This window comes from Sneathiella sedimenti (genome assembly GCF_017313765.1).
GTDB classification, from domain to species: domain Bacteria; phylum Pseudomonadota; class Alphaproteobacteria; order Sneathiellales; family Sneathiellaceae; genus Sneathiella; species Sneathiella sedimenti.
The window spans coordinates 913,389-1,026,332 of record NZ_JAFLNC010000001.1 but is presented as its reverse complement, the minus strand read 5'-3'; the positions used below and the strand labels follow the sequence as shown (position 1 = coordinate 1,026,332).

The 112,944-nt window shown below is 54.5% G+C and carries 119 protein-coding genes, 1 tRNA gene and 1 pseudogene (2 of these 121 running past the window's edge); 48 read left to right on the top strand and 73 right to left on the bottom strand.

From position 1 onward, the window contains the following. Positions 1 to 357, top strand: the 3' end of a protein-coding gene (locus tag J0X12_RS04905; protein WP_207042843.1) for an acetyl-CoA C-acyltransferase. It extends 828 nt beyond the left edge of the window; the window shows 357 of its 1,185 coding nt (coding positions 829-1,185); its start codon lies beyond the left edge, outside the window; the stop codon is at positions 355 to 357. Between the two features lie 86 nt (positions 358 to 443). Here the strand turns inward: J0X12_RS04905 and J0X12_RS04900 are convergent, their stop codons facing one another. From J0X12_RS04900 to J0X12_RS04880, 5 genes are all read right to left on the bottom strand, one after another. Next, positions 444 to 1,316: a 3-hydroxybutyryl-CoA dehydrogenase gene (locus tag J0X12_RS04900; protein ID WP_207042841.1), complete on the bottom strand. Its 873-nt coding sequence runs from the start codon at positions 1,314 to 1,316 to the stop codon at positions 444 to 446. A 64-nt stretch (positions 1,317 to 1,380) separates the two neighbouring features. Next, positions 1,381 to 2,310, bottom strand: a complete 930-nt coding sequence (locus J0X12_RS04895; RefSeq protein WP_207042840.1) for an electron transfer flavoprotein subunit alpha/FixB family protein — start codon at positions 2,308 to 2,310, stop codon at positions 1,381 to 1,383. Continuing rightward, the gene (locus tag J0X12_RS04890) at positions 2,310 to 3,059 is read right to left on the bottom strand and encodes an electron transfer flavoprotein subunit beta/FixA family protein (RefSeq protein WP_207042839.1); all 750 of its coding nucleotides are present in this window, start codon (positions 3,057 to 3,059) and stop codon (positions 2,310 to 2,312) included. Before J0X12_RS04890 ends, J0X12_RS04895 begins: the two co-directional genes overlap by 1 nt. Before the next feature lie 200 nt (positions 3,060 to 3,259). After that, complete coding sequence (locus tag J0X12_RS04885; protein ID WP_207042838.1) at positions 3,260 to 3,823, bottom strand: cob(I)yrinic acid a,c-diamide adenosyltransferase; 564 nt, start codon at positions 3,821 to 3,823, stop codon at positions 3,260 to 3,262. A 21-nt stretch (positions 3,824 to 3,844) separates the two neighbouring features. Next, positions 3,845 to 4,039 (bottom strand): twin transmembrane helix small protein, encoded by a 195-nt coding sequence (locus J0X12_RS04880; RefSeq protein ID WP_207042837.1) that lies wholly within the window; start codon positions 4,037 to 4,039, stop codon positions 3,845 to 3,847. A 75-nt stretch (positions 4,040 to 4,114) separates the two neighbouring features. Between J0X12_RS04880 and J0X12_RS04875 the strand changes: the two genes are divergently transcribed. The 3 genes from J0X12_RS04875 to J0X12_RS04865 are packed head-to-tail and all read left to right on the top strand — an operon-like array spanning position 4,115 to position 6,361. Then, the gene (locus J0X12_RS04875; RefSeq protein ID WP_207042836.1) at positions 4,115 to 5,293 is read left to right on the top strand and encodes an NAD(P)/FAD-dependent oxidoreductase; all 1,179 of its coding nucleotides are present in this window, start codon (positions 4,115 to 4,117) and stop codon (positions 5,291 to 5,293) included. A gap of 20 nt (positions 5,294 to 5,313) precedes the next feature. Then, positions 5,314 to 5,508 (top strand): tautomerase family protein, encoded by a 195-nt coding sequence (locus J0X12_RS04870; protein WP_207042835.1) that lies wholly within the window; start codon positions 5,314 to 5,316, stop codon positions 5,506 to 5,508. A gap of 10 nt (positions 5,509 to 5,518) precedes the next feature. Continuing rightward, positions 5,519 to 6,361 (top strand): YihY family inner membrane protein, encoded by an 843-nt coding sequence (locus J0X12_RS04865; protein ID WP_207042830.1) that lies wholly within the window; start codon positions 5,519 to 5,521, stop codon positions 6,359 to 6,361. 18 nt (positions 6,362 to 6,379) lie between these two features. On the opposite strand, the gene J0X12_RS04860 is transcribed toward J0X12_RS04865, so the two are convergent. Genes J0X12_RS04860 through ccrA form a run of 3 tightly spaced genes read right to left on the bottom strand, consistent with a single transcriptional unit; the run spans position 6,380 to position 9,808 of the window. Further along, the gene (locus tag J0X12_RS04860; RefSeq protein WP_207042824.1) at positions 6,380 to 6,805 is read right to left on the bottom strand and encodes a VOC family protein; all 426 of its coding nucleotides are present in this window, start codon (positions 6,803 to 6,805) and stop codon (positions 6,380 to 6,382) included. A 14-nt stretch (positions 6,806 to 6,819) separates the two neighbouring features. Beyond that, the gene (locus J0X12_RS04855; RefSeq protein WP_420497046.1) at positions 6,820 to 8,508 is read right to left on the bottom strand and encodes an acyl-CoA dehydrogenase family protein; all 1,689 of its coding nucleotides are present in this window, start codon (positions 8,506 to 8,508) and stop codon (positions 6,820 to 6,822) included. A 40-nt stretch (positions 8,509 to 8,548) separates the two neighbouring features. Continuing rightward, complete coding sequence (ccrA, locus tag J0X12_RS04850) at positions 8,549 to 9,808, bottom strand: crotonyl-CoA carboxylase/reductase (RefSeq protein ID WP_420497045.1); 1,260 nt, start codon at positions 9,806 to 9,808, stop codon at positions 8,549 to 8,551. A 314-nt stretch (positions 9,809 to 10,122) separates the two neighbouring features. Here ccrA and J0X12_RS04845 point away from each other — a divergent pair, with 314 nt between their 5' ends. Then, entirely contained in the window at positions 10,123 to 12,135 is a 2,013-nt protein-coding gene (locus tag J0X12_RS04845) for a protein meaA (RefSeq protein ID WP_207042817.1), read from the top strand. 40 nt (positions 12,136 to 12,175) lie between these two features. On the opposite strand, the gene gluQRS is transcribed toward J0X12_RS04845, so the two are convergent. Continuing rightward, entirely contained in the window at positions 12,176 to 13,021 is an 846-nt protein-coding gene (gene gluQRS / locus J0X12_RS04840; protein WP_207042806.1) for a tRNA glutamyl-Q(34) synthetase GluQRS, read from the bottom strand. Positions 13,022 to 13,161: 140 nt separating this feature from the next. Between gluQRS and J0X12_RS04835 the strand changes: the two genes are divergently transcribed. From J0X12_RS04835 to J0X12_RS04820, 4 genes are all read left to right on the top strand, one after another. Next, positions 13,162 to 14,448, top strand: a complete 1,287-nt coding sequence (locus J0X12_RS04835; RefSeq protein WP_207042804.1) for a S41 family peptidase — start codon at positions 13,162 to 13,164, stop codon at positions 14,446 to 14,448. Further along, positions 14,445 to 15,086: a DNA-3-methyladenine glycosylase family protein gene (locus J0X12_RS04830; protein ID WP_207042802.1), complete on the top strand. Its 642-nt coding sequence runs from the start codon at positions 14,445 to 14,447 to the stop codon at positions 15,084 to 15,086. The genes J0X12_RS04835 and J0X12_RS04830 overlap by 4 nt, the downstream gene beginning before the upstream one ends. 202 nt (positions 15,087 to 15,288) lie before the next feature. Further along, positions 15,289 to 15,840 (top strand): HNH endonuclease, encoded by a 552-nt coding sequence (locus J0X12_RS04825; protein ID WP_207042801.1) that lies wholly within the window; start codon positions 15,289 to 15,291, stop codon positions 15,838 to 15,840. 96 nt (positions 15,841 to 15,936) lie between these two features. Then, complete coding sequence (locus tag J0X12_RS04820) at positions 15,937 to 16,665, top strand: hypothetical protein (protein ID WP_207042800.1); 729 nt, start codon at positions 15,937 to 15,939, stop codon at positions 16,663 to 16,665. Between the two features lie 10 nt (positions 16,666 to 16,675). Here the strand turns inward: J0X12_RS04820 and J0X12_RS04815 are convergent, their stop codons facing one another. From J0X12_RS04815 to J0X12_RS04805, 3 genes are read right to left on the bottom strand one after another with little or no spacing between them, the layout of a single operon-like run. Next, positions 16,676 to 17,248, bottom strand: a complete 573-nt coding sequence (locus tag J0X12_RS04815) for a demethoxyubiquinone hydroxylase family protein (protein ID WP_207042799.1) — start codon at positions 17,246 to 17,248, stop codon at positions 16,676 to 16,678. A gap of 9 nt (positions 17,249 to 17,257) precedes the next feature. Next, positions 17,258 to 17,737, bottom strand: a complete 480-nt coding sequence (locus J0X12_RS04810) for a disulfide bond formation protein B (RefSeq protein WP_207042798.1) — start codon at positions 17,735 to 17,737, stop codon at positions 17,258 to 17,260. Between the two features lie 32 nt (positions 17,738 to 17,769). Then, complete coding sequence (locus J0X12_RS04805) at positions 17,770 to 18,351, bottom strand: YqaA family protein (RefSeq protein ID WP_207042797.1); 582 nt, start codon at positions 18,349 to 18,351, stop codon at positions 17,770 to 17,772. A 163-nt stretch (positions 18,352 to 18,514) separates the two neighbouring features. Between J0X12_RS04805 and J0X12_RS04800 the strand changes: the two genes are divergently transcribed. After that, a tRNA-Leu gene (locus tag J0X12_RS04800) sits at positions 18,515 to 18,600 on the top strand. A gap of 115 nt (positions 18,601 to 18,715) precedes the next feature. After that, positions 18,716 to 19,237, top strand: a complete 522-nt coding sequence (locus tag J0X12_RS04795) for an A24 family peptidase (protein ID WP_207042796.1) — start codon at positions 18,716 to 18,718, stop codon at positions 19,235 to 19,237. 3 nt (positions 19,238 to 19,240) lie between these two features. Here J0X12_RS04795 and J0X12_RS04790 read toward each other — a convergent pair whose 3' ends face one another. From J0X12_RS04790 to J0X12_RS17665, 8 genes and pseudogenes are all read right to left on the bottom strand, one after another. Continuing rightward, positions 19,241 to 19,594: an EamA family transporter gene (locus J0X12_RS04790; protein ID WP_207042795.1), complete on the bottom strand. Its 354-nt coding sequence runs from the start codon at positions 19,592 to 19,594 to the stop codon at positions 19,241 to 19,243. Next, a complete protein-coding gene (locus J0X12_RS04785; RefSeq protein ID WP_207042794.1) occupies positions 19,581 to 20,177 on the bottom strand; it encodes a class I SAM-dependent methyltransferase in 597 nt (198 codons plus the stop codon). The genes J0X12_RS04790 and J0X12_RS04785 overlap by 14 nt, the downstream gene beginning before the upstream one ends. Before the next feature lie 176 nt (positions 20,178 to 20,353). After that, positions 20,354 to 21,370, bottom strand: coding sequence for a glycosyltransferase family 2 protein (locus J0X12_RS04780; protein WP_207042792.1), 1,017 nt, complete (start codon positions 21,368 to 21,370; stop codon positions 20,354 to 20,356). After that, complete coding sequence (locus tag J0X12_RS04775) at positions 21,367 to 23,175, bottom strand: hypothetical protein (RefSeq protein ID WP_207042790.1); 1,809 nt, start codon at positions 23,173 to 23,175, stop codon at positions 21,367 to 21,369. The genes J0X12_RS04780 and J0X12_RS04775 overlap by 4 nt, the downstream gene beginning before the upstream one ends. Positions 23,176 to 23,308: 133 nt before the next feature. After that, the gene (locus tag J0X12_RS04770; RefSeq protein WP_207042789.1) at positions 23,309 to 23,728 is read right to left on the bottom strand and encodes a response regulator; all 420 of its coding nucleotides are present in this window, start codon (positions 23,726 to 23,728) and stop codon (positions 23,309 to 23,311) included. Positions 23,729 to 23,741: 13 nt separating this feature from the next. After that, positions 23,742 to 24,281 (bottom strand): hypoxanthine phosphoribosyltransferase, encoded by a 540-nt coding sequence (hpt, locus tag J0X12_RS04765; protein ID WP_420497044.1) that lies wholly within the window; start codon positions 24,279 to 24,281, stop codon positions 23,742 to 23,744. A gap of 68 nt (positions 24,282 to 24,349) precedes the next feature. After that, entirely contained in the window at positions 24,350 to 24,931 is a 582-nt protein-coding gene (locus tag J0X12_RS04760; protein ID WP_237687947.1) for a DUF3426 domain-containing protein, read from the bottom strand. A gap of 30 nt (positions 24,932 to 24,961) precedes the next feature. Continuing rightward, a pseudogene (locus J0X12_RS17665) lies at positions 24,962 to 25,057 on the bottom strand (zinc-ribbon domain-containing protein); the annotation flags it as partial. A 124-nt stretch (positions 25,058 to 25,181) separates the two neighbouring features. Between J0X12_RS17665 and ftsE the strand changes: the two are divergent. From ftsE to J0X12_RS04725, 7 genes are all read left to right on the top strand, one after another. Then, on the top strand, positions 25,182 to 25,880 hold the full coding sequence (gene ftsE, locus J0X12_RS04755) for a cell division ATP-binding protein FtsE (RefSeq protein WP_207042783.1): 699 nt from the start codon (positions 25,182 to 25,184) through the stop codon (positions 25,878 to 25,880). Continuing rightward, positions 25,877 to 26,764: a cell division protein FtsX gene (locus tag J0X12_RS04750; protein ID WP_207042781.1), complete on the top strand. Its 888-nt coding sequence runs from the start codon at positions 25,877 to 25,879 to the stop codon at positions 26,762 to 26,764. The genes ftsE and J0X12_RS04750 overlap by 4 nt, the downstream gene beginning before the upstream one ends. Position 26,765: 1 nt before the next feature. Beyond that, the gene (locus J0X12_RS04745) at positions 26,766 to 27,311 is read left to right on the top strand and encodes a D-glycero-alpha-D-manno-heptose-1,7-bisphosphate 7-phosphatase (protein WP_207042779.1); all 546 of its coding nucleotides are present in this window, start codon (positions 26,766 to 26,768) and stop codon (positions 27,309 to 27,311) included. A gap of 27 nt (positions 27,312 to 27,338) precedes the next feature. Next, a complete protein-coding gene (locus tag J0X12_RS04740; RefSeq protein WP_207042777.1) occupies positions 27,339 to 27,899 on the top strand; it encodes an ElyC/SanA/YdcF family protein in 561 nt (186 codons plus the stop codon). Between the two features lie 18 nt (positions 27,900 to 27,917). Further along, positions 27,918 to 28,646, top strand: a complete 729-nt coding sequence (locus tag J0X12_RS04735; protein ID WP_207042775.1) for a 1-acyl-sn-glycerol-3-phosphate acyltransferase — start codon at positions 27,918 to 27,920, stop codon at positions 28,644 to 28,646. Positions 28,647 to 28,732: 86 nt separating this feature from the next. Then, entirely contained in the window at positions 28,733 to 31,063 is a 2,331-nt protein-coding gene (locus J0X12_RS04730) for an adenosylcobalamin-dependent ribonucleoside-diphosphate reductase (RefSeq protein ID WP_207042772.1), read from the top strand. Positions 31,064 to 31,174: 111 nt separating this feature from the next. Beyond that, entirely contained in the window at positions 31,175 to 31,603 is a 429-nt protein-coding gene (locus J0X12_RS04725) for a VOC family protein (protein WP_207042767.1), read from the top strand. On the opposite strand, the gene J0X12_RS04720 is transcribed toward J0X12_RS04725, so the two are convergent. Continuing rightward, positions 31,600 to 32,202 (bottom strand): gamma-glutamylcyclotransferase, encoded by a 603-nt coding sequence (locus J0X12_RS04720; RefSeq protein WP_207042766.1) that lies wholly within the window; start codon positions 32,200 to 32,202, stop codon positions 31,600 to 31,602. The two genes, J0X12_RS04725 and J0X12_RS04720, sit on opposite strands and share 4 nt — an antisense overlap. After that, positions 32,199 to 33,107 carry a DMT family transporter gene (locus J0X12_RS04715; protein ID WP_207042763.1) on the bottom strand — a complete coding sequence of 303 codons (909 nt, stop codon included), beginning with the start codon at positions 33,105 to 33,107 and terminating at the stop codon, positions 32,199 to 32,201. Before J0X12_RS04715 ends, J0X12_RS04720 begins: the two co-directional genes overlap by 4 nt. A gap of 97 nt (positions 33,108 to 33,204) precedes the next feature. Here J0X12_RS04715 and J0X12_RS04710 point away from each other — a divergent pair, with 97 nt between their 5' ends. Continuing rightward, on the top strand, positions 33,205 to 34,251 hold the full coding sequence (locus J0X12_RS04710; protein ID WP_207042762.1) for a DUF2125 domain-containing protein: 1,047 nt from the start codon (positions 33,205 to 33,207) through the stop codon (positions 34,249 to 34,251). A gap of 6 nt (positions 34,252 to 34,257) precedes the next feature. On the opposite strand, the gene J0X12_RS04705 is transcribed toward J0X12_RS04710, so the two are convergent. The 3 genes from J0X12_RS04705 to J0X12_RS04695 are packed head-to-tail and all read right to left on the bottom strand — an operon-like array spanning position 34,258 to position 37,178. Next, positions 34,258 to 35,199: a prephenate/arogenate dehydrogenase family protein gene (locus tag J0X12_RS04705; protein ID WP_207042761.1), complete on the bottom strand. Its 942-nt coding sequence runs from the start codon at positions 35,197 to 35,199 to the stop codon at positions 34,258 to 34,260. A 3-nt stretch (positions 35,200 to 35,202) separates the two neighbouring features. Continuing rightward, positions 35,203 to 36,291 carry a histidinol-phosphate transaminase gene (hisC, locus tag J0X12_RS04700; protein WP_207042760.1) on the bottom strand — a complete coding sequence of 363 codons (1,089 nt, stop codon included), beginning with the start codon at positions 36,289 to 36,291 and terminating at the stop codon, positions 35,203 to 35,205. A 32-nt stretch (positions 36,292 to 36,323) separates the two neighbouring features. Further along, entirely contained in the window at positions 36,324 to 37,178 is an 855-nt protein-coding gene (locus J0X12_RS04695; RefSeq protein ID WP_207042759.1) for a chorismate mutase, read from the bottom strand. A gap of 139 nt (positions 37,179 to 37,317) precedes the next feature. On the opposite strand from J0X12_RS04695, the gene metX reads away from it, so the two are divergent. Next, positions 37,318 to 38,487, top strand: a complete 1,170-nt coding sequence (gene metX / locus J0X12_RS04690) for a homoserine O-acetyltransferase MetX (protein WP_420497043.1) — start codon at positions 37,318 to 37,320, stop codon at positions 38,485 to 38,487. After that, on the top strand, positions 38,484 to 39,122 hold the full coding sequence (gene metW / locus J0X12_RS04685) for a methionine biosynthesis protein MetW (protein ID WP_207042748.1): 639 nt from the start codon (positions 38,484 to 38,486) through the stop codon (positions 39,120 to 39,122). Before metX ends, metW begins: the two co-directional genes overlap by 4 nt. Here metW and J0X12_RS04680 read toward each other — a convergent pair. After that, positions 39,119 to 39,883 (bottom strand): class I SAM-dependent methyltransferase, encoded by a 765-nt coding sequence (locus J0X12_RS04680; RefSeq protein ID WP_207042745.1) that lies wholly within the window; start codon positions 39,881 to 39,883, stop codon positions 39,119 to 39,121. The two genes, metW and J0X12_RS04680, sit on opposite strands and share 4 nt — an antisense overlap. A 68-nt stretch (positions 39,884 to 39,951) precedes the next feature. On the opposite strand from J0X12_RS04680, the gene gloB reads away from it, so the two are divergent. Both gloB and J0X12_RS04670 read left to right on the top strand, forming a co-directional pair. Then, positions 39,952 to 40,722: a hydroxyacylglutathione hydrolase gene (gloB, locus tag J0X12_RS04675; RefSeq protein WP_207042743.1), complete on the top strand. Its 771-nt coding sequence runs from the start codon at positions 39,952 to 39,954 to the stop codon at positions 40,720 to 40,722. Between the two features lie 3 nt (positions 40,723 to 40,725). Beyond that, the gene (locus J0X12_RS04670; RefSeq protein WP_207042741.1) at positions 40,726 to 41,160 is read left to right on the top strand and encodes a cupin domain-containing protein; all 435 of its coding nucleotides are present in this window, start codon (positions 40,726 to 40,728) and stop codon (positions 41,158 to 41,160) included. On the opposite strand, the gene yddG is transcribed toward J0X12_RS04670, so the two are convergent. The 4 genes from yddG to J0X12_RS04650 all read right to left on the bottom strand — a co-directional run bounded on the left by yddG (position 41,157) and on the right by J0X12_RS04650 (position 45,463). Next, the gene (gene yddG / locus J0X12_RS04665; protein WP_207042739.1) at positions 41,157 to 42,068 is read right to left on the bottom strand and encodes an aromatic amino acid exporter YddG; all 912 of its coding nucleotides are present in this window, start codon (positions 42,066 to 42,068) and stop codon (positions 41,157 to 41,159) included. The two genes, J0X12_RS04670 and yddG, sit on opposite strands and share 4 nt — an antisense overlap. Before the next feature lie 85 nt (positions 42,069 to 42,153). Beyond that, complete coding sequence (gene phbB, locus J0X12_RS04660; RefSeq protein ID WP_207042737.1) at positions 42,154 to 42,876, bottom strand: acetoacetyl-CoA reductase; 723 nt, start codon at positions 42,874 to 42,876, stop codon at positions 42,154 to 42,156. Between the two features lie 28 nt (positions 42,877 to 42,904). Then, a complete protein-coding gene (locus J0X12_RS04655; RefSeq protein ID WP_161314482.1) occupies positions 42,905 to 44,074 on the bottom strand; it encodes an acetyl-CoA C-acetyltransferase in 1,170 nt (389 codons plus the stop codon). Positions 44,075 to 44,218: 144 nt separating this feature from the next. After that, positions 44,219 to 45,463, bottom strand: coding sequence for an alpha/beta fold hydrolase (locus J0X12_RS04650; RefSeq protein WP_207042735.1), 1,245 nt, complete (start codon positions 45,461 to 45,463; stop codon positions 44,219 to 44,221). Between the two features lie 239 nt (positions 45,464 to 45,702). Here J0X12_RS04650 and phaR point away from each other — a divergent pair, with 239 nt between their 5' ends. Together phaR and J0X12_RS04640 are read left to right on the top strand one after the other, a co-directional pair. Then, entirely contained in the window at positions 45,703 to 46,317 is a 615-nt protein-coding gene (gene phaR / locus J0X12_RS04645; protein ID WP_207042732.1) for a polyhydroxyalkanoate synthesis repressor PhaR, read from the top strand. Positions 46,318 to 46,519: 202 nt separating this feature from the next. Beyond that, entirely contained in the window at positions 46,520 to 46,954 is a 435-nt protein-coding gene (locus J0X12_RS04640; RefSeq protein WP_207042722.1) for a hypothetical protein, read from the top strand. A gap of 13 nt (positions 46,955 to 46,967) precedes the next feature. Here the strand turns inward: J0X12_RS04640 and msrA are convergent, their stop codons facing one another. Further along, complete coding sequence (msrA, locus tag J0X12_RS04635) at positions 46,968 to 47,450, bottom strand: peptide-methionine (S)-S-oxide reductase MsrA (protein WP_207042720.1); 483 nt, start codon at positions 47,448 to 47,450, stop codon at positions 46,968 to 46,970. Positions 47,451 to 47,626: 176 nt separating this feature from the next. Between msrA and pdxR the strand changes: the two genes are divergently transcribed. Continuing rightward, the gene (pdxR, locus tag J0X12_RS04630; RefSeq protein WP_207042718.1) at positions 47,627 to 49,111 is read left to right on the top strand and encodes a MocR-like pyridoxine biosynthesis transcription factor PdxR; all 1,485 of its coding nucleotides are present in this window, start codon (positions 47,627 to 47,629) and stop codon (positions 49,109 to 49,111) included. 7 nt (positions 49,112 to 49,118) lie between these two features. Next, positions 49,119 to 50,909: an extracellular solute-binding protein gene (locus J0X12_RS04625; protein ID WP_207042716.1), complete on the top strand. Its 1,791-nt coding sequence runs from the start codon at positions 49,119 to 49,121 to the stop codon at positions 50,907 to 50,909. A gap of 2 nt (positions 50,910 to 50,911) precedes the next feature. On the opposite strand, the gene J0X12_RS04620 is transcribed toward J0X12_RS04625, so the two are convergent. Genes J0X12_RS04620 through argH form a run of 5 tightly spaced genes read right to left on the bottom strand, consistent with a single transcriptional unit; the run spans position 50,912 to position 57,269 of the window. After that, positions 50,912 to 51,910, bottom strand: coding sequence for a glycosyl transferase family protein (locus tag J0X12_RS04620; RefSeq protein WP_207042715.1), 999 nt, complete (start codon positions 51,908 to 51,910; stop codon positions 50,912 to 50,914). A 33-nt stretch (positions 51,911 to 51,943) separates the two neighbouring features. After that, a complete protein-coding gene (locus tag J0X12_RS04615; protein WP_207042714.1) occupies positions 51,944 to 54,448 on the bottom strand; it encodes a TIGR02302 family protein in 2,505 nt (834 codons plus the stop codon). Between the two features lie 10 nt (positions 54,449 to 54,458). Beyond that, positions 54,459 to 55,724 (bottom strand): diaminopimelate decarboxylase, encoded by a 1,266-nt coding sequence (lysA, locus tag J0X12_RS04610; RefSeq protein ID WP_207042713.1) that lies wholly within the window; start codon positions 55,722 to 55,724, stop codon positions 54,459 to 54,461. 22 nt (positions 55,725 to 55,746) lie between these two features. Continuing rightward, entirely contained in the window at positions 55,747 to 55,872 is a 126-nt protein-coding gene (locus J0X12_RS17320; protein ID WP_237687945.1) for a lipoprotein, read from the bottom strand. After that, complete coding sequence (gene argH / locus J0X12_RS04605; RefSeq protein WP_207042712.1) at positions 55,869 to 57,269, bottom strand: argininosuccinate lyase; 1,401 nt, start codon at positions 57,267 to 57,269, stop codon at positions 55,869 to 55,871. The genes J0X12_RS17320 and argH overlap by 4 nt, the downstream gene beginning before the upstream one ends. Before the next feature lie 39 nt (positions 57,270 to 57,308). On the opposite strand from argH, the gene J0X12_RS04600 reads away from it, so the two are divergent. After that, a complete protein-coding gene (locus J0X12_RS04600) occupies positions 57,309 to 57,881 on the top strand; it encodes a TlpA family protein disulfide reductase (RefSeq protein ID WP_207042711.1) in 573 nt (190 codons plus the stop codon). On the opposite strand, the gene J0X12_RS04595 is transcribed toward J0X12_RS04600, so the two are convergent. The 4 genes from J0X12_RS04595 to J0X12_RS04580 are packed head-to-tail and all read right to left on the bottom strand — an operon-like array spanning position 57,876 to position 60,411. Further along, entirely contained in the window at positions 57,876 to 58,190 is a 315-nt protein-coding gene (locus tag J0X12_RS04595) for a hypothetical protein (RefSeq protein ID WP_207042709.1), read from the bottom strand. The two genes, J0X12_RS04600 and J0X12_RS04595, sit on opposite strands and share 6 nt — an antisense overlap. Then, complete coding sequence (locus J0X12_RS04590) at positions 58,187 to 58,771, bottom strand: TetR/AcrR family transcriptional regulator (protein WP_207042707.1); 585 nt, start codon at positions 58,769 to 58,771, stop codon at positions 58,187 to 58,189. The genes J0X12_RS04595 and J0X12_RS04590 overlap by 4 nt, the downstream gene beginning before the upstream one ends. A 43-nt stretch (positions 58,772 to 58,814) precedes the next feature. Next, a complete protein-coding gene (locus J0X12_RS04585; protein WP_207042705.1) occupies positions 58,815 to 59,681 on the bottom strand; it encodes an SDR family oxidoreductase in 867 nt (288 codons plus the stop codon). A gap of 1 nt (position 59,682) precedes the next feature. Next, complete coding sequence (locus J0X12_RS04580; RefSeq protein WP_207042703.1) at positions 59,683 to 60,411, bottom strand: SIMPL domain-containing protein; 729 nt, start codon at positions 60,409 to 60,411, stop codon at positions 59,683 to 59,685. A gap of 78 nt (positions 60,412 to 60,489) precedes the next feature. Here J0X12_RS04580 and J0X12_RS04575 point away from each other — a divergent pair, with 78 nt between their 5' ends. Continuing rightward, positions 60,490 to 61,266, top strand: coding sequence for a tetratricopeptide repeat protein (locus J0X12_RS04575; protein ID WP_207042702.1), 777 nt, complete (start codon positions 60,490 to 60,492; stop codon positions 61,264 to 61,266). 5 nt (positions 61,267 to 61,271) lie between these two features. Here J0X12_RS04575 and J0X12_RS04570 read toward each other — a convergent pair whose 3' ends face one another. The 4 genes from J0X12_RS04570 to J0X12_RS04555 form a co-directional block, all read right to left on the bottom strand. Further along, positions 61,272 to 62,795: a YifB family Mg chelatase-like AAA ATPase gene (locus J0X12_RS04570; protein ID WP_207042700.1), complete on the bottom strand. Its 1,524-nt coding sequence runs from the start codon at positions 62,793 to 62,795 to the stop codon at positions 61,272 to 61,274. An 87-nt stretch (positions 62,796 to 62,882) separates the two neighbouring features. After that, positions 62,883 to 63,839, bottom strand: coding sequence for a glutathione synthase (gshB, locus tag J0X12_RS04565; protein WP_207042698.1), 957 nt, complete (start codon positions 63,837 to 63,839; stop codon positions 62,883 to 62,885). A gap of 76 nt (positions 63,840 to 63,915) precedes the next feature. After that, a complete protein-coding gene (locus tag J0X12_RS04560) occupies positions 63,916 to 64,509 on the bottom strand; it encodes a BON domain-containing protein (RefSeq protein ID WP_207042696.1) in 594 nt (197 codons plus the stop codon). A gap of 76 nt (positions 64,510 to 64,585) precedes the next feature. Then, complete coding sequence (locus J0X12_RS04555; protein ID WP_207042694.1) at positions 64,586 to 64,969, bottom strand: YraN family protein; 384 nt, start codon at positions 64,967 to 64,969, stop codon at positions 64,586 to 64,588. Positions 64,970 to 65,108: 139 nt separating this feature from the next. Here J0X12_RS04555 and J0X12_RS04550 point away from each other — a divergent pair, with 139 nt between their 5' ends. Then, the gene (locus tag J0X12_RS04550; RefSeq protein WP_207042692.1) at positions 65,109 to 66,554 is read left to right on the top strand and encodes a penicillin-binding protein activator; all 1,446 of its coding nucleotides are present in this window, start codon (positions 65,109 to 65,111) and stop codon (positions 66,552 to 66,554) included. Here the strand turns inward: J0X12_RS04550 and hemW are convergent. From hemW to rph, 3 genes are read right to left on the bottom strand one after another with little or no spacing between them, the layout of a single operon-like run. Then, the gene (gene hemW, locus J0X12_RS04545; protein ID WP_207042691.1) at positions 66,546 to 67,727 is read right to left on the bottom strand and encodes a radical SAM family heme chaperone HemW; all 1,182 of its coding nucleotides are present in this window, start codon (positions 67,725 to 67,727) and stop codon (positions 66,546 to 66,548) included. The two genes, J0X12_RS04550 and hemW, sit on opposite strands and share 9 nt — an antisense overlap. Then, entirely contained in the window at positions 67,705 to 68,328 is a 624-nt protein-coding gene (gene rdgB / locus J0X12_RS04540) for an RdgB/HAM1 family non-canonical purine NTP pyrophosphatase (protein WP_207042689.1), read from the bottom strand. The genes hemW and rdgB overlap by 23 nt, the downstream gene beginning before the upstream one ends. Then, positions 68,325 to 69,041 carry a ribonuclease PH gene (rph, locus tag J0X12_RS04535; RefSeq protein WP_207042681.1) on the bottom strand — a complete coding sequence of 239 codons (717 nt, stop codon included), beginning with the start codon at positions 69,039 to 69,041 and terminating at the stop codon, positions 68,325 to 68,327. Before rph ends, rdgB begins: the two co-directional genes overlap by 4 nt. Before the next feature lie 127 nt (positions 69,042 to 69,168). Between rph and hrcA the strand changes: the two genes are divergently transcribed. Beyond that, positions 69,169 to 70,197: a heat-inducible transcriptional repressor HrcA gene (gene hrcA, locus J0X12_RS04530; protein ID WP_207042679.1), complete on the top strand. Its 1,029-nt coding sequence runs from the start codon at positions 69,169 to 69,171 to the stop codon at positions 70,195 to 70,197. A gap of 12 nt (positions 70,198 to 70,209) precedes the next feature. Next, a complete protein-coding gene (gene grpE, locus J0X12_RS04525; protein WP_207042677.1) occupies positions 70,210 to 70,857 on the top strand; it encodes a nucleotide exchange factor GrpE in 648 nt (215 codons plus the stop codon). 15 nt (positions 70,858 to 70,872) lie between these two features. On the opposite strand, the gene rarD is transcribed toward grpE, so the two are convergent. Further along, positions 70,873 to 71,832, bottom strand: coding sequence for an EamA family transporter RarD (gene rarD, locus J0X12_RS04520; RefSeq protein ID WP_207042676.1), 960 nt, complete (start codon positions 71,830 to 71,832; stop codon positions 70,873 to 70,875). A gap of 281 nt (positions 71,833 to 72,113) precedes the next feature. Here rarD and dnaK point away from each other — a divergent pair, with 281 nt between their 5' ends. The 3 genes from dnaK (at position 72,114) to dapB (ending at position 76,165) form a co-directional block, all read left to right on the top strand. Next, positions 72,114 to 74,033 carry a molecular chaperone DnaK gene (gene dnaK, locus J0X12_RS04515; protein WP_207042674.1) on the top strand — a complete coding sequence of 640 codons (1,920 nt, stop codon included), beginning with the start codon at positions 72,114 to 72,116 and terminating at the stop codon, positions 74,031 to 74,033. Positions 74,034 to 74,134: 101 nt separating this feature from the next. Further along, positions 74,135 to 75,271, top strand: coding sequence for a molecular chaperone DnaJ (dnaJ, locus tag J0X12_RS04510; protein WP_207042667.1), 1,137 nt, complete (start codon positions 74,135 to 74,137; stop codon positions 75,269 to 75,271). Positions 75,272 to 75,352: 81 nt separating this feature from the next. Then, the gene (gene dapB / locus J0X12_RS04505; RefSeq protein WP_207042665.1) at positions 75,353 to 76,165 is read left to right on the top strand and encodes a 4-hydroxy-tetrahydrodipicolinate reductase; all 813 of its coding nucleotides are present in this window, start codon (positions 75,353 to 75,355) and stop codon (positions 76,163 to 76,165) included. Here the strand turns inward: dapB and J0X12_RS04500 are convergent. Beyond that, positions 76,129 to 76,665 (bottom strand): DUF2244 domain-containing protein, encoded by a 537-nt coding sequence (locus J0X12_RS04500; RefSeq protein ID WP_207042663.1) that lies wholly within the window; start codon positions 76,663 to 76,665, stop codon positions 76,129 to 76,131. The genes dapB and J0X12_RS04500 overlap by 37 nt on opposite strands. A 109-nt stretch (positions 76,666 to 76,774) precedes the next feature. On the opposite strand from J0X12_RS04500, the gene nth reads away from it, so the two are divergent. Next, positions 76,775 to 77,410, top strand: coding sequence for an endonuclease III (gene nth, locus J0X12_RS04495; RefSeq protein WP_207042661.1), 636 nt, complete (start codon positions 76,775 to 76,777; stop codon positions 77,408 to 77,410). Between the two features lie 25 nt (positions 77,411 to 77,435). Here nth and J0X12_RS04490 read toward each other — a convergent pair whose 3' ends face one another. From J0X12_RS04490 to J0X12_RS04480, 3 genes are all read right to left on the bottom strand, one after another. Next, positions 77,436 to 77,936 carry a hypothetical protein gene (locus tag J0X12_RS04490; RefSeq protein ID WP_207042659.1) on the bottom strand — a complete coding sequence of 167 codons (501 nt, stop codon included), beginning with the start codon at positions 77,934 to 77,936 and terminating at the stop codon, positions 77,436 to 77,438. Further along, positions 77,936 to 78,622, bottom strand: a complete 687-nt coding sequence (locus tag J0X12_RS04485) for an EI24 domain-containing protein (protein WP_207042658.1) — start codon at positions 78,620 to 78,622, stop codon at positions 77,936 to 77,938. Before J0X12_RS04485 ends, J0X12_RS04490 begins: the two co-directional genes overlap by 1 nt. Before the next feature lie 81 nt (positions 78,623 to 78,703). Next, positions 78,704 to 80,125, bottom strand: coding sequence for an amidase (locus J0X12_RS04480; RefSeq protein ID WP_207042657.1), 1,422 nt, complete (start codon positions 80,123 to 80,125; stop codon positions 78,704 to 78,706). Positions 80,126 to 80,223: 98 nt separating this feature from the next. Here J0X12_RS04480 and J0X12_RS04475 point away from each other — a divergent pair, with 98 nt between their 5' ends. After that, positions 80,224 to 81,222 carry an adenosine kinase gene (locus J0X12_RS04475; protein ID WP_207042656.1) on the top strand — a complete coding sequence of 333 codons (999 nt, stop codon included), beginning with the start codon at positions 80,224 to 80,226 and terminating at the stop codon, positions 81,220 to 81,222. A gap of 16 nt (positions 81,223 to 81,238) precedes the next feature. Then, entirely contained in the window at positions 81,239 to 82,957 is a 1,719-nt protein-coding gene (locus J0X12_RS04470; RefSeq protein WP_207042655.1) for an adenylate/guanylate cyclase domain-containing protein, read from the top strand. On the opposite strand, the gene J0X12_RS04465 is transcribed toward J0X12_RS04470, so the two are convergent. The 8 genes from J0X12_RS04465 to J0X12_RS04430 all read right to left on the bottom strand — a co-directional run bounded on the left by J0X12_RS04465 (position 82,958) and on the right by J0X12_RS04430 (position 87,387). After that, complete coding sequence (locus tag J0X12_RS04465) at positions 82,958 to 83,335, bottom strand: histidine triad nucleotide-binding protein (protein ID WP_207042654.1); 378 nt, start codon at positions 83,333 to 83,335, stop codon at positions 82,958 to 82,960. Further along, the gene (locus J0X12_RS04460) at positions 83,325 to 83,678 is read right to left on the bottom strand and encodes a phosphoribosyl-ATP diphosphatase (RefSeq protein ID WP_207042653.1); all 354 of its coding nucleotides are present in this window, start codon (positions 83,676 to 83,678) and stop codon (positions 83,325 to 83,327) included. Before J0X12_RS04460 ends, J0X12_RS04465 begins: the two co-directional genes overlap by 11 nt. Next, the gene (gene hisF, locus J0X12_RS04455) at positions 83,675 to 84,448 is read right to left on the bottom strand and encodes an imidazole glycerol phosphate synthase subunit HisF (protein ID WP_207042651.1); all 774 of its coding nucleotides are present in this window, start codon (positions 84,446 to 84,448) and stop codon (positions 83,675 to 83,677) included. Before hisF ends, J0X12_RS04460 begins: the two co-directional genes overlap by 4 nt. Then, positions 84,441 to 85,175: a 1-(5-phosphoribosyl)-5-[(5-phosphoribosylamino)methylideneamino]imidazole-4-carboxamide isomerase gene (hisA, locus tag J0X12_RS04450; protein ID WP_207042649.1), complete on the bottom strand. Its 735-nt coding sequence runs from the start codon at positions 85,173 to 85,175 to the stop codon at positions 84,441 to 84,443. The genes hisF and hisA overlap by 8 nt, the downstream gene beginning before the upstream one ends. Further along, positions 85,153 to 85,725: a GNAT family N-acetyltransferase gene (locus J0X12_RS04445; RefSeq protein WP_207042647.1), complete on the bottom strand. Its 573-nt coding sequence runs from the start codon at positions 85,723 to 85,725 to the stop codon at positions 85,153 to 85,155. The genes hisA and J0X12_RS04445 overlap by 23 nt, the downstream gene beginning before the upstream one ends. A 1-nt stretch (position 85,726) precedes the next feature. Beyond that, positions 85,727 to 86,368, bottom strand: coding sequence for an imidazole glycerol phosphate synthase subunit HisH (gene hisH, locus J0X12_RS04440; RefSeq protein WP_207042645.1), 642 nt, complete (start codon positions 86,366 to 86,368; stop codon positions 85,727 to 85,729). 43 nt (positions 86,369 to 86,411) lie between these two features. Continuing rightward, a complete protein-coding gene (hisB, locus tag J0X12_RS04435; protein ID WP_207042643.1) occupies positions 86,412 to 87,011 on the bottom strand; it encodes an imidazoleglycerol-phosphate dehydratase HisB in 600 nt (199 codons plus the stop codon). A gap of 109 nt (positions 87,012 to 87,120) precedes the next feature. Next, a complete protein-coding gene (locus J0X12_RS04430; RefSeq protein WP_207042641.1) occupies positions 87,121 to 87,387 on the bottom strand; it encodes a hypothetical protein in 267 nt (88 codons plus the stop codon). Between the two features lie 174 nt (positions 87,388 to 87,561). On the opposite strand from J0X12_RS04430, the gene hslV reads away from it, so the two are divergent. Together hslV and hslU are read left to right on the top strand one after the other, a co-directional pair. Beyond that, a complete protein-coding gene (gene hslV, locus J0X12_RS04425) occupies positions 87,562 to 88,122 on the top strand; it encodes an ATP-dependent protease subunit HslV (protein WP_237687944.1) in 561 nt (186 codons plus the stop codon). Then, positions 88,115 to 89,425: an ATP-dependent protease ATPase subunit HslU gene (gene hslU / locus J0X12_RS04420; RefSeq protein ID WP_207042639.1), complete on the top strand. Its 1,311-nt coding sequence runs from the start codon at positions 88,115 to 88,117 to the stop codon at positions 89,423 to 89,425. The genes hslV and hslU overlap by 8 nt, the downstream gene beginning before the upstream one ends. Before the next feature lie 10 nt (positions 89,426 to 89,435). Here the strand turns inward: hslU and J0X12_RS04415 are convergent, their stop codons facing one another. Further along, complete coding sequence (locus J0X12_RS04415) at positions 89,436 to 90,191, bottom strand: enoyl-CoA hydratase/isomerase family protein (protein WP_207042637.1); 756 nt, start codon at positions 90,189 to 90,191, stop codon at positions 89,436 to 89,438. Positions 90,192 to 90,296: 105 nt separating this feature from the next. Between J0X12_RS04415 and J0X12_RS04410 the strand changes: the two genes are divergently transcribed. Further along, on the top strand, positions 90,297 to 91,148 hold the full coding sequence (locus J0X12_RS04410; protein WP_207042636.1) for a class I SAM-dependent methyltransferase: 852 nt from the start codon (positions 90,297 to 90,299) through the stop codon (positions 91,146 to 91,148). A 46-nt stretch (positions 91,149 to 91,194) separates the two neighbouring features. Then, positions 91,195 to 92,544 (top strand): adenylate/guanylate cyclase domain-containing protein, encoded by a 1,350-nt coding sequence (locus J0X12_RS04405; RefSeq protein ID WP_207042635.1) that lies wholly within the window; start codon positions 91,195 to 91,197, stop codon positions 92,542 to 92,544. 3 nt (positions 92,545 to 92,547) lie between these two features. On the opposite strand, the gene J0X12_RS04400 is transcribed toward J0X12_RS04405, so the two are convergent. The 10 genes from J0X12_RS04400 to J0X12_RS04355 form a co-directional block, all read right to left on the bottom strand. Beyond that, on the bottom strand, positions 92,548 to 93,732 hold the full coding sequence (locus tag J0X12_RS04400; RefSeq protein ID WP_207042634.1) for an ABC transporter permease: 1,185 nt from the start codon (positions 93,730 to 93,732) through the stop codon (positions 92,548 to 92,550). Continuing rightward, positions 93,729 to 94,757: an ABC transporter permease gene (locus J0X12_RS04395; RefSeq protein WP_207042633.1), complete on the bottom strand. Its 1,029-nt coding sequence runs from the start codon at positions 94,755 to 94,757 to the stop codon at positions 93,729 to 93,731. The genes J0X12_RS04400 and J0X12_RS04395 overlap by 4 nt, the downstream gene beginning before the upstream one ends. Positions 94,758 to 94,915: 158 nt before the next feature. After that, positions 94,916 to 96,811 (bottom strand): ABC transporter substrate-binding protein, encoded by a 1,896-nt coding sequence (locus tag J0X12_RS04390; protein WP_207042632.1) that lies wholly within the window; start codon positions 96,809 to 96,811, stop codon positions 94,916 to 94,918. Continuing rightward, complete coding sequence (locus J0X12_RS04385) at positions 96,808 to 98,700, bottom strand: ABC transporter ATP-binding protein (RefSeq protein WP_207042631.1); 1,893 nt, start codon at positions 98,698 to 98,700, stop codon at positions 96,808 to 96,810. The genes J0X12_RS04390 and J0X12_RS04385 overlap by 4 nt, the downstream gene beginning before the upstream one ends. Continuing rightward, positions 98,697 to 99,209, bottom strand: coding sequence for a hypothetical protein (locus tag J0X12_RS04380; RefSeq protein ID WP_207042630.1), 513 nt, complete (start codon positions 99,207 to 99,209; stop codon positions 98,697 to 98,699). The genes J0X12_RS04385 and J0X12_RS04380 overlap by 4 nt, the downstream gene beginning before the upstream one ends. A gap of 5 nt (positions 99,210 to 99,214) precedes the next feature. Further along, complete coding sequence (locus J0X12_RS04375) at positions 99,215 to 100,021, bottom strand: polysaccharide deacetylase family protein (protein ID WP_207042629.1); 807 nt, start codon at positions 100,019 to 100,021, stop codon at positions 99,215 to 99,217. After that, complete coding sequence (locus J0X12_RS04370; protein ID WP_207042628.1) at positions 100,018 to 101,181, bottom strand: glycosyltransferase family protein; 1,164 nt, start codon at positions 101,179 to 101,181, stop codon at positions 100,018 to 100,020. The genes J0X12_RS04375 and J0X12_RS04370 overlap by 4 nt, the downstream gene beginning before the upstream one ends. Continuing rightward, positions 101,178 to 101,759 carry a histidine phosphatase family protein gene (locus tag J0X12_RS04365; RefSeq protein WP_207042627.1) on the bottom strand — a complete coding sequence of 194 codons (582 nt, stop codon included), beginning with the start codon at positions 101,757 to 101,759 and terminating at the stop codon, positions 101,178 to 101,180. The genes J0X12_RS04370 and J0X12_RS04365 overlap by 4 nt, the downstream gene beginning before the upstream one ends. Then, a complete protein-coding gene (locus J0X12_RS04360; protein ID WP_207042625.1) occupies positions 101,759 to 102,820 on the bottom strand; it encodes a glycosyltransferase family 4 protein in 1,062 nt (353 codons plus the stop codon). The genes J0X12_RS04365 and J0X12_RS04360 overlap by 1 nt, the downstream gene beginning before the upstream one ends. A 62-nt stretch (positions 102,821 to 102,882) precedes the next feature. Continuing rightward, positions 102,883 to 104,157, bottom strand: a complete 1,275-nt coding sequence (locus J0X12_RS04355; protein WP_207042624.1) for a glycosyltransferase — start codon at positions 104,155 to 104,157, stop codon at positions 102,883 to 102,885. A 203-nt stretch (positions 104,158 to 104,360) separates the two neighbouring features. On the opposite strand from J0X12_RS04355, the gene J0X12_RS04350 reads away from it, so the two are divergent. From J0X12_RS04350 to J0X12_RS04335, 4 genes are all read left to right on the top strand, one after another. Beyond that, positions 104,361 to 107,015 carry an ABC transporter transmembrane domain-containing protein gene (locus J0X12_RS04350; RefSeq protein ID WP_207042622.1) on the top strand — a complete coding sequence of 885 codons (2,655 nt, stop codon included), beginning with the start codon at positions 104,361 to 104,363 and terminating at the stop codon, positions 107,013 to 107,015. A gap of 27 nt (positions 107,016 to 107,042) precedes the next feature. Further along, the gene (locus tag J0X12_RS04345; protein ID WP_207042614.1) at positions 107,043 to 107,504 is read left to right on the top strand and encodes a cyclic nucleotide-binding domain-containing protein; all 462 of its coding nucleotides are present in this window, start codon (positions 107,043 to 107,045) and stop codon (positions 107,502 to 107,504) included. Between the two features lie 66 nt (positions 107,505 to 107,570). Then, entirely contained in the window at positions 107,571 to 108,866 is a 1,296-nt protein-coding gene (locus J0X12_RS04340; protein ID WP_207042612.1) for an AmpG family muropeptide MFS transporter, read from the top strand. A 23-nt stretch (positions 108,867 to 108,889) separates the two neighbouring features. Further along, entirely contained in the window at positions 108,890 to 110,419 is a 1,530-nt protein-coding gene (locus tag J0X12_RS04335) for an acyl-CoA synthetase (RefSeq protein ID WP_207042610.1), read from the top strand. Positions 110,420 to 110,430: 11 nt separating this feature from the next. On the opposite strand, the gene J0X12_RS04330 is transcribed toward J0X12_RS04335, so the two are convergent. After that, positions 110,431 to 111,036: a PH domain-containing protein gene (locus tag J0X12_RS04330; protein ID WP_207042608.1), complete on the bottom strand. Its 606-nt coding sequence runs from the start codon at positions 111,034 to 111,036 to the stop codon at positions 110,431 to 110,433. Positions 111,037 to 111,105: 69 nt separating this feature from the next. On the opposite strand from J0X12_RS04330, the gene J0X12_RS04325 reads away from it, so the two are divergent. Beyond that, positions 111,106 to 111,918: a phytanoyl-CoA dioxygenase family protein gene (locus tag J0X12_RS04325; protein ID WP_207042603.1), complete on the top strand. Its 813-nt coding sequence runs from the start codon at positions 111,106 to 111,108 to the stop codon at positions 111,916 to 111,918. Here the strand turns inward: J0X12_RS04325 and J0X12_RS04320 are convergent. Beyond that, positions 111,915 to 112,379: a MarR family transcriptional regulator gene (locus J0X12_RS04320; RefSeq protein ID WP_207042602.1), complete on the bottom strand. Its 465-nt coding sequence runs from the start codon at positions 112,377 to 112,379 to the stop codon at positions 111,915 to 111,917. The genes J0X12_RS04325 and J0X12_RS04320 overlap by 4 nt on opposite strands. Before the next feature lie 84 nt (positions 112,380 to 112,463). Here J0X12_RS04320 and hmgA point away from each other — a divergent pair, with 84 nt between their 5' ends. Then, positions 112,464 to 112,944, top strand: the beginning of a protein-coding gene (gene hmgA, locus J0X12_RS04315) for a homogentisate 1,2-dioxygenase (RefSeq protein ID WP_237687943.1). It continues 827 nt past the right edge of the window; only the first 481 of its 1,308 coding nucleotides appear in the window; its start codon is at positions 112,464 to 112,466; the stop codon falls past the right edge of the window.

Genomic DNA, 112,944 nt, shown 5'->3' with positions numbered 1-112,944 from the left:
TATCGCGGCCTTGTTGTCGCTGGCTGTGAGCCGGACGAAATGGGTATCGGTCCAGTGTTCGCGGTTCCGAAACTACTGAAGCGCAATGGCCTGAAGATGGATGATATTGGCCTTTGGGAACTGAATGAAGCTTTCGCCGTTCAAGTTCTCTACTGCCGCGACAAGCTCGGCATCCCGAATGAATTGCTTAATGTTGATGGCGGCGCCATCTCCATCGGCCATCCTTACGGCATGTCCGGTGCTCGCCTGACCGGCCACGCCCTGATTGAAGGCAAGCGCCGCGGCGCAAAATATGTCGTTGTCACGATGTGCATCGGCGGCGGCATGGGCGCAGCAGGACTTTTCGAAGTCAACTGATCAGCCAACCCTCAAAAAGAAAACCCCGGAAAGTTTCCGGGGTTTTTTTATGACTCAAAGGATTTTAACCGACCTTTGGAATAGTCTCACCGTGTGGGGATGGGCTCATCCCCCGTGTAATCGTAAAAGCCACGGCCGGATTTCCGCCCAAGCCAGCCCGCCTCGACATATTTAACGAGAAGCGGGCAAGGACGATACTTCGTATCCGCCAGCCCCTCATACAACACCTGCATGATCGCAAGACAGACATCCAGGCCGATGAAATCAGCAAGCTGTAGCGGGCCCATTGGATGGTTGGCGCCAAGGCGCATGGCCGTATCAATCGCCCGCACCGAACCGACACCTTCATAAAGCGTGTATACGGCCTCATTGATCATCGGCAGCAGGATCCGGTTAACGATAAACGCCGGAAAATCCTCTGCCGGAGTCGGCGTCTTATCCAAGCGGACTGCCAAGTCCTTGATCGTTTCGAAGGTTTCCTCATTCGTCGCGATACCACGGATCAGCTCGACAAGCTGCATCACCGGTACCGGATTCATGAAGTGCATGCCGATAAACTTCTCCGGCCGGTCCGTGATCGCCGCAAGGCGGGTCACGGAAATGGAGGAGGTATTTGTCGCAATGATCGCTTCCGGCTTCAGCTGCGGACCGAGGGCAGAGAGAATCTTCTTCTTGATTTCCTCATTCTCGGTCGCGGCTTCGATCACCAGATCCACATCGGACAAGTGATCATCATTGGTTACCGGCTGGATATGGGTCAGGGCCTTCGTAATATCGGTCTCTGAAAGAGCGCCCCGGCCAACCTGGCGCCTGAGATTATGCTCAATCGTTTGTAGGGCCTTATCAAGCTGTTCCTTAGAGATATCTTTGAGGAACACATCAATACCTGCGACAGCCAGAACATGGGCAATACCATTGCCCATCTGGCCGGCGCCAATCACACTTACTTTATTTATCATTGCCTAATTCCAAGCATATAGGTGAGCGCGATCATAACGCCGATATTCTGACCCTTCCGCGCCATTACAGAGCTTCGTCCAGCTCTGGCAATGCCTTGAACAGATCCGCGACAAGACCGTAGTCGGCAACCTGGAATATCGGTGCTTCCTCATCCTTGTTAATCGCCACGATCACCTTGCTGTCCTTCATGCCGGCAAGATGCTGAATAGCGCCGGAAATACCGACAGCTATATACAGTTGCGGCGCGACAACCTTACCGGTCTGTCCGACCTGATAATCATTGGGTACGAAGCCCGCGTCTACAGCAGCACGGCTGGCGCCAACCGCGGCACCAAGCTTGTCGGCAACCTTTTCCAGAAGATGGAAATTGTCGCCCGACTGCATGCCACGACCACCGGAGATAACAATCTTCGCGGATGTCAATTCCGGACGCTCCGATTCAGAGAGTTCCTCGCCAACAAAAGTCGACAGGCCGCTATCTGCTGCGGCACCGGCTGCTTCAACAGAAGCGGAGCCGCCCGTTGCGTCGGCCGCTGGGAAATTGGTCGAGCGAATCGTAATTACCTTCTTGGCATCGCCGGACTGTACCGTCGCCATAGCGTTACCGGCATAGATCGGACGGACAAATGTATCAGGAGAGACGACCTCAACGATTTCAGAAATCTGTGCCACATCCAAAAGTGCCGCCACACGTGGCAGGATGTTTTTGCCTGAAGTCGTCGCAGCAGAAATAATGGCGTCATATCCATCTGCTAGCGAAACGATCAAAGCCGCCATATTCTCTGCCAACGCGTTGGCATAAAGAGCGTCTTCTACCAGCAGGACCTTGGCGACACCGGCGACTTTCGCCGCTTCGTCCGCAACAGCGGCACAACCGTTTCCGGCGACCAGTATATGGACATCACCACCCAGTTTAGTTGCGGCGGTAACTGCGTTTAATGTTGCAGCGCCCAATGCTTCATTGTCATGATCGGCAAGAACAAGAACAGTCATTAGATTACCCCCGCTTCATTTTTCAACTTGTCGACCAGTTCAGCGACAGATTCTACCATTACGCCGGCTTCACGTTTTGCCGGTTCTTCTACTTTCAACGTCGTCAGACGCGGTGCAATGTCAACACCGAGGTCTTCCGGTGTCTTTTCATCGATCGGCTTCTTCTTTGCCTTCATGATGTTGGGGAGAGACGCGTAGCGCGGCTCGTTCAGGCGAAGGTCGGTTGTGACCACAGCCGGCATTTTGAGATCAATCGTCTGCAAACCGCCGTCCACTTCACGCGTGACCTTTGCGGTACCCTCTTCAAGGCTGACCTTGGAGGCAAATGTGCCCTGAGACCATCCCAGAAGAGCGGCCAGCATCTGACCAGTCTGATTGGAGTCATCGTCAATGGCCTGTTTCCCGACGATAATGAGATCCGGTTTTTCTTCTTCGGCGACAGCCTTCATCAGCTTTGCGACGCCAAGCGGCTCTACCGTCTCATCCGTTTTGACAAGGATGCCACGATCAGCACCCATCGCAAGTGCTGTCCGCAGGGTTTCCTGCGCAGCCTGCGGACCGACAGACATGGCAACAACTTCTGTTGCCACACCAGCTTCGCGTAGACGAAGCCCTTCCTCGACGGCGATTTCATCAAAGGGGTTCATGGACATTTTGACATTTGCGAGGTCTACACCTGTCTTGTCCGCTTTAACACGGATCTTAACGTTGTAGTCCACGACACGTTTAACAGCGACGAGAACTTTCATGGATCGGTCTACTCCTGGGGTTATAGTACTTTCACATCCGACGAAAACCCATTCTCCGGCGGTGTGAACTTCAGGTTATAAATCATTTGAATTCGGCAGTGCACAATAAATAGCTAATGACTATCTGTCAATTCGCCGAAGCAGGACATTTTAACGCAGTTCATAGAAGCTGATTTTCGGCTCAAATCGGCCTCAATTGGTCATCTGTTGGCACCTGGCACCCACAGAACGTCCTCTGCCCCCTTGTTATTGAGGTAGCGGCCCAGAACAAACAGAAAATCGGAGAGCCGATTGATGTAGGCAATCGCGATCGGGTTGACGGCTTCCGAATCGCCAAGGGCGATCATCCGCCGCTCCGCCCGTCGGCAAACTGTCCGGGCAAGATGCAAATTTGCGGACGCAATTGACCCGCCCGGCAGAATAAAGGAATTGAGCGGCGACAGTTCCGCGTTGAGACGATCAATCTCTTTCTCCAGCCGCTCAACCTGTTCGGCAGCAATTCGGAGAGGTGGATATTTCGGATTTTCCTGCTCGGGCGTGCAAAGATCGGCGCCAAGATCGAAAAGATCATTCTGGATGCGCGCCAGCATCTCATCAGCTTCACCCGACACATGCAGGCGCACAAGACCGATCACGGCGTTGGTTTCATCCACATCGCCATAGGCTTCGACCCGCGCGTCCGTCTTGCTCACCCGTGCGCCGTCACCGAGCGAGGTTTTTCCCTTATCTCCACCACGTGTGTAGATTTTAGTCAGCTTTACCATGAACCGCCTTCGTCGTTACGTCTAGTTACCGGAACTCGCAACCCAGATCCCGAGCATTATGAGAACAACCGCAATTGCCTGCATCAGGATACGCAGTCGCATCAGTTTGTTCCCGTATCGGCGATTGAAATCGCCGCCCCGGGCAAAAGTTAGCACGCCAAATAACAGAACAAGGGCTGTTGCGACGACGGCGGCGATAATGAAATAATTGATCATGAACGGTCCGATCTGTCATATAAGAATGCAGCGTCCAAAGCTACATCGTTACACCCTATATGGACAGGAATTTTCATGGAAGCAACCCGGGATGTTGTAATTGTCGGCGGCGGCGTCATCGGTTCCGCCATCGCCTATTTCCTGAAGGCCACTTCAGCATTTGCCGGATCAATCACTGTTATTGAGAAGGATCCGAGTTATGAATTCGGGTCGACAGCGCGATCCTGGGGTGGGGTCCGGCAGCAGTTTTCAACGCCGGAAAATATCCAGATGTCCCAATACACCCAAGAATTTCTTGGTCAGATTTCGAGGTTGCTCGGAGTGGATGATACACCCGTTGACGTCAGCTATCATGAGCAGGGCTATCTCTTTCTGGCAGAGGATCGCCATATACCCCGCCTTTTCAGCAACAACGCCATTCAACGAAGTCTAGGCGTCAATGTCGGCCTGCTGGATGTGGACGATCTTGCAAGGGGGTTCCCCTGGATGAATGTCGCCGATCTCGCCGGGGGCTCCTTGGGCCTTTCCGGGGAAGGCTGGCTGGACGCATATAGTCTCAATCAGGCCTTTCGCAAAAAATCGATTTCTATCGGAGTCTCCTATCTGGGGAGAGAAGCCGTCGGATTTGAAAGCGACGGCAACAGGGTGTCTGCCGTCCTGCTCGACGACGGCACGCGGCTAGGCGCGGGTCATGTGGTGAATGCAGCAGGTCCAGCCGCCGCTATGGTTGCAAGATGGGCCGGTATCGACTTACCCGTACGGCCACGGAAAAGATTTGCCTATAGCTTCAGCTGTCGAACGGAAATTACCGGTTGCCCGCTGGTCATTGATCCGAGTGGTGTGCATTTCCGCCCCGAAGGGCGACAATTTCTGGCGGGCTGCTCCCCCGACCCTAACAACGACCCCGACTGCAAAGATTTCGAGGTTGATTACGGCTGGTTTGAGGACCATATCTGGCCAATCCTGGCCCACCGCGTTCCCGCCTTCGAGGCGATTAAACTCGAAAATGCCTGGGCGGGGCATTATGCCTATAATACCCTGGACCAGAACGCCATTCTCGGGCCCCACCCGGTCGTCACCAATTTCTATTTCGCCAACGGATTCTCCGGTCATGGGCTGCAGCAATCTCCGGCCGTTGGGCGGGCCATTGCCGAGCTGATTACGTTTGGCGAATTCCGCAGTTTTGATCTCAAACGCTTCTCGTTCGCGCGGTTGATGACAGGTGAGGCAATTTTAGAGCATAATATCGTTTAAGTACGTAAAAAGGACAGGGTATGCCGATTATCAAAATAGAAATGTTGGAAGGACGGGACCGGGCCACCAAGCAGGAACTGGTCAAATCCATGACAACCGAGATGGCCCGAATCACCGGTTGCAGCGAGGCGAGCGTTTATGTCGTGATCAATAATGTTGCCAAGGAAGACTGGGGTATTGGCGGCGAACTCGCCGCAACGAAATTCCCAGACTAGGGTATATAACGTGGGACACGAGGCGCAGAAAATATTCATTATCGCACTGTTGGGCCGGATCTGGCACCATTTCAAGGATCAGCATTGCCTGCGTATGGCGACAGCGCTCAGTTACCAAACCCTGCTCGCCATTGTACCGCTGGCGGCGGTTATCTTTGCCCTCTTCACCGCAATCCCGGCATTCACTCACTTAAAGCAGAAACTGACAACACTGTTGTTCGATAACCTGCTGCCGTCCAAAATATCGACGGTAGACGCCGCCCTCAGCGACTTTGCCGTCAATGCAAGCCAGCTCACTTATTTCGGCCTCGCGGGCATCGCGATTACCGCACTTATGCTGATGTCCAGTATCGAGGAGATTTTTAGCCAGATCTGGCAAGTCGCCGCCACGCGAAACCCTTTCAAGCGATTGATTACCTACATTGTTATCACCTTGATCGGCCCAATTGCGGTCGGCACCAGCCTCACGCTCGTAAACTGGATTGTCGATATCAGTGAAGAAGCGACAGGTTTTGAAGTGACCGGAGCGGTGGCGTTGCTAAGTTTTATTATGCCCTTTCTGCTTCCTTTCGCGATATTGTTCATCCTATTTCGCATCGTACCGGCCTGCGATGTGAAATGGCGTCACGCCTTCATCGGTGCCGCCGTCGCGACCGCACTGTTCCTTTTAGGTAAGCATATGTTCAGGCTCTATCTTGAATATTTCCCGTCTTATGAGGTGGTCTATGGCGCCATGGCGGCCATTCCCCTGTTTTTAATCTGGCTCTATGTAAGTTGGGGAATCGTTCTGTTTGGCGCAACCATTGCCGCTGTGCTCGGATTCGAATTCACCGCCGACATGGAAAAAAGATAGGGAATATAAAGGTGATCATCAGTCCGGAAGCTTGACGGCGCCCGACTCATCGATTTCAAATCCGGGGTTCCAAGCGACTTCCCAAAGATGGCTGTCAAGATCACGGAAGTAGCCAGAATATCCGCCCCAGAAGACTTCTTCCGCTGGTTTGACAATTTTCGCGCCCAAATATTGAACCTGTTTCAGGACCTCATCCACCTCGTCCTTGCTCCGGGCATTATAGGCGAGTGAAAACCCTTCAAAACCGGTACCTTCTTCAGAAATGCCCGCATCTTTGGCAAGGTCATCACGCGGAAAAAGACCTATGGCCATCGAGCCGCACTGAAAGAAGGAAACGCCGGAAGCATCCTTCACAGAACGCTTCCAGCCGAGAGATTCAAAGAAGGCCGTGCTCCGCGCCAGATCCCGGACGCCAAGCGTGATAAGCGATATTCGCTGCTCCACCTTCAAGCCTCTTATTAGTTTGCACCCTCAAGCAGGCGGCGTGCAATTACCTGTGCCTGAATTTCACCAGCGCCCTCAAAAATATTGAGAATACGCGCATCGCACAAAACCCGGCTAATTGGATATTCGAGCGCGAACCCGTTACCGCCGTGAATTTGCAGGGCATTATCTGCCGTACTCCAGGCTACGCGGGCCCCAAGCAGTTTGGCCATCCCGGCCTCCAGATCGCAACGGCGACCTTCGTCCTTCGCCCGCGCAGACGCATAGGTAAGCTGGCGCGCCATCATGATTTCAACAGCCATCCAGGCGAGCTTGCCGGCAACACGCGGGAATTTGATAATGGGGCGGGCAAACTGAACGCGATCCAATGCATAGCGAAGACCGAGCTCCATTGCGTTCTGCGCAACACCAAGGGCGCGGGCCGCGGTCTGGATACGGGCACTCTCGAATGTCTGCATCAACTGCTTGAAACCGTTACCTTCTTCTTCGCCGAGCAAATTTTCCGCCTTGATCTCGAAATTATCGAAGCCAAGCTCATATTCCTTCATTCCGCGATAGCCAAGAACCTCGATCTCGCCACCGGTCATGCCGTCGGCCGGGAAATCCTCCTCCTCGGTCATATGAGGCTTTTCCGCGAGGAACATGGAGAGGCCTTTATAGCCAGGCTCATTCGGGTTCGTGCGAACCAGCATGGTCATGACATCGGCGCGCGCTGCATGGGTGATCCATGTTTTGTTACCCGTCACCTTGTAGACATCGCCATCCTTCACTGCGCGCGTTTTCAACGACGCAAGGTCTGAACCGGTGTTCGGTTCAGTAAAGACAGCCGTCGGCAGGATCTGGCCGGTCGCAATAGGAGAAAGCCATTTTTCCTTCTGTGCCTCGGTTCCACCGGTCAGGATTAGCTCAGCCGCAATTTCGGAACGCGTGCCAAGAGACCCGACGCCGATATAGCCACGCGAGAGTTCCTCGGACACCACGCACATGGACATCTTACCAAGACCCAACCCGTCGTATTCTTCCGGAACTGTAAGACCGAAAACGCCAAGTTCTGACATTTTCTCGACAACCGGCATGGGAATCAGCTCGTCCTTCAAATGCCACTCATGGGCATAGGGCATCACCTCTTCATTGGCGAAGCGACGGAACTGGTCCCGAATCATCGAGAATGTCTCATCCAGTCCGGGATCGCCGAAATGTCCGGTATCCATTCCTTCTGCAACCAGTTCGGCAATCCGCTCCTTAACCTCGGCGCTGTAACCCGCCTCTATCAGAGCTAAGACTTCCGGAGTTTTGAACTTGGCGATTGCCGCGTCATCCATCCCAAGGTCCTGGGGACGGATAATCTCACCAAGAGACATGGGGATGCCGCCGGTGATCTGGTTGAGATACTCACTAAAACCGGCCTGCAGGATCAACTGCTCCAACTCACCGAACTTACCTTCAGCCGCAAGATGGCGAGACCAATTCAATGTTTCGCGCAAGGCCTCCACATAAGTCGCAAGCCAGGCAAGGCCGTGCGTTGCATATTGATTAGCCTCGACAAGCTCGGCACTGATCCGTCCATTACTGCCGCGAGTCAGATCCGCGACGGCCATAATCGCCTGTTGCTTGAAAGATTCGGCCGCGCCAAGCGCAGATTCACAAAGGCCGTCCAGGCCATCCAACAGAATTGTGCCGGGCGCCTCAACCATTTCAGACATTGTCATTATTATTCTTTCCTTGTTTGATTACGGCTTCTTCTTACTCGTTGCCGGCTTCAATTGCATCCTCGATTGTTCTCATACCCGGATACTTTGCAGAAACCAATACGGCCATATTGCCTGGCTTATGCTCGTTATTCATCATTTTTGTATGAGCGCGAGGGATATCATCCCAGGAGAAAACCTCTGACATGCAAGGATCAATACGCCGCTCGACAACCAGATTGTTTGCCTGCGATGCCTGTTTCAGGTTGGCGAAATGGCTGCCCTGAATACGTTTCTGGCGCATCCAGACAAACCGCGCGTCCATGGTCAGGTTGAAACCTGTTGTCCCGGCGCAGAAAACCACCATTCCGCCGCGCTTTACCACATTGCACGAGACCGGAAAGGTCTGTTCTCCGGGATGTTCGAACACGAAATCGACGTCGTTACCCTTGCCGGTAATTTCCCAGATAGCCTTGCCGAATTCGCGCGTTTTCTTCATGTAATCGCCGAACCCTTCGCCGTTAACTGTCGGCAGTTGGCCCCAGCAGTCAAAGTCCTTACGGTTGAGAACGCCTTTCGCACCGAGGGACATGACAAACTCGCGCTTGCTTTCATCGGAAATAACGCCAATGGCATTGGCACCGGCAGCGGCACAAATCTGGATCGCCATGGAACCAAGACCGCCAGATGCACCCCAGATCAGAACATTGTGGCCAGGACGCAGGATATGCGGCCGATGACCGAACAGCATGCGGTAAGCGGTTGCGAGGGTCAGCGTATAGCAGGCGCTTTCTTCCCAGGTCAGATGCCGGGGACGCGGCATCAACTGACGGTCCTGAACACGGGCAAACTGCGCAAAAGATCCGTCCGGCGTTTCATAACCCCAGATGCGCTGGCTCGGCGAGAACATGGGGTCGCCGCCATTGCATTCCTCATCATCCCCATCATCCTGGTTACAATGAACAACAACTTCATCACCGATTTTGAATCGTTTCACCTTGTTACCAACCGCATAAACGATGCCAGAGGCGTCTGATCCCGCAATATGGTACGGCGCTTTGTGATAATCGAATGGAGAGATTGGCTCGCCCAAGGCGGCCCAGACACCATTGTAGTTGACTCCGGCCGCCATAACGAGGATCAGCACATCATGACTGTCCAGCTCCGGCGTTTCGACGACTTCCACCTGCATGGCTTTTTCCGGTTCCCCGTGGCGCTCCTTCCGGATCGCCCAAGCATACATTTTGGACGGGACATGGCCGAGCGGTGGAATTTCTCCGACTTCGTACAGATCCTTAATTTCGCCAGCCGGCATTTCATTTCCTGCATCGGAAAGCGCAGAAGCTTGCGTATTTGACATCAAAAGTATCCCTCGTATTTTGCATTTTGTCTAATTTATAGGGCGCTAGTCTTTAGAAATCGCAAATTCCTTTTTTCCGACTTCACATATCGCATTGCATCAAAAAACGAAACGTAGACCTTTACATTAGCCCGGTATATGAGAAGATTACTGACCTTTGCCGAGATAACAAGTTTTTTTTGCACTGCAGCACAAAGTTATGTTATTACGTGCGATAGCAGGTACACGTAATAACTGAATCTATAATTACATCTAAACGAAAGATAATTATGGCACAAAATAAGACGGAAGCCGCAAAAACCGGCGCCCAGAAAAAAGACCGCCCCTGGCTATTCCGCACCTATTCGGGCCATTCGTCCGCAAAAGCGTCGAACGAGCTTTATAAAACAAATCTTGCGCGCGGCCAGACGGGCTTGTCCGTCGCTTTCGATCTGCCGACCCAGACAGGTTATGATTCGGATCATATTCTGGCCCGCGGCGAGGTTGGCAAGGTAGGTGTTCCCATTTGTCACCTTGGGGATATGCGCACTCTGTTTGATGATATTCCGCTCGAGAAAATGAACACGTCCATGACAATCAATGCGACGTCGGCGTGGCTTCTGGCACTCTATGTTGCCGTTGCTGAAGAACAGGGAGCCGATGTTTCCGCTCTTCAGGGCACCGTCCAGAATGATATCATCAAGGAATATTTGTCGCGAGGAACCTATATCTTTCCACCAAAGCCGAGCATGAAGCTGATCACCGACGTGGTGAGTTATACCTATCAGCAGATGCCGAAGTGGAATCCCACCAATGTCTGCTCCTATCATTTGCAGGAAGCCGGGGCCACTCCGGTGCAGGAGCTGTCGTTCGCACTGGCAACGGCCATCGCGGTATTGGATGCCGTTAAAGAAGGCGGGCAGATCAGCGCCGAGGACTTCCCTGCTGCAACAGGAAGAATCAGCTTTTTCGTCAATGCCGGCATCCGCTTTATTACCGAAATGTGCAAGATGCGCGCCTTCGTCGATCTCTGGGACGAAATCCTCCGCGATCGCTATGGCGTGGAAGACGAGAAGTTCCGCCGATTCCGTTATGGTGTGCAGGTAAACTCCCTCGGACTGACCGAGCAGCAACCGGAGAACAACGTCTATCGCATTCTTCTGGAAATGCTGGCTGTTGTACTCTCCAAGAAAGCACGTGCACGCGCCGTACAGCTTCCCGCCTGGAATGAGGCCCTCGGCCTGCCGCGACCGTGGGATCAGCAATGGTCCCTTCGCTTGCAGCAGATTGTTGCATTTGAAACCGACCTTCTCGAGTTTGGCGATATTTTCGAAGGTTCGGTTGAGATTGACCGCAAGGTTGAAGAGTTGAAGGCCGCCGCGCGCGAGGAACTTAAACTTATCGAGGAAATGGGCGGCGCCGTCGCTGCGGTAGATACGGGCTATCTGAAGGAAAGCCTGGTCAATTCAAATACAAACCGAGTCCAGTCGGTCATTGCCGGCGATTTGCCCGTTATCGGCGTGAATAAATTTACAGAGTCCGCCCCTTCCCCGCTGACGCAGGAAGCCGATGGCGGCATAATGACCGTCGATCCGGCCGCAGAAGCCGAACAGATTGAACAGTTGCGGGCGTGGCGTGAGAGCCGGGATGAAGCTGCCGTTAAAAAAGCGCTCGACGCCCTATCACAGGCCGCGAAAGAGGGTCGAAATATCATGCCGCCGTCAATTACCGCCGCGAAAGCAGGCGTGACGACTGGCGAATGGTCCGAAGCGCTCCGTCAGGTGTATGGGGAATATCGCGCCCCGACCGGTGTAAGCTCCGCCGTTTCCAATGCAGAGAACGATATACTTGAACCCGCCCGCGAGAAGGTCGCGGCGGCGGCGGCAGCCCTCGGGCGGCCGCTCAAGGTTCTGGTCGGCAAACCCGGCCTGGATGGTCATTCGAATGGCGCGGAACAGATCGCGGTTGCTGCACGCGACAGCGGGATGCAGGTGGTCTATGAGGGTATCCGCCTTACACCGGACCAGATTGTTACCGCCGCACGCAACGGCACCGTCGACCTTGTCGGCCTATCCATTCTTTCAGGCTCCCACGTTCCGCTCGCGACAGAAGTTTGTGAGAAGCTGCGGGCCGCTGGCTTAGGTGATGTGCCTGTTGTAGTTGGAGGCATTATCCCACCCGAAGATGCGGACAAACTCAAAAAGGCTGGCGTCAGTGCAATCTATACGCCCAAGGATTTTGACATGGCTGGCATCGTCATCGACATGGTCGACATGATCATGAAATATGAGGAAGTGGCCTAACCGTCAACGAGGAGGGAGATTCGCGGAAAACTGCCGAATATTAACCATAATCGACCATTTTCCGCACCTCTTCAGGCTGGTAACCATAATCTCTTAAAGATTTGATTGTTGCATCCTTGTCACGTTTTGAAAGGCGGCGCCCTTTCGCATCCGAGATCAATCCGTGGTGAAAATAGGTCGGCGTCGGGAGGTCGAGCAACGCCTGCAAAAGCCGGTGAATATGAGTGGACGCGAACAGGTCCTGACCCCGAACAACATGGTTAACACCCTGAATTGCATCATCAAATGTCACCGCTAGATGATAGCTGGTCGGGGTCTCCTTGCGCGCGAGGACAATGTCCCCAAACGGGGCCGGATCACATTGTATGTATCCCTTCCCGACTTCCTGAAACTGGAGCTTCGATAATTCGACTGCCGCAATCGCATTAACCATATTCAGGCGCAACGCGTAAGCTTCCCCCCGCGCAAACCGCGCCTGCCGCTCGCTCTCCGTCATATCGCGGCAAATGCCCGGATATACGGGGCCTTCAGGACCATGCGGCGCCGAGTTGCTGCGATTGATTTCGGCCGATATCTCCTTTCGGGTGCAGAAACAGGGATAGATCAAATCCCGATCGTTGAGCTTCTCGAGGAGTGCCGCATAGTCATCGAAATGATCGCTCTGTCGACGCAGCGGGGGATCCCAATCCAGTCCCAACCATCTCAGGTCTTCATAGATTGCCTCTTCGAATTCCGGACGGCATCTTGTCTGGTCGATATCCTCCAATCGGAGCAGAAACTTGCCGCCGCTCTCTCGTGCAGCCTGCCAGGCCAGAGAAGCGGAATAAACATGTCCAAGATGAAGAAATCCGGTTGGGCTTGGCGCAAAACGCGATATAGTTACCATATAGTTAACAAGGGGGAGCTTTCGAAAATAATACTCAAATGTGTTTAAAATTTTATCTGTTTTTCTTGTCAGGCGTCAGGGCGAGCGTTAGCCTTTGTTAATACTTTATTAATTATAAAAAATGTCAACGGGCGAGAAGAATGTTTAAAAGAATATTGATCGCGCTGAATATTTTAATGCTGGTGACGGCATGTGCAATTCCGATTACCAGAAATCATGATGTTAATGCCGCAATGAACCGGTATGAAATTGCTTATCGCGAAACGGTCAAGAACGACCCGATGATGGATGAAAATATCAGCATTATGGCGGATGTTCTCCAAACGATAGACCAGCGCTATGTGGATAATGTCAATCCCGATGACCTGATCGACAAGGCAATTGAAGGACTGAAGTCCGTTCCGATAGAAGGTAGGGGAGAAAGCGACCCCACAACCCGCGCGTTGAATGCCATGCTTGCGTCGATGGATCGATACACTGGCTATATGGCGCCCCAGCGGTTCTCGTCCTACCGCGAAAGTCTGGACGGGCACTTTGTCGGCCTCGGTATTCATATCAGAATGATCGACGACAATCTGACGGTCATGAGCCTGCTGCGCGGTTCAGGCGCGGAAGAGGCCGGCCTTCAGGAAAAAGACATTATCACCCATGTGGATGGAGAGCCGATCAAGGGTCTCACCCTTTCCGAGGCGCGCGAGAAGCTGCGCGGTCCCGAAGATTCTTATGCATCCCTTACGATACTTCGCAATAACACGCCGACCCCATTGCAGGTAGACGTTATGCGTCGCGATGTAGAGGTCGCCGCTGTAGAACATCGTATTGATGGAAATATCGGCTATATCCGTATCTTCTCTTTTACCCGGAAAACAGGCCCCGGAGTGGCTACGGCGTTGAAAGACATTCAATATACCCTGGGACCCAACCTCTGCGGCATCGTTTTGGACATGCGGAACAATCCTGGCGGTCTGGTGTCCGCGGCCGAGATTGTCGCCGACGCCTTTCTAGATAGCGGAAACATCTATTCTGTCAGAAACCGCGGGCGGGAGCTGGTGTCACGGGACGCTGTTCAGGGCGATGAAACACAGGGCAAACCCATTGTCGTCATGCTGAACAAGAAATCCGCCTCGTCTTCGGAGATAGTTGCCGGTGCATTGAAATACCAGGCGCGGGCGAAGCTTTTTGGTGAGAAGAGTTATGGCAAGGGCCTGATGCAATCGCTGATGCCGCTCCGTAATGGCGGCGGCCTCCGTCTTACGACTGGCCGTTTTACCACTGGCGGCGGCCCGACATTTCACGGGGTAGGACTGACACCGGACATTCCGCATGTCGTTCACGAGGGTGAAAGTGATGAAGCACAGATCTCCCTCGCTGCGAAAAGCCTGAACTGCTCCACGGATATCAAGACGGCACTTGTTACTTCCCAATGACGGCAAAGGAGGATATCGCGGCGGCGCTTGAATTCCTCTGCAATCAGGATCCGGATATTGGCCGTGCGCTGTCTCTGATTCAACCGCTACCGGACCGGCGGCGGCCAGCCGGATTCGAGCATCTCACCAAGATCATTGTTGAGCAGCAGGTATCGCTCTCCAGCGCCGCGGCCATATGGAGAAGGCTGGCTGACGCCGTGTCTCCCTTTCTGCCGGAGCGTATGCTGCAATATTCGGAGGAAGAATTACGCGGTCTGGGACTGAGCCGTCAAAAGGCACGGTATTGTCGTGCTCTCGCCGAGGATATAATCAGTGAACGACTCGTGCTCGACTCCCTTCACGCACATGACGATGAGGAAGTGCTTACGCAACTGACCAGCGTGAAAGGAATTGGTCGCTGGACGGCGGAAATTTACATGATGTCCTGTCTGGGCCGGACCGATATTTGGCCGGCTGGCGATGTGGCGCTGCAAACCGCCTTCGGACATCTTAAACAACTTCCGACTCGTCCCGATGTGGCGAAAATGGATGATTTGGCAGAACCGTACCGGCCGTATCGGACGGTCGCGGCTCGCATTTTATGGCGCTATTATGCGGATGTGGTTCAGGCGCCGACACGCAAGAATATCTCTGTATAGATATTTATTTTACTCCGATGTTAAAGAAAAACCGCACAGGGCACTATATTCCTTAAAGTGAATAAATCTGGCACGTCATCAGCTCTCAAGATGCGGTGGTTTCATAATTATTTCACACAAAATACTGTATTAGAGTTTGCAATTTGAAGAGGGAAAGGTCAAACTTTCCACCACAACATTTTGTTTGGAGACAGTTTAAGCTTTGCAAACATCTGTGGAAAAATACCCGGCCCTGGTTCTGAACGCCGATTACAGGCCCCTTAGCTATTTTCCCTTATCGCTTTGGTCCTGGCAGGACACGCTTAAATCGGTCTTTCTCGAACGGGTCAATATTGTCTCGGAATATGACCGTGTTGTCCGGTCTCCGAGCTTCGAAATACGGCTGCCCAGCGTGATCTGCCTGAAGCGGTATGTCAAACAGAGTAAACAGCCCGCCTTCACCCGATTTAACGTTTTTCTGCGGGACGGATTTCGGTGCCAGTATTGCAACTCTCCAGAGGAATTAACTTTCGACCACGTGTTGCCCCGCCGCCTCGGGGGGCAGACAAGCTGGGAGAATATCACGACGGCCTGCGCCCCCTGCAACATGAAGAAAGGAGGCAGGCTCCCCCGGGAAGTTAATATGTTCCCGGAAATCCGCCCCTACATACCCACCCCGCAAATGCTCAACCATCAGGGTCGCGCCTTCCCCCCCAACTATCTTCATGAAAGCTGGCGTGACTATCTTTATTGGGATACCGAGCTCGAAGAATAAACGAATTTCCCTGCCCGCACTTGCCTTTCCCGCGTTTCGACGTCTATATAGAGACAAATTTGTAATATTTCTTTATCGCTGAAGATGTGACGCACAATGAGTTATGGCCTTGGTCTTTCAGAGAAAAAGCAGGCACGGCAGCGCCGCACCCGCTTTTTCAAGTTCGTTTTGTATATTGCGCTGCTCGCCGGAGCCGGTGTCTATGGCTACTATGAAGGTCAGGCCAATGCGGATAGGCGTATCGCTGACATCGAAGGGCAGGTCATCGTCCTTACCAGTGAAAATGATCGACTGAACGATCAGGCTCGCGCTGCCCTAGATAAACAGAGCGCGGCACTCGCCGAAGCCCGTCAGTGGCGCGATAAATTCGAGAATGAAATCCCAAGTGGTCCAACGCGTGATATTCTGGATCTTGTGCAAGCCAGGCTGGCAGACGGATTAGAGCCGGATCGGCTGCTTTCCCTGATCACGCTCGCGCAGAACAGCCAGAATTGTGACGCGGCGCCCGAAACCAAGCGGTTTATCGTCAATACACCGATCTTTTCCAGCCCCGGAAACTCCATCAGCCTCGGCAATGGATCAATTACGGTCACCGGAAACGGAAAATCAGTTGTCAACTCGGAAGGCAAGGTGGAAGCGTGGTATGATCCCGAACAACCGGTCGAAATCACCTTCACACAGTTAGGCGGCCAAAAGGAACTCCTGACTGGCGTTCTCCCGCTTCACAAGAGCGTTGTCTTTGGTGCCAATGAATATCGCTTCAGCATACTGGCCGGCAAACAGAGCTTCGCTACTATTTCTGCAACACGCTGCGATTTTCCATAGAAAACTCCCGTCAAATGCGGGAAGAGAGCCAGATCGCCATCTTTGAGCCAGCTTTAACGGCGGACGTCAGAAGCTCATAACCAGGCGCCTCACTGGCGCCTTCCGTCCGTGCGGTATCGCGATGCTCGATTTCCTCATCGCGAAACTTGGAAATAGTCTGTTTCAGGTCCGCTTCTTCCTCTCCAAGTGTATCAAGCTGCTGGCGGTAATGCTCGTCGATTACCTCCTCGACGGCTTCGGTGCAAGCCATTGCCGCTTCTTTCCCGAGCATGGCGGTTCCCGCGCCAAGCGCAAACCCGGCAACATGCCAGAGCGGGCTTAACAAGGTCGGACGAACGCGGCGATCCCGGAGAAGTTCTTCAAATTTCTTTTTGTGAAGTTCCTCCTGTTCTTTCATGTGCTGTAGAGTTTCCGCCGACTCTGTTTCTTTCAGAACGGCCAGCTGTCCTTCATATATCCGCACGGCACCGAATTCGCCGGCGTGATCGACACGGATAATTCTCTCCAGCTGCTCCCGCGGGCTAAGATCGCCGGGCTGACGGCCAAATGCGGGTTTCTCATCAATGTTTTTTTTGTCTGGCATCGCCATTCCTTATCTGTTCCTGAAAGAACTTAGTGCAGCAAAAACCGAAAAAACAGCCAGAACGGCACCAAAAATGACATTATAACCCGCCATGGAAATGCCAAAGAGCGACCAGGCAACTTCATCGCAGCGCACAATGGGCGTCGACATGATCTTGGCTTTCAAGTCCTGCAGACTGCTGGCTTTGGCTGTATCACCCACACATTCAGCCGTGCCTTCCCACCAGCCTTGCTCTACCCCCACATGGTATCCGCCGATGGCGGCGGTGATAGCAAACGCAAGGGCGCAAAGCAGAAGAAGCGGGCCAATCTCGACGCGTTTTCGCAGGGCAATCCCGGCGAGGGATATCACAATAACCACGGCATAGGGCCAGCGCTGGTAAAGACACAGAACGCAAGGCCAGAGATCGAACACATATTGCGCAATAAACGCTGTACCAAGCGCGCCGATACTTCCAAGCAAGGCTACCCACAACGCGTTTTTCGTCAAGTACGTCACCCCAATCCGCCCTTCCTAGAAATCTAGAGCACGTATTTAATCGCTACAAAACTGCCAATTAGCAAAACGAAAAAGAGAATAGTCAGCAGGCCAAGATATTTCTCGATAAACAACTGTATCGGCGCCCCGAATTTCCACAAGAGGCCTGCGACCAGGAAAAACCGCAAGCTGCGCGAGAGAGTAGAGGCGACGATAAAGACCAGCACATCAAGATGGGTTACCCCGCTGGCGATGGTGATGACTTTATAGGGAAAGGGGGTCAACCCGAAAAAGGCGACAATCCACCCGCCCCACTCATTATAAGAATCCGTGAATTTGACAAATTTTTCGGTATAACCGTAGAAATCTATAATCGGGGCACCGATCAAGTCGTAAAAGAGATATCCTACTAAATAGCCGAACAGCCCGCCGACGACTGAAGTCAGGCTGCAGATAAATGCTAGCCGCCAGGCGTCCCGGCGGTTGGCGAGCACCATCGGGATCAACAGAACGTCCGGCGGAATGGGAAAAAAGGAGCTTTCAGCAAAGGAAATGCCCCCTAGAAACCATTTTGCCCGCGGTTTCGCCGCCAGTCCCATAGTGAAATCATACAAACGTCGGAGCATGCGCGGGCCAGAACCTGAATAAACTAAAATTGTAGACGGGTCTTTTTAGCCGCTTTTTTGTATCGCCTCAATCTTTATCATTATTTATCATACAGATGTGTATCTGCCAGAACACCTATTGACCCGCCGATATTCATCGCTATAGTGCGGATTTTCGACCGTAGCCCCTGTGGCGGAATTGGTAGACGCGACAGATTCAAAATCTGTTGTCCATAGGGCGTGCCTGTTCGAGTCAGGCCAGGGGCACCATTTAAATCCATCCTCACCATCTGGTCGATACGACGGAATTCCTTAACTATATGCTAATATCTGACCGGTAGGATTTAAGGCAGACTTACAGCTTTGCCTTTAGAGGGTGTATCAAATGCCTGTCCTGATGATGTCAGCCGGTGGCCTTGTCCTAGTAGCGGCGATATGGGATGTTTTTTCCCGCCGAATTCCGAATATGCTGCCCCTGATCATTGCCGCGCTGTACTTGCTTCAGGCGTCAATCGCCGGCGACTGGTCCTCCCTTCCCTGGCATCTCCTCTGCGGCATGGGCGTTCTCGTTGTCGGGATTATGATTTTTGCCCTCGGTTGGCTGGGCGGTGGCGACGTTAAGCTTCTCGCTGCACTGGCACTCTGGGCAGGGCCTGATCACCTGGTCCTTCTGCTGTTAATGACTTGCCTGGCGGGCGGCATACTTGCCCTCATCTATGTTTTGCCCGTCATTCTCTCCCGCAACCCAGCAGTCTCCGGTGTCATTGACTGGTTTTTCATGAAAGTTCTAAAAAAACCGGCACCACTTCTCCAGACCGGCAAGGCGCTCGGCCTTCAGCTTCCTTATGGCGTTGCCATAGCTGCCGCGGGTTTCGTGGTGTTCTATCAATTTTTCAAGGTGATGTAGGGCTCAGGCAGCTCGTGCCAGCCAGATCCCGAAAATGATAAAGGCAGCTCCGGCAAGATAGCGGATATTTACCGGCTCCTTGAGAAACAGGTAACTCAGCAGGGGCACGAACACAAATGTCAGCCCCATGAATAAATACGCCTTGTTGAGCGGGAAATGCCGGAGCACATAAACCCAGGCAACCGTCGCGGCCCCATAAAGCACTAGGGCAAGAATAAAGTATCCATTGACCGACAATTTCATGAGCGACGCCATGTTTGCCGCGTCGACATCGCGACTGGTGAGTTTAAACAGTACCTGCCCTATCGCGATTACGAGAGGTAGCATGATCAGGGCCGCGTCTTTAGCTATATCCATGACTTTCTCCTGACATTTCACCTGTCTCGCAATAAAAGATATCCCGCCCGATATCGAGGCAAGTATGCTCCTCCGGCACCGGCTGCATTGCCCTTAAGAAACTTTCGGGATAGGGGAAAAAATTGAAATGCGGATTAAAGGTGTAGCGATATTCCCGCTCTCGCGGCACGACGATGATAAGCTTCTTCCGGCATACCCGCCGCAGCTCCTGTATGGCCTGACGGTAATCAAGAATATGCTCGATCACATGAGTGCAGATCACGGTATCGAACTCTCCATCTGAAAAGGGGAGATTCTCGATTTTTGCAGGGACGAGTTCAAGCCCCTCTTGTACGTCCGGCACGATCAGGTCAGTTCCGGTTACCCGGTCAAAGGTGTCGCCCCGAATTTCCATAATCCGCTGAAGCAGGAATCCGGTGCCGCAACCGACATCCAGAATTGAACGTCCAACAACCCCCTGTGCAATACGCTGGATACAGGCTTCGGAATTGTCTGTCAGGTCGTGAACCCGGGGGTGATTGCGATAAAGACCTTCATATTCCTCTTCACTCAGGAAAGGCGCTTTTTTCCGAAATTCCGCCAAGGCTACGATATGATTTCCCCAGACCGCCTTGGCCAGCCACTTGAAAAGAACAGAATCCCTTAAAATGGGTGGCAGCAAATCTTCCAGGATGAATCTGATTTTATTTGTGGTCTCTCGGTTCATTCAATAGCATACGCGATACTCAGCTCAATCGACGTACCCTTTCCCATATTTTTCTAATGGCGTTTCCCGCGATCGGCATCCACTTTTATTGTGGCGGGCCCGGCAATGGAAAGATAGGAAATGCGCTTTCTTTCCCGTCGTCCACGGGTCACGGAGTCAAGAATAAATCCACAAGCCAGGAACAAAAACGACAGCAGCATGCAGGCGCTCGACAGCACCGCCGTCGGCAACCGCGGCACCAGCCCCGTCTCAAAAAAGGTCAGCACAACCGGGATCGCAAGGACAACAGACATTGCGGCGAACAGGATAAATAATCCGCCGAAGAAAGTCATCGGCCGCTCGTCCTTAATCAGCTTGACGATCAGCTTCGTGATTTTCAATCCGTCCGAAAAGGTATTGAGCTTGCTGTCCGATCCTTCCGGACGCTCCAGATAGGTGCTAGCAATTTCGGCGACCGGCATGTTCAGCTCAAGCGCGTGAATGGTGAGTTCTGTCTCAATCTCGAAACCCTCCGAGAGGATCGGGAATGACTTGACGAACCGGCGCGAGAATACACGATATCCCGTCAGGATATCTTCAAAGCGTCGGCCGAATACGCGCGCGACAATCCCCGAGAACATGCGGTTGCCGAATACATGCCCTTTGCGATAGGCCGCCTGCCGGGTCGCAACACGTTTGGCGCAGACCATATCCAGACGGTGTTTCAACAGATGATCGACCAGGACTGGCGCAAGGGAGGCTTCATAGGTCGCGTCCCCATCCACCATCAGATAAATATCCGCTTCAATATCAGAAAACAGGCGCCTGATTGCGTTACCCTTGCCAGGCATATCTTCATAGATTACATCCGCTCCCGCTTCCGCGGCCACTTCGGCTGTTCTATCTGTTGACGCATTGTCACAGACAACTATTCGCGCCTCCGGCAGGGCCGCGCGAAAATCCCGGATAACCGCGGCGATCGTCTGTTCTTCATTGAGGCAAGGGATCATGACGGCAAGAGATGCGGATCGCCAGAGTTCCCCCGGTCCGGCCACTGCATCTGGCTTTTCAATCAGGTCGCTCTGGTTCATTCTCCACCATTCCTAACCGCAAACAGTCTCCAGGGAGGCGGTACATCAATCTCCGTTAGGTCGTCCGGCAAGGTCCCGCCCAAAAGTCTATTATAGAGGACTTCCGGTGATTCTGACTCCTGAAAGTAAGATTTTGACGAAGCATTGGGGCAGATGAGGATATAGTCAATGCCGTATTTGCGGAGAATCTCATCACTTCTGGAATAATCTGTCGCGGTTAAAAGTGCGTGTGCGTCGAAAATACTTTCACCGTTGCGGTGATAGGGAACAGCAAGAAAATAATGCGGTGTCCGATAAATAAGTTCTGGTCCGAAATCAAGATTATTGGCAAATCTAAGATAACCACGGCCGCGAATGAACGCATCATCGCTCAAGGTTGCGGCAATTTCGGGGATACTACATTGCGGCTCTTTTTGCTTTGCCGCCGCAACTGCCTCCGACGACTTCAGGCCATTGCTAACAGTGCCTACCAGAAATGCCAGAAAGAACGGCCCAAGAATAATGGCTGCGCGCACCAGAAGTCCCGTCGCGCCTTTCTTCCAGCCATGATAATGGGCATTGATCCTGTTTAGCAGATATTCCAGAAGCTGCCCTGCGGCGATCACACCAACGACGGCGAGGTAAAGGGATGAACGCATATGAAATAGCGCCAAGACGCCTGTACAGATCAGAACCGGCAACAGCCGTACCCACATTTGACGGTGTTCCGTATGGCCTTTTCCAATCAGGACAAAGCCACCGTAAACAACGCCAATAAACGGCAATAGACAATAAAGGATCGTCATACGTGGGCTGTCCAGCAACGGCAGCATTTCGCTCACCTTGTCGTACCATATCGGCCCAATCCGCGGATCCGCCTCAGCGACAGGCCCGACCAACAGGTCCGGAAAATAGAAGAAAATCGGGCCAAGGCATATAATACCAAATACGATCGTACCAGTCAGGCGCCGACCGATCTTGTTTGTGCGGCCGATAAACACAGCAAAGACAGACCAGAAGAGAACCGGACACGCCACCAAGAAGAGCTGGGCTATGGAAATCCGGTCAAAGCGCGCAACCAGCCAGTTCTCCGGAGCGACATCAATAGCAATGGCGGTTATACACAGTAACAGCCCGCCCACAGCAAAATCCTGATTGGCGCGTCTCCAATTCTCCCCCCAGAAAAGCCAGCAAAGACCAAGGCCCAGGGTAACAGGAACAAACACAATCAAGTATTCAAGGCTGATCCACAACCCAAGGCCGCTTAACATGCCTCCGATCAACGCGAGCCGGAGTGGTCTGCCGTCCGAAGTGAGGCGTATCATGCAGCCAAGAACAGCAGCAGTCAGTACTGCCAGTACCATATGATGATCTACCCGGCCGACATTGAAGTAATTCTGAATTACCGGCTGAACGGCAAGAAGTAGAACGATTGAAAATAGGTTACCGGGCTGCATTAACGGCATCACGGCCCATATACAGACCATAACGAGGATCAGCGACATCAATATCGGCAAGGCGACACCGGCCGTTTCAATTGCCTTTGATATGTCCATAAAAGGCATTAGGGGCGCCGCCGTGCCAAGGATCAGCAGATCCATCGGTCGCGTCCAGTGAATATCGGCTCCGCCTTCGCCTGCTGCTCGGGCGACACGGCCTTCATACCAGTCTCCTGTCTGGACTAAAGTATTCACCCTTTCCAAGCGCATGAAGGCATCCGGCCCCTCGGGCTGAAAGGCATTCGGACCGGACGTAAACTGCGCGGGCAGGATTACAAAGCAGGTCAGCCAAAGCAAAATAAACATCAAAACACGTTCGATGGTCACAGATGTTTCCTTGATTCCAGTAAATGCGCGTTTCCGTTCAGCCAAAAGCTAGCGTAAAAACCTTAACAAAAAGGAAGGCATATCTGAAAAATCTTAAATTCCCGGCCGATCTAGGTATCCCGACAATCAGGGGCTATTCTTTGGATCGAAGCCCTTCGTCGGCCGTAGTGACAGGCTTCATGAGGCTGCGGTCACTCGTCAGTGCTTCTTCGACTTTCTCGCATATTTCATCAAGCGAGAAAGGCTTGGCGATAACGTCATGAATCAGCATTTCAAGATTGTAGGCTCGTTGTCTCTCGGCGGCATATCCTGTCATCATCAAAACCTTGAGATCAGGAAAATCCTTTGTCACTTTGAGGGCAAGGGCAATGCCATCCATAACCGGCATCACAATATCAGTAAGCAACAGGTCAAATTGCTTGTCCCGTTGCAAGACAGCCAGCGCCTCTGCGCCATCCTCAACGGCGACGGTTTCGTGCCCAATATGAGTTAAAGCGCGGCTGATGAATTCCCGAAGGGCGGCCTCATCCTCTGCAATCAATATCCGCGCCATATGTACATTCCGCTCAATTCTTGACGATATAACCTATATAAGGAAGCTCCCTGTAATAGTGAGCATAATCAAGGCCATAGCCAACCACGAAGAGATCGGGGCAATCAAAGCCGACGAAATCCGCCTCGAAATCAGAGACTCTTTTTCCCTTCTTATCCAGCATCAAGCAAGTCTTAACCGTCGCGGCTCCCCGATCAAGAAGTTCCTGCGTCGCAAACGCCATAGTCCGACCCGACTCCAGAATATCATCGATTAGCAACACCTTGCGGCCCTTGACCGTATCGACGATATCCCGCGTGATCATCACATTTCCACTGCTGATGGTTTTATCTCCGTAGGAGGAAAGCGCCATGAAATCGATCTGCGGCTTTACGCCCGCATGGTGCAGGGCGCGGATCAAGTCTGCGGCGAAGACAAAACTCCCCTTCAGCACGGCGATGACCAGAATATCTGACCCCATTGAATTGGCAATTTCCTCTGCCAGTTCTTCATTGCGTTTGGCGATATCCGCGCTTGCGAACAGGATTTCAATATCTGATTTCGCCTCGGCGATATTCATGGTGGTCCTTTCAAAATAGCTATGACGTTCCGTCGGTCTCTATACAACAGGTATCGAGGGACCTAATTCTCCGGGTCGATCAAGTCAACCTTAACATTCTTTGCCTCGTCAGGTGGCTGGTTCATGCTGCTGGAAAATTCAATCTGGCCCCAAGGTGGAACCTCGGGATCCTCAGTTGCCGTCGTCCAGCTATAAACGCTTTGCCCCCCTTCATCCATCAGCGCGATCTTAATGCGCGGAACGGGTTGCGGGCTTTCTGTAACATTTTTTATGACGCCCGACACTGTCAGGGTTGTCACGCCGTTCTGCATCACCGACTTTGTTTTCAGGTCATGTATTTCAAGCCCGAGTAAATTCTGGGTTTCAACATCGATCTGCAGATATTGATACGCTGTCGAGGATCCCGGCCAGATCTGCACAACGTAGTTGCGGCCAAAATACGCGCCGCAAACAAGAACCACCACCACCAGAAGGAGGAGAAGCCAGGCTATCCAGCGCCGCTTTCTTCCGGAATTTCCATTTACAGCAGCACCGGCCTGGGTTGCCGTCATCTGCTCAATGCTCATCCCCTGGTCCGGCGGGGTGTCGGGCGTGCTTGCAACTGGTTTATCGGGCGCAGATTCGGCAGCGACTTTCTTTGGCATGTCCTCCGGAGGGAACTCACGCCACTTGTGGCCACATTTGGCGCATTTGACCGCACGCCCTTCAGGACCGATCGTAGACGGATCAATCGAATAACGGGTTGAGCAACTCGAACAGGTTAGAATCATTGGCCAGGATTACCAACTCACAAATTAAAGTTCCTTTTTTATAAGCGTTTGCTTGGACATGCACAAGACTGGCTGATAAATCTATCTTAGTTTATCTTCTGTCGCGTAATTTTGGGAGGACAGTTTGGTCAGGTTTGAGAATGTTGGCATGCGCTATGGGCTGGGGCCTGAAGTATTGCGCGATATCAGTTTTCACCTGCGGCCCGGTTCCTTTCATTTTTTGACAGGCCCCACGGGTGCCGGTAAAAGTTCCCTGCTGAAATTACTTGCTTTGTCGCATCGGCCAAGTCGTGGACTGATAACGCTTTTCAACAAGGAAGTCTCCAGTCTTGCCCGCGATGACCTGCCCTCGATGCGCCGGAAAATTGGCGTTGTCTACCAGGATTTTCGGCTGCTAGACCATCTCTCCGCCCTGGAAAATGTTGCCCTGCCGCTCAAAATCGCTGGGGCAAAGAACGACCAAATTTATCAGCATGTCGCCGAATTGCTGGAATGGGTTGGCCTCGGCCGGCAGGTGGATGCAAAACCACCGACGCTCTCTGGCGGGGAAAAACAACGGGTCGCTATCGCCCGTGCTGTGATCAACCGGCCACAGCTTTTGATCGCCGACGAACCAACGGGAAGCATGGACGCCGAGATGGGGCTGCGACTCATGTATCTTTTTCAGGAACTCAATAAAATCGGGACGACGGTAGTTGTCGCGACCCATGATCTGGAGTTAATCAAGCGATTTGGCAATCCGGTCATGTTTCTCAAAGACGGACTACTGACCACTCGCGTCCAAGACGAGCTTCCCGCGACGTTCAGCAAGGATCCGGTATGATACAGTTTTTCGGAAAATCCGCAGAATTACAGCTGGAAAAAGATGTCTCCACCCGTTACCTGCCTGTCGTGATTGCGGCCATGATCTTTCTTGCCGCGCTTTCAATCGGCGGGCTGTTTTCCCTGAGCAATGCCATCAGCGACTGGTCGAAAACACTCACGGACAACTTGACCGTCGAGATTGCGTTTGACCCCTCGGCCGATCTCGACAAGAAAGTAACGGATGCCGTTGCTCTTCTTTCGGCGACGCCCGGTGTCGCCTCCGCCCGCGCAATCAAGCAGGACGAAACACTGCAACTGCTGGAGCCTTTCCTTGGAAAGAATGCGGCTCTTGGTGGCCTTCCCATCCCTCGCCTTGTTGAAGTCATCATTGCGCAAGACAGCGCCATCGATCTCGCCGCGTTAAACAGGAAACTGGCCGAGGCTGTCCCGGGGGCCCGCCTTGATATCCATCGACCCTGGCTCGACAAGATGGTTCTTCTTGGCAGGTCAATTCAGATTCTGGCGGCCGGAATCATGCTGCTGATCGGCTGCGTTACCGTGATTATCGTGATTTTCGCCGTCCGCACCGGCCTGATCATGCATTCGGAGGTTATACAGGTCCTGCACCTCATTGGTGCACGCGACAATTATATTGCTGAGCAGTTCCAGAACTATTTCTCCCGCCTTAGCTTCTTGGGTGCCTTGCCGGGCCTTATCGTCGCCATCATTGTGATGTTTATTTTCAATTTCCTTGTTGGATCGCTGGAAGCGTCTATGTTACCGCCGCTCTCAGTTGGTATAGAGGGAACGGTTGCGCTGATGTTGCTTCCCTTTTTGGTGGCCCTGCTGACGAAATACACCGTCCGGCGGGTCGTGTTAAAGTCGCTTCGCCGGATGATGTAGTATGCTTGTATTGCTGGACAGGGATGGGGTAATCAATGAAGACCGGGCGGATTTCGTGAAATCGCCGGCGGAGCTCATTTTCATCCCGAAAGCGCTGGAGGCGATTGCCCGGCTCAAAGCGCATGGACACAGGTTGGTGGTTGTAACCAACCAGTCCTGTATCGGGCGCGGGATTATCAATGAAGAACAGCTGGCAGCCATTCATGGCAAACTCAAGGATAGTCTGGCCAAGCTGTCCGGTGATCTGGATGATATCATTGTCGCCCCTGACGCCCCCTGGGCGGCCACGCCACGGCGCAAGCCCGGACCGGGAATGCTTTTTGAAGCAATGCAAAAATATCACACTGCGGCCCGTGAAACCGTCTTTATAGGTGACAGCGCGCGGGACATTGAGGCGGCGAGATCCGCGGAATGCCATCGCATTCTCGTCCGGACAGGGAAAGGACAGAAAACGCTGGCGGAAGGACTTCCGCGGCACCTTATGCCCGTCCATGTCGCCGAAGACCTTGACGAAGCGGCAGGTTTCATTCTTGAGGGAAGGTTCTAACATATGCCCCTTCGCTGGAAATTTACTGTGGCCGCAGTCTTTCTCTTTCTGTGCCTTTGGACGGGGGCGTTCCTCACATTCATGGCGGAGGTTGAAAGCAGGCTGCCCGCCCTGCCCCATGAAATCAACGGGATAGTCATCCTGACCGGCACGCCAGCGCGGTTGACGGCAGGATTTGACCTCTTGAAAGAAAATGACGGGGCGCGGTTGCTGGTGTCCGGCGTGAATTCAAAGGTAACGCGCGAGACCTTGCGTCAAGCCACCGGGCAAAGCGCGGAATTAATGAATTGTTGCGTTGATCTCGGCCGGCTTGCCCGCAATACGGAAGGCAATGCCTATGAAACCTCGCTCTGGGCCAAATCAAATAATTTTAACAGTCTCGCCATCGTCACCAGCGCCTATCATATGCCCCGCAGCCTTGTAGAGCTGAAACGGCAGATGCCCGACATTAAACTTATTGCCTATCCCGTCGCCAGTGATACGCTTGAACTAACCGGCTGGTGGAAAAACCCAAGGGCCTTTATGGTGGTGGCCGGAGAGTTCAATAAGTATGTTTTCAGTCTTGTCCGGGCCCGGCTTGACGATTAGACGCTGAAAGAGAGTCGCGTGACGCAACTAAGATCCCTAGCCTTCTTTATCTGCTTTTTTGCGTGGTCTACGGTGATGAACCTGGCCTTTTTGCCGTTCCTTCCCTTTGACCGGAAGTGGATTGTTCTCGGGCAGCGTATTTGGTCGAGAGGAATTGTCGTTCTTCTCCGCAGTATCTGTAATCTGCGCCTGGAGATCCGGGGAGAGGAATATCTCCCGAGCGGAGCCGCTATTGTCGCCGCCAAGCATCAGTCCGCGTTTGAGACCATGATATTTCACCTGATCACCGACGATCCGGCGATAATCCTGAAAAAGGAACTTCTCAGCATTCCCGTCTATGGCTGGTACTGCCGCAAGACAAAGATGATTGCCGTGGACCGCAAGGGCCACGCAGCCGCACTGAAATCCATGCTGGCGCAAGCACAGCACGCCATGGACGACCAACGCCCGATCATTATTTTCCCTGAGGGGACTCGCTCCCCTCTTGATGAGGATCTCCCCTTTCAGCCGGGAATCGCTGCCCTATATACGAAATTGCAGCAGCCGGTGGTACCGGTCGCGCTCAACACGGGCCTATTCTGGCCAAGAAGGAGCTTTTTCTGCCGACCGGGTGTTATGGTGATCGAGTTTCTACCGCCGATCGAGGCCGGAATGGACCGAAAAGTGTTCATGAAGGAGCTCAAATCCAGAATTGAGACCAAAACCGAGGCTTTGGTTGCTGAGGGACGGACAAAATACATCTCTTGATCACTGCTGCAGATATTAGATTTTACGCGAGCCCCCTTTGCAACTATATTTAGTAGGACGAGTTTTTCTAAAGTGAAGGTGCCCTTATGTCGCCCGTCGCCCCGATATCGCAGCAGATATGGGATATGAAATACCGCTACAAATCTGCCGATGACAATGCCAAGGAACGCACCATCGAGGATAGCTGGCGACGTGTCGCCCGCGCCATGGCTGCGGTGGAACCCGTGGAACAGCGTCAAAAATGGGAAGATCGTTTCTACGCACTCCTTGAGGATTACAAATTTCTTCCTGCGGGGCGTATTCTTTCCGGTGCAGGAACAAAACGGAAAGTCACGTTATTCAACTGCTTTGTCATGGGCGACATCGCCGATGACATGTCGTCAATCTTCGACAATTTGAAGGAGGCGGCGCTCACTATGCAGCAGGGCGGCGGGATCGGTTATAATTTCTCGACCCTCCGGCCGAAGGGTGCGCCCGTGCATGGCATGGGATCGGATGCCTCCGGTCCGCTCAGTTTCATGGATGTCTGGGACAGCATGTGCCGCACGATCATGAGCGCGGGCTCCCGCCGGGGCGCCATGATGGCGACTTTACGCTGTGACCATCCCGATATTCTCGATTTCATCAAGGCAAAGCAGGATCCCGGCCGTCTCCGGATGTTCAACCTCTCGGTCCTTGTAACGGACGCCTTTATGGAGGCTGTCAAGAAGGATGACGCCTGGGAACTTCGCTTTGACGGCACCCTCTACAAGACCGTGCAGGCCCGCGAGCTCTGGGACGAGATTATGCGTTCGACCTACGCCTTTGCGGAACCGGGCGTTATTTTTATCGACCGCATCAATTCCCGGAATAACCTCTACTATACAGAGACCATCACCGGCACCAATCCCTGCGGAGAGCAGCCCTTGCCCGCCTATGGCGCCTGCCTGCTGGGGTCGGTCAATCTTACCAAGATGGTTGTTCATCCGTTTGAGAAGAAGGCGGCTATAGACCTCAAGAAACTCGACGGCGTGGTCCGAGACGCAATCCGGCTGATGGATAATGTGGTTGATGTTTCGGGCTATCCCCTTCCCGAACAAGCGGATGAAGCGCGAGCGAAACGACGGATCGGCCTCGGTATTACCGGTCTTGCCGATGCGTTGATCATGTGTGGCGTTCGTTATGGTTCGGACAAGGCGCTCGCCCTGACCCGCCAGTGGATGGCACAGATCCAGCGATCTGCCTATCTCGCTTCCGCCGACCTTGCGGCCGAAAAAGGGGCGTTTCCGCTCTTTGACAAGGAAAAATACCTGGCTGGAGAGACGATCCGTGCCCTCGATAAAGACATCCGCAAGGCGATCGTGGAAAAAGGAATTCGCAACGCGCTTGTCACTTCCGTTGCGCCAACGGGAACAATCTCCCTGCTCGCGGATAATATCTCAAGCGGGATCGAACCGGTTTTCAGCTTTTCCTACACCCGAAATGTCCTGATGCCCGACGATACACGCAAGTCAGAGGAAGTGACCGACTATGCACTTCGGCTGTTCCGTCGCCTGAAGGGGGCGGATACGCCGCTTCCCGACTACTTCGTCGATGCGCAGGTGCTGACGCCGCCCGATCACGTGCGGATGCAGGCTGCCGTGCAGGAATATATCGACAGTTCAATCTCGAAGACCATCAACTGTCCGGAAGATATCAGCTTCGAGAATTTCAAGGATATTTATCTGCAAGCCTATGAGCAGGGCTGCAAGGGCTGCACGACCTATCGCCCTAACGATGTCACCGGCGCGGTGCTGGAGGTGAAGAAGGAAACAGGCGCGGAGGAACAACCTGCCCTGCCGCTGCAGGAACCCTATACGAAACCTTCGGATAGTTTTGAAGCGGGCGGAATTGTCTATATGACGAAACCACTTGACCGACCTGGAACCCTGCCCGGCCAGACCTACAAGCTCCGCTGGCCAGAGAGCAATCATGCCATATATATAACACTCAATGACATCATTCAGGATGGTCGCCGTCGCCCGTTCGAGATTTTCATCAACTCAAAAAATGTCGAGCATTTTGCTTGGACAGTCGCCCTGACCCGCATGATTTCCGCGGTTTTCCGCCGCGGCGGCGACGTCAGCTTCGTGGTCGGGGAGTTAAAGGCTGTATTTGATCCGCGGGGCGGCGCTTGGGTGAAGGGAAAATATGTGCCCTCCCTCCTTGCGGCGATTGGCGAGGTGATCGAGACCCACATGATCCAGATCGGCTTCCTTCCTCCACCTGCCGAGAAGAAGTCCGACACGAGCGAGGCGGTCTCGAAAGTGGTCGTGGGTGGAACAAGCAAACCAAAAGAAGGGCTGCTCCGCCAATGCCCGCAATGCGGTGAAGCCGGGCTCCTCCGTATTGAAGGCTGCGATACCTGCACAACTTGTGGCTATTCAAAATGCAGTTGACCAACAGTCCCCGGTACGAATCTGTTTCGGGTCAATTTTGTGCAGAAATATCGCTTTCAACATAAGATAAAAGACGTTAATAACGCCAGATAGTCTGCAATGGAGATGCAAATGACGGAAACAACGATCCGCCCCTTTCATCTGGCGTTTCCCGTCGATGATTTGACGGCCGCCCGGGACTTTTACAAAGGCTTGCTAGGGTGTGGAGAAGGACGGAGTTCCGAGGAATGGATCGACTTCAATTTCCATGGTCATCAAATCGTCGCTCACCTCGCGCCGGAAGAAATCGGCGCTGCCAAGACCAGCAATGTGGATGGCCATGGTGTGCCCTGTCGGCATTTCGGACTGGTGATGGCAATGGACGAATGGCAGGAAACCGCTGATCGCCTTACCGCCGCAGGCATTGACTTCATCATTGAACCCTATGTCCGCTTCAAGGGCGAACCCGGTGAGCAAGCCACGATGTTCTTCACCGATCCGGCCGGCAATGCCATTGAGCTGAAGGCTTTCAAGAATCTGGACCAGCTGTTCGCGACCTAACTACCGCTTTCGATCAGCGCCATGATGCGGTGAAGCGGTCCGTCGGCAATACCGAATTCATCGAGATGCTCCAGCGTACTCTTCAGATAATCCACATTCGGGCCGCCCCTGCCATGCGCGCGGGCGATGATCCTCGCGGCGTCCTCCAGGGATGGTTTACCGCAATATTGCTCATGGCTCGGATTTGCGACAAAGGTGAGCGCAGATGCCATGACGCCATCATTCAGGAGCCTGATCCGCACCATCTTGGGCCGATAGACACTTGTCACCATTTCCCGACGGTAAAGATAGTCGATCACCGGCTCACGGATATCCGCGGGACAAAGAATACCTTTCCCACGGCATGATCCGCCCCGATCAAGACCAAGGACCAGTCCGGGATTCTCCCGGGTACCCCGATGCACGACGGACGATACACAGAAAGCGCGATGATACCCGTAAAGCTGTGCATCCTGTATGCCGAGATGATCAAAACCCGGTCTCCACATCAAGGAGCCATACCCGAATATCCAAAGATCTTCTCCATCCGGCAATTCCGGCAGTGGATAATCAACAGGGGGAAGATCCGGTTCCAGGGCCAAATCAAATTTTCGCGTCATGTACGACCTGCCTTCTTGAACCTGTAATTTACAAGAGCCACTCCGGCCACGGCGATTCCCATTCCCAGAAGGGAAAGCGCGCCCAATGTCTCATCGAAAAGGAAATAGGCAACAACCGCGGTGCATGGTGGCGTCAGATAAAAAAGACTGGATACATTCGCCGCAGCCCCCGTCCGCAAAAGCATGTATAGAAGCGTCATGGCGCCAAGTGACAAAATGATCACGAGCCAGAGCAGCGCGAAGATCAACTCCCCGGACCAAATCACCTCTCCCGTCTCGAACAGGAGCGAGGTGAGATAGAAATAAACCCCCGCAACCGCAAACTGGATCAGGTTCCCGCTTTTGATATTCATCTGGGAGCAGAATTTCTTCTGATACAGGGTCGCCGCGGCAATGCTGACGAGGGCGATGAAGGAAAGGCTCATGCCGAAAAGCGTCCCTTCCCCGATTGAGAGTTTGTTTGATACCACCAGAAAAACACCGGCAAGCCCCAGCAACAGACCGATCCATTTTTGCAAGGAAACTGTCTCCTTCAGCAAGACCCCCGCGAGCGCGGCCACGATAAGGGGCTGAATACCGACAATGAGCGAGGAAATTCCCGCCGGTGTCCCTTTCGATATGGAGAGAAAGACAAACCCCAGATACCCACCATGCATCAAGAGCCCGCCGATAGAGATATGAATATAATCAATCCAGCGGGCAGGCCATTGGGTCTGGGTAATCAACACAAATGGCACCATAAGCAACACGCAAATGCCAAATCGTATGGCAAGAAAAGTCATCGGCTCGACAAAGGGGAGGCCCATTTTCGCGCCGATAAAGCCGGTGCTCCATAAAAAGACGAATATGATCGGCATCGCTTTTACGAACAGGCCGGTAGAGGGCTGGTTGAAATTATCTGTCATTTCACATGCGGGCCGGGATCAGGATTTTCTGTAATTGCTGCAATTCTTTCTATATAGAGTGCGTAAGCGTTTCACAAGCAATCAACCCGGACCGGCGATGCGTATTCTCTTTGGCGGCATTATGGCTCTCCTCCTCATTATAGGCGGCTATGTCTACTGGTGGCACCATGTCGCCGACCGGCTGGTGGATATGGCTGAAAACTGGCGAGAACAGCGGATTAGCGAAGGCTATGAAATTCGTCATAATCCACTGGTCACGTCCGGTTTTCCCTATCGCGTCAGGATAACAGCAGAGGCGGTCTCTATTGCTAACCCGACCCATGTGCAGGCACCCCGAGTTGACATTCCTGTCTTTTGGGCTGTTGTGCAACCATGGCGCATTAATCACGTGATTTTTGGCGTGGAAGGTGGCGGGCGGGCTGACTGGCTGGAAGGAGGCGAGAAAAAAGGCCTGGATTTCACGGCCTCTTCCGCCCTTGGCAGCGCGACATTCAACACCCGCGGAAGGATACGTACCGTCGCCGTCGACATTTCGGAACTGTCGGCGCGGCCATCTTGGCGTCCGCCAGTCACAGCGGAGCGATTACAAATACATGGCCGCCCCAAATCACCTGAGAATACGGGCGACAAGAAAGGAAATGAGGAAGGCGGGGGTCAGCAGATCGCTGTTCGCGCTGACAATATGATCATCGAGGGGATCGATGATTTCCCCCTCGGAAAACGGATCGAGGATTTCTCCCTCTCCTCTATTCTCTATGGCACGGTGCGCAAACTTCCCGCATCCGACACCCTTGCCGAATGGCGGGACACAGGCGGCTACGTTGATATCCAGGCGATCAATATCGATTGGGGCCATGGCGCCATTTCCGGCAAAGGCGCGCTGACCCTCGATGATCGCCTGAGACCAAAAGGGGAGCTCGAGACCCGCATTTCCGGATATGAGGCAATTCTGGCGGCTCTTACAGAAACGCGTCAAATCGATGCAAATGCGGCACGCACCATTGGCTTCGGTTTGAGTTTGCTCGCCAAGGAGGGCGATGATGGCAAACGCTATATCGCGCTGCCCCTTTCCGCACAGGATGGCGGGGTTTATCTTGGACCCGTCTATCTGATGCGTCTCGGCTCCGTTATCGGGAACAAATAGGCGTCGTCAGGACTTCTTCGGTGTTTCGTCCGATGTATGAACACGACCGAAATCCGGTTCCGGCGTTTCCTGCCCGGCATCGATAATCTGGCGACGAATAGCCCGTGTACGCGAGAAGATATTAAACAGGGTCTCTCCATCATCCCGCCGGATAGCCCGCTGCAACGCAGTCAAATCCTCGGTAAACCGGCCGAGCATTTCCAGCACCGCGTCCTTGTTGTGCAGGAACACGTCGCGCCACATGGTTGGATCGGATGCGGCGATACGGGTAAAGTCGCGAAAACCACCGGCTGAATATTTGATCACTTCCGACTGGGTCACATCTTCCAGATCATCTGCCGTGCCGACAATATTATAGGCAATCAGATGCGGGATATGGGACGTGATGGCGAGGACAAGGTCATGATGTTCCGCATCCATGATCTCCACCTTGCTGCCCATCGCGGTCCAGAATGCCGTGAGCCTTTCAACCGCCGGCTCGCTCGCCTGCCCGTTCGGTGTCAGGATGCACCAGCGATTGATAAACAATTCGGCAAAGCCCGCAGCGGGACCGGATTTTTCCGTACCCGCAACCGGATGCCCCGGAATAAAATCGACATAGTCTGGCATATGCGGGCCGATGGCCTTGATAACCGTGTTCTTGACGGACCCGACATCGGTAACAATGGCGCCTTTTTCAAGCGACGACCCTACCTGCTCCGCCAGCTTTTCATAGGTACCGACCGGCGTACAAAAAATGACCAGGTCCGCGCCTTTAACCGCGTCTGCCGGGCTCTCAAACGCCATATCGACGATGCCAAGTTCCTTCGCAACCCGCCGGCTGTCAGCCGTACGTGCTGCACAGACTATTTCGTCGGCGAGCTTGTGCTTGCGCGCGGCGCGGGCGATCGATGACCCGATTAGACCGATGCCGATCAATGCCAGCCGTTTGAATTTCACTTCCGTCATACACTAATTGCTGAGGAATTCCCTCAACGCCTCTATCACTGCGTGGTTCTCGTTATCCCGCCCGATCGTCATGCGCAGGCAGGTCGGTAGGCCATACCCTGCGACAGCCCGCAGCAGCAAGCCTTTTTCTGCGAGATATACCTCGGCGTCCGATGCGGATTTTCCACTCCCGTCGAAATCGAGGAGCAGAAAATTGCCGACGCTCGGTGTAACGCCAAGTCCCATTCCACGGAAACCTTGTGTCAGGATCGGGAGCCATTTCTCGTTATGCTCCCGTGCCAATTCAATATGCGCCTGATCGCGCACCGCCTCGACCCCGCCTGCCTGGGCAAGGGCGTTGACGTTAAACGGTCCCCGCACCCGGTGCAACACGTCGGCAATCGCCGGAGGGCAATAGGCCCAGCCGAGACGCAATGCGGCCAGGCCATAAATCTTTGAAAAAGTCCGGGTCATGACAACATTGTCATGCGATTCGACCAGTTCCGCGCCCGGACGATAGTCATCGCGGGTAACATATTCGGCATATGCTGCGTCAAGTACGAGAAGGATATCTTCACGCAGGCCAGCACGCAGGCGCTCTACTTCCGAAGTCGGTATATAAGTCCCGGTCGGATTGTTGGGATTGGCCAGGAAGACGATCTTCGTCCGCTCTGTCACCGCCGCCAGCAGGTTGTCGACATCTGCGGTGCGATCAACCTCCGGCGCCTTCACCGGTGTTGCTCCCGCGGCGGTCGCGGAAATCGCATACATCAAGAAGCCATGTTCCGTAAAAAGGACTTCATCACCGGGACCGACATAAGCCGTATTCAACAGAGAAATAAGCTCGTCTGACCCATTGCCGCAGACGATACGGCTGGCGTCAAGGTTATGAACCTCCGCAATAGCCTCTACCAGGAGAAGGGAGCCGCCGTCTGGATATCGATGGGCATCCGTCAGCACAGCCTCAATTGCGGCGACCGCCTTTGGGCTTGGGCCAAGCGGTGATTCATTGGACGAAAGCTTGGTGACTTCCAGGTTGTCACCTGCCTTGGATTTGCCGCCAACATAAGGGGAGATGGTCATAATACCTGGTTGCGGAACCGGTGTCGTCATGAGGTTGCTCTCAACTCGGATAGTGGAACGGATTATTTGATGGGTACGGCGTAGGCGCCAAGAATAACTGCCTTGATGAAGCTGTCGCCACTAATCTCGCCAAGCTTGACAAGGCGTGGATCGGATTTCGCGACAAACTCCGGAATTTCAATTAAATGAAGCCAGTCGCCATCCCCCGCATCGGGAGAACGGGAATCCGCGCAGTATCCGCTCAACCCTGCTTTCGCAAGATTTTCATTTAGCCGGGCCCGGCTCACCTCATCTTTGGTCGCCAACGCCATCAAAGTTATGTCGTCGCCAGATGGCTCCGGCTCCGCCTGACCGATCACGAGGGAGTTCAGGTCTTCAAACTCACCGGACGGATTATCAAGGAAGGGAAGCGCGGCAAGAATCTTGGGTACATTCTCTCCACCTTGGGCAAGCTGCGTCCACCAGGTGTCACGTTCCCGCGTTAGCCAGGGAAGCACCCCCAGGGTCGACGGATTCTCATAAACCTCCCGCAGAACAACTGACGGCAGTTGATGCAGCTTCATCGGCGTCGCCGAGCCAAAATGAAACCGCGCCAAATCCCAGTAGCCTACGGATTTATCGGGCGCGGTTATGGAAACCGAATACGGCTTTTGCATCCAGCCGACTGCGGCGATCAATTCGCGCCATATCGCCGCGATAACGGTATCGGGCAACTTGCTGGAATGGGCCTCTAGTATATTGCGGAGTATGGATGCCTCTCTGCCCGGACGAAACGCAAGAGCCTTGCCATCGACTTTTTTCGCCGCGGCAATATCCTCAACGATTGCGATCCGCTTTTCCAGAACCGACAATAGCTCCGCGTCCAGCCGGTCGATTTCAGCCCTCAGCGCTTCCAGTTTTGTATTTTTTATTGTCACTATCGTTACCCGAACATACAGACTGTTTCGTCAAAATTGGACCACAAAGCCCAGTATTTGGCAAAGAATATATTGACAGACCTTGCCCCGCCGCACTAGCTAACAGCAAAGTCATTCAAAACAAAGATTTTTCTAATCCATTTGCGCGAAAAGAGAAGCAAAAGTGTCCATTAAACCTCCACTATCGGATAATCAGACCGTTATCCTTGGAAAGGAGACGCCGCTCAAACTGGATTGCGGCGTGACGATGGAGGCCATCAATATGGCCTATTGCACCTATGGAGAACTGAATGCGGACAAGACAAATGCGATTCTGGTCTGTCATGCCCTGACTGGTGACCAGTTTGCCGCCAGCCGCCAGCCCGTCACCGGCAAGAATGGCTGGTGGGAAATGATGATCGGCCCGGGCAAGGTTCTGGATACGGACAAATATTTCATTGTCTGCAGCAATGTCCTGGGTGGATGCATGGGGACAACAGGACCATCGGATATAGATCCCAAGACAGGCAAACCCTATGGCCTGAATTTTCCGATCATCACCATCGGCGATATGGTCCGCGCGCAGGCGATGTTGCAGGACTATCTCGGTATCGAAAGCTGGTTCAGCGTGATCGGCGGCTCCATGGGCGGCATGCAAACCCTGCAGTGGGCGAGCGCTTACCCCGAGCGGGTCTTTAGCGCGATCCCCATCGCCTGTGCCGCTCGTCACAGCGCACAGAACATAGCCTTTCACGAAGTCGGGCGGCAGGCGGTTATGGCCGACCCCAACTGGTTGGGAGGGGATTATTACGCGAGTGACAAAAAGCCAACGTCGGGCCTCGCAGTTGCGCGCATGGCCGCACATGTAACCTATCTGTCGGAGGCAGCTCTGCATCGGAAATTTGGTCGCAATCTCCAGGATCGCGAAAATCTCACCTACGGGTTCGATGCCGATTTCCAGGTCGAGAGCTATCTTCGATACCAGGGAATAAACTTCGTCGACCGGTTCGACGCAAATTCCTATCTCTATATCACCCGCGCGATGGATTATTTTGATCTTGTGGAGGACCATGGCGGCTCTCTCTCCAAGGCCTATGAGAAAACGAAAACCCGCTTTTGTGTCGTTTCCTTTACCAGTGACTGGCTGTTTCCGACATCGGAAAACAAGGATATTGTCCAAGCGCTGATCGCGGCGGCGGCAAACGTAAGTTTCGTCGAGGTGGAGACCGACAAGGGCCATGACGCCTTCCTGCTGGATACGCCGGAAATGTTTAAGACTATCGACGGGTTTTTACAGTCGAGCGCAAAAAGCCGGGGCCTGATTTCATGAATGATCCCATTAAATTTGTCCCCAAGCGGGATATCCGGGTTGACTGGCAGCTTATCGCGGAAATGGTAGAACCGGGCAGCCGGGTTCTGGATGTTGGGTGCGATGACGGGCAACTTCTCGCCCATCTCACCGAGACCAAGAATGTCGATGGACGTGGACTGGAACTGAGTCAGCATGGGGTGAATATCTGTGTCGCAAACGGGCTTTCCGTGGTGCAGGGCAATGCCGACACCGATCTCGTCTATTATCCCGATGACAGTTTTGATTATGCGATTTTAAGCAAGACCTTGCAGACCACCCATCAGCCGCATGTAGTTCTGGAACAACTTCTGCGGATCGGGCGGCGCGCCATTGTCTCCTTCCCGAACTTCGCCTACTGGCGTTGCCGGGCCTATCTCGCCCTCAAAGGCCGGATGCCGATGACAAATTCGCTGGATATTCCCTGGTATGAAACACCGAATATCCATTTCTGCACGCTTAAGGATTTCACGGCGCTTTGCGAGAAGATGGATGTGAAGATTGAACAATCCGTGATCGTCAAGGCGTCAGGCAATGTCATGACCCGCTCAACCTATGGCAGCTTTGCCAACTTCTTCGGCGCCGACTGCATTTTCATGCTGTCGAGAAAAACCTAAAGCTTTTCATTGGCGCGCCGGACCTGTCGTCCTGTGATGACCGGGCGCGCGGCGGGAAGGATCACTGGCCGTTTGCGCGTTTTCCGCTCGGGCAGGGCCGTCAGCGCATAGACCTGCTTTTCCGCCTCCATAATCCGGACACCGCTGAAATGGCCCCACCATTTTTCGCCGACATTCTCCCACGCGCGGGCAAGCCTTAAATTCAACCGCCATTTACTGGGTGGCAGATAAAGTGCGCCCTGCCGGTCCCCGGGAGTAAAGCTGTTATCCCTGAGCAAACGGTTAAGCTGCTTGTCACTATAGGGATGACCATAGCCGAACGGTGTATTTTCAGTACGAGACCAGAGACCGCGACGACTTGGAACCACCACCATCAGTTTTCCGGTTGAGGTAAGTACACGCCAGAGCTCCTGCATGATCGAATCGACATCCGTCGAGTTCTCAAGTCCATGTACCCAGATTATCCTGTCAATGGAGGCATCTGGAAGCGGTAGGATGTGCTCATCCACAAGGCTGACAAGACTGCCTCCTTCTCGCGGCCATTGAATCACGCCCTGTTCGAGCGGCATGAAGGATATGACGCGTTCAGCTTCCCCACGAAACGGGTTGAGGTAAGGAGTAGCGTAGCCGAGACCGAGAACCCGGAAATTTTTTAGGTCCGGCCACATCTGCCTGATTTTACGGCCAATTATTCGCCGCACCACCTGCCCAAGAGAGCTGTGGTAAAAATTTCGCAAATCAATAACATCAGGTCTGAGCATAATGTTATACTGCCATAAATTACGAGATTGGACACTTAACAAAAAGCGGAATGCCGAAAGATCACCACATGAGCAAGCTTGAAATTCACCAGATTCCTGTCCTGAGTGACAATTACGTTTATTTGTTCCGGGAACCCGAAAGCGGGCTGGTCGGCGTCGTTGATCCGGCGGTTGCTGGCCCCGTCCTCGACAAGCTGGAGGAACTCGACTGGACCCTGACACATATCATCAATACGCATCATCACCCGGACCATACCGGCGCCAATCTGGAACTGAAAGAGAAGACGGGCTGCACGATTGTCGGTGCGAAGAACGATGCGTCGCGCATTCCCGGAATCGATATCAAGGTTGAAGAAGGCGAAATTTTCGAGTTTGGCAATGAAAACGCGCGCGTCTTTGAAGTGCCGGGCCATACGGTTGGACATATTGCTTACTGGTTTGAAAATTCAGACGCTCTGTTCTGTGGCGATACGCTGTTTGCCCTCGGCTGTGGCCGTCTGTTCGAGGGAACGCCGGCCCAGATGTGGCAGAGCATAAGCAAGTTTCGCGCCCTTCCAGACCAGACGAAAGTCTATTGCGCCCATGAGTATACCGAGGCAAACGGCCGCTTCGCGGTCTCAGTTAATCCCGGAAATGATGCCTTGAAAAAACGCTTCGCGGAAATTGTCGCGATGCGAAAAAAAAAGCTGCCGACCGTTCCCTCCACGCTTGGGGAGGAGAAGGAGACCAACCCATTTATGCGCGCCGATGATCCCGGACTTGCCGCCGAACTTGCCCTAAGCGGGGCGGATCCGGTGGAGGTTTTCGCCGAAACTCGTCGCCGCAAGGATAGCTTCTAGACAATGACCTTATCCGCCGCCGAAATTATCCAGCAGCTCAACATGCAGCCCCATCCCGAAGGCGGCTATTTCGTTGAAACCTTTCGCGATGACCTGACCCTGCCGGGTAAGGAGCGTGCTATCTCCACAGCCATATATTACCTGCTAGAAAAAGGGGATCGGTCCCACTGGCACCGGGTCGACGCCGTTGAGATCTGGCATTATTATGCAGGGGCGTCGCTTACCCTTTCCATGGCCGCAGATGGTGCTCCGGGAGAAGAATGGATCTTAGGGGCGGACTTTCAACGAGAAGAGCGCCCGCAGATCATTATCCCCCGCGGATACTGGCAGTCTGCCCACTCAAATGGGCATTGGACACTCGTAGGCTGCACCGTCGCCCCCGGTTTCGAATTTACAGGCTTCGAGATGGCACCCAAGGACTGGACACCCGCACGTTAATCAGGGTTGATAGGCTTCCATAAAGCACGCAATATTTTCAGCGAGCCGACAAGCGCACCGGCAGTGATCAGTAGACAGCCGAAAAGCAGCGACCATGAAAAGCTCGCGACCCCCACAACTAGCAGGATCAGCGTGGAGAGTAGCGGCGAGAGATAGGACAGAACACCCAGTGTCTGGATATCCCCATGCTTCATTCCCCGGTCCCACAGGAAAAACGCCGCCCCGACGGGCCCAAAGCCGAGGCCGAAAACTGCGAGCCATTGCAATAGGTTCTCCGGCCAGATCGTCCCTTCAAAAAGCAGGTGACAACCGAGCGACAAGAGAGCGGTTATGCCGCAGAATAACCCAATGACGTCAGACGAGACGGCGGAATATCTCCGGCTGAGGACCGAATAGCTGGACCAGATGAAGGCGCAGCAGATGGCGGAGAGATAGCCAGTGCTGTATTCCGGCCTGAGCTCAAATGCCGCGCCCTTGGTAATCAACAAGCCGGCACCTGCGAGACTGATCAATCCGCCGACCAAATGGAACCAGTAGAACCGTTCCCCTGGCAGTAATGTCGAGAAGAGGACGATCAGCAGAGGCCAGAGATAGGCAATCAGGCCTGCCTCCGCCGCAGGGGCATTTTTGAGCGCTAGAAAATAAAAGAAGTGATAGCCGAACAGACCCGCAACTCCAAGCACCCAGAGCCCTGCAGGTATCCTAAAAAAGGGTCGAATATTCTGACGATAGAAAAGCCATTTCAGGGAAACGCCAACAAAGGCAATACCAAATGTCATTGCGGTGAGTTGGAACGGCGGAATTTGGGCGGTTCCTGCAGTAAATAACGCAAGAAGCGCCCAAAGCAGAATAGCGCCGAGTCCGCAAAGACTCGCGATCGTTCGTCCTGTCGTTGCCTGACTGTTCATTAGTTTGTGGAAGTACCTAATAAAAGGGCATGATGCCGGTTGCCCAACATCATGCCACCTTCAATTAACGTCGTAAAGATCGGGGTCAGTACATATGCTGGCCGCCGTTAATCGAGAGCGTCGAACCGGTAATGAAGCCCGCATCATCCGCCGCGAGAAAGCAAACCCCCCGGGCAATTTCAGAGGCCTTGCCTAGCCGTCCGACGGGAATACCGGCAACGATCTTCGCCAGGACATTTTCTGGCACTGCCGCAACCATGTCGGTATCGATATATCCCGGCGCAATGGCGTTCACCGTGATCCCTTGCCCCGCGCCTTCCTGGGCCATGGCCTTGGTAAAGCCATGAATACCGGATTTCGCGGCGGCATAGTTGACCTGTCCATACTGACCGGCCTGACCGTTGATCGACCCGATATTGATGACACGACCGAACTTTGCAGCACGCATATCGTCGATTGTTGCCCGGCACATATTGAAGCAGGAGCCAAGATTGGTATCAATCACCTTTTGCCAATTATCTTGATCCATCCGATGCAGCGTTCCATCACGGGTGATACCGGCATTATTGACAACAATCTCCACCGGACCGAGGTCTGCCTTCACTTTGGCCACCCCTTCGGTGCAAGCGTCAAAATCCGATACATCCCATTTATAGGTGGAAATGCCAGTGCGGTCCGAAAACTCCTTCGCGCGTTCGTCATTTCCGCCATAGTTTGCCGCAACCTTGTAACCTTTTTCATGCAGCATGATGGAAATGGCTTCTCCAATTCCACGGGTCCCACCCGTTACAATCGCTACTCTCGACATTTTCTGCTCCCTTTACGTCATTGGCTTGTTATCTTTCAACACACATCGCGATACCCATACCGCCACCGATACACAATGTTGCCAGTCCCTTATGCGCATCACGTTTCTGCATTTCATGTAGCAACGTGACCAGCACGCGGGCACCCGATGCACCGATCGGATGACCAATGGCAATGGCACCACCGTTCACATTGACCTTACTGGTATCCCAGCCAAGATCCTTATTCACTGCGCAGGCCTGCGCGGCAAAAGCTTCATTTGCCTCAACGAGATCAAGATCATCCGTTGTCCAGCCTGCTTTTTCAAGCGCCGCGCGGCTCGCTGGAATGGGTCCTGTTCCCATAATTGCCGGATCAACCCCGCTTTGCGCCCAGGACACAATACGCGCGAGTGGTTTCAACCCTTTTGCTTCGGCGGCCTCCGCCGTCATCAGTACGACAGCTGCGGCACCATCATTGATACCGGAAGCATTCCCGGCCGTAACCGAACCATCTTTCAAGAAGGCGGGGCGCAGGCCGCTCAACTTTTCAACCGTGGTTCCGCCACGAATATATTCGTCCTGATCGACAACGATATCGCCTTTGCGCGTGGAAATAGTAACCGGTACAATCTCATCCTTGAAGCGCCCGGCAGCCTGCGCCTCAGACGCTTTACGTTGCGACTCCGCGGCAAACTGGTCCTGAGCTTCCCGGGTGATCTGCCATTTAGCGGCGACATTTTCTGCGGTGTTGCCCATATGATAGCCATGAAAGGCGTCGATAAGGCCATCTTTCAGCATGGTATCAGTAAACTCGAGCGGACCCATTTTCTGGCCATTTCGCAGATGGGCACAATGAGGTGCCTGGCTCATGCTTTCCTGTCCACCGGCAACCACTACTTGCGAATCACCATTGAGAATGGCCTGATAACCAAGCGCCACCGCACGCAGGCCGGAACCACAAAGCTGGTTTACACCCCATGCCGGAACTTCATAAGGGACACCGGCATTGACGGAGGCCTGCCGCGCCGGGTTCTGGCCCTCACCCGCACTCAGTATCTGGCCCAGGATAACTTCGGAAACTTCAGACGCGTCCGTTTTTGATCGAGCCAGCGATTCCTTGATGACAATCTCACCAAGCTTATGCGCAGCCAAAGGGGCCAAGCCGCCATTGAAGGAACCAACCGGCGTGCGTACTGCACTGGTAATGACAACATCCATGTTCTATTTCTCCTGTTTCGATTGTGTAATTTTAATTCAAAATTCACTTCGTATGAGAAATTTTAAAACAATTTTTTCTACTCATACGAAATAACCTTAGTTTTTCTTCGTCGCAACTCTTTTCTTGGCTCGCGGGTCAAAAACTCAATGTGCCGCTATCCAATCCCCCAACTGAAGCCATAACCCGTCTTGCGCCTTTCCCCCGGCCATCATGCCGACATGTCCCGAAGGTGGCGTGATCACTGTCGCGGACGGTAAGGCGGATGCCAGCGCGAGCGCTGAGGGACGCGGAACGATCTTGTCGGTTTTTGGTACGGCGATAAGGGACGCAATAGTAATATCCTGCGGCCGAACAATTTCCCCGTCAACCATCCATCGCATCGAAGGCGGTTCGTTCCGACCATACCATTTATCGAAGACATCTGCTGCAACATGTTGTGCGAGTGGATAGCCGTCGTTCAGCCAATCTTCGATGGCAACAAATTCTTGCGCCGCGTCAGTCGCCATATCCATTTCCGCGAATTTTCTGAATTTCCGAAGCCCCAGGTTAGGGTCGAGGCTAGCGAAGAGTGTTTGCAGCAGATCGACCGGGAGTTCACCGAAGCCGGCCAGAATATTCGCCCACATTTCCCGCTGATCAAAAAGCGCCTTTGCCTCACCGCCAAATTCCGCATGAAAATCCCATGGCGACGCGATGGCAATAAAGCTGCTGATCTTATCAAGCTTTCGTCGTGCAGCGGCCACCGATAGCGTGCCGCCCATACAATATCCGGCAAGATGCAGGGGGGCCCTTGAAAAAACATCGGCCGCAAAATCAATCGCAGGACAGATGCGGTTGATTATATAGCCGGCGACGTCGAATTCACGTTCAGCGTCCCCCGGGGCATTCCAGTCCAGCAGGAGCGGTCGGATCCCCCGTACGGCAAGGTAATCAACAAGGCTACGCCCAGGCATGAGATCAAGAATGTAGGCACGATTGATGAGGGAGGGGACCAGCAGCACGACCGGAGCGGTGGTGGCGGCCTCCGGCGCACCGTCCAGAAGTTGGGTGGTTCCCTGTTGCCAGATTACCGGTCGATGACGCGGCTCCCGCCGATAGGGGTGGATATGATAGAGGCGAATGCCGTCAATCATCTTCTGTACCTGCTCGCTGCCCTGATTGGCAAGTTCCTGCAACAGGTCTGCCCCGCCCCCAAGAGACTCGAGATCAAACGGGCCTTTTGACAACGCCAAGGAATCCGTTGAACGAGCGAAGCTATTTTTCTGATGAAGTGGGAGAGCCGCCAGAGAGCTTGCAACGGTGGTTGTCGCCAATCCCAAATGCAGCGCTAACGGTCGGGGTCCTATCCGCGACGGGGCCGCACCAATATCCGACGAGTTAGTTGTCATCCGCCAACACCTGGTCCGGCAGCAAGTTTACAGTTTGGGCTCTCATTGTTCCGGCAGTCACTGCATATCATACTGCTCTATATATACTCAGACTTGATAGGTTGCCACTTTAGGTGAAGGTTTATTTCGCATTTGTGGCGTATTTTTACCAACGGCATTGCACAATAAACTTGCGCAGCGCAACAAATACAGGTGAAAATGGTTCCAAATATCTCTTCCAACAGAAGTTAGGAGACGCCGTGGTTGATAAAACTTCAGATGACAAGAAACCCATTGTCATTAAAAAATATGCTAACCGCAGGTTATACAATACAGCAACTTCCTCTTACGTCACGCTGGATCACTTGAGCCGAATGGTAAAGGATGGAACCGAGTTCGTCGTATTCGATGCGAAAACTAATGAAGAAATTACCCGGTCGGTCCTGACACAGATTATCTTTGAAGAAGAAGCCAAGGGCCAAAATCTTCTCCCCATCAATTTCTTGCGCCAACTCATTAGCTTTTATGGTGACCGGCTGCAAACAGTCGTCCCCGATTATCTGGAAATGTCGATGCGGTCATTCTCGGACAACCAGGATAAAATGCGGGATGTCCTGCCGGAGAACCTGACGGCAAACCCCATGTTCAAACAGTTCGAGGAGATGGGGCGCAAGAATATGGAAATGTTCAGCCAGGCCGTCCGTATGTTCTCTCCCCCCAGCTTTTTTAGCGGGACCGAGAATGGCGCGGAAGCGGAGAAGCAATCTAGCTCGCCGGAGGCAAAACCGGATCCGACCACCGAAATGATGCAGGAACTCCAGGATCAGCTGAAGTCCATGCAAAAACGTATTGATGAAATGAGTGGCAAGAAATAGCGTCAGGAATTGCAAATTCCATCACTTTATGCTAATTTGTTTTTATAACTACATGATTTGTTAAGGAATAATTGTCGAATTTCGGGCATTATCATTACATCGTAGTTTGCGCTGATGGAGAATCTGTCACGCTCTACTTGTTTTTGGCTTCAGAATGAAGACCGATAACTTCCGAAAATAACAACTAGTCCGGGAACGGATATTGATGGACGTTACGCGGCCCATTTCAAATATTCTTCCGCCACCAGCAAAGCGCAACGATGGCGGGGACCTGTTATTCGGCAGGAGGAATGCCTCTGCGGATGAAAATGACCTGCGCGTAGAGGAAGCGCCGTCAATCGCCGCGCATCGACGTCACGCCCAGGATGATACCAAATCCGGAAAAAGTACGGCACTGGCTCCCGTTAAGCTCCAGGATATTCAGGCGACCTTTGTCTCGTCCCGCGAGACACACGCCTCTTCGCACATCCCCTATTCCTCGCCTTTCCTGGCCCAACAACTGGCCCAACAGGACTCAATGTCGGTCGAGATTGACCCAGCACAAGCTCATCGACGGGCGGCTTCTGCCTACGACAGCAGCCTCAGCCTGACCGTAACCCTTCTTGGGTTTGACGGCCATGCGGAACGGATAGCCTGAACAAGTCCGGCTGCTAAATGCGGCAGGTGGCAAGCCCCCGCTTTTCCAGATATTGCTGATGATAGTCTTCCGCCGGATAGAAATCGAGTGCCGGTGAAATTTCCGTAACAACCGGCCGACGGAACAGCCCGCGGCTTCCCTGTGCCGCCTTTGAGGCTTCCGCAATCGCCTTTTGCTCCTCATTTCGACAGAAGATTGCGCTGCGATACTGAGTGCCGATATCCGGTCCCTGCCGATTGAGTGTTGTCGGGTCATGGCTCTGCCAGAATACATCGAGGAGATCTTCAAAACTTACCACAGCCGGATCGAACATTACCTGAACCACTTCGGCATGCTGGGTCCGGCCGGTGCAGACGTCTTCGTAGGAGGGATTTGCCGTGATGCCGCCTTGATACCCGACAACCGTTTCCTTCACGCCCTTTACCTGCCGAAAGGCGGCCTCGACCCCCCAAAAGCAACCCGCTGCAAAATAGGCAATTTCTGTTGTTCCTGTCATCCTCGTCTCCTCACACTCAAGTTCGGCGCTCCTCATTATTTCGCGCATTTTTCAAAGAATGCAACCGGGGACAAGAAAACTTGATCGGAAATAGAGGGCAATGGAAATTTATCTTGGTATTGGTTCGAATATTACCTAAAATTCCAGTACTTCTCAAACCAATTTGAATGATATTCATGCACCGTCGCCTTAAAAATGCGCAATTGCTTACATTGTCCCTCGATCCGGCAAACGTCATTGCCCTACATCAGCAGCTTTTTCTCGCGCTGCGTCAGGCAATCCTGGATGGCCGCCTGACACCCGGGACGCGCCTGCCATCGAGCCGTTCCCTTGCCAGTGACCTGAATGTCTCCCGCAATACGGTGCTGAGCGCCTATGATCAGTTAACTGCGGAAGGATATCTGATCAGCCGTATTGGAGCGGGATCTTACGTATCTGATCAGCTTCCCGACGATTTGTTGCAACGCAAGACGGAAGGACGCGCCTCTGGCGTTCAGGCGCGGGAAATCTACCTCTCCAAGATGGCGGCACCATTCATGGGCAAGATGCGATTTTCCGAAAAGAGGAGCCTTCCGTTTTCTCCCGGGCTTCCGGCACTGGAGATTTTCCCATTTGAAGACTGGGCCCGCCTTCTTGCCCGGCACTGGCGCCGACCGGGCCGCGAGTATCTGGTTGATAACCCAGTTGGGGGCGCGAAAGTCCTGCGTGAGGCGCTTGCCTCCTATCTCGGGCAGACCCGCGCGGTGCGGTGCCATCCCGAACAGGTGATCATCCTTTCCGGATCACAACAGGCTATCCACCTGGTGGTTCGCGCTTTTGCCGAGCCTGGCGATGCCGTCTGGATGGAGGAGCCCGGCTACCCCGGCATACGCGATGCCATTCTCTCTGCCGGCGCCGTTCCGATCTCGGTTCCTGTCGATAAAGAGGGGTTTTCCCTTGCCGACGCGCGCAACCTTGCGCCAGCCGCCCGCCTTGCCTGTATTTCCCCTTCACATCAATATCCACTCGGCCAGACCATGTCTCTTTCCCGGCGGCTGGACCTCCTGAATTGGGCGAAGGAGGAAGGACGCTTTATTCTCGAGGACGACTACGACAGTGAATATCGCTACGCTGGGCGGCCGCTTTCCTCCCTTCAGGGGCTCGATGATGATAGTCGGGTTCTTTATGTCGGCACCATGAGCAAGGTCATGTTTTCCGGGCTCCGGGTCGGCTATATGGTCGTGCCGGAGGATCTGGTGGATGTATTTCTCGCGCTTCGTCGAAATATTGACAGCCATTCGCCCTCGGTGCCCGAGGCAGCCCTTGCGGATTTTATCAACGAGGGCTATCTCGCCGCCCATGTCCGACGGACGAGGTTGTTATATGAGGCGCGGCAGAAACGCTTGCTCACGTTACTCCAGGAAAAACTGGGTGACCTCATTATGGTGGCACCACAGGAATCCGGCATGCATCTAGTCGTCTATCTATCGCCCGGCATTAACGACAAGGAGGTGGAGCGCGATGCCGCCAAGGCAGGCATGCTGGTGCGGGCGCTTTCCGGTTTTTACAATCTGCCGACCGACCAGAGTGGTCTTATTCTCGGATTTGCGGGCACGCCGGAGAAAGAAATGCCACAATTGATCGTTAAGCTTGCCGACATCATCCGCAGCAAGGCAACATAATTTCCGTATGAAAAGATATCCTGTATTCCTTCATTTCCTGATCGCCCTTTTTCTGGCCAATTGCGGCTTGTCCGAGGCGGCGGAAAAACATCATGCAATCGCCATGCATGGGGAGCCCAAGTATCCGCCCCGGTTTCAGCATTTCGACTATGTCAATCCCGACGCGCCGATTGGCGGCACGTTACGACTGAGTGCCATCGGCAGTTTTGACAGCCTTAACCCCTTTCTGTTGAAAGGCGTCAGTCCACGCGGGCTTGGCGATGTCTATCAGTCACTGCTGGAACGCTCCCGCGACGAGCCCTTCACTCTTTACGCCAATATTGCCAAGACGATCGAGGTCGCCGAGGATCGCAGCTGGATTGTTTTTCATCTCAATCCGAAAGCCCGGTTTTCCAATGGCAGCCCTATCACAGCGCAAGATGTGCTCTTTTCTTTCGAAATCCTCCGTGAGTCCGGCCGACCCAATGTCCAGAGCTATTATCAAAAGGTAACCGCGGTCGATATCCAGTCCCCTCTTTCGATCCGGTTCGCTTTTGAGGAGGACGGCCGTTTCGAGATGCCACTTATTATCGGGCTGATGAGCGTGCTGCCCGCCTCCGAGAGTCTCAAGACGGATTTCGAGAAGTCCTCCCTTACGCCCCTAATCGGATCGGGCCCATATCTGGTTGAAAAAGTCGAGCCCGGCCGACGCATCATTTATCGCCGGAATGAGAACTTCTGGGGCTGGGAGCTTCCTCAAAACAAGGGCCGCTTCAATTTCGACAGGATAATATACGACTACTTCCGCGATGATGATGTTGCGCTGGAGGCGTTCAAGTCCCACCGCGTCGACGCCCGGTTCGAAAATAGCGCGACTAAATGGACATCTGCATATGGCTGGCAATCCGGCGTGGAATATCGACAATCGACTCCGAAACTGAGCCTGCCCGCGCCTATGCTCGCCTTCGTCTTCAATACACGGCACGAAAAATTCTCTGATCTCCGCGTCCGCCAAGCCCTCACTCACGCCTTTGACTTCGAATGGGTAAACGCAAACATCCTGCATGGCCTTTACAAGCGCACCCACAGCTATTTTGAAAATTCCCCACTTGCCGCCAAAGGGACAATTACCAAAGCCGAGCGGGAATTGCTGTCCCCCTTTACCGACGAACTCCTCTCGTCCGTTTTTGACAAAAGTTTTCGCCTTCCCGTGACCGACGGTTCAGGTCGCGCCCGCGATAACCTCAAGGAAGCCCAAGGGTTGTTGCTCGCTGCGGGCTACAGAATAAAAAACGGCGTTCTTACTCACCAGCAAAGCGGCCAACCCTTCGAAATAGAGTTCCTGATCAATAATACAGACTATATCAAGCTGATCTCCCCGTTTCAGCGGAACCTTGAACTTCTGGGAATCCGGAGCAATATCCGCCAGATCGACACGGCGAGTTACCAGAACCGCCTGACAGACTATGATTTCGATATAATTATCAATAGCTGGGGCCAGTCGCTCTCCCCTGGAAATGAGCAGGCATTTTACTGGAGCCAAAAAGCGGCCACGACTCCGGGCACACGTAATTATCCGGGAATTCGCCTCGCCGCCGTCGATGCGATGATTGAACGGATTGCCACCGCAGGGGACCGGGATACGCTTGTCACGGCGACGCGCGCGTTGGATCGGGTGCTGCTCGCGGGGTATTATGTCATTCCGCTTTATTACACTGACGAACAATGGCTGGCACATTGGCCGGAAATCAAGCTGCCACCGACACCGTCCTATTGGGGAACCGGACCGGACTTATGGTGGCATGAGAAAAATAGCTGACGTTACCCGAACCGGGCCTTATCACGACTTTCCCATATTTCGCGAGCGCGTGCCTCGGCCTCGTTGGTCGTGAGGGTGGGTTTCGTCAGTTTAAGGGCAAAGGCGAGGGTCCCGATTATCGCGAGGATGGGGACGGGCAGATCAAGCTCTCCCCGCCAGAGGCGAAGGAGCTGCACCGGTGCCAGATCCTCTTCTCGCCATTTATAGACATTCTCTTCTGTCATCGCCGGCCATTCCTGCTCGACCGGCTCGCCCTCTACCAGCCCATCCACGAGAACAGGTTTCATTGGGTTGCGCTGCACTTCCCCGCCGCCGCCCTTGAAGATTAGGCTGTTGGGTTGGCCTAGTGCCTGTACCGTTCCAAGATGCAACGCCTTGTAGGGCGGATGGAACACGCCCTGTAGCTGAAAGGGAGCGCCAAACGGGTTGATATCCCGGGCAAAAGTATTAACCGCCGTTCGCACGCCAAGCAGGGGCCGCAGTTCAAAAAGCATCTGCAGGGATGGACAGAATTTTTCGAGACCTAAATATACAAGGTTCTTCGCTCCGAGTTGCGCTGCTGCGTCGGAGAGGGAGGTTGCTTGCGGCACATTGAAGACTGAAAGTCCCGGCCGCGTCGGAGCGTAACCATCCGAATAGCCTTCAATGCCATGCATCAATACTTTGTAGCCCTGATCGGCAAGGAGAATGGCGGAAAGGATAAACCACGGTTGCTGACGATGGCGATCTGCGTAAGACGGCCAGTCAAAATCGACTTTAGCCGTGACATCCTGCGCAACAAAATGATCGCGTGCGGCTGCCACCATCCCGGCAAGCTCTTCCCCCGTCTCGCCCTTACGCCGCAACAGCAGCAGGAAGGCACCAAGCTGCAATGGTTCCGCCTCACCGGAGAGCACCATATTCATGGCGGCTCTCGCTTCGTCAAAAGTCATGTCACGCCACATTTTCGGGCCTTTGCCGAGTATGCGGACATATTGCGCAAAAGGATGATCCTGGGTCATGGCGGGGATTTATAACAGAATTTACGTTTCGCCCTAGAAAATATCGAGCAGACGCTGCAGATAATCCCGTTCGAGATAGCTGCGCGCTGGATCAGATAGACGTCGTTGTAATTCGTCTCGGATGGAGCGACTCTTGTTAATGCCGCCCCCTTCGCCACGCATCAACGCATTGCCGGCATTTCGCCCCTGGCCACTTTCTTCCCTAGTCGATCGACCAAGTGGATCCCGCCCCTGGCCCGGACGACCAGGGCCTGCGGACTGCGTTCCCTCGCCCTGTCCGTCCTGCATCATCTGTTGGGCAAGCGATTCTGTGCCCTGTCGCAGGTTTTCAAGCGCGTCACTTTCGGATTCCATGGCGGATTGTCCCTGTCCCTGTTCCAACGCCTCGCGCGCATTTTTCATCGAGCGTTCCGCGCGCCCCAGGGCGTCCGGAATTTCCCCGTCCGCGCCAAGGCGACCCATCAAATCGCCCAGCATCTGGCGCAGTGCCTCCTGGACCTCGGCGAGATCCTGCAGATTACCACGACCCGACTGGCCTTGCTGCCCTTGCTGGCCCGGCTGTGTACCATTTTGCGATTGCTGACCTTGTTGGCCGGGCTGGGTTCCCCGCTTTGATTGCTGGCCCTGCGAATTGCGGAACGTCTGGTCAAGCAACTCCTGCTGCTTCTGCATCAGCTTGCCAAGCTCGTTGAGCATCTGTTGCGCCGCCTGCTGGCTGTCGGATGGCTGTCGCGCTTGAGCTGATTTCAGGTTTTCCATGATATCCTGAAGCTCGCTGAGCAATTGTCGCGCGGCATCCCGGGCGCCGCCACGGGCGAACTGATCGATGCGATCAAGCAGCTTTTGCAGATCCTGCGACTCAATAAGCCGATCCTCGCTGTTTGGATCGCCTGCCGCTTGCTCATCCATGGGCGGTGCCTGTTGCGCGAGAGCCTGGAGGAAATTCTCCATGGCGGCGCGCAATTCCTCGACCAGGCGTTTGATTTCGGCGTCGCTCGCATTGTTGTTCAACGCCTCCATTAACGCTTCCTGCGCGTCCCGCAAAGCCGCCTCTGCAAGTGACAAATCACCATTTTCAAGCCGGAGTGCCGTATCCCATAAAATTTCTATGACGTCATCGACGGCCGTTCGGCTTGTCCCGTTTACAAGAATTGATTTTGCCGTCGAAAGAGCCAGTATGACCGTTACGTCGTTGTTGACGCTATCAGGAAGGCTGGCGAGTGTTTGCAGTACAAGCGCCACATTTTCCTTGTTGCCGTCAGGATCATTGACCAGGTTTTTACGTTGCTCGATCAGGGCCCGGGCGACCGGATGGGTGAATTTCCGTTCCGGCAGGGTAAAGGTCATGGCGTCAGAATATCCGCGCTGTCCAATCTGGTCTTCTGCAAACAACGTTAGCTTTACCGGAAGCCCCGCCCAGGGATGGGCCGTTAGATCATGATAGCTTTTACTGACCACCTGTTTCGAGCCACGCCCCGGGGTCGGAAGTATAAGCTCGATTTTTCCGTCGCCATTATCACGGGTGATTTCGCCGCCGATTCTTTCAACACCGTAATCATCCCGCGCCTGATACTGCAGCTTGAAGGCGGCTCTTTCCGTGACTTCGGGGTCATCTATGAAGGCGACCGTTGGTATCTCGTCTGCGATTATTGTCAGCTGCCAGTTCGCGATGACATCGCCATCCTTCTCAATTTTCAGGCTGGTCGTTTCATCGAAAGTGGTCTGGATCTGGAAATTCCGTGCATCCGAAACAGCGAATTCCTCCCGCTTGTCCCCGATCACCAAGATGGGCGCATCGCGTTCGCCACCAAAAACATTCGCGATAAAGCTGCTTTGCACCGGTACAATATATGTCTGCACCGTTGCGTCGTCACTTTTTGAATGGGTCAGAAGTATCGGTGCCTGGCCAGTATAGGCTGGTGGGGTGATCCAGGCGGTTACGTCAACCGGGATCGCCGGCGTGCCAATAGAGGGTGTCACCGCCGCGTAAAGCCGGTCCGTTGATCTTGGTCCCGCTACGACGAAAGCCGCCACCAGGAGAAGGACCACGAACGCCCGAACGCCGTAACTGTCCTCTATCCCCATATCAAGGCGCGGAAACCCGGTCTTCAGGCCCAAAAGCTTGCGGCGTAGCGATTTCTGATACAACCGCCACATCGTGCTCGTTGGTGTGTTGTTAATCTTTTCCGCTTCGGAATGCGCCCCAAGTGATTGCAGCGGTCGGTGCGGCAACCGGTTACGCCCTTCCAGATACCGTAGGGCACGGCTTCGTGTTGGCGCCGGAAAATGTCGCCCCAGCTTGTAGAGGCTGTAAAGAATCGCGCCCCCGAACAGGATCAGCGCAAGAACATGCAGCCATCCTGTAGCAAACGCCCATAAGTCAAGCAGAGACAGACCGACGAACAACCCGATGAGACAAAATAACAGCCGACCCCGCCGCCAGATCCCTTCCAGAAGAAGATTGACTTTCGCAAGCAGAATGCGGACTTCAAACCCTAATCCATATCCTTTGTCATGGCTGTCATCGCGGCGTTGCATTCATCCTCTGTCAAGTTGCAATCCATGGCGGCATTATATCAAGTTTCAACAAAGCGTCCAAGCTCGGTCGTTCCCTGATCACCGCATATTGATCGCCTTTCACCAGAACCTCGGGCACCAGCGGCCGGGTATTGTAGGTGGACGCCATCACGGCACCATAGGCGCCAGCGCTCCGAAAGGCGACAAGATCGCCCCGGGCTAGAGCTGGCATGTCCCGCTCCCGGGCAAAGGTATCGCCGGTCTCACAGACGGGACCCACGACATCGGCGGGGGCATAAGCACCGTTTTTTTGATCCTCCCGGAGCGGATCGATCTGGTGGTAGCCGTCATACATCGCCGGGCGGATCAGGTCATTCATGGCCGCATCCAGAATAACGAACTTACGCTTTGTCGCCTGTTTCACATAAACCACTTCGGACACCAGTACGCCCGCATTACCGACAATCAGCCGGCCCGGCTCGAAAATAATCTGGCAACCAAGATTGCCGATCGCCTCCAGCGCGACGGCGGCATAGGCGGACGGCGCAGGCGGAATCGTTGTATCGTAGGGAATGCCGAGTCCGCCGCCGAGATCGACGCGCGTAATGTCATGCCCTTCGCTCCGGAGCTGCTGAACCAGCTCCCGCACCCGATTGAAGGCGTTCTTGTAAGGCTCGAGGTCCGTCAATTGCGATCCGATATGCACATCGACGCCCTTGATCTCGATTCCCGGCAGGGCCGCCGCCTCGGCATAGATGCGGGACACATCCTGCCAGGGCACACCGAATTTGTTTTCCGCCTTGCCGGTCGAAATTTTAGCATGGGTTTTCGCATCCACGTCCGGATTGACGCGGAATGTGATGGGCGCTTTCAGCCCCATACTACTTGCAACTTCGCTCAATAGATGAACCTCGGGCTCGGATTCCACATTGAACTGGTGAATACCGACCTCAAGCGCATAGCGCATTTCCGCCGGCTTCTTGCCAACACCGGAAAAAACGATCTTTTCGGGTGGAATGCCCGCCTCAATCGCGCGGCGAAGCTCCCCTTCGGAGACCACATCCGCCCCGGATCCGAGATCCGCGAGAGTGCGGATCACCGCCTGGTTGGAGTTGGCTTTCAGCGCATAGCAGACAAGTGCATTCGCCCCATCAAACGCGCCGGAGAAAACCTTGTAATGCCGCTCCAGTGTTGCGGTGGAATAACAATAAAAGGGTGTGCCCACCGTTTCGGCGATCGTCCGTAAGGAAACATCCTCGGCATAGAGTTCGCCATTTTTATAGGTGAAATGGTCCATATGTCGGCAATCTTTTCTAAAACTAGCTTTTCTTCTGTTCGGACTTTTGCGTATCCGGTGAATATTTTGGCGGGCTTTTCACGCCGCAGCCCGAAAGAAATCCGACAGTAACCACCATCATGATTGCACCAAGAAGCACCCGTTTCATTTTCCGCCTCCTTCCTGGCCCAGCTTTTCTCTCCAGCGTGCGATTTGCTCCCGTACCTTGGTAGGGGCCGTGCCACCATAGCTTACGCGGCTGGCAACGGAATTCTGAACACCGAGCACTTTATAAATTTCCTCAGTAATGCCGCCTTCCACCGATTGCATCTGCGAAAGGGACAAATCTTCAAGCCCACATGTGTTCTCTTCCGCCAGCTTTACAAGAGCGCCCGTCACATGATGGGCCTGACGGAAGGGCATATCAAGTTTCTGCACAAGCCAGTCCGCAAGGTCTGTCGCGGTGGTGAACCCTGCGCCGGAGGCCGCTGTCATCACCTCGCCATTGACCTTGATATCACGGATCATCCCACTCATGGCGGCAAGACAAAGCTGCAGATTGTCGGCCGCGTCGAAGACCGGTTCCTTGTCTTCCTGCATATCCTTGCCATAGGTCATGGGCAGGCCCTTCATCATCATCAGGAGGGAGGTGAAGGCACCTGCGCTCCGTCCGGCCTTCCCGCGGATCAGCTCTGCTGCGTCGGGGTTCTTCTTCTGCGGCATGATGGAGGAGCCGGTCGAAAAGCTGTCGGAACATTCAACAAAGCGGAACTGAGCACTCGACCAGATAACGATTTCCTCGGCCAACCGCGACAAATGCATCGAGCAGATGGAGGCAAAACTCAGAAACTCCAGCGCAAAATCGCGGTCCGACACACCGTCAAGGGAATTGGCGGTTGGCCGGTCAAATCCAAGTGCCTTGGACGTCATCTCCCGGTCGATCGGAAAGGAGGTACCCGCCAGTGCCGCGGAACCCAAGGGGCTTTCATTCAGGCGCGAACGCGCGTCTGCAAGTCGTCCGCGATCGCGCGCGAACATCTCGACATAGGCCAGCATATGATGACCAAAAGTCACCGGCTGCGCTGCCTGCAGGTGGGTGAATCCCGGCATCACGGTATCCGCCTCGGCCTCGGCCTGATCGAGCAGTGCATCCACCAGATCCGCGAGCTCTCTGTCCAGATGATCCATGGTATCCCGCACCCAGAGCCGGAAATCCGTCGCCACCTGATCATTGCGGGAACGTGCCGTATGCAGCCGCCCTGCCGCATCGCCAATCAGCTCGCGCAGGCGTGCTTCCACATGCATATGGATATCTTCAAGCGCCGGGTCGGTCTTAAAGTTCCCGGCCTCTATCTCACGAAGAATTGTCTGCAAGCCTTCCTGAATTTTCTGACCATCAGCCTCGGAAATGATATTGCAGGCCATTAACATACTGGAATGCGCCATCGAACCCATTATATCCTGGGCATAGAGCCGGCGGTCAAAGTCAATGGAGGCATTGATCCGTTCCATAATTTCGGCGGGGCCTTTGGCAAATCTGCCACCCCAAAGCTCGTTTGCGCTCATAATCGGGCTCACTTTGTAACACGTGGATGTATAAATTTAATGACGACAAAACCCATGAAATTCACAGGCCTGCTGTTCTTGCTTACATTTACAGGGCTTGTAGCGGGAACATCAACAGCTTTCTCTGAAAATCTGAGCGCGCTCCTCACGGGCGAAATGCAGAATTTTGCTCCTTACGACGCACCACGTCCATTCAAGGATTTTACCTTTCTGAACGCCGAGGGAGAAGAGGAGCGGGTTTCCGACTACCGAGGGAAAGTGATCCTTGTGAATTTCTGGGCCACCTGGTGCGCGCCCTGCCGCAAGGAAATGCCGAGCCTTGACCGGCTTCAAGAAGCGCTCGGTGGTGATGAATTTGTAGTGCTCGCGATTGGCCAGGATTTACAGGGAATGGAGAAAGTGACAACTTTCTTTGAAAAGCTGAACATCAAAAACCTTGCGCCGCTAAACGACAAAACAGTCAAATCCGGTCGCAGCGCCGGGGTTTTCGGCCTCCCGGCAAGCATACTGCTTAATGCCAAGGGGGAGGAAGTTGGCCGCCTTGTCGGGCCGGCAGAATGGGATGCGCCTGAAGCCAAGGCGCTGATCAATCATGTGATACGCGGGTCATGACGGCGGTGGCGAGCGGTCCTTTTTTCGCTTGAGCAAAAACAGGCGAAACACACGTTCCACCCCCCAGCTAATCGCGAGATAGAAAACGGCATTGAGGAAGGTGATCATCATCAGGTCCATTCCTAGCCCGTAATCATGCTTTTCTACGCCGATATAGAATTGGAAAGCCAGTATGGAAAGAATCCCGGCACCCGCCATCAAAGCCACAAATATCCGGATTTTACCGTCTGTCCAGGGAATCGCCATAAGGCAGAGGAATGACACCGCCTGAAACGCCGCGCCCCACAGATCAATGCCAAGGTCGGTCATTCTCCGTCCAGAACCGTCAGCGCCACATCTACCATGGGACCGAGAACTTTCTCGTTCGGGTTTACTTTGCCAACAACCCGCATTCCCTGCATCACACCCACAAAAAAGGCGGCAAGGCTGGCCGCGTCGCGCTTTGTCTTGAAGGTGCCGTCGCGCTGGCCACGGCTGATCAACTCTTTTAATGCATCTTCCATATCCTCGAAGAAGACCCGCACTCTTTCTGCGCATTCATCATCACGGGAGCATAGCTCAACCGCCGCATTGGTCATGAAACAGCCCCGACGTTTCGGGTCCATGACCTGCTTCTGCATAAAGACATACATGAATTTCGAGAGAATTTCGCGCGCATCGCCTTCATGACGCAACACATCCGTGCGCAGCAGCGCCCCGGTACCATATTGATCCAGCGCTTCCAGAAACAGCTGGTGCTTGTCTCCGAAGGTATCATAAAGACTACCACGGTTGATGCCCATGCAGTCGACCAGGTCCTGAACCGAGGTCGCCTCATAGCCCTTGGCCCAGAAAGCCTGCATGGCTTTTTCCAGCGCCTCGTCGCGATTAAAGCATTTCGTTCGAGCCATTTACCGATCCATACGGACGTCAAAAAAACAGTCTAGAGAATGGTTATATACCGATTCCGCCGTCAAGCAAAGCCGCCAAACCCTCCCTATATGTAGGAAATTTGAGCAAAACCCCAAGTTCTGATTTGATTTTTGCGTTGCTGACCCGTTTGCTGTCCGAATAGAAGCTACGCGCCATTGGGCTGAGATCCGCGGTCTTGAAGTCGATCAGGGGCGGCGGTTCCACTCCTAGAAGTTTTGCCGCATGAGCAACCACATCCTGCGGCGGTGACGGCTCGTCATCGGCAACATTGTAAATCGCACCGGGGTTCGGCATCTCCATCGAGGCCACGAGAATTGTCGCCAGATCGGCCACATGAATGCGCGAAAATATCTGGCCGGGCTTTGCGATTCGCCGGGCTTTTCCGTTCTTCAGGGATACCAGCTGGTTCCGTCCGGGGCCATAAATACCGGGAAGGCGGAATATATGAACCGGCAGGCCTTTCGTCTCATGGAGCCCGCGCCAGGCCTGCTCAGCCCGCATGCGGCGCCTGCCCCTTTCGCCTGAAGGGTTGTAAGGACTTGCTTCATCTACCCAGCCCCCATCGAGGTCACCATAAACGCCGGTTGTAGAGAGGTAGCCTATCCATTTCAGGTTTTTAAGGCGCAGGATTTCTGGCGCCATGACGTCAAAAACCGGGTCCCCTTCCTCGTCAGGTGGGATGGAGAGCAGGATATGGCTGACATCCGCCGCAATATCCGTGAAATTCCCGATAGGTTGATCCCGGCGGAAGGGAAAGAGGGGAATATCCCCTTTTCCCTCATCATCAGCAGGGGACCGGCCCGTGCCCATCACCTGCCAATGAGGATAATCCATAGCAATCTGGCGGGCCGTAAAGCCGAAGCCAAAACAGAACAATCTGTTGGTCATGCTACTCCTTTGGTGCCGCTGGCATCTCGGACCGGCCCAGAACGACCTGCGCCGAAACCGATTGCTTGACGGAAACTAGAAGTTCGGCCCCCCCCTGCGAGCCGGAGGCTGCGTCCGCCATGCCGGATTTCATCATCATCGGGCGCTGGGCGGCTTCCATCGCCGGCATCGCATAAATTTGTACAAAATCGACCTTGCGGACATGATAGTCCGCGCCCGGCATCACCTTGTTCAGTCTCGATGCCTCATCAAGGGCTTGCTGGTAAATCTGCTCTCGCAGGTCCGCGCGCAATTTTTCAAATTCCGCCAGGGACGGCGTGAAATCAACATCCGAGATTGTCACCTTGTACCCCGGGCTGCTCGCGTCTTTCGCCCGATCCTGCAGGCCTGCCAATGCCGCCTCGGGGATACGCGCTTCCGCGCTTACATACCAGCGGTTAAGCCCCGTCTGGTCAAGTTGCTGACGGGAAGAGGTAATACGCCAGTCCACATCCTTCGCAAGAGATTGCAGCGATCCATCGATACGGTCTTTAAGGGCCGCGGCTGCTTCTTCCTGCTGCACGAGTTCTACATAGACCGACACTCGCGCCGTATCTGTCTTGACCCATCCTTCCGTCGTCAAATTTAGGACAACTTGATCCTGCATCATAGCAGGCTTATGAGGCATTTCAGCCGCCGCAAGGGGGACGAAACTTAAAAAAGCGATAGTGGCAACAACCAGTCTGTTCATGTTAGAACTCCCAATGTAATCAGTCCAGTATTCGGCATGTAGGATCGAATCAAGACCAATTTAAGGCATTTTATAATCGTGCGATTTTTAACCTTTTTCATGGCACTTACCATATCGCTGGCCGCTCGGCCACTCCTCACGTCGGCGGCCGGCGCGCTGGATGGCGTGCGTACACAGGAAAGCGAGTACGAGGTCTGCCTGACTTTGACCCGGCGGGAGCCGGAAAAGGCCTTTGAATCCGCGCTTGCCTGGCGCGATGCCGGGGGAGGATTTCCTGCCCGCCACTGTGTCGCCCTCGCGCTCGTTGCCATGAAGAAATATGATCATGCAGCGCTGACACTGGAAGAACTGGCGGAAGACATGCAGGGGGCCGGCTCCCCCCTCCTGGTGCCGGTATTGACGCAGGCGGCCAATGTCTGGCTGCTGGCTGAACAATATGACCGGGCCAACGCAGTGGCTACAACGGGGCTGGGAATCGAGCCCGAAAACATCAACCTGCTGATTGACCGCAGCCGAATTCTGGCGAAAGTCGGGGACTATAAAGGGGCCTTCAACGATCTCGATCTCGCCCTCAAGCTCGATCCGGTGCGACATGATGCTCTGACGTTCCGGGCCGCCGTCTGGCGTCATCTCGGCGACGACGCACGCGCGCTTGAGGATGTGGAATTGGCTCTCTCCTTAGAACCTGATCTTCCGGACGCCCTGATAGAGCGAGGCATTCTTTACGAGAAATCCGGTAAGCGGGACCAGGCCCGACAGGACTGGCTGCGCGTTCTGGAGCTTGCAACCAATACCCCCGCAGGTGATGAAGCCCGGCGCCACCTGGAAGCTCTCGACGTCAATAAGGATAAATAACAGCGCTAGCCATTCATTGCGAGGCGGCGGCGATATTCCAGCGCCTCGGCGATATGGGCCCTGGTGACCGGCTCACTCTCCGCCAGATCGGCAAGGGTGCGCGCGACCTTCAACACCCTATGATAGCCGCGCGCGGAAAGTTTCAGTTTGCCGATGGCGTCCTGCAACAAGGCCGTGGCGGATTTATCCGGCTGGACAAACCGTTCCAGCACCTCACCTTCCGCGTCCGCATTTGTTCGCATCGGCGTCGGGTGATCGATATCGCGATAACGTTCCCGCTGAATTTCCCGGGCGCGAGCAACACGGGCAGCAACGATCTCCGTTGTCTCCGTCGGTGGTGGAAGGGTCAGATCGGTTGCCGAGACGGCAGGTACGTCCACATGAATGTCGATCCGGTCAAGCATTGGCCCGGAAATACGGGAGCGATATTCAAGGGCACATTTCGGTGCCCGCGCGCAGGCCTGCGCTGGATCATCGAGATGGCCACAACGGCAAGGGTTCATTGCAGCGATCAGTTGCAGGCTTGCGGGATAGGTGACATGAAGATTGGCGCGCGCCACCACCGCCTTGCCGATTTCCACCGGCTGACGCAGGGATTCCAGCACCTGCCGGTTAAATTCCGGCAGCTCATCCAGGAACAGAACGCCGAGATGGGCAAGTGAGACCTCTCCCGGCTTCGCACCACGACCACCCCCGACCATCGCCGCAACCGACGCCGAATGATGCGGGTCGCGAAAGGGGCGCCGGCGGGACAGCCGACCCTCCTTCATTTCACCGGCGATGCTGGCGATCATGTTGACCTCTAGCGCTTCCGCTGCATCGAGGGGGGGCAGCAGACCGGGGAGCCGCGCCGCCAGCATCGACTTGCCGGACCCCGGCGGGCCAGTCATGAGCAGGTTATGCCCGCCCGCCGCCGCCACTTCGAGGGCGCGCTTCGCTGTTTCCTGACCCTTGATATCCTCCAACTTCAGAGATAACGCTTCATCGACAATGTCCCCATGGGTCGGCGGGGTGAGGACCTGCGTTCCCTTAAAATGATTGATTAGCGCGAGAAGATTAGCAGGCGCGAGCACCGTAAGATCACCGGCCCAGGCCGCTTCTGGTCCCGATGCTTCCGGGCAGATGATATTCTTGTCCTCGCCCACGGCAGCCACTGCGGCCGGAAGGATGCCGGTCACCGGATTGCAGCTTCCATCCAGGGAAAGCTCTCCGAGAACATAATAGTCATCCAGAGCGTCGGAGGGGAGAACGCCCATTGCTGCGAGGATGCCAAGCGCAATGGGCAAATCATAGTGCGCCCCCTCTTTCGGCAGGTCGGCGGGGGCGAGATTGACAGTAATACGCTTGGGCGGCAAACCAATGCCGAGGGACGTCAGCGCCGCACGCACGCGCTCCCTGCTTTCGGCGACGGATTTGTCCGCAAGGCCGACAACGGTGAAGGCAGGCAGCCCGGAGGCCATCATCACCTGTACATCCACCTCGCGCACATCGAGGCCCTGAAAGGCCACGGTCTTAATCTTCGCCTGCATATCAATTTTCGGTTCAATATATCGTTGTGCGCACAACGATAGCATGTGTCCGAAAAATCTTCATGGTTAAAATTTGGGAGATGTTACCTAGTAAGACGAGGAGCGGCCGACTTTTTCCTCGAGGCAGTCCCAGATAACGCTCTCAAGCTTGACGCCATCGAACCGGTTTATTTCCTGCAGCCCTGTAGGTGAAGTCACATTGATTTCCGTAAGGTAATCCCCGATCACGTCGATCCCGACGAAGATCAGCCCCTGCTCTTTTAGCGCGGGGCCGATGGCTTTGCATATCTCTTCCTCGCGCGCCGTAAGGGAGGATTTCACGGCCTGCCCCCCCACATGCATATTGGAGCGAACCTCCCCCTTCTGCGGGACGCGATTGATGGCGCCGACCGGGTCCCCGTCCACGAGGATAATGCGTTTGTCACCTTCGCGCACTTCGGGCAAGTACTTCTGCACAATCATCGGTTCGCGGTAGAATTGGGTGAACATCTCGCACAGTGCCGACAGGTTTTCATCTTCCGGCTTGAGATGAAACACGCCTGCGCCGCCGTTGCCATAAAGCGGCTTGATGATGATATCCTTGAATTCAGCGCGGAATTCCCTGATCTCCTGAAGATTGGAGGAGATCAGCGTTGGCGGCATGATGCCATCGAAATGAGTGACGAAAAGTTTTTCCGGCGCATTCCGGACGCTTACCGGATCATTGACGACCAAGGTCTGTGGGTGGATATGTTCCAGTAGGTGGGTCGCGGTAATATAGGACATATCAAAGGGCGGATCCTGTCGCATCAGCACAACATCCATAGTTGCGAGATCGATGCGTTCGACCGCACCGGCGGTATAGTGATTGCCCGGCTCACGGCGGAGCGAGATGGGGCGGGCATTGGCGACAATCCGCCCCTGTGAGAAGGACATGTCCTGGGGGCCATAATGAAACAGGCCATGGCCGCGCGCCTGCGCCTCCAGGCCAAGGACAAAGCTGCTGTCCCCGTTGATATCAATTTTCTCGATGGGATCCATCTGAATGGCTACGGCAAGACTCATTATTTCCGACCTTTTCGATAAAGTGATGCGCCGCTGATTTTCTTGGCAGGGACCCTATCCTGCCCGGGTCGTCAGTTCAAGCCGAGTTCAGTTCAGATTTCATTTTTACATAGCTGACGATTTTGCGGACGCCGGAAATATCCTTGGCGTGATTTTTTACCCGCTGGAGTTCCGCCTCATCCTGGGCGATCCCCATCAGATAGACAGTTCCATCCACTGTCTCGACAGAATAGTTGATGTTCATAATCTCTGCGTCGCGCAAGAGCTGCAATTTAAGCTTCGTCGTGATCAAACTATCGGAAGCAAAGTTACCCACCGACTCGCCATTCGCGACCTTAACCTCGTTATGCACTTCCTTGACGCCCTTCACGCCCCAGATCAGGCGGGTCAGCGTGATCCGATCCTCTGGAGTCGGCACTTCGCCGGTTATCAGGACGACACCATCGATCACAGTCGTCGAAGTCGAAGTAAACATCGGTTCACTTTTCTGGAAAATTGCGTTCATCACCTGCGTTTTGATGGTCGCGTCATCAATAACAGTCCCAACGGATCGTTCCTCCGCCACGGCGACGCCACCGATCGCTGCTCCGCCGAGGATAACCGTCGGAGCACAGCCGCCTAACGCAATAAGGGATGACAGAGCAAGGAGAGCATAAACAACAAATTTCATACCGGTACGCCTTTACCTATAAATGTCCCGTTACTATAAATCCAATTCGTTCCGGATAAAAGAGTCTCTTCCACCCCTATTCCCAGGCCCCTTCGATATGGCGCGGCCAGTGCCAAAGGGACGTAACAAGCAACACATCGAAGCGCACATTGAAACCAGTAAATTTCGGCCGTTCCATGACAAACGCCTCGAGGGCGCGCGTGATGCGGCGTTTTTGTTTCGGGCTGACAGCTTCCGCTGCCTCAGCGATTCGCGCCCTGGCCTTGACTTCAACAGCGATAAGCATGTTGTTTCGCCGGGCAATGATATCTATTTCGCCGAAGGGCTTGCGATAGCCGCGGGTGACAATATGATAACCTTTCAACCGAAGTGCGCTCGCCGCAAGGAATTCAGCCGCGCGACCCCGAAAATACGCGCGGCGGCGTTTTCTTTTCAGCGCTTCTTTCGAGAGATGTGCCAAAATGTCGCCCCATGATCCTGTTTAAAGTACCACCATCAACAATTTGCTTGCCCCGGTTACGGGGGTTACCTAGTCTTTCAGATCAGAAATTTCACAAGAAGACCTACGGAGTGAAAATTTGTTTCCCGCGAATTCTGTCATGACATCCCGCCTCAAACGAAATTGGAACTCCCTTACTTATGTGGGCCTTGTCGGCCTTCTCGCCTTGTTCTTGTCTGCCTGTCAGCCGGCGAAAATTGCCGGGACAGACCAGAAAGATATCAAAGATGATAGCACAAAGACGACCGGCACCCAAGATCTGAAGGATCTGCTGCCGCCGGAAGGCACACCGTCTACTGAAGATCTGTCAAACACCCCGACTGTCGATCCGCTCACCCGCCTGATAGATCCTGCTCCCGCGGTAATCGGGCTGCGCGCACCGAAACAGGTAGCGAATGAACGGATAAAGATTGCTCTCCTGTTACCACTCTCCGGACCGACGGCTGCCGTCGGAAATGACCTGTTGCGAGCTGCGAACATCGCCCTTTTCGATCTTGGAAACAGCCAACTGGAACTGCTCCCATTCGATACCAAGGGCACGCCGCGCGGGGCGGAAAGTGCCGCAGCGGAAGCGCTGGTCTCGGGCGCCGAGCTTATTCTCGGGCCCCTCTTTTCCTCCTCTGTCGCCACGGTGCGCCCCCTCGCACGGGAACGCGGCGTCAATGTCATAACCTTTTCGACGGACACGACAGTCGCCGGGGATGGCGTTTATGTCATGGGACTGACGGTTGGCCAGCAAATTCAGCGTGTCATGGAATTCGCTTACCGACAGGGCCTGTTTAATTTTGCCGTCCTGGCCCCAAGCTCCCCTTATGGAGACGCCGTCATCAAGAATGTGACCGAGACGACGACCGCTCTCGGCCTGTCTCTGGATCGGACCGTGCGATATCCGACAGACGTTCCCTCCGGGTCACAGGACCTGCACGAGATTGCCAAAATCCTGGGGGATTACACGCTACGCCAGAAGCAGCTGGAAAAAGAAATCGAGCTTTACCGCAAGAAGGAAGATGATGAGTCGAAGGCCTACGTCAAACGCCTCGAAAAGCTGGACACATTTGGCGAAGTCACCTTTGATGCGCTGATTATCCCCGAAGGTGGTGCCCGACTGAAAGAGCTGGCCTCCCTCCTCTCTTATTACGATATCGATCCGGAGGTTGTGCAGTTCCTTGGCACGGGGCTGTGGGAAGATCCGTCGCTTTCGGCAGAGCCGGCACTGGTTGGCGGCTGGTTCTCCGCTCCTGCTCCGAAAAAAGCAGCCGCCTTTCAAAAGCGGTTTGCTGACCTCTACGGGTATCAGCCGTCCCGCATCGCCAGCCTTGCCTATGATGCCATGGCGCTAGCCGGAGTGATGGCGTTGGATCCCAAGGAAATACGGTTTACACGCGAGGCCATTGAAAACCCAAGCGGGTTCACGGGATATGACGGAATTTTCCGTTTTCCAGAGAATGGCATTGCCGAGCGCGGCCTTGCGGTGCTGGAAGTCGGCCCGAAAAGCCAGCTGGTCCTTGAACCGGAACCCGAAAGTTTCGCTCCGGCGTTAAACTAGGATTTCGGGCAGCAGGCTATTCAGGACAAGGCGGCCGCGGTCGGTCGCGCGAAGCCTTTGTTCATTCATTTGCATCAACCCCGCCTGAATGAGCTGATCCAGCCTGTCCCGTTGCAGAAAGTCCGTCATTGGCGCCCCGATGGCAGCAGAAAAATTCTCGAACCAAACCCCTTCGTCAAGGCGTAGTCCCATCAACAACTGTTCCTCCGCGCATTCGAGCCGATGGGTAAGCGGTTCTGTGATCTCGGTGCCATGATCCGCCGCCTCAACTGCAGCAAGCCAGCTTTCCGGGCGCTTCTTCTGTTGAAACGCCGTCCGGACGCCGTCACAGAGCAGCCGTCCATGCGCACCGGGGCCGACGCCGATATATTCGCCATAGCGCCAATAGGTGAGGTTATGCCTGCATTCATAACCCGATCTGGCATGATTCGATATTTCATAGGCCGGTCGGCCAGCGGCAGCGCAAATGGATTGCGTCACCTCGAAAAGCTCTTCCGCATTCTCCTCTGCCGGCATCGTGAATTCGCCGCGCCTGACTGCGCCGGCAAACCCGGTATTCGGTTCAATCGTCAGCTGATAGAGCGAAAGGTGATCCCCCGCAAGAGACAGCGCCTGTTCCAGATCACGCCGCCAATCCGCAACAGTCTGATCCGGCAATGCGTAGATAAGGTCGAAGGATATATTGGGGAAATTCTCCCGCGCGGTTTCGATGGCCTGCAGAGCTTCGCGCACCGAGTGCTCACGGCCCAGAAATTTGAGCGCCTCATCCCGCATCGACTGAACGCCGAGGGAGAGTCTGGTCACACCTGCCCGCTGATAAGCGGCAAAAGACGCCGCCTCAACTGAGGTCGGATTGGCTTCCATCGTGATCTCGATATCATCGGCGAAAGTGAAGCGCGACCTTGCCCCCTCAATAAGCGCCGCGACGGTTTCCGGCGCCATAAGCGATGGCGTGCCGCCGCCAAAAAAGATGCTGGTGAGCCTCTTTCTGGAAGCTTGCTCCGCGAACCAATCCAGCTCCCGCAGCAGCGCCATCGTCCAGCGTCGCTGGTCGACGGCCTCGCGCACATGACTGTTGAAATCGCAGTACGGGCATTTTTTCCGGCAGAAGGGCCAGTGAAAATAAAGACCAAAGCCGGGATCAGGGGCGTTATTGTCTGTTAAAGCAGGCATCGATCAATTGCCGGAAGGCATCAGCCCGGTGGCTCATCGCATGCTTCGCCTCCGGTTCCATTTCGGCGAAGGTGACATCGTAGCCATCGGGCATGAAAACCGGATCATAACCGAAACCTTTGTCACCACGCGGCGGCCAGACGGCTGTGCCTGCAACACGGCCTTCGAAACTCTCCATATGTCCATCCGGCCAGGCAAGGGTGAGGGCGCAAATGAAGTGCGCCGTTCGCTTATCCGGCGTCACGGCGCCACTCATTTGAAGTTCATCCTCAACCTTTTGCATAGCAAGGGAAAAGTCCTTTGTCGGGCCCGCCCAGCGCGCAGAATAAATACCGGGCGCACCGTTAAGGGCGTCCAGCGCAAAGCCGGAATCATCACTGAGCGCCACCATATTCGCACTCTTTGCCGCGGCCAGCGCCTTAATCTCGGCATTGGCAATAAAGGTATCGCCATCCTCAACAGGCTCCGGCAGGCCGAGTTCCCCTGCCGAGACCGGTTCTACATTAAAGGCCGCCAGCAACTCCCCAATTTCTCGGACTTTGCCGGGATTGTGGCTGGCGACAACCAGCTTGCCGCCGTCAAATTTCCGATGGTCACTCAAATGCCGAGGACCTGACGCTGAAGGGCACATAGCTCTTTAACACCCTTTTTGGCGAGCGTGAATAGGGATCCGAATTCTGCTTCTGAAAAAGGATCTTCCTCCGCTGTGCCCTGGATCTCGATAATCTGTCCATCGGATGTCAGGACGAAGTTCGCATCGGCCTGCGCGTTGCTGTCTTCGGGATAATCAAGATCGAGAACGGGGGCTCCCTTATAAATACCGCAGGAAACAGCCGCCACCTGGCCCTTCATCGGGATTTCAAGAATTTTCCCCTGCTCTACTAGTTTGTCAAATGCCTGATAGAGCGCGACATATGCGCCGGTGATCGACGCCGTGCGCGTGCCGCCATCAGCCTGAATTACATCGCAGTCTACCGTGATCTGCCGCTCTCCGAAGCCTTCGAAGTTGACCAGCGCCCGCAACGAACGGCCGATCAGCCGCTGGATTTCCACAGTCCGGCCCTGCTGCTTTCCACGCGCGGCTTCCCGGCCCATCCGCGAACCGGTGGAGCGCGGCAGCATGCCATATTCCGCGGTCACCCAGCCTTTTCCGGTATTACGCAGGAAGGGCGGCACCCGTTCCTCGACACTCGCGGTGCAGAGCACGTGGGTATCGCCACATTTTATGAAGCAGGAACCCTCGGCATTCTTGGCATAGCCTGGCTCCATGATGATTTCACGCAATTGGTCGGGGGCTCTGCCAGAGGGGCGCATTAAACTTCCTTTAGTTTGAATATTTGAATTGGCGCCATTTGTACCTGTTGCACCAGATTGACGCAAGCCTCCCGCGTCACTACATTCAAGGACAGTAACTGAACTTCCACTTTGTGACGAAATCGGCATGTCGATACAGGAACTTAATGAACGCAGCCGCATCGTTTTCCGGCATATAGTGGAAACCTATATGCATACCGGGGAACCTGTCGGCTCACGCACGTTGTCGCGGATCACTGAACTTGACCTCTCGCCCGCCTCGATCCGCAATGTTATGGCGGATCTGGCGGATGCCGGTCTCCTTTACTCACCGCATACCTCGGCCGGGCGACTACCTACCCAGCAGGGGCTGCGGCTGTTCGTGGATGGTATACTGGAGATTGGCAACCTGACGGAGGCGGAGCGCGCCGATATCAAGGCACGCTGCGCCGTTGATGGGCGCAATATGGAGGAAATGCTCACTGAGGCCTCGACGATGCTTTCCGGTCTCTCAAATTGCGCCTCGCTGGTGATTGCCCCGAAAAGCGATAGCTCGGTCAAGCAGATTGAATTTGTTCGTCTTGGCGTCGACCGCGCGCTGGTGATCATAGTAACCGCCAACGGGATGGTCGAGAACCGGGCCATCGAACTTCCGCCGGGCCTCACCGATTCCGGCCTGCGGGAAGCGGCCAACTACCTCAACGCGAAACTCGCCGGACGTACGCTGCATGAGACTAAAGAGGCCATCCAGCGTGAACTGGACAATCATCAGGCCGAACTCGATGACCTGACGCAGGACCTCATCGCCCACGACATTGCGAGCTGGGGTGGAGGGGAAACCCTGATCGTCCGTGGCCACGCGAACCTGTTGCAGAATGTTCAGGCTCTTGAAGATCTTGAGAAAATCAGGGAATTGTTCGATACGCTTGAAGTCAAGAAAGAGCGGATCAAATTGCTGGAATTGGCTGAAAAAGGCAGTGGTGTAAAAATATTTATTGGCTCGGAGAATAATCTTTTCTCGCTTTCCGGCACATCAATGATTATTTCTCCATATCATAACAGCCAAGAACAGGTCGTCGGCGCCATCGGTGTGATTGGCCCGGCGCGGTTAAACTATGCGCGTATCGTCCCGATGGTGGACTATACGGCAAAGGTAATCGGTAAATTGCTGGATTAGGAAGCAGACACAATGAATGAACCAAAGCAGCACCCCCTGAATGATCAGGAGGAGAATGAAAATTTGTCAAACGAGGCAGAGGCCCCGGCTGACGCCGTGACGCAGGATGAAGATAGTCCAGCGCAAGAGACTGGTGCGCCTGAAGAGTCGGGCGAGGTCGATATCATTGCGCAGAAGGATGCCGAGATTGCCGATCTGAAGGACAAGCTGCTCCGGGCAATGGCGGATGTTGAAAATATGCGCCGCCGGGCTGAACGCGAGAAGCAGGATGCGCATACTTACGGGGTGACCAAGTTTGCCCGGGATATTCTGGGGGTTGCCGATAACCTTCGGCGCGCAATCGAGAGCATACCCGATTCCGCACGCGAGAATGCGGATGTAAAGAATGTGCTGCCGGGCATTGAAATGACGGAATCGGAACTGCTCAATACGTTAGAGAAACACCAGATCCGCAAGATCGACCCCATGGGCGAAAAATTCAATCCCAACCTGCATCAGGCGATGTACGAGATTGAAGACCCCTCTGTCGAACCTGGCACTGTCTTACAGGTGACCCAGGCTGGCTTTGTGATTGCAGACCGGCTCCTGCGTCCGGCAATGGTCGGTGTCTCAAAGGGCGGCCAGAAGCGTGCTGAAACACATATCGATGAAAAGGTGTAACCTTAAAGCTGCACCCTAGATTGCCGCGGGGCGACGCCGCCCCCGGTAACCATCCACACTATAGATGATAAGTCCGATCCAGATTAGCGCAAAGGCAAACAGGCGCGACTGATCAAAGGGTTCGTTATAAAGATACACGGCAATAAAGACATGCATGGTCGGCGACAGATACTGCAAGATGCCGATCGTTGTGAATTTTAGGTACTTTGCGGCAGTGGTAAAGAGTATGAGCGGAACCGCCGTCACCACGCCCGTGCCGATCAGCAGCAGCAAAGTGCCCGTATCGAACAGAAACCCTGTTGGCGCCTCCGATGAGGTCGCGGGATCCGCCGTGAACGTCAGATACAACAGGAAGCCGAGTGCCACCGGAAACAGCAAAGTCGTCTCGACGACGAGGCCAACAGCGCTGTCCGCACCGGCTTTCTTGCGAAGCAGGGCGTAAAACCCGAAAGAAAATGCGAGGACAAGAGCAACCCAAGGCAGGTAGCCAACCTGTATCGTCAGGATGGTGACTGCCGCTACAGCGCATAAAATGGCCACCGTCTGCCATTTATTGACCCGCTCACCCAGAAATATCATGCCGAGCAGGATATTAACCAGGGGATTAATATAGTAGCCGAGACTTCCTTCCAGGATGCGGTCATTGGTAATGGCCCAGACAAAGGTCAGCCAATTCCCGCCAATCAACAATGTGGTCAGGACAAAAACATAAAGCCGGCGCGGATCCCGATAAATTTCCAGAATCTGCCCGATTTTCCGCGTTGACGCGATCAGGAGCAGGACAAACAGCGATGACCAGATGATACGATGAGAAATAATCTCTATAGGGGAGACATGTGAGAGCCACTTGAAATAGACCGGGGACCAGCCCCAAACGAGAAAGGCGCCGAACGCACTCAATAGTCCACGGGTCTCGTCAGGAGAGAAAAAACTGAAGGGGGCGCCGCTGTCGCGGCTGGACGGTTCAGTTGTCACACGGAATCCCTGTTATAGGCTCTAGAAATATCGTCTATTGCACGTATCAGAGCCTGCTGACAAGGTAAAGAGAGGATTAAGCATGGCAGCCATGCCGCGGCTTGCACGCCACATCTGGTTTCTTGAATTCAACATTATGTCCGTGCAGGACCACTCCGACCCTTGCACTGAATTTGTTTCGAACTTATATACACGGCAACAGACTTACACGTTTTAAATCCTGGGGATCGCCACGGTGCATAAGGTGGCTGTGAAGATCTGCCAATATTAAAGAGGATAAGATGGCTAAAGTAATCGGAATTGACTTGGGAACGACCAACTCCTGCATCGCCGTTATGGATGGCAAGAATGCAAAGGTCATTGAGAATTCAGAAGGTGCCCGGACGACCCCGTCAATGGTTGCCTTTACGGAAGACGGCGAAAAACTCGTTGGACAATCCGCGAAACGTCAGGGCGTAACAAACCCGCAAAATACTTTCTTCGCAATCAAGCGCCTTATCGGCCGCCGGTTTGACGACAAGACCACTCAAAAAGATAGAGAAATGGTCCCCTACGAGATCGTAAAGGCGGATAATGGTGATGCCTGGGTGGAATCCCGCGGCGAAAAATACTCTCCGAGCCAGATTTCAGCCTTCATCCTTCAGAAAATGAAGGAAACGGCGGAAAGCTATCTCGGTGAAACCGTTAGCCAGGCCGTGATCACGGTACCCGCCTATTTCAACGACGCCCAGCGTCAGGCCACGAAAGACGCAGGCAAGATCGCCGGTCTTGAAGTCCTGCGCATCATCAACGAACCGACAGCAGCCGCGCTCGCCTATGGCATGGACAAGGCGAACCAGACCGTTGCCGTATATGACCTTGGCGGCGGTACGTTTGACGTCTCCATCCTTGAAATCGGTGATGGCGTCTTTGAAGTCCGCTCCACCAATGGTGACACATTCCTCGGTGGTGAAGACTTCGACTTGAAACTGGTTGACTATCTCGCCGATGAATTCAAGAAGGAACAGGGCATCGACCTGCGCTCCGACAAGATGGCGTTGCAGCGCCTGAAGGAAGCCGCGGAAAAAGCGAAGATCGAGCTGTCGTCCTCCCAGTCCACAGAAATCAATCTGCCCTTTATCACGGCGGATGCCTCCGGCCCGAAACATATGCAGTTGAAGCTGACCCGCGCTCAGTTCGAGCGTCTGGTCGAGGATCTGGTCAAGCGTACGCTCGCCCCTTGCGAAAAAGCACTGAAAGATGCCGGATTGCAAAAAGGTGAAATCGACGAAGTTATCCTGGTCGGCGGTATGAGCCGTATGCCCAAGGTTATTGAGGCCGTTAAAACCTTCTTTGGTCGCGAACCCCACAAGGGTGTGAACCCGGACGAAGTCGTCGCCATTGGCGCGGCCATTCAGGCCGGTGTGCTGCAGGGTGACGTGAAAGACGTCCTGCTGCTCGATGTGACTCCGCTCTCCCTCGGTATCGAAACGCTGGGAGGTGTCTTTACCCGTCTCATCGACCGGAATACGACGATCCCGACGAAGAAGAGCCAGACTTTCTCAACTGCCGAAGACAACCAGCAGGCCGTGACCATCCGGGTGTTCCAGGGTGAGCGCGAGATGGCGGCCGACAACAAGTTGCTTGGCAACTTCGACCTGACCGAGATCCCGTCGGCACCGCGTGGTGTACCGCAGATCGAGGTAACCTTCGATATCGACGCGAACGGTATTGTCAATGTCTCGGCGAAAGACAAAGGTACCGGTCGGGAGCAGAAGATCCAGATTCAGGCTTCCAGCGGACTGAGCGAAGATGATATCGAGAAGATGGTCAAGGATGCTGAGGAGCATGCTGCCGAAGACAAGGCCCGCAAGGAAAAAGTCGAGATCATGAACCAGGCAGACAGCCTTGTCCATGCGACGGAAAAAACCCTTGAGGAAAACGGCGACAAGGTGGGCGATGACGTGAAAGCGCCGATCGAAACTGCGCTCAATGAGCTGAAAGAAGCCAAGGAAGGCGACGATATCGAGGCCATCAAGGCCAAGATGGACGCTCTGCAGGCTGCCTCCATGAAGCTCGGCGAAGCGCTCTATGCGCAATCGCAGGGCGACCAGGCCGACGCAGGCAACGCAGGCGAAGGTCAGGAACAGGGCAACGCCTCCGATGATGATGTTGTCGACGCGGACTTCGAGGAAGTCGACGAAGACAAAAAGGACAAGTAAGGATTTCTTAGGGGGAACCCGCTACAATCCTGTCTTCTAACATACCGCCTCGATCCCGGAAATCCGGGTCGGGGCGGCATTCGTTAAGTGATTGATAAAAGATGGCCAAACGCGATTATTACGAAGTACTTGGGGTGGAAAGCAATGCTGACGCCGCTGAAGTCAAATCCGCCTATCGCAAGAAGGCGATGCAATATCATCCGGACCGCAATCCCAATGACAGCAGCGCCGAAGCCGCCTTCAAGGAAGTTAACGAAGCCTACGAAATCCTGAAGGACCCGCAAAAACGCAGCGCCTATGACCAGTATGGCCACGCCGCCTTTGAAAATGGCGGTGGCCCGGGCGGGGCACGCGGATTTGGCGGTATGGGCGGCGGCTTCAGTGATATTTTCGAAGACCTCTTTGGCGATTTCATGGGCGGCGCCCAAGGTGGCGGGCGATCCCGTGCACCGCGCGGTTCTGACCTGCGCTATAACCTCGAAATCTCCCTCGAAGATGCCTATCACGGCAAAAAGATGGAACTCAAGATCCCGACAACCGCCCCCTGCGAAAGCTGCGATGGATTAGGTGCGGAAGCCGGTTCGGAACCAACCACCTGCGACAGCTGTCAGGGCATGGGCAAGATCCGGGCGCAGCAGGGGTTCTTCACCATTGAACGCACCTGCCCCACATGTCAGGGACAGGGCCAGGTTATCAAGAACCCCTGTAAAACCTGCCGTGGCCAGGGCCGTGTGAACAAGGAAAAAACCCTCTCTGTCAATATTCCCGCCGGCGTCGATGACGGCAATCGCATCCGCCTTTCCGGTGAAGGCGAAGCCGGTATGCGCGGCGGACCTCCCGGTGATCTCTATATTTTCCTGACCGTTCAGGATCACAGAATATTCCAGCGTGATGGCCAGAATATCCATTGCCGCGTTCCCATTCCGCTGACGACAGCGGCCTTGGGCGGCGATATCGAGGTTCCGACCCTGGAAGGAGCGCGCGCCAAGGTCAGCATTACCGCCGGTACCCAGTCCGGGCGCAAGTTCCGTCTGCGCGGCAAGGGTATGCCGATCATGAACTCCCATAGTCACGGCGATATGTATATCCATACCATCGTTGAAACGCCGGTTAACTTGAGCAAGCGCCAGAAGGAATTGCTGAAGGAATTCGAAGCGGAGGGCAAGGGTGCCCATAGCCCCGAATCAGAAGGCTTCTTCTCCCGGGTCAAGGATTTCCTCGCCGACCTGAAGGACTGACGCACCGTCGCGATATTACCATCTCGCCACATTCTTCTGACTGTGCTACATCCTGTGGCGCGATAATAGAGGTATTGTGACATGAGCGACTTAAAAATTGGTATCGTCGGTGGGGCCGGACGGATGGGCCGGATGCTGGTAAAGCAGGTCACTGCAACGGCTGGCTGCGAGATAATCGGTGGGACCGAGCCCGCCAGTTCCCCGGCCATCGGCAAGGATATCCATGCCCTCGCCGGACTGGAGCCTTCGGGCATTCTGATCAAAGATAATACTGAAAAACTGTTTGAAGAAGCCGATGCAGTGATCGATTTCACGACACCTGCAGCCTCTGTTACCCATGCGAAGCTGGCCGCAAACAGCGGTAAGATTCTTGTTATCGGGACAACCGGAATCAACAATGAGCAACAGGCCGAGATTACCGCCTGCGGAGACAAGGCTGTCATTGTCCAGGGCGCAAATATGAGCCTTGGTGTCAACTTGCTGGCCCAGCTCACCCGCAAGGTTGCCGCCATTCTCGATGATGAGTTTGATGTCGAAATTCTGGAAATGCATCACCATCACAAGGTCGACGCACCCTCGGGAACCGCGCTGCTGTTCGGAAAGGCCGCCGCCGCTGGGCGCAACGTCGACCATGATAGTGTTGCCGATCGCGGCCGGGACGGCATTACCGGCGCCCGCAAACGCGGCGATATTGGCTATGCGGTGTTGCGCGGCGGTAATGTGGTGGGCGATCATACGGTCATGTTTGCCGCAGAGAATGAACGGATCGAGCTGACACACAAGGCAGGAGACAGGTCCATTTTTGCCCGAGGTGCCGTGCGTGCCACGCTCTGGGCGAAGGACAAGCCGGCCGGAAATTATGATATGATGGACGTTCTCGGGCTGGGTGACTGAAGAAGACCACCCTTGCGGTAAGTCTCAAGCGCCATCGCGATCAATTCCTGCACCTCGATCTTTTCATCTTCACCGAGAAAGGTACCGATTTCGTAGACTTTTCCGCGGTTCGTCACCCAGAGCCGCCCTTTCTCGAGCATCGCCCGCGCCCAATAGGCGTCGAACACTTCCACCTTCGCGGCACCGTCAGGCGCGATGCGCGTAATGGTGAAGACATCATTTCGGATATCCACCGTCTCATAACGCCGGGCGGCGCGGAAATTAAGCCGGAAAGCAAGGTAGATCAGGAGTGCGTCCAGCCCGAAAAAGCCTAAAACCGGCCAGGCCCCCATGGACAGGAAGGCCATTCCCGAGATGAAACTCACCAAGGCAACGCTGCTCATCAGGAATACAAAACCAGACTGCGACAAACTCCGGTTAGGATAAAGAGCCATAAAGAAGGAACCTTCCGCTTTTGTCTGCGCGTCGTTCTCCGTCGTCCTGTCATCTGCCGTTGGCATCGCTTGATCCTCCATATTGATTATTGCGCATAAATTCCGCCTATGCCAATAACTAAGGATTAGAAGCCGTCAATTTTACGTCATTTCACTCAAGGCAGGAAAAATTGCCATGAAAAAAGCAGATATTCACGAGTTTTTTCGCCGCCTTGAGGAAAACAACCCCGAACCGGAAGGTGAGCTGAATTACGTCAACGCCTTCACTCTTCTGGTTGCCGTGGTTCTTTCTGCGCAGGCCACAGACGTAGGGGTGAACAAGGCGACGGGACCGCTGTTTGCCGTTGCCGATACGCCGGAAAAAATTCTCGCGCTCGGGGAAGATACCCTACGCGACTATATCAAGACCATCGGGCTCTATAAGACCAAGGCGAAGAACGTGATCAAGCTGTGTGAAGCCTTGATCCGGGACCATGACAGCAAAGTGCCCGAAACCCGCGAGGAACTTGAGAAACTGGCCGGCGTGGGCCGAAAAACGGCGAACGTCGTGCTCAATATCGCCTTCGGGCATCCGACGATTGCGGTGGACACGCATTTATTTCGCCTCGGTAATCGGACAGGACTTGCGCCGGGCAAGACGCCGCTGGAAGTCGAAAAGAAGTTGGAGAAGAAAATCCCGAAGGAATTTCTCCGTCATGCCCATCATTGGCTGATCCTGCATGGGCGTTATATCTGCAAGGCTCGCAAGCCCGAATGCTACCGCTGCATCGTCGCCGATCTCTGCGCCTTCAAGGGCAAAACTCTGGCGTAATACAGGACACAGCGACGGTCTGGCATCAGGACGCCTTCCTGGCGATAAAGGCTTCTTCCGCGCCGACTGCCTTTAAATGATCATTGAAGCATTGCTTGCGGTCAAGATCCGAGAAGGTATCGACACTCCGACCGTTAATGGCGATATGGCGAACTACAAGTCCCTTACCCGAGGGTCCGGGATAAAAGAAAAGATGCATCGCACATTCCTGCGCGAGATACTGCCAGACTTCGGCGGGACTATCTATTCGCCTTAGGTTGGGATCGCCAAACGCCCCTTGTATCTCAACTGCAGTTTTACCGACAACAACCGTTGGCTCTATCTGGGCGCGGGGCTTAATCGCCGCAACAACCGGCGGCTTGGGAGTTTCCTTTGGAGTCGGTGATTGAGTCACGGCAGGCTTTGCCGGTTGAGAAGAAACGGCAGTTTTCGGAGGAGCGGCGTCCGTTTTTACCGTTGCAGGTGATTGCGCACAGGCCGACAACCCCAGGGTGAGTACGACAAAGATCGCAAGGGCCTTCTTCATCAGGCAACCAGTTCCCTGCTCTTGGGCACGCTGCCGACACGTTTCTTATAGAGATGGACCATCGCCGCTGTCGCAATGATCGGCGCGATCAGGTTAAGGATCGGAATGGTGAGTGAGAACGCAATGACAATGCCCATCAGATAAAGTTCCGACGCATTGGTCTTTCGAAGACGGGTCACTTCCTCCACATCGTGGTGGCGGATCGCCACCATCTGGAAATATTCGCGCGAGATCAGATAGCCGTTCAACAGGTAATAGACGAAAAGATTAATCACCGGGATGAAATAGAGCGGCAGCACAATGAGATTGCAGGCGATGACTAGGGCGAGGAATTTAACCGCATCCCAGATACTCGACAGGATCGGCAAATCATGCGCCGGATCATCCTGTGGATAGTGCTTTCTCTCGACCGCATCGGAGATATCATCCAGAAAGAGACCGATCAGGGCACTGATTACCAGTGGAAAAAGGAAAAACCCGCCGAGCAGAAACCCGAGGCCGGCCAGAAAGCTGATAACCGTGTTAAGCCAGCCATACTCGAACTCGGGCACAAGTGAAAATGCCTCGGACGCACCAAAGCCGACGAGAATGAAAATACCAGCGGTCAACGCCAGGGCTTTCAATAAAACCGAGCGAAACGCCTTGTCATCGAGCTGCCTGATGGCCTTGCTAATTGCAGAAAACAAAATGCGTCCTCTTGCTTGTTAAATCAAATTTACTCCGGTTCATGTAAGCGCTACCTGACTCCTGTGCAAGATTTTTAGGGTTTATGACGGTGTAATCGGATCAATCGGCACCCGCGCTGCATAGTCATGGTCGCGCTCAAACGCATAGGCTGCCTGAAGCACGCGGTCTTCGCGCGCATTAGGCCCCACGATCTGCAACCCGACGGGCAGGCCACTTTTTGTGAACCCGCAAGGAATCGATATGGCCGGACAATTGGTCACGGTGATCATGGAAGGAAGCGCCAGCCAAGACATGTAATTGTCGAACTTCACCCCGTTTACTTCCTCAACATACCGCATATTGTGAGGAAAGGCGGGAACGATGGAAGTCGGCGTGAGCAAAAAGTCATACTCGGAGAAAAATTTAACAACCCGCTGGTAAAGATCGCCCTGCGCCCGCTGTGCCGCGCCAATGTCGTCCGCATTAAGCTTCGCGCCTTTCTCGATATTCCAGATAACTTCCGGCTTGAGCTTGTCACGATGTTCTGCAAGAAGCGGCGCGTGATTGGCGATAAAAATCTGTGCACGGAGAATCTGAAAAATTTCCTCTGCGTCATGAAGGTCGGGGCAGGCCTCATCAACACCGTCGCAATAGCGAATAAAATCCGCCGCCGCCTTCGCGCATATCTCGGCAACCTCCGGATCGACAGGGCATTGGCCGAGGTCGGGGCTGTACGCGACACGACCGAATTTCGGGATGCTTTTCAGGCTGTCGACGTAGGACACTTCCGGTGCCGGCAAGCTACTGGGATCCAGCGTATGCGCACCCGACATCATGTCCAGCAGCAAGGCTGTATCGGGCACGTTGCGACCCATTGGTCCTTCCACGGAATAAGTCGAGAATGGCAGGCGAAGCGGGCCGTGGGCCACCCGTTTCGGAGAAGGCCGAAGACCGACAATGCCGGTAAAGCTCGCAGGAGTGCGAAGGCTACCCCCCAAATCACTGCCCTGAGCAAGCCAAACCTGGCCCGTGGCGAGCGCGACAGCGGCACCACCCGAGGATCCACCCGGCGTCAGGTCCGTATTCCACGGGTTGGTCGTTGTTCCGAAAACCTCGTTGAAAGTCTGGCCCCCCGCACCGAATTCCGGCGTGTTTGATTTACCGACGACGAGGCCGCCCCGCTCTTCCAGCCGCTCGACCATCACATCGGAATAGTCGGCAAATCGGTCCGCGAATATAGGAGAGCCGGAGGTGAACCGCACATCCTTGACCGGGGTCAGGTCCTTGATGGCGACCGGCAGGCCATGCAGATGCATATTCGGGCGATCGGCGACACTTTCCTTTTCCAGGCGGGCCGCATGGGCGCGCGCGCGATCGAAGCACAATGTCGGCATCGCATTGACCGCTTCGTCCGTTTCCTTGATCCGCGCCTCGGACGCGTCCAGAAGTTCACCCGGCGAGACTTTTCCCTCTTTCAGGAGGCCGACAACCTCCGTTGCGGTCATTTTTACTAGATCCGACATCCATATCCCCATAAATCACACTACGACGCAAAGCTTTCTTGCCCCGGCGGGCCGAGCGACTATACTCGCCCGATGCCGGAGTAACGAGCGAGAATATTATGACGAAGCGGATGTTTGACACAACCTGTATTGGCAATGCCATTGTCGATGTGATCAGTAAAGCGGACGATGCCTTTCTGGCAGCGGAAAACCTGACCAAGAATTCCATGAACCTGATCGATATGGCGCGTGCCGAGGAGCTGTATGCGAAGATGCAGTCAGCGATCGAGATGTCCGGCGGGTCGGCAGGCAATACGGCCGCGGGTGTGGCCTCTCTTGGCGGAAAATGTGCCTATATCGGCAAGGTCCGCAATGACCAGCTCGGGGACATTTTCACCCATGACATCCGCGCCGCCGGCGTCACATTCGAAACCACGAAATCAACGAACGGCGCGGCAACAGCCCGCAGCCTCATTCTCGTGACACCGGACGCGCACCGCACAATGAACACCTATCTCGGCGCCTGTATCGAGCTTGGGCCGGAAGACATTGACCCGGAGATCATCGCTGCCTCCAAAGTCACCTATATGGAAGGCTATCTGTGGGATCCCGAAAATGGCAAGCAGGCGTTTCGCAAAGCGGCGGAAATTGCACATGCCGCGGGACAGCGGGTCTCGCTTACCCTCTCTGACAGCTTCTGCGTCGATCGCTACCGCACGGAATTTCAGGAGTTTATCAAGGAAGGGGTCGATATTCTCTTTGCCAATGAGGATGAAATTAAATCCCTCTATGAAACGCAGAGTTTTGACGACGCGCTAGATACCGTGCGTGGACAGGTGGAGATTGCCTGCCTTACCCGCAGTGAAAAAGGCTCCGTCATCGTTCAAGGGTCGGAAGTCCATGCCATCCCGGCGGATACCGATATTGAGGTTGTCGACACCACTGGCGCGGGCGATCTTTTTGCGGCCGGTTTCCTCTACGGCTTTACCAATGGCCACGACCTCGCGATGAGCGGACGGATAGGCGCCATGGCGGCGGCAGAAGTGATCAGCCATTACGGCGCCCGGCCGACAACGGATTTGAAGGAGCTTCTACAACAGAAATTGGCAGCCGTTTAAAACAAAGGCATACCGAATGAAAACAGCAAAGGGCCTGAAACGTTTCGCACTATCGTTCCGAATGGCCCTTCGGCCGGATCGGATTCGGCTGGCAAGCGGCCTTGTGCTGATGATCTTCCTAACCGGTCATCTTCTCAATCATGCCTTAGGGCTTATCTCGCTGAATGCGATGGAGGTGGGCCGGGATATATTCCTAGCCTTCTGGCGCAGCGTTCCCGGCACCATATTATTGCTCGGCGCCATCATCCTTCACATTGCCCTGGTATTCTACAAGCTTCTTCGGCATCGCTCGTACCGACGCCTGGCTGGCAGGGATATATTTCAGATAATCCTCGGACTTTTGATTCCGCCGCTGCTGGTCCTGCATATCATCGGCACACGGGTCGCCCATGAAGTATATGGCATCGAAGACAGCTATAGCTATGTGCTGTTCAGCCTGTGGATAGCGACCCCGATCCAGGCGCTGCTGCAAAGCGTCGCGCTGATTATCGCCTGGGTTCACGGATGTCTGGGTGTGCATTTCTGGCTCCGACTAAAGCCCTGGTATGGAAAAATACTACCTGTCCTTTATAGTCTTGCGCTGATACTGCCGGTTCTCTCGTTAAGCGGATTCATCAACGGCGCAAACGAGGCAGAACGGCTATTCGCCGATACAGAATGGCGAGACGCGTTTTTTGCCCGCCTCAATCTTCCCCCCGACCTTATTGGATGGGCGTATTCGACCCGGGATATCGGATTTCAAGTGATGTTTGCGGCTCTTGGCCTGTTAGTCATCAGTCGGGTCTACTGGACTATCCGCTATCGCCGACGGAAGGTTAATGTCATTTCCTACCCCGAAGAGAAAGTCGTTCTGGCCGCCCCTGGTCTTTCAATCCTTGAGGCAAGCCAACTTGGCAATATTCCACACGCGTCGGTTTGCGGCGGACGTGGACGTTGCTCCACTTGTCGCGTCCGCATCACGGAGGGTTGGGATAAACTAAACCCGCCAAGCGACAAGGAAATTGCTGTGCTTCGCCGCGTGGGCGCCCCGGAGGGAACCCGCCTCGCCTGCCAGAGCATTCCGAGCGGGGATATATCTGTTATCCCGCTGCTGCCGGCCACCGCAACCGTACGCCAAGCCTTCAACCAACCCGCCTATCTCCAGGGACAGGAGAGGGAGATCGCAATCCTGTTTGCTGATTTACGGGCTTTCACCAAATTCTCTGAACAGAAGCTGCCTTATGATGTGGTGTTCGTAATCAACCAGTATTTCCGCCATATGGGCGAGGCGATCGAGCAAAATGGCGGGCATCTGGATAAATTCATTGGGGATGGCGTCATGGCGCTCTTCGGCCTCAACGAAAACAGCAAGACTGCTAGTCGCATGGCCTTAAATGCCGCACGGTCAATGGCCGAAGAGCTTGAGATCATGAACCAGAACCTCAAACTGGATCTACCGGCCCCCCTAAAAATCGGGATTGGCATCCATGTCGGGCAGGTCATTGTCGGTCAGATGGGTTATGGCAGCGCCACTTCAGTCACGGCAATCGGCGACCCAGTTAACACGGCAAGCCGCCTTGAAGCACTTACCAAGGAATATTCCAGCCAGCTTATTTTCTCGGACAAGGTGGCAAATCTTGTGGCGGAGGATTTTTCAGAACTTCAACATGAAAGCGTGGACATCCGCGGTCGGGTTGAACCACTCGGCATTTACATTGTAAAAAACGCCCGCCGCCTCCCGTATTTCACGGTCTGATCAGTCGCCCGTCATTCCTTCAGTCATTCCCGCCTCACCGAGTGGCTTGCCGGACATGATGTGAATATGGAAATGCGGCACCAGCTGGCCGGAATTCTTTCCCGTGTTGGCCACCAGGCGATATCCGTCTTCGCGAAGCCCGAGCTGGTGCGTAATCTCGACAACTTTTGCGAAAAAATTGCTAACCTCTTCCGGAGATCCGTTGATAACGAAATCATCCATGTCGATGTAGGGGCGTTTTGGGATAACCAGCACGTGAATCGGTGTCCTTGGGGAGATATCGTTGAACGCGAGAACGCTTTCATCCTCATAAACGGTGGTATTTGGTAATTCGCCTCTCAGGATTTTGGCAAATACGTTGTCGTTATCATACGCCATTGTTCTTTTCTCCCTCATTATTTCGCGCCGCCTTCTCTGCCAGGCCCGACTGACCTTCACGGGCCTCTAATTTGGCATAGATATCGGCGGGGTCAATATCCGCATTGGCCCACAGAACACTTAAATGATAAAGGAGGTCTGCGCTCTCGGAAATAATTTCATCGCGGTCTTCAAGCGCGGCAGCAATGGCAAGCTCAACCGCTTCCTCGCCCACTTTCTGCGCGATCTTGGCGCTCCCTTTTGTGTAGAGCCTGGCGGTATAGGATTGCTCTGGATCGCCGCCCCTGCGTGCCGCCACCGTTGCATATAGCCTGTCCAGGCCGGTTCCTTCTTTCTCACTCATGCCGCGTCCTCTGTCAGGCGAACCGCAATGCCGGCGTCGCGCATCGCCTCTTTCGCCTGTTTAATTGTAAACTCGCCAAAATGAAAGATTGAGGCTGCGAGCACTGCCGTCGCATGACCATCGCGAATACCCTCCGCCAGATGATCGAGAGTGCCCACACCCCCCGATGCTATGACCGGCACCGGAATGGCGTCGGCCACCGCACGCGTCAGTGGAATATTAAAGCCCGACCGCGTGCCGTCCCGGTCCATGGAGGTCAGCAGGATTTCGCCAGCGCCGTAGTCGGTCATTCTTCTTGCCCATTCTACAGCATCAATCCCGGTTGGTTCGCGGCCACCATGGGTGAATATCTCGAACTTGTCCGGGCCGGTCTGCTTGGCGTCAATGGCAACGACAATGCATTGGCTGCCGAACTGTTCCGCCGCCTCCCGCACGAAGTCCGGCCGCTTGACCGCGGCGCTGTTGATCGACACTTTGTCCGCGCCGGCCAGCAGCAGTTTGCGCACGTCCTCTACCTGTCGAACGCCGCCGCCGACGGTCAATGGCATAAAGCATTGTTCCGCCGTCCGTCGCACGACGTCATAGATGGTGTCACGGTTGTCCGAGGTTGCTGTGATATCAAGGAAACAAAGCTCATCCGCGCCTTGTGCGTCATAAACGCGTGCCTGCTCCACCGGATCGCCAGCATCGATCAGGTCGACGAAATTGACACCCTTGACGACTCGCCCATCCTTGACGTCGAGGCAGGGAATGACCCGCGCCTTAAGCATTTTGGCGCCTCACGAGGTCAAGCGCCGCGGCCGGATCAATCCGTCCGTCATAAAGCGCGCGGCCGATAATCACGCCCTCGATTCCGCTTTCTTGTACCGCCAGAAGGTTCTCGATATCGACGATCGAGGCAACGCCGCCAGAGGCAATCACCGGAATCGAAATCGCCGCGGCAAGATCGCGGGTTGCCTCGACATTCACGCCTTGCAATGCGCCGTCGCGGTCGATATCCGTGTAGATAATCGCTTCAACACCCGCATCTTCAAACTTGCGGGCGAGATCAAGGGCCGAGGTCTCGCTTGTCTCCGCCCAGCCTTCGACAGCGACCATGCCACCCCGGGCATCAATCCCGACGGCGATAGCCCCTGGAAATTCCCTGCAGGCTTCCTTCACCAGCTCCGGATTCCGGAGCGCAACGGTCCCAAGAATAACCCGGCTCAAGCCCTTTTCAAGCCACATGGCAATGGTGGCAAGATCACGAATTCCTCCGCCAAGCTGCGCGGGCACGTCAGTCGCCGCCAGAATTTTTTCCACGGCCTCTGCATTCACCGGCTTGCCTTCAAACGCGCCATTCAGGTCAACAAGATGCAGCCGTTCGAAGCCTGCGTTCTTGAAAGCTCGCGCCTGATCAGCAGGATCGGTATTAAAGACCGTCGCCGCTTCCATTTCGCCGCGAATCAGGCGGACGCAGTTACCGTCTTTCAGGTCAATTGCCGGATAGAGATTCATCGCGTTTTAGCTCCGCCAGTTCTTTCTTATAGTAATACCCATCGACATACCGCTCCCCGTTCCAGGCATAGTTAGTCTTGGTTGCCCATTTGTCATAGCCGTTTGCTTCAAGTAGCGAAATGGCCGCCGTCTGCGTTTCGCGCACGTCCACTTCCAGGATTTTGAAGCCCTGTTCTCGTGCACTGTTCTCGATTACCGCCAGCAGGCCGATGGCAAGGCCGTAACCGCGGGCGTAAGGTGCGATAAAGAAAGTTGCAACCTGAGCGATATGGGCGCCGGCCTCATTGTTGGGAAAAGGTTTAACAAGCTGGCCGGAACCAACGATCCGTCCTTCAAAGCGCGCACAATAAAGTTCCCGAACCGGGACCATCAACACGCCTTTCCAGAAATTCTCCTGTACCGAGCGGCGTGGCGGCGTCAGCCAGCCAAACCCATTTCCATCGAGAATGGCTTCTTCTGCCGCTTCGCAAAGATCGTCAAGATCGGCCGGATCGAATTCCTTGATCGCCTCGATAACGGGCTGTTGAATATGTCTGGTCTTGTCCACCATGTTACGGATTCCATCTTAAAAAATTCGCGATCAGCCTAAGGCCGGTCTCCTGGCTCTTTTCCGGATGAAACTGCGTGCCGATCATATTGTCCCGTCCGACAATCGCCGTGACCGGGCTCGCATAATCCACCGTTGCCAGAACCTGATCCGGTTCAAGTGCCGCCAGATGATAACTATGCACAAAATAGGCATGCTGGCCGCTTTTGATCCCATTAAAGAGCGGATGAGCAGCATCAATCTGCAACTCGTTCCAGCCCATGTGCGGGATTTTCAGCTCCGGATCATTGGGCGTTAATTTTACAACATCCCCCTTGATCCAGCCAAGCCCCTCTGTCGTGCCATGCTCGATTCCCCGGCTCGCCATCAACTGCATTCCGACGCAGATACCGAAAAAGGGTCGCCCTTTCTCAATGACAGCTTCCTGCAGGGCCTCAACCATCCCATCCACAGCGAGCAGGCCGTTCTTGCAGGCCCGGAACGCGCCGACACCCGGTAGGACAATCCGGTCAGCGGCGGCCACCTCTGCCGCATCACTGGTGACATTGATCTTCATGGAAAGATTATTCTCACGGCAGGCACGCTCAAACGCTTTCGCGGCCGAGCGGAGGTTCCCCGAGCCATAGTCAATGATTACTGTTTCCATATCCGGTACAATTTCTTCCGCGTAATGACGCGGCGGTTCGAAACTAGAGGCTTCCGCCGAGGACACCCTTGGTAGAGGGAATGGCGTCTGCGCGGCGCGGATCTATTTCTATGGCGTCGCGTAATGACCGCGCCAGTGCCTTGAAACAACTCTCCACGATATGGTGGTTGTTCGTGCCATAGAGATTTTCCACATGAAGGGTGATGCCGGCCGCCTGGGCAAACGCCTGGAACCATTCCTTGAAGAGTTCCGTATCCATTTCCCCCAGTTTATCGCGGCTGAAATCCACCTTCCAGATCAGATAAGGGCGGTTCGAGATATCAAGCGCCACCCGCGTCAAGGTCTCATCCATCGGAATATGCGCCTCCGCATAGCGCCGGATACCCTTCAGGTCGCCGAGCGCCTGGGCAAAGGCCTCACCGATGGCGATGCCTGTATCTTCGGTTGTATGGTGAAAATCAATGTGCAAATCGCCGTCCGCGCGCACTTTCAGGTCCATCAGGCTATGGCGTGATAGCTGTTCCATCATATGATCGAGAAAGCCGATACCTGTCTTGACATCATAGATACCCGTGCCATCAAGGTTGATTTCAACCTCGATATTGGTTTCTTTCGTCTTTCGCTTTACCGTTCCTACACGCATGAACTATCCTTCCAGCCGGGCTCTTTACCGCGCGAATACTGGCGAGGATATAGCAGGTACGGTGCCGAAAACCAAGCCTTAGAGACAACGGCAAGTGCAAAAGTCCGCGTTACAGGCCGACGTCCTCACTGGAGGTCGATGCCACAGCCGCTGTTCCGATCTGGTCGGTTGACTGCGGTCCTGGGGTCGATACGGATTTTCCGCCGCTTTTGATGACTTCTTCTGCGAGATTTAGGGCAAACTCGATGCGGTCGGCGAGTTCCTTGTAATTGTCTTTCAAGGCGTCTGCATGAATATAGCTCAATATCTCGAATATCGCGCGAAGGTTCGAGGCGCGTTCGGCAGCGTCATCATTTGCGTCTATTTCAGTTTCCATCACTCTCTCCTGAGTTGGGCGTCCTTATCTGGGGAAAGACGCTTCACCTGCCCGATTGTGAAGGGTGGTACTGGCAAAAATACATGGATACTCAAGGACAAAGCCCTTTGCACCTTGACCCGTGCGGCAAAATAGTTACATCGTCAGGGCAAGTTTAAAAAATGAAGAGTCCTTATGTCCGAAAAAATCGAAAGCTGGCACGGTACGACAATATTGTCCGTGCGCAAGAACGGAACCGTGGTGGTTGCCGGAGACGGTCAGGTGTCACTTGGCCAGACGGTAATCAAATCCAATGCCCGCAAGGTACGCCGAATTGGTACACATAATGATGTCATCGTCGGATTCGCCGGGGCCACGGCCGATGCCTTCACCCTGTTTGAGCGGCTGGAGGGCAAGCTGGAGCAACATCCGGGCAACCTGACCCGCGCTTGCGTAGAGCTGGCAAAGGATTGGCGGACAGATAAATATCTCCGCCGGCTGGAAGCCATGATGGCCGTTGCCAACAAGGATGTTTCCCTGATCCTGACCGGCACCGGCGACGTACTGGAGCCGGAAGACGGAATCATTGCCATTGGATCGGGCGGCAACTATGCGTTGGCCGCAGCGCGGACCCTGATCGACCGCGACGATATGGAAGCGAAAGACATTGCCCAGAAAGCCATGTCTATCGCCGCCCAGATCTGTGTCTATACAAACGAAAGTGTGATCATCGAAAGTATCGGTAAGAATGACTAGTTTATCCCCACGGGAAATCGTTTACGAACTGGACCGCTTCATCATCGGTCAATCGGACGCCAAGAAATCCGTCGCCATTGCCCTGCGTAACCGCTGGCGGCGACAACAGCTACCCGAGGACATGCGCGAAGAGGTGCTGCCGAAAAATATCCTGATGATCGGACCAACCGGCGTTGGCAAAACCGAAATCTCCCGCCGCCTCGCCAAGCTGGCCCATGCGCCGTTCCTGAAAGTCGAAGCGACAAAGTTTACCGAGGTCGGGTATGTCGGCCGCGATGTCGAACAGATCGTTCGCGACCTGATGGAAATTGCCCTCAACATGGTGCGGGAGGATCAGCGCCAACAGGTCATTGCCAAGGCTGAACTTGCCGCGGAAGAGCGGGTTCTGGATGCGCTTGTCGGCCCCAAGGCCTCCCCGGACACGCGGCAGAAATTCCGCAAAATGCTACGCGAGGGCGAATTGGACGAGAAGGAAATCGAGCTCGAACTGCTCGATACTGGCGGCTCCGGACTCCCCACCTTCGATATTCCTGGCATGCCGGGCGCCCAGATGGGAATGCTCAATCTCAACGACATGCTCGGCAAGCTCGGTGGACAGCGGACGAAACCCCGCAAAATGCAGGTCAAGGACAGCCATAAAATCCTGATCAATGAAGAAAGCGACAAGCTGCTCGATGAAGATGCCGTCGTACGCGACGCGATCAAGCTCGTCGAGAACAACGGCATCGTCTTCCTTGATGAGATCGACAAGATTTGCGCCCGCAGCGACCGTCAGGGTGCGGACATCAGCCGCGAAGGCGTGCAGCGTGACTTGCTGCCACTGATCGAGGGCACGATCGTCAGCACAAAATATGGCACGGTCCGCACGGATCATATCCTGTTTATCGCGTCCGGCGCCTTTCATATCGCCAAACCGTCAGACCTGCTGCCGGAGCTTCAGGGCCGCCTGCCGATCCGGGTAGAGCTGAGAGCCCTGACCAAGGATGATTTCAAGCGCATCCTGACCGAGCCGGAAGCAAGCCTGATCAAGCAGTATGTCGCCCTGATGGGAACAGAGGAAGTCCAACTGAACTTCACTGATGACGCCATCGAGGCCATTGCCGCAATCTCAGCAGATGTGAACGCAGCCGTGGAGAATATCGGTGCACGGCGCCTGCATACGGTACTTGAACGGGTGCTGGAAGAAATCAGCTTTCAGGCCTCCGACAAGGGCGGTTCCGTCGTCGATATCGACAAGGAATATGTCGAGAAGCATCTTGGTGAACTGGCAACGAATATGGATCTCTCCAAGTTCATCCTCTAGGCTGATGTGGTCAAGCGCCCTTGAACTTGGCGGGGCGCTTCTCCGCGAGAGCCTGCTTGCCTTCGGTAAAATCATCTGATTGCAGGCATTCAAGCTGGAACTTGCGAGCTTTCGCCACATCCAGTTCCCCGCGGGCGATATCATTGAGCGTTTCCTTCATCCCGCGAAGGCTGAGTGGCGCGAGACCGGCAATCTCCTGCACAAGGGTTTCTGTCCGCGCCTCCAGCTCCTCAGGTGCGACCAGATAGTCGAGAAACCCGATCGCCTTCAATTCCTCCGCCGACATTTTTTCACAGGCGAGGAAAAAACGTTTCGCCGGACCGAGACCAAGCCGGGCAACCGCGCGCGCAAGACCCGCAGGCGGATAGTGAATGCCGATCCGCGCCGGCGGAATAAAGGAGCTCATGGTCGTGATCCCGATCCGGAAATCACAGGACAGCGCAAGATCGGCGCCACCGCCATAAACCCCGCCATTTAACGCACAGATCGTCGGGAAGGGAAGCCGCTCGACCACATCGGTTAGCTGCTCCAATGGATTTTCATCGAAATTATAGCGGCCAAGTTCGCCAAGATCGGCGCCCGCACAAAAGCTTTTTCCGGTTCCCGTCAGCACCATCACCCGCAGTGATTTATCTTCCGCCTTCTCCGTGAGCGCCTCACGCAATGCCTTCATGGTGGCGGGAGACAATTTGTTATGCTGCGCCGGATTATCAAGGCGCACTGTAAGAGTGGTATTTTCAACAGTGATATGAAAAGATGCGCCCATTACCAGTATCCTTTTTGCTTTTCTTGAGTTGAGCCGACCATAAAGAGATTGCCACAGCCACGCCATGCAAAATAATCAAACAATTGATTTTCGGAAAGACCTGTCATGAACCTGCGTCGCCTGCGCATGGGCCTCAATACCGTCCTCGGCTTGAAGAAAGAGGGCTTTTTTATTCCCTACCGCTACGCGGCAAGCCTGCCAAACGCGACCGCGCGCAAGAGCTATCGCGCCATAGAAAGGTTCATGGCCGAACGGGAACGAGATTTTGCCAAACGCCTTGAAAATCTGACCACCTACAAGGACAGGTTAGAGAGCTTTGGCACACTGCCGCCGCCTGAGCCCCGGTTCGAGCAGGACTGGTTTCCCCGGCTGGATGCCGCGATTGCCTATGCAATGGTGAGAGAGGAAAAACCGGCAAGAATTGTTGAGGTGGGTTCGGGGCATTCGACACGCTTTATGGCCCGTGCGATCAAGGATGAGGCTCTTTCAACGGAATTTACCGCGATTGACCCCGCCCCGCGCGCCGCCATTGAAACGCTGCCTATTCAGGTGATCCGCAAGACGCTGCACGAAGCGAAAAATGACTCATTCGCCAACCTTGCGCCGGGCGATATCCTGTTCATCGACAGCAGCCATATCGCCATGCCGGGCAGCGATGTTGACCGCCTGTTTCTGGATATTCTACCGTCCCTGCCGGCAGGGGTGTTTATCCATATCCATGATATTTTCCTGCCAGATGACTACCCGGACAGCTGGGATTGGCGCGGATATAATGAGCAGCAGATCACCGCCCCCCTGTTTCTAGGTGGCGGATATGAGCTGATATTTTCGAGCGCCTATGTGGCAAGCCGTATGAAGGAAGGGCTGGCGCAATCCGCGGTCGGGGACCTGCCATTACCTGAAGGCGCCTTTGAGACAAGTCTTTGGCTAAGAAAACAGGCAATCACAGAAAAATGAAGGTTTTTGCTTTCTAAATTCCCTTAAATGGGCGCATATGGTGGGAATGTGGAGAAACATAAAAAGAGCCATTCTCGGTGAGGAAATCGACGGGAAACTCCCCGCCCGCGTACAGGACGCCATTACGCGGCAGCAAACCCAGTCGGAAATACTGATCGCCTGGGTACAGGTGTTCATCGTCGTTACATTCTCGACCCTCTATGCCCTGTCGCCAAAAACCTTCGCGGCCGACGCCATGTTTGCGCCAGTGCCCTATGCCTTGATGATTTATGGCCTGTTCACGGCCCTTCGCCTGTTGCTCGCCTATTTCAGCAAGATGCCCGCCTGGTTTATCGCTCTCTCGGTGGTCGCCGACATGGCATTGCTGATGTTCCTTATCTGGAGCTTTCATATCCAGTATGAACAACCGCCGTCCTTTTACCTGAAGGCGCCAACCCTTCTATATGTCTTTATCTTCATCGCCCTTCGCGCCCTCCGGTTCGAGGCAACCTATGTATTGCTGGCAGGCGCATCAGCGGCCATTGGCTGGCTTGTCCTGCTTGGATATGCAGTTCAGATTGACGGGGGAATGGCGCAAATCACGCGAAACTATGTCGAGTTCACTATGTCCCACAAGATTCTGCTCGGCGCCGAGTTTGACAAGGTAATCAGCATTCTCGTGGTGACGCTCATCCTCGCTCTTGTAATTGTGCGGGCACGTCGGCTGCTGATCCATTCGGTGGCACAGGCGACGGCAGCAGAGGATTTATCGCGCTTCTTCTCGCCCGAAATCGCAGCACAGATTACCCATTCAGAAAGCTGGATCGAGCCCGGCACCGGCGAAAGCCGGCAGGCGGCGATCCTGCATTGCGATTTGCAGGGATTTACGAAGCTCTCAATGGAACGACCGGCAAATGAAGTGATTTCGCTCCTGGCTGAGTATCAGTCCCGCATGGTGCCCGTAATCCAGAAGCATGGGGGCACCATCGACAAATTTCTCGGTGACGGTATCCTCGCGACTTTCGGCGCGGCGGTCCCGACGGCGCATTACGCAGCCGATTGTCTGCGTGCAATGGAGGACCTGAACAAGGAAGCCGCCGATTGGTCAAGGGATCGGACAGCAGAGGGAAAGACCGCTATGACCGTCCGTTTTGTCTCTGCCGTTGGCGCAATCGTTTTCGGCGCGGTCGGTGATAACAGCCGACTTGAATACACCGTGATCGGGGAACCGGTCAATCTCGCCGCCAAACTCGACAAACATGCGAAAGATGAAAAAGCCACTGGCGTCACGACGCGCGACACTCTGGAGCTTGCCAAGGCGCAGGGATATACCCCGCAAGCGCAGCTGGAACTTCGCGAGGGGCGACATGTTGACGGGGTCAAAGGCACCGTCGACCTCGCAATCTTCCGTCCCTGAACCCTACTTGTATGGATCCGCCGCGTCGCGTAACCCGTCGCCAAGGAAGTTGAACGCCAGCACCACGATAATCACCGGCAGCACCGGATAGATCAGCCAGGGCGTCGTCGCCACCGCATTGATATTGGTCGTTTCATTGAGCAAGACACCCCAAGACGTAATCGGCGGCCTGAGGCCGAGACCAAGGAACGACAGGGCCGTCTCCCCCAAAATCATGCTCGGGATGGCAAGGCTCGCGCTGGCGATCAGGTGGCTGGCGAATGACGGCAACAGGTGACGCCCGATAATCCGCTTTGGCTTCGCCCCCATTAACTGTGCCGCCGTGCAGAAATCCTCCTCCCGAAGCGAAAGGAATTTCGATCTGACCGCACGGGCAAGCCCCGGCCAGTCAAGAAGCCCCAATATGACCGTCAGGCCGAAGAATACGAGGATCGGCGACCATGTAACCGGCAGCGCCGCCGAAAGAGCCAGCCAGAGGGGCAGCTGTGGCAGGGATTTCAACAGTTCGATCGTCCGCTGGATAACATTGTCGATCCAGCCACCGTAATAGCCTGAGATACCGCCCAGAATGATTCCGAGTGTAAAGCTGATGGCGATACCGATCAGCCCGATGGAGAGTGATATGCGCGCGCCATATATAATGCGCGAGAGAATGTCTCGCCCGAGCCGGTCCGTTCCTAGCCAGAAGAAGGACGCCAGTTTCTTGTCATCCGGACAGACCAGATGCAGGTTCGCCTTGAACAGGTTCCAGAACTCATACTCATCCCCGGCACAGAAGAAGCGCAAGGGATAGGGCTTGCTGGTGTTCACCTCATACTCGCGCTTCAGCGTTTCCCGATTAAGCCGCTGCTTGTATCCATACACAAAGGGGCCGACGAATTCGCCCTCATGAAACAGGTGAATAGACTGCGGCGGCGCAAAAATATACTTCGTATGCCGTGTTTGCAGATCATACGGCGCCAGAAACTCCGAAATCAGGATGGAGATATAGAAAAGCAGCAGAACGATGCCGCTGATCACGGCAATCCGGTGGCGACGGAATTTCCACCACATCATCTGCCATTGCGACGCCATGTAGAAACGTTCCTGCTCGGGCGTGAATTTCTCCACCGAGTGCGGATCGAATGGCTCGCGGGAGTACCAATGCTCGAGAGGCGGTTCCTTGTTCGGTCCGGTTGTATCCGTCATTTCGTCGCCCCCCCGGTCAATCGAATGCGGGGGTCGAGAACCGCGAGCAATACATCGGAGATAAACATGCCCACCACCGTCAACAGTGCAAGAAACATCAGGAGGGACCCCGCCATATACTGATCCTGGTTGCGCAAGGCCTCCAAGAGGAGCGGGCCAACCGTTGGTAGACTCAGGACCATGCTGACGATCACCGAGCCCGAAATCACATCGGGGAGAAGATTACCGATATCGGCAATAAACGGGTTGAGCGACATCCGGATCGGGTATTTGATCAATGCCTTTAATCTCGGGACGCCCTTTGCCTTCGCCGTCGTTACATACTGTTTCTGCAACTCGTCCAGAAGGTTGGCACGAAGGCGCCGGATCATGGAGGCCGTTCCGCTCGTGCCGATCACGATCACCGGCACGATCATATGATCCAATACCGACATTGCCTTGTCGAAGCTCCAGGGCTGATTGATATATTTGTCGTCCATCAATCCGCCAATGGAAACCCCGAAATAGACATTGGCATAGTAGAGCAACACCATGGCCAGAAGGAAATTCGGCGTCGCCAGACCGAGATAACCGATCAGGGTAAAGCCGTAGTCCCCGATGGAATACTGACGGGTCGCCGAGTAAACGCCGATGGGAAACGCGACAACATAAATAAAGAGGATTGTCGAGAAATTGATCAGGAAGGAGAGGCCAAGGCGGTCACCCACCACTTCCTTCACAGGCAAGTCATAAGCAAAGGACTGGCCCCAGTTTCCCTGTATCAAGCCGGAAAAACCGTTCGGGCCAGGCCAGAATCCCATCCAGAGCGCATATTGCTCAATTGGCGATTTATCAAGGGCGTATTGCTCCCGGTAAAAGGCAATTTTCGCCATCGCTGACGCGGATTCGCCCTGAGACCGCAATTCTTCAAGCTGATTGGAGAGATAGTCACCCGGTGGCAGTTGGATGATGACAAATGTCAGAATACTGATCACCAGCAGGGTGGGGATCATAATCAGCACTCTGTGTACGAAATAAGTAAACATTCAACTCTGCCCTGAGAGGAACCGATTTTTCATCGGTACTGCCCCGTATCATTTTCGCATTGTTCGCCGAAATGTGGCACGCCGTCAACCAGCGCTCTCAAAAATGCAGCGATTGTACCGAAGTCGCCTCCCCCCAAAATCTCGACCTCCTTGATCACTTAATCTTCAAACCAGAACAGATCCGGATGATAAATACCGAACTGCGCCCCGGGGTCCCAGTTATAGATGCCCTCCCTGGGTACGTTACGTAATTTGTTGGAAACGACAATTGGTTGCAAGATTGCCCCGATTACACCAATAGTAAATTGCTGATCCACGTGGATATTCAGCATTTCCCGCCAAATTTCCGCTTTTTCATCATCATCCGTTGTGACCAGCCACCTTTTGTACAAATCGAACAGTTGCTGGGCTTCCGGCAGGTCGACAGGTTCTCCTGACTTGCCCTTCGTTTCGAAATACTGGCCCCATTTTGGCCACTGATAACTGGTCTGGCTCGTCGGTGCCCGGTCCGCCGGGCTGGATTGCGCAGTCGGCAAGCCATCCTCAAACCCGGACCACACGGACATCACGGTTTCCCCGGAAAAAATACGGTTCCGGAATACTGCCCGCTGGGACGGTTTGGTGAACACCTCGATACCGATCTGTTCCCAGGACTCATTGATCAGTTCCAGGATGTCCGACTGCTCCGTCTCTTCACCGGCGGTTTCAATTACAATGACCAGCGGCTCGCCATTAGGCATCATTCTGGTGCCATCATTATTGCGTGTCGTCAGGCCCATCTCGTCCAGCAGACTGTTGGCCTTGTCAATATCGAAGGTTGCCCACTTGGTGCGCAGGTCTTCGGTATAAAACGGGCTTTGCTTCTGGACCGCGTTATTGCCCTCTACTGCCAGACCGAAAAAGAGGATATCGTTAATTTCCTCGCGGTTGATGGCAAGGGAGAGCGCCCGCCGGAACCGGACATCCCGCATCAGCTTGCGCCAGGTCGGATCCTGACTATTCAGGTTTGGATATAAGGTGAAATGGGAACCGCGCGCCGTTTCCCAGAGCAGTACTTTATAGTTGGAGCGCGTCTCATTTTCCTTCAAAAATGTGGCGTCCTGCAGACGTAGCCCTCTGGCCTGAAGGTCAGTATCCCCCGACGCAGCCTTGGCCGGGATCAGTTTGCCCTCCGACACCGTGTAGATCAGCTCATCGATATAGGGCAGTTGCTGGCCATTCGGGTCAACCCGATGGAAATAGGGGTTTCGCTTGCCCACAAACCGGTTTGCCGGCGCGGGGGTCGTGTTGCGCCAGGGCTGAAGTGTCGGTAGTTCCGGGTTATCGAATTTATAAAGATTATCGAGACGGTTATGGTTCGCCGCCCAGGACTTGAGCTTGATCTTCTGTTTCGGCGACAACTTCGACCGGTCAATATAGTCGATATGATGGGTTTTCAGGTAATGTGAGGGGCGATAAATAAGGAGTGGCGCCGCGCTGGCAAGATTAGCGAGGAAATTAGGGTTAGGAACCGACCAGGAATAAATAACCGTCAGCGGATCCGGAAACTCGACCTTAGGTAACTCACCATTGACCAATAGTTCCGCAGGTGGTCCGGCTGGAAAAAGCTTCGGGTTATTGGCAATGTCTTCCCACCAGTAGCGAAAATCCTCCGATGTAAAGGGATGGCCGTCAGACCATTTATGTCCCTGCCGCAGTTTCATGACGAAAGTTCGACCGTCGGTCACGTCCAGTGACGCGAGAATATCGGGTTTGATTTCGAAATCTTCCGTATAGCCGACAAGGCGGGCATAGCCATTTACGAACATCAGCTTCACATCAGAGGGACTACCAACCAATGTCTTGAGCTTGCCGCCATATTGGCCGATCACCTGATCCTTCCCGGGCGTCACAACAAGTGGATTTTTCGGGAGCCGGCTCTCCATCGGCGGCAGGAAGCCTGAAACCACTGAATGCTGAAAATAAGGTACTTCCGCGCGAACAACGCCAGCCGGGATCGCACAAATCAACGTTGATATTGCTACTCCCCGCGAAATTTTGCGCCATAGCTTCATAGCCGCAGCTCCTTCGGATCCGTGTTTTCGTGGACCCGGACAAAATGCCCTCCCCCAATGTCCATCATGACTGGGCTCGTATTCAAATCCGCGGTAAAGGGGGCTGGCCAGAGCTCTGGATTGGAGGCCTTTTCCTCTACCAGATTTGAGAAATTAAGTCGATGATTGGGGTCCGGTTCCGGCACCGCCGCCAACAGTCGCTTGGTGTAGGGATGCACCGGGTTTTTAAACAGGGCCTCTTTCGGCGCGGTTTCGACAAGCCGCCCCTTGCACATTACGGCAATCCTGTCGGCAATATAATCCACCACCGCCAGATTGTGGGAGATAAATAGATAGGTGAGACCAAGCTCGGCCTGCAAATCCTTCAGCAGGTTAAGGATCTGGGCCTGAATGGAGACATCCAGCGCCGAGACCGGCTCGTCACAGATCAGAAGATCCGGCTTCAGCGCAAGGGCCCGGGCAATACCGATCCGCTGCCGCTGCCCGCCTGAAAAGGAATGCGGATAACGGCGCAGGAACCGGAAATCGAGCCCAACCAGCGTCATCAATTCCTTCACCGTTTCCTCGCGTTCTGCCGCGGTACCGACATTGTGAATGATCAGCGGTTCGGAAATGATGTCGAATACAGTCATTCGCGGATTAAGGGACGAGAACGGATCCTGGAAAATAAACTGGACCTTGTTGCGATAGTCGAAAAGCTCTTCACTCGAGAGAGCGAGAACATCAATGTCACGCCCGCGGTCGTTATAGGTTACTTCCCCGGCTGTCGCCGTCAATGCCCGCAGGATAAGCTTGGACAGGGTCGTCTTGCCGCATCCGCTCTCTCCCACCAGGCCGAGGCATTCACCGGGCTGGATAAAGAAGCTCACATTATCCACCGCCAGCACCTCACCCCCTGGCTTCGCCCCAAAAAGGGAGGATTTTCGCGTTGTAAACTTCTTGGTGAGGTTGCGCACCTCAAGAATTGGTTTCTCATCTCCGGTCGCGATCGGGCGCGGGTTGGCCTGCTCAAGAAATTTACTGTTGGCGTCGCGCTTGATTTCACGAATTGGGGTCAGGCGCTCTCCCGGTTTCATGTCGAAACGGGGAATGGCATGCATGAGCGCTTTTAAATACGGGTGGCTCGGGTTTTTGAAAATATCTTCAAGGGTGCCCTGCTCCATAACCTTGCCGTGATACATGACGACGATCTCGTCGGCCATACTGGCGACAACACCAAGATCATGGGTAATCAGCAGGATCGCCATACCAAGCTGCTTTTGAAGATTTTGCATCAGGTCGAGAATTTGCGCCTGAATCGTGACGTCGAGAGCGGTCGTCGGTTCATCCGCGATCAGGAGTGCGGGATGGCAGATCATTGCCATCGCGATCATCGCCCTTTGGCGCAGTCCCCCCGAAAGTTCAAACGGGTAGGTGTGAAACGCCTCCTCCGGCTCCGGAAAGCCCACAAGTCGCAGCATGTCGACGGTTACCTTTACCCCATCCTGCTTTGTTTTCTTGTGGTGTAGATGAAGGGCCTCGGAAATCTGGTCGCCGATGGTATGCAGCGGCGAAAGAGAGGTCATCGGTTCCTGAAAGATTATGGAAATGCGGCCGCCGCGAATATTTCGCATTTCCTTGCTGTCGGGTTTCAGTTTGGCGATATCATAAAATACGCCGGGTTTTTCCGGATCGAAGAAGAGAATTTCGCCGCTTGTAATATGTGCCGGTTTCGGCAGGATTGACATGATTGCCTGGCTGATCACGGATTTACCGGAGCCGGATTCCCCCACCAGCGCAACGGTTTTGCCATCAGGTACCCGGAAGCTGACGCCGTCCACCGCCTTGATCGTCCCTTCCGGAACCCGGAATTCAACTTTGAGGTCCCTGACCAGCAGCACATTCGTCATTGGTTCGCCGTTCCAAAAGCTACCGAAGGCCTGCGATCCGGTCGGGTAATTCCCAAGGCCTGCATGTTTCTGGCCGTATTCTTGTCTGGAACAAGGCCATTCTCAGCCGCCGCCTGCGACACCAGCCTTACCAGCTCCTCAAACCCGCTGATGGATGAATCGATACTCAATCTTGCCCCCCCGCCTTTCAGCTTCAAATGCATCCAACCCGCTTCCCGATCCCGCCGTGTCGAGTAATAGTTCAGGTTGAATCCGTCCAGTTCCTCCCATTTTATGTGACGCCTTATCGGGCCGGACATGACAATACCGGCACCACTCACTTCAAAGCAGGTGAATTGCCGGAGAATTGCGCGCAGACCATACCAAACGAACGCACATAATAAAAAAACCAACAAATAAACAATGACAGAAATCGGATTTAACAACAAGAGCGGAACAAGGGTCAACGTCACACCAAACAGGGCGCGCAGATAGCTGCCCAAAAGACTTCGAAGAGGATATGTAAACACCCGCATCATTCCACTGCCTGTTCTGTCTCCTGTAGAAAAACCTCATCCGGAATTCCGTCAATCAACGCCAGTGCCCCTTCTATGGTTAGGAAACGCACCGCTGGATGATCCGTTAGCGTTGCCAGCAACTTATAAAGCGTCGCCCAGACATTCTCGTCATGAACTAGATGATGCGTGAGCAGGCCGGTTGGCTCCAGCAGATCCGCCTGTCCCTGCCGCCGTGCGGCCAAATGATCAATAACCATATCGAGCAACACTGCCTCCGGCACCACACTTCGGTCATCGCGCCAGTTTATCGGGTCGACATGGGTGTTAATTTCGGCAAGCGCCGGGCGAACCAGCCCCTCTTTTCGCGCCTTGTAGCGGGATATACCGACAAAACCGTGTTCCGCCAGCACACCAAGATGGTTGTCTGCAATCCTGTTCCAGGGTGGCACCATAATGGGAACAAACTGATTGGTAAATATCCGTGTGAGGGTTTCCTTTCCCTTGAGAAGATCGGTTTTAATTTCTTCTACTGCGCGAGTATCGGGGAATTCTGACTTCTTCGCCCCCGCCGCCGCGACATTTTCATGACTAAAGCCATGCTGAAGAATTACACACTCCTCCAGATGGTTTACAAGTTCGGGATCGACCTTTTCCGGAATGACGGCTAGTGCCAGCGGGAGATCGAAATGTTCCTTTAGATGTAACAACCGTTCCAGGGCGGGTGTTGGCGCAACCACGTCGTCGTCGCGCCACCAGAAGGTCGCGACACGTCCCTCAGATCGCCAGAGGTCAAGTTCCTTGTTCAGGCTGTCCCAACTGTTCATGCGTTTCCGTCTGCCCACATTTTCAGTAATTCTATCGTTTTCGCCCCGCCATTAACATTAATTTCGGCCCGCGCCGGCGGTCCGCTCAAGGCAATGTCCACTTTCGCGGCAAGAATCTCGGGGGTGAGCCCGTCTTCATCGGCAATTTGCAGAACGCCTTTCCTGGCCAGCAGCCGTGCCCGGAGAGTTTGTTCGGTTTCCAGCCCGCCGGCGTAGGGTACGATCACTGCCCGGCATTTGGCATGGAGGGTTTCCATCACCGTGTTATACCCTCCCTGACTTATAGATAGCGCGCAATTCATCAAAAGTGTGGTGAAATCAGCGCGCGCGCGCTCAACAACCACCCCTTCAGGCGCCAGCCCGGTCAACTCGTCAAAGATTTCCGCTTCTACTGTGGCGCCGACCATCATTCGCCAGACCCGGTCTTTTGCCGAACTAAGTGCCCGCGCCTTCATCGCCGTCTTTAAAAGATTGGTACCAACCGCCCCGCCCCCGCTGGAGACAATCACCTCGCCCGCGCCCGGCGCGTCCGGCCCGCCCTTGACGCCTGTATGGTCGACCACATAGCCGGTATAGAAGATCTTGTCCCGGATCCGCTCCGTATGGGGGAAGGTCTTGTCGAGGGATATGAGATCGGGGTCACCATGGACCATGACATAATCGAAATATTTCTCCACAAGGTCCAGCATTTCATCATTCCGGCCGGGTTTCGTCTGCGCCACGAGGATGTCCCTGACGGAGGAAATGATCAGTGGACGCGACGGGGCCGCCAGCGCCGTCTCGAGCAGCGGCAACAATTCGAAGCGCATCTGCCGCCGACCAAAAGGAAACAGCTCGGTAATCAGGATATCTGGCTTATGCTCGTTATAGATATCGAGTAGCCTATCGGCCCGCTTCTGTCGCCACTGGTCGTCGATCTGCTGTCCTTCCTCATCCACGAGCACCTTGAAATAAAGGTCCGTCGCCCGTGTCGCTGGCAGCTGGATCAATCGTGCCCCGCCAAGATCAACATCTATTTCATGTCCCCCGGAGACAACGGTGACGTCAAAACCCGCCCGCATCATGTTGCGTGCCAGCGTCGCTGTCCGCTTGAGATGCCCGATCCCCAAAAGATGCTGGACATAGAACAGGATTTTCAGCGGGGATATTAGGTCTGTCATGCGTCTTCCATACTGATATTTATACGCAGCGGTGAAAGGCCGCCATCGGGGCTTACGTCAAAAAGATGACCCGTTGCCCAGTCGAACTTGACCGGGGCCTTGTCCGTCATGTCCCAATTATAGGCCAGAGACTTTAACGCGCGTATGACACCCTTGTGGGTGACGGCAACCGTGTCAATCTTTAGACTTTGAAGCCAGGGTGTCAGGCGCGCGACAACGTCGGCCGGACTTTCACCGCCAGGCGGTGTCATATAAATTCCCCGGGCTTCGTTATATTTGAATTCCGTCCCATATTTTGCCCGAAGATCGGGCAGCGTCTCGCCTTCCCATTCCCCCCAGTTCATCTCTATCAGCGCAGGCTCTATCTTGAGCTCCGTTGCGCCCAGTAGTTCTGCTGTCTGCCGGGTCCGCTTCAGCGGGCTAGATGTCCAGCTGAACTGCTTAAACTCGGCAGGCAGGCGCATTTTCACAAGTTCCGCCCGGCCCAGCTCGCTAAGCGGAATATCCGTGCGACCCTGAATTTTCTTCTGCAAGTTCCAGTCGGTCTTGCCATGCCGTATGACCAGCAACTGAACCATTACAGTACTCCTTCGATATGCGATTTCAAGATCTCGGCGGCTTTTGCCAGTGTCCGTTCCTCCCGGACAAACTGCCGCCCTGCCTGCCCCATTTTTTCTCGCAAGGGCGCATCCGCAAGCAGTTGATCAACCGCCGCCGCAAAGGCCGCTGCGTCTCCCGGAACGGTTAGAAGACCCGTTTCCCGGTCCTTCACAACATCCGGGACACCCCGTATATTGCCTGCCACCACAGGCAGGCCGCACCCTTCTGCCTCCAGAAAGGCCATGCCATACGCCTCCCCGCAGGCGGGCCAGACGTAAATATCGGCATATTCATACCAGGCAGGCAAGGCATCCGGCGCCATGGCGCCAAGATAGACGGCCTTATCGCCAATGGGAGCAAGCGCCTCCTCCACTTCGCGCCGTCGCTCTCCGTCCCCAATCACGAGTAGCTGCCAATCCGGGGTTTTAAGACGTGCGAGCGCCGCGCCGAGCTGCTGATAGGACATTAACTTATCGCCGCCACGCATCATCGCTACGGCCAACAAATTATTCACATCTTTTCTGCCTCCGGCATTCGTAACTGCGGCATCGATATCGATCTGGGCCGCATTTTCGATGAACGTCTCGATATCGACAAAGGGTGGCAGCAGGACAAGCGCGTTATCGGCTGCGATCAACGGCTTCAGGCATTCCCCATCCAGCCGGGTCATATGAAAAACCGCACGGGCGGAACGGATAGCGCTTGCGGCGGCCTCATAACCCATTTGCCAGCCTCCGCGCGCACGTTTGGGAGCATGGCTTGCCTCCGCCACGAAGTAGGGGATATCCAGCGCGGCGCATACTGTCGGGCCGATCCAGTCGGGGGCTTTGTGGTAAATGTGGTAGGTGAACCACCCTTTGGGCGCGTCTTCGGGCCGGGCGCGCCATTTCGCGATCAGTGCCTCCGCCTCCGCCGACCCTTGTTTTTTCATGGCGTGTTGAAAATCCGCATCGCCCTGACTGTCAAAACTTCTCTTTTCAGAGGCCAGCACCGGTTCGAAACCCGCCAATTCCAGCGCCGACCAGAGCAACCTTCCCATTCGCCTGTCTCCGGACGGAACCGGGTGGTCGGGTGACTTCATAGGCGCATAAAAAGCGAGCTTCACGTTGCGGTTCCGGTTTTGCAGGGTTGTGAGGGCGGGCCCAGTTTTTCGGCAAGGCTGCCGATCCAGCGGTTGGCGTCGAAGAGATCACGCAAGCGCCGGTTTCCCTTATCGGAGAATTGCTGCCGCAGCGCAGGCTCCCGTATCAGTCGGGACAGCGCAACTGTTAATGCCGCTGGGTCACGCTCTGGCACCAGAAGTCCGGTTTCATCGTCGATTACCAATTCGGGGATTGCCGACACATTCGTCGCCACCACCGCCGCTTTCTGGCTTTGCGCCTCCATCAGGACATTTGGGAGGCCGTCACGGTCGCCATCTTCAGCAATACGGCTGGCTAGGACGAAAATATCCGCAGCCTTAAGCGCCTGCAGAACCTCGCCCTGCGGTAACGCCCCGCGCCAATCAAGGTTTTCTGCTATGCCAAGATCCTTTGCCTGCGCTTTCAGGTCCTTGAGCAGGGGGCCGCCACCAATATGCGTGAACTTCCAATGGAGATCTGCTGGCAGCGCCGCAAGTGCCCTTAAAAGATCATCATATCCCTTCTTCGCCACCGCCCGACCGACCGAGACAATCTCTACCGGCGCCGTCCGGTCGGAGCCATCCCGCGCATGGTGGCGTTCTGAAAACTCCGGAAACCGGGACATATCAAGGCCGTGATACATGAGCGACACCTTCGTGTCATCCACCGCCAACGAAGACAAATAGTCTGCATTGACGGAAGTACAGGTCACCAACCACGAAAGTTCAGCCAGCTTTTCGCGAAGCTCCCACTCGGGAGACGTCCAGATATCCTTAGCATGGGCGGAACAACTCCAGCTCCTGTCGGTGACCAGGCTGGCATAGCGCGCGACTGACGCTGGCGTATGCAGGAAATGGGCATAGATCATTGCTGCGTTCGGCGGCATTTCCGCGGCCAGCACCAGCGCCTGCCCAAATCGGCGAACACGGTTGGGCGTCAGGTCACGGCGCAGGTCTTTCAGCCAGACAGTCCGTGCCTTGCGATATCCCGGGTTGTTGCGTACGCACCACCAGGACTTCAATACACGGAGCGGTTCCTGATATAGATATTCCGGCAAATAATTGACGGGCGCGGAAATTTCCTGATGCACGGGATGGGTCGTATTGTCGGTCGGATGACGCAGGGAGACGAGCGCGAGATCGAGACCCCGCCGCTGTAAGGCCAGAAGCTCCTGCGCGATAAAAGTTTCCGACAGACGCGGATACCCCTTCAGCACGACAACAATAACAGGACTTTCACATTCTGGGGTCGGCATGGCGCTCCGGCTCAAATCTTATATATCGTCCTTGTTAAGGGCAGAAAGCGTAAATATCAACCGACAAAGGGAGGCCGAAGGACATTCCTGTGATGGTGGCACAAATTTCCTCCTTGCGGCGGAGGATAAAACTGTGAAAAACTGTCCCGTCAGCGGACCCACATATTGTGTGAAACCGATGGGAATTGAACAGGTCGCGTTTAATGGAACATAATATTTACAAGTATATTCTGCGCTACAGCAAGAAGCAGCAGGTCATACTTACCATCATGTCCATCCTGTCATTTCCCGCTCTTTACTACTATCTCGAACTTCCAAAATTGATCATCAACCAAGCTATTCAAGCCAATGATATCTCATTTCCGGTCGAATATGTCGGCTTTGAGTTTGACCAGACGGCTTTTCTGTACCTGACAGTCGGGCTCTTCCTCCTGATGGTGATTGTCAATCAGGCATTCAAATATGTGATCAATGTGTATCAGGGAATATCAGGTGAGCGGATGCTTCGGCGTCTCCGCTATGAGCTATATTGCCGGATCCTGCGGTTCCCGATGCCGACCTTCAAGAAAAAGAGTCCGGGCGAGATCATCCCGATGATTACCTCGGAAGTTGAGCCGCTCGGCGGATTTATCGGGGAAGCCTTTGCGCTGCCGATCTTTCAGGGCGGCTATCTTCTTGTTATCGTTAGTTTTCTGGTTGTCCAGAATTGGGTAATGGCCGTCGCGGCAATTGCGCTTTATCCGCTCCAGGCTTTCTTCATTCCGAAACTGCAACGGAAAGTGAACCTGCTTGGTAAGACCCGGGTGCGTCTGGTTCGCGTGTTGTCCGATCAGCTTGGAGAGTCCGTCAGTGGCGTTGAGGAGGTGCATACCCACGACGCCTCCAGCAATATGCGGGCGCAATTCTCCAATCAGATGGACAAGATCTATACTGTCCGCTACCGCATCTATCTTCTCAAGTTCATTATTAAGTTCCTCAACAATTTCATCCAGCAGCTCGGCCCGTTCTTCTTCTATGCCATCGGCGGCACCATGGTCATTAATGGGACGCTGGAGGTCGGGACGCTGGTCGCGGCCATCGGTGCCCATAAGGAAATGGCGGCACCCTGGAAGGAGCTTCTTGCCTATTACCAGCGGCGCGAGGACGCCCGCATCAAGTATGAACAGGTGATCGAGCAGTTTGAGCCCGCCGGCATGCGGGATGCCGACAATCAACTTGTAGAACCGGATGAGATTCCCAGCCTGACCGGTGAACTGGTTGCCTCTAACATTGAACTTTCCGATGATACCGGATCAAAAATCCTGGAGGGCCTGAACACCCGGTTCAAGCTGAACGAGCGAGTGGCGATCATCGGTCCCGCCGGATCGGGGCGCGAGGCGTTGACCCATGTGCTGGCCAGGTTGATTGATCCGGATCGCGGACGGCTGATGGCTGGAGATGTGAATATGGTCACCGCGCCCGAAGCCATAGTCGGGCGAAAAATCTCCTATGTCGGACAGCATGGTTATGTGTTCAATACGACATTGGGAGAAAACCTCTTCTTTGGCCTCAAGCATCGGCCACTGCATGAGAAAAAATATACGGACGAAATGGAAAAGGAACGGCAAACCTATATCAAGAATGCGGAGCTGACCGGTAATTCCATAGATGATATTGACGCGGACTGGCATGATTATGAGCTTGCCGGCGTCGAGAACGAGGAAGGGTTGAAAGCGCGCGCCCTCGAAATACTGGAGATGGTGGATCTCAGCGAAGATGTCTACCGCCTTGGCCTGCGCAGCACGATCGATCCGAAAGAGGCGCCTGAAACCGCAGAGCTGGTGCTGGCCGCCCGCCGCCGGTTTTTTGAAAAGATCGAAAACGATCCCAGCCTCAAGAACATGATCGAAGCCTTCGAACAGGATAAATATAACACCAACGCATCCGTTGCTGAAAACCTGCTGTTCGGCACACCCGTTGGTGATGAGTTCGACCTCGATCGGATGGCGGAAAATAAATATGTCCAGAAGATCATCGAAGAAGCTGGCCTGACCGAGACATTCCTCAGAATGGGTTATCAGGTCGCTACCCTGATGATCGAACTGTTTGCCGACTTGCCGCCGGACCATGAATTCTTCCAGCTTTACGGCTTTATTTCTTCGGATGACCTGCCGGAGTATCAGGCGATGATCAGCCGGATTGATTCTGAGCGGCTGAACAATCTGCGTGAAGAGGATCGGTTACGCTTCATGTCGCTACCGTTCAAGGTCATACCCTCACGGCACCGTCTTGGCGTGCTCACCGACGATATTGAGGACAAGATTGTCGCCGCACGCCATCGATTTGCCGAAGAACTGCCGCCGCATCTAAAAAACAGCGTCGCGTTTTTCGAAGCGGACGCCTATAACGCCGCCACCAATCTTCAGGACAATATCCTGTTTGGCAAAATTGCGTTTGGCTTTGCCCAGGCTGCGGAAAAAATCGGTGCAGCCCTGGCGACCGTGGTGGAGGAGATGTCCCTTAGGAGCACAATTATCGAAGTCGGGCTCAACTTTACAGTGGGTACCGCCGGGGCCCGGCTGAACGCAACGCAACGCCAGAAGCTCTGTATCGCCCGGGCAATTATCAAGAATCCGGACTTGCTGGTCCTCAACCAGGCGACATCTTCCTTCGATGGCGCGACCCAGGTGCGCTTGATGAACAACATACTTGAAGAGTTCAAGGGCCGCGGCCTGATATGGTCGCTCGACCATGCAGAGAAGACCGCCGATTTTGATCATGTACTGATCATGCGCGGGGGTCGGATTGTGGAACAGGGCTCTCCGGATAAACTGAAAGAGAGCAGTGCCCCATATAAGGAATTATTGGCGGCGTCTTAGACCCGCTAAAACAGAAGGAGAAATTCGGTGAGCCTAAAAGAAGAAGTCGAGATCCTCCGGCAGATACCCCTGTTTGCGAAAATCGAGCCTTCCAAGATCAAACTGCTGGCCTTTACGTCGGAACGGTTGACATTTCAACCGGAGGATTTCGTCTGTGAGCAGGGAGATAACGGCGATGCCGCCTATTTCATCATGGCAGGCGAAGCAGAAGTCATCGTGGAAACCCCGTCGGGACCATTAACGGTCGCAACCCTTGGCAAGAATGACGTGGTTGGCGAGATTGCCATCCTGATCGATGTGCCCCGAACGGCAACGATCAAGGCAAAGACGGAACTGACGACGCTCAAAATTACCAAGGATGTCTTTTTCCGGATGGTGACGGAGTTTCCCGAAATGGCCGTGGAGATGATGCGCGTCCTGGCAGAAAGGCTCGTGCGGACGACAGATGATTTGCAAAAAGCCAAGGAAATGATCCGGAACGGCGACTAGCGGACGACGCCCTTCTTATATTGAGTAGAGTAATTTTATGTGCAACCTGTATAAGATAAACGCCCGATGACTGGCTGGCTGTCCGCCCTATCTGTCTATCGCGACAAGCGTATTATGAGCATTACGCTGCTCGGCTTTTCCTCCGGCGCTCCGCTGCTCCTAACCGCCAGTATTTTGCAAGCCTGGCTGACCCAGGAAAATATAGATCTCACCTCCATCGGATTGTTTACCCTTGTGGGGTTGCCTTATACGCTGAAATTTCTCTGGGCACCGCTGATCGACAACATCCGGATCCCGGTTCTATCCACGCTGTTTGGCAGACGGAGAAGCTGGCTGCTCCTGCTGCAAATGTTTCTGATCGCTGCCACCCTCGCTCTCGCCTTCAGTGACCCGAGCGCGAGCCTTCTCTATGTCACGATTGCCGCCATTGCAGTAGCATTTGCCTCCGCGTCCTACGATATCATCGTCGACGCGTTTAGAATTGAGATCTGCGATCAAAAGAACATGGCAGCCGGGGCGGCAACCTTCGTATATGGCTATCGTATTGCGATGTGGCTTACGGGGTTCTCAAGCCTTGTCATCGCCGAATATTTTGGCTGGATGATCAGTTATATGGTTATGGCCGCCTTTATTCTGATTGGCACCGTCACAGTGCTCTTCACCCGCGAGCCCAAGGTGCAACCGGCCAAACCGGAAAGCGCAGAAGAACCATCAGCGAATGCCTATCTCCATTGGCTGAAAACGTCGGTCATCGATCCGTTCACCGATTTCATGAAAAAACCGGACTGGCTGATCATCCTGCTGTTTGCGGTGCTTTATAAATTCGGCGATGCGCTGGCGGGCGCCATGGCGACACCCTTCTATCTGCAAACCGGCTTTACGCTAATTGAGATTGCGGAAATCTCAAAGGTCCTCGGTACCGTGGCCACATTCGGTGGGCTATTCATTGGAGGCTGGCTACTGGCGGCAACGACAATGTACCGTACACTCTGGATTTGCGGCCTGTTGCAAATGCTCTCCAACCTGATGTTCGCTGCACAGGCGGCCATCGGGCCCGATCTCGCCTTTCTCGCCCTTACCATCGGCCTTGAGAATGTCGCGAGCGGGATGGGCACCGCCGTCTTCGTCGCCTATCTGTCCAGCCTGTGCAATACCGCTTACACGGCGACGCAATATGCTTTGCTGACCTCGTTAATGGCGGTCGCGCGCACCGTGCTTGTGTCCCCCGCGGGCTGGCTGGTGGAACGGACGGGCTGGATAGAGTTTTTCATCATCACCACCGTGGCAGCCTTGCCGGGACTTGCACTCCTCTGGTATCTCTCATATCGTCAACCAATCGAACAACAAGAAGGGGCCGCCTGAAACCCCTCGGGAGACCTACTGACATGAATATCGCCAACCTGCTGGAACGGACTGCAAAGACCTACCCGGATTTACCCGCCCTCGCCTACGGCAAGAAAATCGTAGCTACTTATCGTGACTATGCGGACCAGTCCGCGCGGCTTGCGGGCGCACTTCGCAGCAAACTCGGCCTAAACGCCGGGGACTGTGTTGCGCTGATCATGAAGAACCATCCCGAATACTGGATCGCCCTTTTCGCCGTCTGGCGCGCGGGCCTTGTCGCCGTACCGGTCAATGCCAAACTGCATATCAACGAGTTTCGCTATATTCTTGAGAATTCCGATAGCCGTCTCGTGTTCGCAACAGCGGAGCTGGCTGACGAACTCGCCGCCCTCACCGGTGAACTACCCGAGCTTGAAACCGTGATCTCCGTCCATGATGAAAGCTATCAGGCGCTTAAAAGCGAAGCTCCGCTCCCGCTGCAGGAAGCTGCGCCGGATGATCTCGCCTGGCTGTTCTACACCTCCGGCACTACGGGCAAACCGAAGGGCGCGATGCTGAGCCATCGGAACCTTCTCACCTCGGTGCTCAGCTATTTTGCCGATGTCACGGCAATCGATCCGGGGGATGCCGTCATTCATGCTGCGCCGCAAACCCACGGATCCGGCATGTATGGCCTGCCCCTGATTGCGAAAGGCGGGATCCAGGTAACGCCGGAAAGCGGCGGGTTTGACCCGGCCGAGACGCTGGAGCTGATCGCCCACTATCCCAATTCCTGCTTTTTCTTCGCCCCCACCATGGTGCACCGCCTGATTTCCAGCCCGGCATTCGAGGGAGCGGATACCAGCAACCTCAAAATTATCGTCTATGGTGGCGGGCCGATGTATGAAGCGGATATCCGGCGCGCGATTGGTGCGCTTGGCCCCCGTTTCGCCCAGATTTACGGGCAAGGTGAATCACCCATGACCATCACCGGGCTCTCAATGGCCCTAATTCGCGATGAAAGCCACCCTCGGAGAAGCGAGATCCTCGCCTCCGTCGGTACCGAACGAACCGATGTTGAGGTCAAGGTTTTCGATGCCGATGACAATCCGCTGCCCGTTGGCGAGATCGGCGAGGTGGTGGTGCGTGGCGATGTGGTCATGCAGGGTTATTGGAAAAGCCCGGAAGCGACCGCAGAGACATTGCGCGGCGGATGGCTTCATACAGGCGATATGGGCTGTTTCGACGAGGAGGGTTTCCTGACCCTGAAGGACAGGTCTAAGGATCTTATCATCTCCGGCGGCACCAATATCTATCCGCGCGAGATCGAGGAGGCATTGCTTACTCATCCTGATGTCGATGAAATCTCCATTGTCGGACGACCGCACGCAGACTGGGGCGAGGAGGTTGTTGCCTTTGTGGTTGTGCGCAAAGGCGGCAATGTGACTCCGAAGGAGCTTGACGAGCATTGCATAAAGCATATCGCCCGCTTCAAACGGCCAAAGGAATATTTCTTCCTGGAGGAACTTCCCAAAAACAACTATGGCAAGGTTCTGAAAACGGAACTGCGGGCACAGCTTGACGCGGGATGATCAACTGAGAATCAAGTCAGGTTGCGGATGGCGGCGGCAGCGATGGAAACATCGTCGATACCCCAGAGGCCATCGTCATACTGTATGAAAGGACCGGAGCCGGACCAGGCGACGACGTTACTTGTCAGGCCCGGGACATATTTCTCCTTGTCATCCTGATAGGGGTTCGGGGCCGTCGCCTCGCTCAGGCGGAGGCGGATGTCCCCGCGTTTGCCGGTAAGCCGTTTAAGTTCAAAATTCGTAATCTCGCTCGTCTGAAACGCCCTCTCATGGACGCGGAAAAGGCCCTTTCGCAAGATAACCACGCGCTTGTCCGTCACGAAATAGGCCGTGCGATAAGCGCGCCAACCATAGCGCAGCGGACTGGAGAAAAGCCAGAGGGAGCCAAACGCCAACGCTACCTCTGGCAAGCGGACATCGCCAAACTCCTCCGATGTCCAAACGAGCATGACAAGCAGGGCGGTCAGGAACGCACCGCAGAGGCAAAACCAGAAATTAAAGAATAGGGATCGGAACACACTCGGACGCCCCGACCAAAGCAGCGTTTCATCCGGCCACAGCACATGATCACCGAACCAGATTTCAGCGGGAGAACGTGTCGGCTCCGCAGGGGTCATTTTAATTCCTCATAATTTGGGGTATATACTAAAAGAAAATGGAGCGCATACACAACTCTGAGGCATAGAATGAATAATAAACTGACACGGCCGGTTACAGACGAGGAAATCAGGACATTTCAGGAAGATGGGGTTGTCTGCCTTCGCGGCTTTTTCAATATGGACTGGATTGAACGCCTGCGCGATCTGATCGATCAGGATATGGCCAACCCATCTGGCATGGTAAAAAGTATTGATGCCAAGGATGCGAGCGGCTTTTTCTTTGGCGACACCTTCGTCTGTCATCATCTGGACGGGTTCAAGGACGCCGTGTTCAACTCCCCGGCATCGCAGATTGCCGCCTCCATCCTGAAGGCCAAGAAAGTCAATCTGCTGTTCGATCAGATTCTGGTGAAGGAGCCCGATACTTCCACACCAACGCCCTGGCATCAGGACTATACCTACTGGCCCGTTGCAGGGGACCAGGTGGCGACACTCTGGCTCGCGCTCGATCCCGTAACCTTTGAGAGTGGGGCAGTTGAGTATCTTCGCGGATCGCATCGCTGGGGCAAGAAATTTCTCGCCATCAGTTTCGACCCCGATCAGCAATATGAGGAAGATTTACCCGAGGTGCCGGATGTGGAAGCAGCGCGCGATGACTACGACATTGTTTCCTATGAGCTGGAGCCGGGAGATTGCACCCTCCATCACGGCCTGACCCTGCACGGGGCGCAGCCAAACCGGACACCGAATATCCGCCGCCGTGCCTATATCCAGCGCTGGACCGGTCATGATGTGACCTACAATCCAAGGCCGAACCTGCAGAAAATGCTACGCGATCCAATGATTCAGCCGGGTGCCCCGTTGGATAGCGATCTTTTCCCCGTCGTCTGGCAGAGCTAACCGGCTCGTCGCGACCGGGACGCCGTTTCCTTATCTAGATACAGCTCTTCAAGGGCCGCCAACCCCTTGAAGAGGGCTTCGCTGTTCTCCTTGCCAAGGCGCGATATCATCTCCTGTTCAATTCGCTGCATTTTTGGCACCAGATTTTCATACGCCTTTTGTCCCTGCTTTGTCAGGGTAATACGCTCCAGCCGCCTGTCATTCTCATCAACCTCACGGACCAGCCAGCGTTTCTGCTCAAGCGCATAGATCGCGCGGCTGACCTTTGTTTTGTGCATGGTTGAATAGTAGGAAATCTCGGTGGCGGTCATTGTCCCCTTCTGGCCAAGCAATGCAAAGGCCCGCCATTCCGGGCGACTCAACCCATATTCGGTTTTATAGGCAATGCTCGCGTTGCGGCTAAGTGTTTCGGCAAGGCGATTGAAACGATATGGCAAAAATTCCTCTAGAACGAGATTCATGAAAAAACTTTCTTGATAGTTACAAATTAGACTGTTACATATGTTACTAATATAAAACATGAAGATCAACAAGGATTTGTCCCTATGGTTCTTGCCTACATGTCCGGTTTCAATAATGAGTTTGAAACAGAGGCACTTCCCGGCGCCCTGCCGGAGGGGCGTAATAGTCCCCAGAAATGCGCCTATGGCCTCTATGCGGAACAGTTCTCAGGCACTGCCTTTACGGCACCCAATGCCACGAATGCCCGCAGCTGGCTTTACCGGATGCGCCCCTCCGTCCGGCATATGCAGCATTTCAGGCCCGTAGACCGGCCGCTTTGGAAATCCGCGCCAGCCGCTTTTGAGGATGCGCCGCTTGGTCAGCTCCGGTGGAACCCGATTGCTGTGCCCGTTGAACCCACATCCTTTATCTCGGGGATTCGCACCATCACCACTGCGGGCAGCGTTCTCGCGCAAGCGGGTATGGCGGCACACATATATGTGGCCAATGCGGACATGACAGATGACTATTTCTTCAACGCGGATGGGGAGATGCTGCTGGTCCCGGAAATGGGCCGGTTGAGGA

Coding starts and splice junctions, on each gene's coding strand:
- J0X12_RS04900 (WP_207042841.1), bottom strand. CDS start 1,316: ATGATAAATAAAGTAAGTGTGATTGGCGCCGGCCAGATGGGCAATGGT.
- J0X12_RS04895 (WP_207042840.1), bottom strand. CDS start 2,310: ATGACTGTTCTTGTTCTTGCCGATCATGACAATGAAGCATTGGGCGCT.
- J0X12_RS04890 (WP_207042839.1), bottom strand. CDS start 3,059: ATGAAAGTTCTCGTCGCTGTTAAACGTGTCGTGGACTACAACGTTAAG.
- J0X12_RS04885 (WP_207042838.1), bottom strand. CDS start 3,823: ATGGTAAAGCTGACTAAAATCTACACACGTGGTGGAGATAAGGGAAAA.
- J0X12_RS04880 (WP_207042837.1), bottom strand. CDS start 4,039: ATGATCAATTATTTCATTATCGCCGCCGTCGTCGCAACAGCCCTTGTT.
- J0X12_RS04875 (WP_207042836.1), top strand. CDS start 4,115: ATGGAAGCAACCCGGGATGTTGTAATTGTCGGCGGCGGCGTCATCGGT.
- J0X12_RS04870 (WP_207042835.1), top strand. CDS start 5,314: ATGCCGATTATCAAAATAGAAATGTTGGAAGGACGGGACCGGGCCACC.
- J0X12_RS04855 (WP_420497046.1), bottom strand. CDS start 8,508: ATGTCTGAAATGGTTGAGGCGCCCGGCACAATTCTGTTGGATGGCCTG.
- ccrA (WP_420497045.1), bottom strand. CDS start 9,808: ATGCCGGCTGGCGAAATTAAGGATCTGTACGAAGTCGGAGAAATTCCA.
- J0X12_RS04845 (WP_207042817.1), top strand. CDS start 10,123: ATGGCACAAAATAAGACGGAAGCCGCAAAAACCGGCGCCCAGAAAAAA.
- gluQRS (WP_207042806.1), bottom strand. CDS start 13,021: ATGGTAACTATATCGCGTTTTGCGCCAAGCCCAACCGGATTTCTTCAT.
- J0X12_RS04835 (WP_207042804.1), top strand. CDS start 13,162: ATGTTTAAAAGAATATTGATCGCGCTGAATATTTTAATGCTGGTGACG.
- J0X12_RS04830 (WP_207042802.1), top strand. CDS start 14,445: ATGACGGCAAAGGAGGATATCGCGGCGGCGCTTGAATTCCTCTGCAAT.
- J0X12_RS04820 (WP_207042800.1), top strand. CDS start 15,937: ATGAGTTATGGCCTTGGTCTTTCAGAGAAAAAGCAGGCACGGCAGCGC.
- J0X12_RS04815 (WP_207042799.1), bottom strand. CDS start 17,248: ATGCCAGACAAAAAAAACATTGATGAGAAACCCGCATTTGGCCGTCAG.
- J0X12_RS04805 (WP_207042797.1), bottom strand. CDS start 18,351: ATGCTCCGACGTTTGTATGATTTCACTATGGGACTGGCGGCGAAACCG.
- J0X12_RS04795 (WP_207042796.1), top strand. CDS start 18,716: ATGCCTGTCCTGATGATGTCAGCCGGTGGCCTTGTCCTAGTAGCGGCG.
- J0X12_RS04790 (WP_207042795.1), bottom strand. CDS start 19,594: ATGGATATAGCTAAAGACGCGGCCCTGATCATGCTACCTCTCGTAATC.
- J0X12_RS04780 (WP_207042792.1), bottom strand. CDS start 21,370: ATGAACCAGAGCGACCTGATTGAAAAGCCAGATGCAGTGGCCGGACCG.
- J0X12_RS04770 (WP_207042789.1), bottom strand. CDS start 23,728: ATGGCGCGGATATTGATTGCAGAGGATGAGGCCGCCCTTCGGGAATTC.
- J0X12_RS04760 (WP_237687947.1), bottom strand. CDS start 24,931: ATGCCAAAGAAAGTCGCTGCCGAATCTGCGCCCGATAAACCAGTTGCA.
- J0X12_RS04750 (WP_207042781.1), top strand. CDS start 25,877: ATGATACAGTTTTTCGGAAAATCCGCAGAATTACAGCTGGAAAAAGAT.
- J0X12_RS04745 (WP_207042779.1), top strand. CDS start 26,766: ATGCTTGTATTGCTGGACAGGGATGGGGTAATCAATGAAGACCGGGCG.
- J0X12_RS04730 (WP_207042772.1), top strand. CDS start 28,733: ATGTCGCCCGTCGCCCCGATATCGCAGCAGATATGGGATATGAAATAC.
- J0X12_RS04725 (WP_207042767.1), top strand. CDS start 31,175: ATGACGGAAACAACGATCCGCCCCTTTCATCTGGCGTTTCCCGTCGAT.
- J0X12_RS04720 (WP_207042766.1), bottom strand. CDS start 32,202: ATGACGCGAAAATTTGATTTGGCCCTGGAACCGGATCTTCCCCCTGTT.
- J0X12_RS04715 (WP_207042763.1), bottom strand. CDS start 33,107: ATGACAGATAATTTCAACCAGCCCTCTACCGGCCTGTTCGTAAAAGCG.
- J0X12_RS04710 (WP_207042762.1), top strand. CDS start 33,205: ATGCGTATTCTCTTTGGCGGCATTATGGCTCTCCTCCTCATTATAGGC.
- J0X12_RS04705 (WP_207042761.1), bottom strand. CDS start 35,199: ATGACGGAAGTGAAATTCAAACGGCTGGCATTGATCGGCATCGGTCTA.
- hisC (WP_207042760.1), bottom strand. CDS start 36,291: ATGACGACACCGGTTCCGCAACCAGGTATTATGACCATCTCCCCTTAT.
- metW (WP_207042748.1), top strand. CDS start 38,484: ATGAATGATCCCATTAAATTTGTCCCCAAGCGGGATATCCGGGTTGAC.
- J0X12_RS04680 (WP_207042745.1), bottom strand. CDS start 39,883: ATGCTCAGACCTGATGTTATTGATTTGCGAAATTTTTACCACAGCTCT.
- gloB (WP_207042743.1), top strand. CDS start 39,952: ATGAGCAAGCTTGAAATTCACCAGATTCCTGTCCTGAGTGACAATTAC.
- J0X12_RS04670 (WP_207042741.1), top strand. CDS start 40,726: ATGACCTTATCCGCCGCCGAAATTATCCAGCAGCTCAACATGCAGCCC.
- yddG (WP_207042739.1), bottom strand. CDS start 42,068: ATGAACAGTCAGGCAACGACAGGACGAACGATCGCGAGTCTTTGCGGA.
- phbB (WP_207042737.1), bottom strand. CDS start 42,876: ATGTCGAGAGTAGCGATTGTAACGGGTGGGACCCGTGGAATTGGAGAA.
- J0X12_RS04655 (WP_161314482.1), bottom strand. CDS start 44,074: ATGGATGTTGTCATTACCAGTGCAGTACGCACGCCGGTTGGTTCCTTC.
- J0X12_RS04650 (WP_207042735.1), bottom strand. CDS start 45,463: ATGACAACTAACTCGTCGGATATTGGTGCGGCCCCGTCGCGGATAGGA.
- msrA (WP_207042720.1), bottom strand. CDS start 47,450: ATGACAGGAACAACAGAAATTGCCTATTTTGCAGCGGGTTGCTTTTGG.
- pdxR (WP_207042718.1), top strand. CDS start 47,627: ATGCACCGTCGCCTTAAAAATGCGCAATTGCTTACATTGTCCCTCGAT.
- J0X12_RS04625 (WP_207042716.1), top strand. CDS start 49,119: ATGAAAAGATATCCTGTATTCCTTCATTTCCTGATCGCCCTTTTTCTG.
- J0X12_RS04620 (WP_207042715.1), bottom strand. CDS start 51,910: ATGACCCAGGATCATCCTTTTGCGCAATATGTCCGCATACTCGGCAAA.
- J0X12_RS04615 (WP_207042714.1), bottom strand. CDS start 54,448: ATGCAACGCCGCGATGACAGCCATGACAAAGGATATGGATTAGGGTTT.
- lysA (WP_207042713.1), bottom strand. CDS start 55,724: ATGGACCATTTCACCTATAAAAATGGCGAACTCTATGCCGAGGATGTT.
- J0X12_RS17320 (WP_237687945.1), bottom strand. CDS start 55,872: ATGAAACGGGTGCTTCTTGGTGCAATCATGATGGTGGTTACTGTCGGA.
- argH (WP_207042712.1), bottom strand. CDS start 57,269: ATGAGCGCAAACGAGCTTTGGGGTGGCAGATTTGCCAAAGGCCCCGCC.
- J0X12_RS04600 (WP_207042711.1), top strand. CDS start 57,309: ATGACGACAAAACCCATGAAATTCACAGGCCTGCTGTTCTTGCTTACA.
- J0X12_RS04595 (WP_207042709.1), bottom strand. CDS start 58,190: ATGACCGACCTTGGCATTGATCTGTGGGGCGCGGCGTTTCAGGCGGTG.
- J0X12_RS04590 (WP_207042707.1), bottom strand. CDS start 58,771: ATGGCTCGAACGAAATGCTTTAATCGCGACGAGGCGCTGGAAAAAGCC.
- J0X12_RS04585 (WP_207042705.1), bottom strand. CDS start 59,681: ATGACCAACAGATTGTTCTGTTTTGGCTTCGGCTTTACGGCCCGCCAG.
- J0X12_RS04580 (WP_207042703.1), bottom strand. CDS start 60,411: ATGAACAGACTGGTTGTTGCCACTATCGCTTTTTTAAGTTTCGTCCCC.
- J0X12_RS04570 (WP_207042700.1), bottom strand. CDS start 62,795: ATGCAGGCGAAGATTAAGACCGTGGCCTTTCAGGGCCTCGATGTGCGC.
- gshB (WP_207042698.1), bottom strand. CDS start 63,839: ATGAGTCTTGCCGTAGCCATTCAGATGGATCCCATCGAGAAAATTGAT.
- J0X12_RS04560 (WP_207042696.1), bottom strand. CDS start 64,509: ATGAAATTTGTTGTTTATGCTCTCCTTGCTCTGTCATCCCTTATTGCG.
- J0X12_RS04550 (WP_207042692.1), top strand. CDS start 65,109: ATGACATCCCGCCTCAAACGAAATTGGAACTCCCTTACTTATGTGGGC.
- hemW (WP_207042691.1), bottom strand. CDS start 67,727: ATGCCTGCTTTAACAGACAATAACGCCCCTGATCCCGGCTTTGGTCTT.
- rph (WP_207042681.1), bottom strand. CDS start 69,041: ATGCGCCCCTCTGGCAGAGCCCCCGACCAATTGCGTGAAATCATCATG.
- hrcA (WP_207042679.1), top strand. CDS start 69,169: ATGTCGATACAGGAACTTAATGAACGCAGCCGCATCGTTTTCCGGCAT.
- grpE (WP_207042677.1), top strand. CDS start 70,210: ATGAATGAACCAAAGCAGCACCCCCTGAATGATCAGGAGGAGAATGAA.
- dnaK (WP_207042674.1), top strand. CDS start 72,114: ATGGCTAAAGTAATCGGAATTGACTTGGGAACGACCAACTCCTGCATC.
- dnaJ (WP_207042667.1), top strand. CDS start 74,135: ATGGCCAAACGCGATTATTACGAAGTACTTGGGGTGGAAAGCAATGCT.
- dapB (WP_207042665.1), top strand. CDS start 75,353: ATGAGCGACTTAAAAATTGGTATCGTCGGTGGGGCCGGACGGATGGGC.
- J0X12_RS04500 (WP_207042663.1), bottom strand. CDS start 76,665: ATGCCAACGGCAGATGACAGGACGACGGAGAACGACGCGCAGACAAAA.
- nth (WP_207042661.1), top strand. CDS start 76,775: ATGAAAAAAGCAGATATTCACGAGTTTTTTCGCCGCCTTGAGGAAAAC.
- J0X12_RS04490 (WP_207042659.1), bottom strand. CDS start 77,936: ATGAAGAAGGCCCTTGCGATCTTTGTCGTACTCACCCTGGGGTTGTCG.
- J0X12_RS04480 (WP_207042657.1), bottom strand. CDS start 80,125: ATGTCGGATCTAGTAAAAATGACCGCAACGGAGGTTGTCGGCCTCCTG.
- J0X12_RS04475 (WP_207042656.1), top strand. CDS start 80,224: ATGACGAAGCGGATGTTTGACACAACCTGTATTGGCAATGCCATTGTC.
- J0X12_RS04470 (WP_207042655.1), top strand. CDS start 81,239: ATGAAAACAGCAAAGGGCCTGAAACGTTTCGCACTATCGTTCCGAATG.
- J0X12_RS04465 (WP_207042654.1), bottom strand. CDS start 83,335: ATGGCGTATGATAACGACAACGTATTTGCCAAAATCCTGAGAGGCGAA.
- J0X12_RS04460 (WP_207042653.1), bottom strand. CDS start 83,678: ATGAGTGAGAAAGAAGGAACCGGCCTGGACAGGCTATATGCAACGGTG.
- hisF (WP_207042651.1), bottom strand. CDS start 84,448: ATGCTTAAGGCGCGGGTCATTCCCTGCCTCGACGTCAAGGATGGGCGA.
- hisA (WP_207042649.1), bottom strand. CDS start 85,175: ATGAATCTCTATCCGGCAATTGACCTGAAAGACGGTAACTGCGTCCGC.
- J0X12_RS04445 (WP_207042647.1), bottom strand. CDS start 85,725: ATGGTGGACAAGACCAGACATATTCAACAGCCCGTTATCGAGGCGATC.
- hisH (WP_207042645.1), bottom strand. CDS start 86,368: ATGGAAACAGTAATCATTGACTATGGCTCGGGGAACCTCCGCTCGGCC.
- hisB (WP_207042643.1), bottom strand. CDS start 87,011: ATGCGTGTAGGAACGGTAAAGCGAAAGACGAAAGAAACCAATATCGAG.
- J0X12_RS04430 (WP_207042641.1), bottom strand. CDS start 87,387: ATGGAAACTGAAATAGACGCAAATGATGACGCTGCCGAACGCGCCTCG.
- hslV (WP_237687944.1), top strand. CDS start 87,562: ATGTCCGAAAAAATCGAAAGCTGGCACGGTACGACAATATTGTCCGTG.
- hslU (WP_207042639.1), top strand. CDS start 88,115: ATGACTAGTTTATCCCCACGGGAAATCGTTTACGAACTGGACCGCTTC.
- J0X12_RS04415 (WP_207042637.1), bottom strand. CDS start 90,191: ATGGGCGCATCTTTTCATATCACTGTTGAAAATACCACTCTTACAGTG.
- J0X12_RS04410 (WP_207042636.1), top strand. CDS start 90,297: ATGAACCTGCGTCGCCTGCGCATGGGCCTCAATACCGTCCTCGGCTTG.
- J0X12_RS04405 (WP_207042635.1), top strand. CDS start 91,195: ATGTGGAGAAACATAAAAAGAGCCATTCTCGGTGAGGAAATCGACGGG.
- J0X12_RS04400 (WP_207042634.1), bottom strand. CDS start 93,732: ATGACGGATACAACCGGACCGAACAAGGAACCGCCTCTCGAGCATTGG.
- J0X12_RS04395 (WP_207042633.1), bottom strand. CDS start 94,757: ATGTTTACTTATTTCGTACACAGAGTGCTGATTATGATCCCCACCCTG.
- J0X12_RS04390 (WP_207042632.1), bottom strand. CDS start 96,811: ATGAAGCTATGGCGCAAAATTTCGCGGGGAGTAGCAATATCAACGTTG.
- J0X12_RS04385 (WP_207042631.1), bottom strand. CDS start 98,700: ATGACGAATGTGCTGCTGGTCAGGGACCTCAAAGTTGAATTCCGGGTT.
- J0X12_RS04375 (WP_207042629.1), bottom strand. CDS start 100,021: ATGAACAGTTGGGACAGCCTGAACAAGGAACTTGACCTCTGGCGATCT.
- J0X12_RS04370 (WP_207042628.1), bottom strand. CDS start 101,181: ATGACAGACCTAATATCCCCGCTGAAAATCCTGTTCTATGTCCAGCAT.
- J0X12_RS04365 (WP_207042627.1), bottom strand. CDS start 101,759: ATGGTTCAGTTGCTGGTCATACGGCATGGCAAGACCGACTGGAACTTG.
- J0X12_RS04360 (WP_207042625.1), bottom strand. CDS start 102,820: ATGGGAAGGTTGCTCTGGTCGGCGCTGGAATTGGCGGGTTTCGAACCG.
- J0X12_RS04355 (WP_207042624.1), bottom strand. CDS start 104,157: ATGCCGACCCCAGAATGTGAAAGTCCTGTTATTGTTGTCGTGCTGAAG.
- J0X12_RS04350 (WP_207042622.1), top strand. CDS start 104,361: ATGGAACATAATATTTACAAGTATATTCTGCGCTACAGCAAGAAGCAG.
- J0X12_RS04340 (WP_207042612.1), top strand. CDS start 107,571: ATGACTGGCTGGCTGTCCGCCCTATCTGTCTATCGCGACAAGCGTATT.
- J0X12_RS04335 (WP_207042610.1), top strand. CDS start 108,890: ATGAATATCGCCAACCTGCTGGAACGGACTGCAAAGACCTACCCGGAT.
- J0X12_RS04330 (WP_207042608.1), bottom strand. CDS start 111,036: ATGACCCCTGCGGAGCCGACACGTTCTCCCGCTGAAATCTGGTTCGGT.
- J0X12_RS04325 (WP_207042603.1), top strand. CDS start 111,106: ATGAATAATAAACTGACACGGCCGGTTACAGACGAGGAAATCAGGACA.
- J0X12_RS04320 (WP_207042602.1), bottom strand. CDS start 112,379: ATGAATCTCGTTCTAGAGGAATTTTTGCCATATCGTTTCAATCGCCTT.